The sequence below is a fragment of the Bacillus sp. 196mf genome (assembly GCF_003217275.1).
Lineage (GTDB): Bacteria > Bacillota > Bacilli > Bacillales > Bacillaceae_G > Bacillus_A > Bacillus_A thuringiensis_S.
Genome location: NZ_QJTG01000018.1, coordinates 1 through 101,786, shown reverse-complemented (window position 1 = coordinate 101,786; position 101,786 = coordinate 1). Strand labels below are relative to the sequence as shown.

Below are 101,786 nucleotides of genomic sequence, written 5' to 3'. Positions count from 1 at the left end.
AAGCTTTCGAATTTCACAACGCCGTCTTTATTCGTTGTTTTCGCTTCTCCAACTACTTGACCAGCTTCGTTCTTTAATTTAAATTCCGCACCCGCTAGAACTTTTCCATTCTCTGCATCCTTTTTGATTACTTGTAAGCTTCCTAGTTCTTTTGCATTTTCTACTTGTACTTCTACTACTTTGTCCGCTTCCACAACGACTTCAATTTCTTCTTTTAGCAATTTATATCCTTGTGGTGCTTTTGTTTCTTTTAATGTGTATGTTCCTGGTTCTAATTTCTGAGAAATTACTTTACCAGTTTTATCTGTTCGTAACGTATCTACTTTTTTACCATCTTTATATACTTCGAATTCTGCATCTGATAATACTTTCGTTTTATCTTCCGCATCTACTTTCACAATTTCAAATTGACCTGTTACTTTTTCGGGGATCTTTTTATTCACCACATCTACAGTCAATACTTTATTAGCCTCTACATCAACAGAAACTGAACTAGATGATAATTCATATCCTTTCGGTGCTTCTACTTCTTTTAATGTATAGCTTCCAACTGGAAGTCGTTTCGATAAGGCTTCACCTTTATCATCTGTAACAATTTTTTCCACAACTTTCCCATCTTTATCGAGAACATCAAATTTTGCACCTGGTAGAAGTTGACCAGATTCACTATCTTTTTTCAATAATTTAAATTGGCCATTCTCTACTTTTTTCGTATTCTTCATAACAAGTTCAATTACGTTTGTATTATCAATTGTTACTTTGACTGGTGTATCAACTTTTATATATCCTTCTGGTGCATTTATTTCTTTTACAAAATAGTCACCAAGTGGTAAATCTTTAACTTCCGCAATACCCTTTTCGTTTGTTGTAACAGTAGCCACAACGTTATTATCTTTGTCTATAACATCAAATTTTGCGTCTTTTAAAACAATGTTTTCATCGTTTTCATCAACTTTTTTAATTTGTAAATGTCCTTTTTCAACTGCTGGTTTATTCCACTTTGGCCAGTTAAATTTAAAGTTATGAACCTCAAAACCATCTCTTTGGTGTAATCCTCCAACATAGGCTTGTCCATTAATAGAACCACCTTTTGTTTCTACAACTGCATTAGGTGCAAACACACTACCTACTACACCATAACCTTTAGTTGTTATCTTTGTAGCATTAGGAAATACCCAAATTACCTTACTAGCTAACTCAGTAAAAGATGAATTAGGATCGTATGCTTGAGATGTATTAATTAAATCCGTCGCCATCCCAGTATTTCTTGTATCATACAAAATTGCACCGCCACCAAAACTCACTTCTTCTGCATCTGAATAAATAACAATAAAGTCTTTATTCTCTACATTCGGAAGAAAAACGTCTTTTACATCAAATGCTTTCTTTCCCGTCTGGCCTGAAGAGACATAAATATTAGGGTTGTTTACATCTTCACCGATTCCAAAGCTCATATTAGGTTTTGGCTTATCAGTGTATAGTTTACTTGCATCCCCAATTACACCATCAACGTCTTTTCTAAATTCTTTAAACTTAGCATCAATCTCCGCTTGCTCTTTATAAGAGATACGGTCATATGACGTTTTCATTGCTCCATCTGGGTCACCGTCTTTTGTCATCGCCACTGTTCCATCTTGAATAATTACCTGTCCTGCTCCCGCTTTCGTAAATTGACCGCCTAGTAATAATGATGGATATCCTTCATCTACCCAAGTTGCTCCAGCTAAGTTATTTGCTCCAGTTGCAGCCGCTACGACTGTATAACTTGATGCGTTCATATTTTTCTGAACAGCCATCGCACCTTCAATATCCGCACTCGTTGCACTATGATCTCCAAAAATGATGGCGTTGTAATAAGATACATCACCTAAACCTTTTAATTCTGTTGTAGCTGCCTCTGCTTTTAATGGTAAATGGATTAAAAAATTCATACATATTAGTAATACAACTATTAAACTACTACTTAACTTTTTAATTTTTTGATTAAATGATTTCCTCAAGAAATTCATTCCCCCTTTTAAACTTCCTAAAACCACAAAAAGAAGTACATATCATATGTACCAAACCTTACTCACATTAACTTAAAATAATCCATTTAAATAAAACAAAGAAACACTACAACTACTTAATAAGATTGCTACAATTCATTTTTAAAATAATACGTGAACTAAACTGTCATGCGGAAATACTTTTACGTATGGGAGCCCAATAAAATTAATCTGAAGAATATTTCATGTGGTGTAACTGTTTTGGCAACATCATCCACTTTACATTAGTTTTCTAAAGGATTCAAGTGAATTGTATAGATTTCATACACAATTCATATTTTAAAACGCTTTCACTATTTTTAATAAGATAAACAAAAAAACGTAGCCAAAAAGCTACGTTTTTCTGTCATCGTTTCGGTGTATTTTTATGATTCTTCAAAAACGGAAGCGGGAATTGCTTACGGAAATGCTCTTTAATCATGTACTCTACACCGTTCTCACTATTTGAACGTGTAATCCAATCTGCTGCTTGCTTTAACTCTACAGGTGCGTTCCCCATCGCTACACCAAGTCCCACGTTTTCAATAACCTCTAAATCTTCCATACTATCTCCAATCGCAACCATTTCATTTAGCGAAATATTTAAATGCTCTCCAAGCAATTGTAATCCGCGTAACTTTGATACATTTTGCGGCAAGATTTCTATTCGTTTTGAATCACATTCAACATACTCTACATCTTGGAATGCTTTTCTTAATGTGTTTAGCCCGCGTTCTTTTTCACCTTTACTTTGGAAAAGAACATCAATTTTTGGCGCCGCTACCGGATGGTCACGAAGCGCGTCACCTAACGAATCTACAAATTGAACTGGATAAAATAACGGATCTGCGCTTGATAATACAGTGCGCGCAATTAAGTTTGGTGTATTTCTCTCACGATTTCCTATCGAAAACCGTTCATGAGAAATACGTACGTTACAATCAAAGTGCTCTAACACTTGCACAATGTTAAAAGTCTTCTCTTCAGATAATCTTCTTTGAACGTACGGCTTATCTAACGTTGCTGAAACGAAAGCACCACCATGTGTCACTAATATAGAATCTAATTTTAACGCCTTTGCTACTTTATGAGCGGATTGAAAATTACGGCTCGTAAATAACGTAACGTATACATCTTTTCTTTTCACAAATTCAATTGTTTCTCTTAATCCTTTTGCAATTTTTCCATTGTTGTATAGTAGTGTCCCATCTATATTAAGAGCTAGTAAGCGATAAATCATGTCGCACTCCCCCTCTTCGCTGTTGTACTCTATCCATAATTTATGAAATAAATGTAGCAAATAGAACGAGTTAGAATTACTACTGAAAATTTGGTTTACTATATACATATACACTTAGTAAAGGAGATAGTACAATGCAGGCACCTCCTTCTTTTTATGAAGGCGATACGTTAGAAGTCGCAAAAAAATTACTCGGGCAAAAACTTGTTCATATTGTAGACGGAATAAAGCGAAGCGGAATCATTGTAGAAGTAGAAGCATATAAAGGCCCAGATGATAAGGCCGCACATAGTTACGGCGGCAGACGGACAGATCGCACAGAAGTTATGTTTGGCGCACCAGGGCATGCTTACGTATATTTAATTTACGGTATGTACCATTGTTTTAACGTTATTACAGCACCAGTTGGCACCCCGCAAGGTGTTCTCATTCGAGCCCTTGAGCCAGTAGACGGTATTGAAGAAATAAAACTAGCGCGCTACAACAAAACAGACATTACAAAAGCGCAATATAAAAACTTAACAAGCGGTCCTGGCAAACTATGCCGTGCACTCGGAATTACTTTAAAAGAACGAGGCTTATCATTACAAAGTGACACATTGCATATTGAACTGGTCCCAAAAGATGAACATATATCATCACAATATAAAATAGCAGCAGGACCTCGTATTAATATCGACTATGCAGAAGAAGCTGTACATTATCCGTGGCGTTTTTATTATGAGGGGCATCCGTTTGTTTCAAAGAAGTAAGCAATATCAACGATTTTTCAAATATATCTATCATAACTTACAATATATCAACGGTTCGACAAGAAATATCGATTTATCGACAAATAATAACATTACGAATAAAAGAAGACTGTTCCAAAATGGAACAGTCTTTCCCTCTTACTCTGCACCTTCCGCAGTTGCAATATTATCCTCTAAGTTTTCTCTTGATAATTCAGCCGCCATAAAATCAGCTGTTTCTGGAAGTGCTAAATGCATATGAGCTTTTTGACAAATTTGGATCGTACAGTTTTCTATAACATAGTCGAAAACATGTCCACCTCCGCTTCTTTCATCATCAATATAATGTAAGTGGAATCCAGCTACACCAATACCTTGCGCATAATCTGGTGTCCAAAATCCAGCAAGCGTACCTTCTGTATTTTCAAATGAAAAGATTGGTTGTGATTTCGTCACTTCAACGAGCGGTGTATACGGTTTTTCTTGTCTTGGAACAGTTCTCGTCCTTACTTCACGGAACGTACCGTCCATTCGAATACCGTAAAATAAGTTTTTACTTGGCATTAATTCATGTAATAATGCTTCAACTTCTTCACGATTCATCGGATGCTCTACCGTATAACTCATTTCTTTTTCAAAAAACGTTACAGTCGCAAATGGCGTTGTTTCTTCTGGCTCTACTTTTTCCGCTGAACCGTCTGAACGTAAATGATAAAATTCATTATCAAATGCAATCATTTCACCATCTAATTGATCAAATGTGCCGATGCCGAAATCACCATGTTTTTTCAAATCTTCAAAGCTAATCACACCATCATATATACCATCTAATAGCGCAAGCATTGTAGATGTTTGATATACTTCATTACTCATTTTCGTTTTTTTTGCATCAATATCAATTAATTGCGCAACAGTCATCTCAAATCTGCCTCCATTAGTTTAATTGGTTTGGTAATAATTTTTCGCTTAATTTAATGTTGTCACGATAGTCAATTGGAATATCAATAATGACAGGACCATCTGCTGCTAATGCTTCTTTTAATACCCCTTCTAATTCATCAGGCGTGTTAACACGAAGACCTAACGCTCCGAAACTTTCCGCATATTTCACAAGATCAACATCACCAAACTCTGTAGCTGATGTTCTACCGTATTTCATCATTTGTTGGAATGCAACCATATCATATGTGCCGTCTCTCCAAACAAGATGGACGATTGGAGAATTTAAACGTACCGCCGTTTCTAACTCCATCGCTGAGAATAAGAAACCACCGTCACCTGATACGGAAACTACTTTTTTACCTGGTTCTACTAAAGTAGCTGCGATTGCCCAAGGAAGTGCAACACCTAACGTTTGCATACCGTTACTAAATAATAATCTACGTGGTTCATAAGAACGGAAACATCTCGCCATCCAAATAGAATGGGAACCGATGTCACATGTAACAGTTGTATCGTCACTAATTAAAGAACGAAGTGTACGAATCACTTGAAGTGGATGCGTAACACCCTCCGAAGCACGGTTCGGAACTTCTGCTTGTTCTGATAATTTCGCGCGTAATCGTTCTAATACCGCTTCTGATTTCGTACTTAATACAAGTTTCGGTAATTTCTCCGCGATGCTATTTACCGTTAAGGCAATATCACCAATTAATTCACGCTCTGGTTGGTAATCATGGTCGATATCTGCTTGATGGTCGTCAAGATGAATAATCGTTCTGTCGCCAAGTTTATTCCAGAATTTTGGATCATACTCGATTGGATCATAACCGATAGAAATAACAAGGTCTGCTTCTTCTAGTAAAATATCACCTGGTTGGTTACGGAATAATCCAACGCGGCCGAAGAAATGATCTTCTAACTCACGTGAAATCGCACCAGCTGCTTGATATGTTTCAACGACAGGAAGTTCTGTATCCGCAATTAATTTACGAACAGCTTTCGTCACTTCATTTGTGCTCGCTCTCATACCGAGTAAAATAACTGGTAATTTCGCTGATTTTATTTTTTCTACTACATATGTAATATCATTTGTGGGAGCGATTCCAAGCTGTGGCTTAGAAAGCGCACCGATAGACTCTACAGTTGTTTCCGCAGTCATAACGTCTTGCGGAAGACTTACTAAAGTAGCTCCCGGATTTGTGGAAGTCGCACTTCGAAATGCATTACTAAGTGCTTCTGGCACATTATCAGGATGCTCTACTTCTACGCTATATTTTGTGATTGGTTCGAATAGTGCAGCATTATCCATAGATTGATGCGTACGTTTTAATCGATCCGTACGCGGTACTGCACCAGCTAAAGCAACAACGGGATCACTCTCCGCATTCGCAGTAACAAGACCTGTCGCTAAATTTGATGTCCCTGGTCCTGAAGTTACAAGACATACGCCCGGTTTCCCTGTTAATCTACCAATAGCAGCTGCCATAAATGCTGCATTTTGTTCATGACGACAAACGATTAACTCTGGTCCTCTTTCTTGCAATACATCAAATACAGAGTCAATCTTTGCTCCTGGAATACCGAAAACATGTGTAACACCTTGTTTAATTAAACAATCAACAACAAGATCTGCTCCTTTTGTTTTTGTCTTCACGTCGTTTGCTTTTACACCTGTACTCAAAACTAATCATCCGATACGATAAACTTAACTAAATCTATACAATTCAATCAAATTTACACGAGTTAGTGCTTCATCGTGTTCTCGCAACCCCGAAGGGACGAGGGGTATAACACTCCACACGAGGCAGTATCGTTACCTCCTATTATCAAGCATTTATTTTACCCATCTTGATAAATTTATCGACGCATTTACATCCCTATCGTGATGGCTATTGCATGAAGCACAACGCCACTCACGAATCTTTAAACTCCACTGTCCTTCTGGTTGAACTGAATGGTCGTATTTAACGCCGCAACATGAACAAATCTTGCTTGAAGCGAACCATTTATCAGCTTTTACATACTCAATGCCGTACTTCTCACACTTGTATGATAAACATTGAAAGAAGAAGTTTAATTTTTGAAATGAAAATGCTTTCGATAGTTTTTTGTTTTTTAACAGGTTTGAGATAGGTAAGTCTTCCACAACAATCCTCATTGGTTTGGTTTTCACCAATTTAGCTGTTGCTTGATGGATATGGTTATTTCGGATATTCGTAATTTTCCTAGATAATCGCAGGTGCTCCGCTTTCGCTTTTTCATATCCGGTAGATTGAATTTTTACACCTTTTTTAAATCTCCTAGACATATCTCTTTGTGCTGACTTTTTCCTTTTCAAAAGTTTTTTAACCTTGGCATCTTTGTTTATATTTCGTTCTTTCATACCATTAGAAGCTACAAAAAGCTCTTTTAAACCAACATCCACACCAATCGACTCATCGGTTAGTTCTTGTGATTCAAAGTCTTCTTGGAACCCTACACTAATCCACCAGTGACGACCGTCAAAGGTAACTCTTGGGTTGGATGGTTTTTTATTTCTTGGTAGTTGTTGGCTTGTTTTCACTTCTCCAATAGACTGAATATGAACTACTTTCTTTCCTATAACCAGTCTTTCATAATTGGCATAAAATCCTTGAATTAAATCTTTTTTGGATTTATAAGAAGTGTGAGAACCATTTTTGTACTTTTTGAACGAATTTTTTCTCGCCGTATCAAAATCTTTTGAAGCCTGTTTAGGAACTTGTGCATTAATGTCTTTTAACCACTCATATCTCTTTCGCTTCTTAATCTTTGTAAATCGTTTCTGTAAAGCTAACTGTGAAACAGATTTTCCAAATAGCTTATAGTATCTATCACTCATTCTTTTACAATAGTTATAAGCGAATCTTGCAGCTCCAGCATGGTTTCTAAGCACTTTTTCTTGTTCAGGCGTTGGAATCAGTCTGACTTTCTTCGCTAATATCATCAGAATGTAACTCCTTTAATGAAAGATTTGTTCTTCTGAATCGTAGCGTGTTCCACTAGCATTCTCCTGAGACCAATCGGATGCAAACCTGTTAATTCTGATACTTGACTAACTCGTAAAAATTTCATTATTATTCTTACCTCATTGAATCTACCATAGCACATACGTTCGATAGATTCAATGAGGTTTGATAGATTTAATTAAATGTATCTCGTTCAACTAAGGGCGCAATTCCTTAGCCAGTTCTCTTATGAACTTCTCATGTTTTCACATGAGCGCAGACTATATGTTTATCTCTTTAGAGATAGAGGATTTTTCCACCACCATAGGCTTGTGATGTACTCTCGTCAGTTATACGAGATAGTCGTTGAACGTTCATCCTATCCATTTTGACTTAGATGATTCGAGGCGGAAGACCCATTGTTCTAATGTTTAGGATTTAACCTTGCATCATCTGATTGATTTTTTCTGCTTTCGCGACATTCACGCTCGCTATTTCTAGCCACGTTGTAGTTCAATCAGCTTTAGGGATTGCCCGCAGTTAACCCTCACTACTAGCCAATTACTTGACTAGCAGGGCTTACTGATATATTTAATTAACTTTCGTTATAATTAGTTAAATAAATCGTAACAGTTAGTTACCCTTTATTTCATAATGTGTGTAATAAAGATTTTAATTTCACCTAGTTAATTAATGTGGTGAAGTATCATTTATCATTATATTACAAATTCATTATTTTTCCAACAATATGAATTCGACATTATTTTGACAAGATTTAAAGAATACGCTTACAACCTTTTGTTTATCTTAAAATAACATTTTTATATCTCTTCTAAAAATGCACAAAAATACTTCCACCTATTCACATTATTAACAAATTTATAGTACCTTGCAAAGAACAATAGTAAGTGATATATTTGTAAATAATGTAATACCCATTATTTGGAATGTCATTCACAATTAGTATATCTCCTTTCAAAAAGTAGATATAAATTGAGTGTGCTGTTTAGAAAAAAGATAGGATTTTCAGCCATAATTCATCATTTTATAAAGGAAAGTGATTGTTATGAACAAAAATGAATTTTTAGAGCAACTTAGTTCTTCCCTACGGAATATGCCTAATTTAGAAAAGGAGGATATTATCTCGGAGTACGAAACTCATTTTATTAGTGGTAAACAAGATGGAATATCTGAAGAGGAAATTTCTAAAAAGCTAGGAAACCCTAAAACCATTGCTAAAGAACTTACTGTTTCCTATGCAATAAGCAATGCTGACAGTAAACGAAGCTTCAAAAATATGATAATTGCACTTTTTTCTGTTATGAGCTTAAGTGTTTTAAACTTTGCCTTTATCTTTATCGCCTTTTTCGTACTACTCTTTTTATTACCGATTCTTCTAGCACTTATCATTGCTACACCATTATTAATTATTTCACCTATCTTATTAATAGGATTAGGATTCTTTAAAGGGTTTCATCAAATCAGTTATTCCGATGTTTATAATGTATTTATAGCTTTTTGCATCGGCTTACTAATATCCGTCATATCTTATCAAATGATAAAACATATATACTCACTTTTAGTTAAGTATTTAAAATGGAATTTAGCTATTTTACAAAGATACTAATCAATGTAAAAGGAGATTACTATGAAAAAGTATATTTTATACCTACTCACGTTACTTACAATTTTATTTCTATCAGCTTGTTCAAACAGTGCACAACCTAAGGAAGAAAACGATGTACAATCTATTAAAGATGTTGCTATTAAAGTTCCAGAAAATATATTTAGTTCCTCAAAGAAAAACGAAACTATTAATGAAGACGAAATGAAGCAAAATATAAAAACTTATTTAGATTATAGCGGAGAGTTATACGAAAACATCGTTCCACTTTCGTCAGCCATGTCTGACGAGAAGGTTACTGAGTCCGACCGGGATAAATTACAAAAACTAATAGATTTAGCTCAACAAAACGATGCGAACTTCCATCATTTTATTAGTAACAATACGATTCCTGCTGATTACAAACAGCCTTCGAAGGAAATTCATAATTATATTTCAGCATCTACAGCACTTTCAGTAGAATTAGATCAGGAAATAGAAAAATTCGCTCAAGATGGTAACTTATTCAAAACTGATTTCTCTTTTACAAAGCGCTTTGAGAAAGTTAATGGTAGGAAGCAAAAAGAAATTGAAGAGTTTTTGAAGGAAAAGAACATTAAAACTGAGTATTTCAGTAAGTGATAATACATGTTAGATTATACATCCCTCTTTAAAACAGCCCAACATATGGGAATTTTAAAGACGCTTTATTATGTGTAAGGATGCACTTCATCCGTTTCCCATAAAAAAAGGCCTCCTTAAAGGAGGCCCAAGTAAAAACAACAAACGCAAAATAACAACAAATAATGGACGATAAAATCACTATATTGACAAAGTATAGGATTTTTATCAATTGGAGTAACTCAACCCTAAATTACTCTTTTAACAATGCAATACTAATAACTTATTACAGCAATTTTTTACCGTGTCTTAAAATAATTGACTGTCTTTCAAATAATTCTATTTATATTGATTGTTATTAATTAGTATATACTTGAATACGACTATACATCCTAATAAAAGGCAATATATTAAGCTGTTAGTCCTCGCGAGTTTATTTTGCCTTTAATGTAACTATACTATATTCTTCCATTTATATCACCGAACATTCCTCTCGTATTCACGCATTTTTCTTGCGTGAATACCGCAACTTAATAAAGAGCTACATTAAAAATTTATAGTTGGAATAAACCATAGTTCTTTCGCCTTTTGTACTGCTTCCATTCTTGATGAAACTTGTAACTTATGAAATATGTCGGTCAATTTATATTCTACCGATCTTTGACTTAAGTTTAATATTTCGGCAAGCTCTCTATTTGTTTTTCCTTTACCAACTTCAACTAGAATCATCTTCTCTTCATCATTTAAAGAAATTATATTTTTCATTTCGCCTTCTACATTTATATTAGATGCATTTTCTACTATCCTTAACTGTCTTACAAGTTGATGAGAAAGAACTACTTCTTTTTTCACTGCATGGCGGATTGCGTTTACCACTTCTTTCTCAGAAGAAGTTTTACTTAATACACCAAGTACTCCGTTATCTATTAATAAATTATAATGTGCAAGCACATCAAATCCTGTAAAAATAAGAATAGCTGCTTCTGGTTGCACACTAAGTATATATTTAGAAAGCTCTAAACCATTTATTTTTGGCATTTGTAAATCTATTAAATATACATCATACTGTTTATTATGCATAACTTCTCTTATTTCTTCACTATCATGGAAAACATCAGCCTCTATATCATCATATCTTTCAATTAATGCTTTAGTCCCTAGGCCAACTGCAACGTGATCATCTACAACAAGAACAGAAATCATTTTTTCATCCCTTCCACATCTAAAGATTGAATCAATTAATCAATTTTCATACTAACTTTAATCTTTAATCCATTATTCACCTTTGAATCTATTGACATTTCTCCACCTAAACTATGAATTCTAGCTACAATCCCGGATAAACCTAAACTACTATAAGAATGATTTAACTCGTCTAAATCTATCCCCATTCCTATCCCATCATCATCATAAGTTAAATTCAAATATCCATTTTGCTCATATAATCGAATTGTAACTTTAGAAGCTTTTGAATGCTTTAGTGCATTATTTAATAACTCCTGAATAATTCTATAAATTGCTTGTTCATATTCTACATTAGGTAGAATAATATTATCTTGAATTTCATAATAGAAGAAAAATGTAGCTTTAAGATTTACTTGTTTAAATAAATCTAATAATGCTTTTTTCAAACCTAATTCATATAGAAATGGAGGACGTAAGTTATTACATGTTTCACGAATGACATAAATATGATCTAAGACATCTTCATATACTTCGTTAATTATTTTTTTCATATCGACATCTGGAATATCTTTATGATATTCCTCTAATTTCCTAGACAAGCGTATTTGGTCTTGTAATACACCATCATGAATATCACTCGCCAAATTTGTCCGCTCTTTTTCAGACAAATTAAATAGTAACTTTGAAAGCCAAATTGGAGGCTGTTTCGGTTCATTTATCGTTTGCAACTGATTCACTAATTCTTCCACTTGATATGAGCATTCTAATAATAAATCAGCATAACTACACAATGTCTCTAACCATCCAATTTCTTGAATGTTCAAACCTCTCCTATTATTAGATTTACATAACAATATAATCATTGTTTTTGCTGAAATGGACAAAACAAACACAAAATGATCTTCTAATTGTATAATGGAACCAACAGTATATGTCTCTAACTGATATCCATTCAATTGCTTTAGCACATCTTCAGAAACATTTCCATCCCCAATAATTTGGAGCGAATTATCCCCTTTACTCACTTCAATACAGCATATTTCTTCTATTCTTAATACATCATTGATTTCTCTCTTTATGCTAACAATTAAGTTTGAAAACTTATATTCATTTTTTGCCTGATGTAAAAATCTATGTAAACTAAACTGATAATTTTTCTGAGAATGATATAATTTTTTCCTTAATTTAAAATCCAAATAATCCTTTATAAAGCAAGAAAGCATTAACGAAACAAACAAGATACCAGCAAATCGAATAACATCTAATATGTTATCGCTAGTATTGTGGAAAATTAAAATCCCTAGTATAACGATGAAACCCGTTAGACATATCGACAGTAAAGCATAATATTGAACTCTATGAATAACAAAATTATAATCAAATATTTTCCCTTCAATAATCATATAAAAAATACAAATTGGAACCAATAAAAAAAAGATCGCTGTCGTCTCGACACTTATTATTTCTTTGTAATTTATCAAATTAGGAATTAAAAATAAGAATATAAATGGCATGGCTGATATGATTGTGCTCATAATAATAACTCTTATAAACTTAAAATAATAACTTTTTCTACTTTTAAAATAAAATCTAAACAATACATATACTGTTAATAAAAACAAAACAGAACTTAACAATATAATATAACTCGTCGATAAATCATTATATTTTAAATAAACAAAAATGGTTAAACAAACTAAAATAAACGCTATTATATTTATGTAGATTAATTTTGTTTTTGTTATAAACCTTATCTTCAAGTTTTTCGTAAACATGTCCATAAATTTTATAAAAAAGACAACTGAGTACGTTAAAGAAATAGCAACTACAATATACGCTATTGAATCTTTTCGTAACCCCGCCATAATACTAATGTAACTCATTCCTAAACAATGCAGAAAATAGATTAAATCTTTCGTTCCTGCATTCAAGTATGGAGCACGTATTAAAATATATGTAGCCACAAAAAAACACGTTAGATAAAACACAGTTGGTAAAAAAAGATGATAAACCAATTGCTTATCGTACGGATTATACTCTACTTTATATTCTTCTATTGTTCCCCCTTTCTTCATTGTAATTTTCTTTACCCTTTCAGTAGCACCATATAATGAAATATTAGAGTTATCATCAGGGAGAATCCCATCTATTTTTTCAATAATATCCCCGACTGCTAGATCTTGTTCTGCTGCCCAGCTATTTTTCACAATATTATTAATCACCAAATGATTTTCTTGATGCTCTATCTCAATCCCTATCCTAGGATATAACATAATTTCGATTGCAAAATAACTAAATAAACTAAGCGATAGTAACGTTACAATCAATTGATATTCATACTTAAATACTCGAATCACTTTTGTACAAAACTCCTTTTTAACTACAGCAATAACTCCATTTTCTACATTTTGTCATCATAAATTAAAGCATACACATTTCATTTAACGGTTATAAGCACAAAAAATATAGTTATCCTCTAATATAGAATAACTTTCACATTATCATTCACATTTGTTAGATAGAATTTATCATTCATTCAATAAATCTCTACTTTGTTAGTTGTAATACTAATATTATTTATCCTAATTTCAGACTCATTTATAAGTAAAATTCCTAATAGCTGAGAATTTTGATAAAAAATCACTTTCCATCATCACATGTACCAACTTTTTTAATGATATTTCATATTTAAAGTGATATAACTCGATACAACGCCTCACAGTTCACCTTCCTCCTTGTCCTAATATGTAATTTTAAAGAAAAACCTTAGTTAATACTAATGAAAGTTTATTCATATTTCATCAAAAATTGATTACGCTTTACCGAACATGAATTATTCGGATATATAATATAAAACGTACAGTTCCCCTTATTCCAAATATAAGCCTTTTTCTACAACAAAAAAGACGCTCCTAAACTAGGAGCGTCTTCCACTATTAAGCTTGTTGTTGCGCGCTATATAATTCTTCAAGTGGCTTCATGATAATTTTGTTAACGTCACCGATTACAACGTTTAGGCGTTGCTCAGTTTCCATTAATTTTGTAATTTTAGCATCTTGTTGAATGCGAGCTACAACTTCTTGTGCTTGTTGGTTGTCTTCTTCAGTGATTTCTTGGCCTTGCATCATTTTTTGTTGTAGGCTAAGTTGCATTGTACGGAACTCATCGAATAAGTTCTTTGAAGCTGTGTCAGCTTGAACTGCTGCGTAGCTCTCTTTTAAAGTTTTGAAGTCTTCGTTTTCAGCGATTGCTTTTTGTAATTCATATGCAACATCATGAATGTTCTTTGTCATTTTATTTTTCCTCCTTTAGAAGGCTAGCGCTTTTCATACGCACTGCCTTTTCAGTGCATTTACATACGCACCTCTTCTTACCATATCAAACTATGCAAGAGATGTGAAGAAATTTCACTTTTATTTCTATGTACTCACCTTATTATCTAAGAAACAATAGTAACAATCCTTGCATGAGACCGATTATTCCACCTAATAATGCTCCTAAATACGTAATCATTTTCAATTCGTTTTTCGTAATAGACAGAACTAAGTCTTCTAATCTTTCTGTTGAGAATGTAGACACTTCTTGCTGAACAATTTCCGCAAGGTGTAGATTATTTAATATACTCTCTACGTTTTCTGTTCCCCACTTCAAGCCTTTCTTTACTGCACTCGGAACCACTTTTTCAATAATTATTTCTCGAACCGGCTCACATACTTGCTGAACAGATTGATTTAAAAACTTACTCACTGTTTCCTCTACTTTAACTGCTGACAGCACGGAGCTTACAATCATTTCTTTCTCTACAAATGCTGCTAATTCTTTTACATCTCTTCCTTTTAACTTTTCCCACTCTTTTTGCAGTACGTCAGTTAAAAGCTGCTTTGTACCATCTTGCCCTAAAAACTTAATAACTTCTGGCTGCACACGATCCACTACACTTACATTTCCTAAAAACATTCCGACTAAGTTAAGTAGCGTTCCGCGAGAAGCAAAGAAATCATCAATCATTTTTGAAAGACGTGCTTTCCCTTCTTCACTTTCAAAAAAGCTAATTCCTCGCTCTAAAATAAACGCCGAGACATTCGGAATCGCATTCTCTACTTTTTCATTTACAGAATGAGGTAAAGCCTGTTCCCATGTATATGTATAATACTCTGCTAAAAATGCATGAATTTTTTCTTTAATAACATGTTCGATTTTTCGAGTCGCTTCTTCTTCTACATGCGCTACATTCCATTTTTCTAACATATGTCGCAGTGATTGTTCATTCGTAATTACTTTATCCACTTCCACTTGCGCCCAGTGAATTAAACCTTTTTGAAACTCTTCATTTGTTAGCTTTTTTCCAATTCCTTCTGGTGTTAACAAATGTTCTACAACCATATTTCCTAATTGAACAGCAAGTTCATCACGACGCTTCGGAATTAACCCTGGTGTAAATGGAACTTGAAACTTTCCGATATAAATAGGACGATGAGGACGAAATAACATTTTTATCGCTAAATGATTCGTATATCCCCCAATAATTGCTCCGAGTCCTGTCGTCGTTAACATATTTAACCATATATTCATTACAATCAACCTTTCACTTCTCCAAAACTATAGCATATCATCATACGGACAAAAGTATAATGGTATAAAAACGTATTTGCAATATATAGCTTCGCCTATTATGCAAATAGTAGTAAAGGAGTGATTTCGTTGGTTCTCGGTCTTTTAGCTTCTAAACTTCATTACGAACAAACGTATTACACCGAAATCGCTAAACGCGCTCGGCTTTATCATAATGTCGTTGCCCAGTTTACGCCATTTTGTATTGATTCTAAAACAGACCTTATTTCTGGTCTTATTTACGATACAGATACAGGAAAATGGAAAGAGCAAACATTCCCTATTCCTTCTTATATATATGATCGTTATTCTTTTCACGAGGAAACAGACTTTGAAAAAGCAAAATCAATTATTCACTCTTTGCACAATCGTCCTTCCACTACCTTTTTAAATAACACACTTATTAATTTAAGTGAACTACATGATTTATTTCTCACTAATAAAAAACTGTCTCCTTATATACCAAAATTTGAAATTGCAACGATACAAAACATTTTCAAACTGTTGTTAAAAACTAAAGATATTATTATACGCCCCACTAATATACATTCTAAGGATAACTTATATCGAATTGCTTACAAAAATAAAACGTTTCATATCGATACAGTAAATGAAAAATACCATACTTCTATTACAAACAAACGGACAGACGAATTTATATCTTGGTGTAAATCTAACATACGTTCATCCCGTTACATAGCACACACTATGCTACAACCACCAAATCAATTAACATATCCACTCCACATTCGAACCATTTTGCAAAAAAACAAAGAACAAACTTGGACTGTTATCGGTCAATTTATACAAAAAAGCTCCTTTCCTAATCAACTTTTACCCTCAGCAACGGCCGATGATTCATTACATTCATTTTCAAAAATTAAATACGTACTATCTAGTACGGGTGTGCAACTATTGCAAGATGCTTTACACGACATTGTAAATGAAGTATTCCAAACACTAGATCAGTCTTATTCTTCGTTATTTGAACTAGAACTTTCCACAATTATGGATCAAAAAGGCGCAATTTGGCTTATGTATGTCAACACGATTCCCCCTTACGAACAATACATTCGTCATAGTGATTCATTAGCTGAAAAGATATTTCACGGACCACTTAAATTCAGTCGCTTTACACCATAATGAAAGGAGGTAAACCTATTTTGAAAGAACATATATATACATTAAACATTTCAGATGAACATCCAAATAGTATTACTTTACCTTACGTTTTTTCTATTACGCCACCTATTACATCCCTCTCCTTCGGTATACGTCACATTGCAAGTGAAGAGGTGAAAATTCATTATTCCTTTACTCGCGAAATTATTATCGGAAAACATATTGCCGAAAAACTTTTACTACCTCAATCCACTACTATTCATGCATTCACACAAAACCAAACAATTATTTTCGGACCATTAATCGGCATTTTTACAACTGGCTTTAACGATGATTCTTCTAACCCTTTAGGAAATCGTTCAATTGCTCTCAGTGAGTTGTTAACACCACCATTCTCATTACGACCGTTCGTATTCGTCTTTGGCGTTCAACATATAAACTGGGAAGAAGAAACGATTGAAGGATATTTCTTTCAAGAGAAACAATGGATAAAGAAAAAAGTCCCTTTACCAAATGTCATTTACGATCGATTACCGAATCGACAAGCAGAAAATTACAAACCGATCGTCAGAGCAAAAAGAAAGTTAGAACATGACTACTCTATCCCATGGTTTAACCCAGGTTTTTTTAATAAATGGGAAGTTCATCAACTTCTTATGAAAGACGAATCAATTAGACCCTTATTACCAAACACAGAAGCATTTCAGCATTTTGAACAAGTAGAACGGTTTCTTGGCACGTATAAATCTGTGTACATGAAACCAATACACGGGAGCTTTGGTAGAAATATTCATCAAATATTTTATTCTCAAACAGAGAATTGCTACTACTGTCGTTATCGCGAAAATGAAAAAAATAAACTGAGAAAGTATCAATCATTAGAAACTCTTCTAAACCACGTATTAAAAGGACATGATTTAAAAAAGTTTATCATACAGCAAGGTATTTCATTACTTCGCTTCGATGGGCAACCTGTTGATTTCCGCATTCATACAAATAAAAACCATTTCGGTAATTGGATAGTTAGTGCAATCGTCGCCAAAATCGCCGGCAAAGGCAGTTTAACAACGCACGTAAATAGCGGCGGTGATACAAAATTGCTACAAGAGCTTTTTCCAGATTCAACGAAACAAGTTCAAATTGAAAATAAATTAAAACATACTGCCTTACAAATAAGTTACGCGCTCGATGAACAAGTAACCGGAAATATTGGAGAAATCGGTTTTGATATCGGTTTAGACACAAAGGAAAATCCGTGGCTCTTTGAAGCTAACTCTAAACCTGGGCGAACTGTATTCCAAGATGAAAAATTAAAAGAACAAAGTGAAATGACGCGCCAATTATTTTACGAATATGCCGTCTACTTAACTGAACACTCTTTACGTGATACAAAAGAAAAAATGTCTCAAATAAAATCAGGGACTTCATCAAACACCGAACATATCCCTTCTCCTATGATTCACTCACAAATACAAAAACAAAAACTTCCACCTAGATAATAAGGTGGAAGTTTTCTATTTACACAAGTTTCACTACAACCTCAGTTTCCACGTTACATACTCCGCAATAAAAAATATGATTGCAATATTCATTTGAATTATTATGCGTTAAACCATCTACTTCACTTAATAATTCTTGATCCATATAGGCACTATAATCGTCTATGTAATCTACAGACTTCCCATAATCTTGGAGTATACTTTGGCAATTTTGACAAGAATATGTTTGTGATTCTAATGCGTTGCAAAGCGGGCAAATCCCCATCATGATTCCTCCATACGTTATCGTTTAAAGCCTCTCTTTTTTAGATTGAAGAGAGCACCTACCCATGCATAGGAGCGGTCACTCCATCCCTACTTAAAAATAGAACTATGAAGTCGCTACCGATTTCATTTCAATAAATCATAAATAAGAAGCTAATAATTAGCCTACAAGTAGCAGGCTACAATGAGAAAATTATATTTAATATCCTCCTTAGTTTGGCCTGTTTTCTTAAAAATACAACGATTACTCTTATTTCATAATTTACGAAATCAATACGTTTTTTTGACAAAATTTACAAATTATTATTTTGTATATCTTTCTAGGTAACATCCATACTATGAGTACAAACTTAATTACCGATGGATTAGCGCCAACCGGGGCGATAATCTGGTTCAACTCCAGCTAGTCCAACCAAAAAAAATTTTTATAACTCTAAGGAGGATATATTCCTATGGCAAACCAAAATTCTTCAAATCAATTAGTAGTACCAGGTGCAACAGCTGCAATCGATCAAATGAAGTACGAAATCGCTCAAGAATTTGGTGTACAATTAGGAGCAGATTCTACGGCTCGCGCTAACGGTTCAGTTGGTGGAGAAATTACAAAACGTCTAGTTGCAATGGCTGAGCAAAGCCTTGGCGGATTCCACAAATAAATATATATGGCAAAAAGGTCTCAAGGCATATGCCTTGAGACCTTCCTTAATTTATTGCAACATTTGTAAAAACTTCTTCGTACGTTCTTCTTTTGGATTTGTAAATACTTCTTCTGGTGTACCTTGTTCGACAACGACACCACCATCCATGAAAATAACACGGTTGGCAATTTGATGTGCAAAACGCATTTCGTGCGTTACAATAACCATCGTCATGCCTTCTTTAGCAAGTTCTTTCATTACTTTCAAAACTTCTTGAACGAGTTCAGGATCAAGCGCTGAAGTCGGCTCATCAAATAGTAACACTTCTGGCTCCATCGCAAGCGCACGCGCAATTCCAACGCGCTGTTGTTGTCCACCTGATAATTGGAATGGATATAAATCCACTTTATCTGCTAAACCAACTTTTTCAAGGAAATAGTTTGCTTTTTTCTTTGCTTCTTCTTTCCCTACTTTTTTCACTGTAATGAGCCCTTCCATTACATTCTGAAGTGCTGTTAAATGAGGGAATAAGTTATGGTGCTGGAAGACCATACCTGTTTGTGTACGAAGATTTACAATATCTTTCTTCGATACTTTTTGAGCGAAATTAAGCTCTTTATTACCGATGCTAATATTACCAGCATCCGGTGTTTCTAGTACGTTGAGACAACGCAAGAATGTCGTTTTACCAGATCCAGACGGCCCAATAATAACAACAACCTCGCCCTTCTCAACTGATAAATCTATATGCTTTAGTACGGTATTATCTCCGAAACTTTTTTGTAAGTGCTGAATTGAAATCATAAAAACAAAAACTCCTTTTGTAAAAGGATTATTTTAACGTATAGCGTTCTGAACGCTTTTCTAACATCTGTTGTACGATTGATAATAAGAAACAAATAACCCAATAAATAAGACCTGCTTCGAAATAAACAATTAAAAACTCATAGTTCATTGCCGCAATTTCCTGCGCTTTTCGGAACATTTCTGTTACTAAAATTAACGATGCTAATGAAGTATCCTTCACTAAGCTAATAAATGTATTCGAAAGCGGCGGGATTGATACGCGCGTTGCTTGTGGTAAAATAACACGTTTTAACGCTTGCGGGTATGTCATCCCAATTGTGTAAGCTGCTTCCCACTGCCCTTTCGGAATGGAAAGGATAGAAGCACGAATAATTTCCGATGCATATGCACCGACATTTAATGAAAATCCAACAACTGCTGCTGTATATGGCTCAACTTCAATATTAAGAGTTGGAAGTCCATAGAAAATAATAAATAATTGTACAAGAAGTGGCGTTCCGCGAATGATAGATACATAGATACGAGCAATCCATTGTAAAATACGACTACCAGAAATACGTGCGAGCGCTGTTAACGTTGCCAGTATAATCCCGATAATAAATGTAATAAGCGTTAATGGAATTGTTGTAAAAACAGCTTCCTTCAGCATAGGCATGAAGGAAGTCTGCATAATATCTATCCAAGTAGACAATCGATCTGAAACCAATGCACTACTTAGATACATTTTCACCGAACCATTTTTTCGTTATTTTGTCATACGTACCGTCTTTTTTCATATCTTCTAACGCTTTATCTACTTCTTGTACAAGCTTATCGCTACCTTTACGGAATAAGAATCCACTTTCTGAAGCTTCTTTTTCAGTATCTACAATTTTAATTTTCGCATCTTTTTTCGTTTCTAAATAATTTAATACTGATAACTTATCATTAATTGTAAAATCAACGCGTCCTGAAGCTAATAATTCTGCTGCTTGGCTAAATCCTTCTACACCAATAATTTCCGCACCATTTTTCTTAGCGATATCTGCATAGTTACTCGTTAAAGATTGTGCTCCTTTTAATCCTTTTACATCAGCAAATGTAGCAGGCTTATCTTTATCTTTTGCAATAACTAATGCCGCTGAAGATGAAACGTATGGCTTAGAGAAATCGTATTTCTTTTGACGATCTTCACGAATACCAACTTCGTTTGCAACCATATCGAAACGTTTTGCATCAAGACCAGCAAGTAAGCTATCCCATTGTGTTTCTTTAAATACAGGCTTTACACCTAAACGTTTTGCAACTTCTTCCGATAATTCAACGTCAAATCCAGTTAATTTATTGCTTGAATCGTGGAACGTAAATGGTGGATATGTACCTTCTGTACCAATTACAAGTTCACCGCTTTGTTTAATCTTTTGTAACGCATCTTGACTAGCTGTATCTTTTTTCTCTTCTTTACCGCAGCCGGCTACAATCCCGATCGCTAATGTAGTTACTGCAAGCACTGAAAATAATTTCTTCATGATTGTAATCCTCCAAGTATTCTGATAGGAATTTAAAAACTATATTGATTGTATGCAATCTTGAACAATTTTTCAATGAAAATGTTCTTATTTAGTTTATCCTTTTTCTTCATAATCAAACAAAAGGGAAAAATAACGCCACATACAAAAAATAAGTAACATTTTTTAATATAGCATTAATTGTAGGAAAGGTAAAATAATACTTCTTATTATGTACCTTTATCGCCGACATTTTGCCAACAAAAAAGAACTTGCAACAATCGCAAGTTCTTCCCCGCATTAAGCGCTCTGGTTTCCTTCCATTTGCGCTTTATACATATCATAATAACGCCCGCGCTTTTTCATTAGTTCATCATGGGAACCTTTTTCCAAAATTGTTCCTCTATCGAGTACAATAATTTGATCTGCGCTTTTAATTGTTGAAAGACGGTGCGCAATAATAAATGTCGTTCTTCCTTTTTTCACAACTTCTAGTGCTTGTTGAATCATCGCCTCTGTTTCTGTATCAATACTAGACGTTGCTTCATCTAGAATTAAGATAGCTGGATCAAAAGCGAGTGCTCTAGCAAACGAAATAAGCTGACGTTCACCAGTGGAAAGCGTACTTCCCTTTTCTGTAATTTCTTCATTTATATTGTTTGCAAATCTTTCAGCACCAACATCATGCAATGCTTTTATGATACGCTCTTTTGAAATTTTTTCGTTCTCTAAGCTTACATTGGAAGCGACCGTCCCGCTAAATAAAAACGGGTCTTGCAATACGATTCCCATATGCTCACGAGTTGCTTGTTTCGGCATTTCTCTTACATCGTGACCATCAATCGTAAGCCTTCCTTTTTCAAACTCATAAAATTGAAAGAGTACATTCATGATAGAACTTTTTCCTGATCCAGTATGACCGACAAGTGCCACTGTCTCGCCTTGTTTCGCTTCAAAAGAAATATTTTTTAACACCTCATCTTTTCCATTATAAGAAAATGATACATTATCAAATTTTACATTTCCTTTTAAACGAGGCATACGTTCTTCTTCTACCGCTTCCCCTTTTTCCTCTAACAATTCAAAGACACGTTCTGATGCAACGCGCGCTTGCTCTAAATTGGCAAGCTGGTTCACCATATTCGTAATTGGCGAGAATAATCGTGTTAAATAATCGACGAACGCATACAGTACCCCAAGTGAAATAATACCTGTAGCACTTAATGACGCACCGCCAAAATACCAAATCACTCCTGTGAAAGCGATATTTCTTAATACGGATACCAAATTGTGTGAAGTTGCTGCATTTAAATTTAAAATTTTATTTTGATACTTAAAATAATCGCTATTTAATTCTTCAAACTCTTTTTTCGTTTCACGCTCTTGACGGAACGCTTGAATAATCGGCATCCCTTGAATGGATTCATTCACCGTTCCATTAATATCAGATAAACGAGAGCGCATTTTATGATTATATACAGACGCATATTTTCTATAAAGAATCGCCCAAACAATTAAAATTGGGATAATTAATAAACATAATGAAGCGAGCTTCACATCTAGTAAAAATAGCGCAGCGAATATCCCAATAATATAGATGATACTAGAAACGAATGTTGCCAGCACCGTTACATATAAATCACGAATGGCCTCTGTATCATTCGTCACGCGCGAAACAATTTTCCCCGCCGGTAAATGATCAAAGTACCGAATCGGCAACGTTTGAATATGAGAAAAAACATCTTCCCTCATAATTTGAATAATTTTGTTCGCTGCCTTCTGCAAAAAGAACTGCTTTCCGTATGCAAATAATGATACGACTACTAATAAAGCGAAATAGCCACCACCAAGTAATAATAGACGGTTTATTTCTGGCTTATAAAATGCAAATACTTCTTCCTTTGTTAATGCTTTCGCTTTATACACTTGCACCGCCTTACCATTTTGAACGGTAATCATATCCCCTTTTACAGTACGTGATCCTTCCGCATTTACTTTATTCGGTACAAAATAATATTGAAAACCGACTTGCATCACGCGTACTTCTTTTCCTTTTTTCTCGCCTTGTTCAAAGCGATCACTTCGTTTATAAAAAGCCCCATTATACGAAACAGCATCTTCACTCTGTTCTGTTTCATACCAAGGTTTCTCTATCCCGACGATATGATCGTCAATCATCGTTTTAGCGACGAAAGGACCAGCAAGCTCTGCGATGACGAAAATAAATAACATTAACATCGCAGCAAAAATCGTCCCTTTCACTTTCATCGCATATTGAAATAATCTTTTTGAAACGCTCATATTTTCACCCCACTATCCGCACTTTCACTTTCGCCTTGTTGTCTTTCAAACTGCTCAGCATACCAGCCTCCGCTTTGGATAAGCTGAGCATGCGTACCTTCTTCCATTACTTCACCTTCGTCCATAACGAGAATCCAATCCGCATGTTGCACTGCAGATAAACGATGCGTCGTAATAATCGTCGTCTTTCCGCTTCTTTCCGTTCTAATATTTTCAATGATCGCTGCTTCCGTACGAGCATCTACAGCTGATAAAGAATCATCCAAAATTAAAATTTCTGGATTTTGAATAACAGCTCTTGCAATCGAGATCCTTTGTTTTTGCCCTCCGGATAAAGAAACACCTTTCTCTCCAACGAGCGTTTCTAATCCTTCTGGTAAAAACTCTAAATCCTTTTTAAACGCAGCAATTTCAATTGCTTTCTCTAGTTCTTCTTCCGTCGCTTCCCTATTTCCGAATAAAATATTTTCTCGCGCTGTTTTTGAGAACAAAATATGTTCCTGCGGTACATAGCCAATCCACCCGAGTACATTTTCATTCTTTATTTTATCTAATGTCACATCAGAAACTGCAATATCTCCATCTCCAAGCGGATATTGGCGAAGAAGCTGACGTACAAGCGTCGTTTTCCCGCTTCCTGTTTTTCCGACAACCCCTAGCGTTTCTCCTTGCTTTAATGTGAAAGAAACCTTCTTTAAATTTTCTCCAGTTGATGAAGGGTATGAGAAAGACACATCATCAAACTGAATATAATCCGGCTCTTGTACAAGCTTTGGATGTTCCGGATCCTTTACATCCGGTTCATACGCTAACGTTTCATTCACACGGTCAAGCGAAGCATTTCCTCTTTGCATAACATTAATTAGTTCACCAATTGCAAACATCGGCCAAATCATCATCCCTAAATACACGTTAAAGGAAACGAGTTCACCAAGCGTCACCTTTGACTGGAACACAAGGTATGCACCGTACACTAAACCGATTAAATAACTAAGACCGACAAGCATTTTCACAGTTGGTTGGAATAATGCATCAATTCTCGCTACCTTCATATTTTTTTCGTAGACGTCATCTCCTAAATGATGAAATCTTTCCTCGTCTGCATTCTCTTGTACGTATGCACGAATAACGCGCACACCAGCGATTGATTCAAGCACTTTATCATTCATATCACCGAACGCATCTTGCGCAACTGTAAATCTTTCATGCAATTTCTTTCCATATATATTCATCGCATACGCCATAATTGGAAGCGGTATAAGCGCTGCAAATGTAAGCTCCCAACTAATTGTAAAACCCATCATACAAACGATCGTAAGCATATATAAACTAGAATCCACGAGCGTTAATATACCAAAACCAGCTGTCATAGCGATTGCTTTTAAATCATTCGTTGCTCTCGCCATTAAATCGCCAGTACGATTTTTTTGATAAAAAGTCGGCGTCATCTTAAGTAAATGCCCCATAAATTTAGAGCGCATCGTTTTCTCCAGTACAAATGCACCGCCAAACAATTGATGTTGCCATACGAAAGTGAGGCCATATCCAACGATCGTAACCCCTATTAAAATGAGAATAGATTGCATAATTGCTTCGTTCGATAACGTTCCTGTTTTTATGTTATCTATCGTAACCCCTAACACTTTCGGGGGAATCACTTCAACTATATTCACAATTAAAAGAGCTCCAATGGCAATACTATATCTCTTCCAGTGCTCCCTAAAAAACCATTTTAGCTTTAGTAATACTGATAACAATGTAACCTCTCCCTTCTCGTTCTCGTTTACCTCTCATTTCTTTATCCACTATCCAGACCTATCACATTTACATTTCGTAACCCATACAATCTCATCACATTTTTCCACCTTCCAAAGTTTTTTATCGGAACTAAACAAGGGAAAATAAACAAAAAAAAGCATACCGCCGCTTGACGATATGCACAGGAATGCATAAAAGCGTACGTTACGATATACGCAACGTACGCTTTTTATAAGACAAAGATGCCCTATATATCCGTACGGGTTGCGTAATGATATGAATGTTTTCTGCCATTTAACAGAGCTAAGCCCATTACATTTACGATTACAATCATTACGCACACCCCTTTCATTTATTTTCCATTTATAATCTTACAACTTTATTGAGTATTCTGTCAATTATTTTTTCATACTTTAAATAAAAATATATGATACACCATTTTGAAATAAGGGAATGTTCTGTAAGAAAGGGCATACAAAATAAAAAAAGAATAAGAAATCGTTTTCACAAACATTTCATTTGAAAAATGTTATCAAACCCCCTACAATCACCTTATACTCACTCTTACAAGTTGCTATTTTAGGAGGACTAATCATGACAACTAGCAATACGTACAAATTTTATTTAAACGGAGAATGGAGAGAAAGCTCTTCAGGAGAAACAATCGAAATTCCATCTCCATACTTACACGAAGTAATTGGACAAGTACAAGCAATTACTCGCGGAGAAGTAGATGAAGCAATTGCATCTGCAAAAGAAGCTCAAAAATCATGGGCTGAAGCTTCTCTACAAGATCGCGCAAAATACTTATATAAATGGGCTGATGAGCTCGTAAATATGCAGGATGAAATTGCCGATATCATTATGAAAGAAGTCGGTAAAGGATATAAAGATGCGAAGAAAGAAGTTGTTCGTACAGCTGACTTCATTCGTTACACGATCGAAGAAGCTTTACATATGCACGGAGAAAGCATGATGGGCGATAGCTTCCCGGGCGGTACAAAATCTAAGCTTGCGATTATCCAACGCGCACCACTTGGTGTTGTATTAGCAATCGCACCATTTAACTACCCAGTAAACTTATCTGCTGCAAAACTTGCACCAGCATTAATTATGGGTAACGCTGTTATTTTCAAACCAGCAACTCAAGGTGCAATTAGTGGTATTAAAATGGTTGAAGCACTTCATAAAGCTGGCCTTCCAAAAGGACTTGTAAACGTAGCGACAGGACGCGGTTCTGTAATTGGTGACTACTTAGTAGAACACGAAGGCATCAATATGGTATCGTTCACAGGTGGTACAAACACAGGTAAACATTTAGCGAAAAAAGCTTCAATGATTCCACTTGTATTAGAACTTGGTGGTAAAGACCCTGGTATCGTTCGTGAAGATGCTGACTTACAAGATGCTGCAAACCATATCGTAAGCGGTGCATTCTCTTACTCTGGTCAACGTTGTACAGCTATTAAACGTGTACTTGTACACGAAAACGTAGCGGACGAGCTTGTTAGCTTATTAAAAGCACAAGTAGCTGAACTATCAGTTGGATCTCCAGAACAAGATAGCACAATCGTTCCATTAATTGACGACAAGTCTGCTGACTTCGTTCAAGGTTTAGTTGACGACGCTGTAGAAAAAGGTGCTACAATCGTTATCGGTAACAAACGTGAGCGTAACTTAATTTACCCAACAGTAATCGACCACGTAACAGAAGAAATGAAAGTTGCTTGGGAAGAGCCATTCGGCCCAATCCTTCCAATCATCCGTGTTTCTTCAGATGAACAAGCAATTGAAATTGCTAACAAATCAGAGTTCGGTCTGCAAGCAAGTGTCTTCACTAAAGACATTAACAAAGCATTTGCAATTGCTAACAAAATCGAAACTGGTTCTGTTCAAATTAACGGACGCACAGAGCGCGGCCCTGACCACTTCCCATTCATCGGTGTAAAAGGTTCAGGTATGGGCGCACAAGGTATTCGTAAGAGCCTTGAGTCTATGACACGTGAAAAAGTAACAGTATTAAACTTAGTTTAATCTTATAAAAAGAAGCTGATCTATTTTTAGATCAGCTTCTTTTCTATATAAATAATTCCAAAAAACGGAGTATTTCGTTCTACTTCCGATTTGGTTTTCCAAATCGAACTAAAACATGCCATAATAATTTTAATTCCTGAAGCACTTCTTCATAAGTTCCACGATCACTCCAAGATAATGGATTGCGCTTCAAATCCACTACAGCAGAGCCAGTTATATTTGCATCGATACAATGATTCCGTGCAATGCGTCTTGCTAAAGATGGCATTTTTGAACCTCTAAAATCCATTGGAACTTCGTCTACCGCAAGTACAAAACCGATGTGCCAATACAAATCAATCGCATACTTCAGGCAAATTTCTTCTAAAACTTTTCCTACATCCGTACCCTTAAATGAAGGATCTGCAACAAGCGCCTCCACGTCTTCTTTAAGAGAAATCTCTCCATGAATCTGCGCTTCAATATAATGATTAAGATTACGGGCTGGCTCTTTGCTTACTAAATCTATAAACGGCCTTTTCAGGTTAGCCAGTAAATGATTAATTAATATTGTTGGAGTCAAATTTCCTTCACCAATTGCAAATTCTCTTACAAATGTCTCTTCCAAAAGAGCAGCTAAAATCATATCAAACTCCTCATAAGTCCCCTTTTCTTTCGGATCTTGATGCGAATCTAAATATGTATATGTAGAGCGCGAAGAAACTTTTGGAGATAAGAGAAAATAACAGGATCCAAAACGCGGAGCCGGCCCATCTGGATGTAACATTAAATTTAGCGCTCCGTATTTTGGCCGTTGATCATTCGTTACGCCTTCTAATTGATATGCCCCTCCAAATATTCTCTTTTCCCAAAGGTCACGTTCACCACCAGGATAAGCAGATACGCTTCCATTAGATAGCAATGTTTCAAACTGACTTTTATATACTCCTTGCTCAAACAGTGCTTCAGCAACACTTTTCATATTCGAATCTAGTCTGTCTGGATGAAAATGTAAAGCAATCCTTGCATGAGATTTTAAATTAGCGACAGCTTCTTCAAATATTTCATCTGTAATATTAGACATTTTAAGTATATGATTAATCGTTGCTTTAGCCCTACGTTTTTCGTTCTCTGCATATTTTGAAATATATTCTAAAGCAAATAATTGAGATCTTGATAATTCCATAATCCAATCTCCCCTTTAATTGAAATGACCTTAATCCTTTCAATTAAAAGTGCATTTTTTCCTTCTTATGCAACTAACCTAATTTATTGAACAAAAAGTACTTTAATACAGTCTAATTACAGATACGAGCATTCTTTACGGGTAAATCCACACATTCTACAGAAATGTGATATCCTAGCCATCGCTCAGCAATATGTTCAAATGATAAAACAGATCCCGTTGTAAAAAAACGATGCTTCGGATTCAGATTGTCAGACAAAATTCCTTTGTGCTGTAAAATGGTACTTAACTCTATCGCTGTTTCTTCTGCAGAACTAATAATCGTTACATCTTCTCCTAACCCCCTTTTTAATCACAAACTCTTCTCTATAATCTGATTATTACTATATCCATTGACGTATAAAAATACATTTGTTACTCTTAAAGACGTTAATTTAATATTTAAATCCTCATTCGTATCTCGGTGAGGTAGAGGTTGCAATCATTAAGAGTATCATTTCAGGAGATGTAGTGGCATTGATGAAGGAATGAGAAAGGAATGGTTGCCGAAGTAAGTCGTGTCCACCATGCACGCTTGCTGGGTCTGCATTTAATAAGTGCAGAACTGTCACAAACGTTTCGTTTGTGGAGAGCTATCGAGAGGTATGTCGTGGGTTTCTTATAAGATAGAAAGCATGTAGCGGCAGATTACGTGCTTTTTTTGTTTTGTTTGGGACTTCTCTTCCTGACTCAGGAAGACATACATATCTCCTCGCTTGACTTGGTTATACTAACTTTGGAGGTATTTTCTATGCAACAAAAAAAATGGGGCTTTTGGGTACTAACAGCTTTCGTTGTCGGTAACATGGTTGGCGCTGGTATTTTCATGGTGCCAAGTACGTTGGCACAAACAGCAAGCCCACTCGGTGTCACTTTAGCTTGGTTAACAACAGGATTTGGTGTTTTAATGCTAGCTCTTGTTTTCGGTAATTTAGCAATTCGTCGTCCTGATTTAACGACAGGACCACAAAGTCATGCATATGCTTTATTCTCAACACCAAAAAAGAAAAAAATGGCTGGTTTCAGTATGGTATGGGGATATTGGGTTGCAAACTGGGCAAGTAACGTTGCCATCATTACATCATTTGCGGGATATTTATCACTCTTCTTCCCAATTATGAAAGATACGCGACTACTATTTTCAATCGGTTCTTTTAACATAGAAGTCGGAAAACTAATTACATTTACGATTTGTTCCATCTTACTTTGGGGAACTCATATTATATTAACAAATGGTGTAAGCGGAGCTGGAAAACTAAACTTCTTAGCAACAACAACGAAAGTAACTGGTTTCCTTTTATTCATCGTCGTTACGTTATTTGCATTCGAAGCTTCTAAATTTGGACAATGGTACACACCGATGATCGATAAATCAGGTGCATCACACGGTCTTCTTTCACAAGTAAATTTAGCGGCTCTTACAACGCTTTGGGCGTTTATCGGAATTGAATCAGCCGTTCTTTTATCAAACCGTGCTGTTTCTCCAAAAACGGTAAAACGTGCAACAGTTGCGGGATTACTTATTACAGTTGCGATTTACTTAGGAATTACAATTTTAACAATGGGTGTACTTCACGTTGATAAATTACAAGCTTCTGAACGTCCATTAGCAGATGCATTAAACGCTGCAATGGGTCATGGCGGTGGGAAACTGATGGCATTACTTGCTCTTACTTCCCTGTTCGGTTCTATCTTAGGCTGGATTTTATTAAGCTCAGAAGTACCTTATCAAGCAGCAAAAGAAGGTTTCTTCCCTTCCTTCTTCACGAAAACAAATAAAAAAGGAAGTCCAATTTACTCATTACGATTAACAAACATTATGTCGCAAGTATTCCTATTCTCAACATTATCAGGAACCATTGCGGAAGCTTATACATTCGTTATTACCGTATCGACACTGGCCTACCTCATTCCATATCTCGTTTCACCAATCTTCCAGTTAAAACTAGTCGCAACTGGTGAAACATATAAAAATGAAATGCGGGCAAGAATTACAGATGGCATAGTCGCAGTTATCGCACTTTGCTACGCACTATGGGTTATTAAAACCGGCGCATCCGATATAAAAACGTTCCTTCTCGGAATTGGTTTATTCGTAATCGGATTTGCTTTCTATCCATTAATGAATCGTGATCAGAAAAAAAATAACGAAAAGAAAAACGGGCAAGTTGCATAACGCAATTTGCTCGTTTTTTCTTTTGTAAAACATATATAATAGAACAAAGAGGTGAAAAACATGTCAATCGAATCGCTATGGAGCAGTCGCTTCCAACAACATATTCAAAATATCATTACATACTTTGCACGTATGATTAACGGTTTACTATATAGCTTTATCTTTATTTCATGCGTTGGTGCATATTATTATGCTCAGTTTCTAAAAGCATCTCCTTCTAAAGGAATATCTTTAATAATTATAACGATTGTACTTACATTCATTATAACGAGATGCCCTATCCGTACATTTATTCAAAAACCTGATGCTGTCTATTTACTAGCACTAGAAGAGAAATTAACATCTTATTTCAAAAAATCTCTTCTATACAATTACATCATTCAGCTTTTCCCATTGTTATTTACGTTCCTTATTCTCGTTCCACTTGCTATGCAATCATTGCAATTAACGGTTCCTTTTTTATGTACAATCTTTATCATGTTAATGATTACGAAAGCCTGGAACATGTACATACATTGGATGTGGCGTGATAGTCACGAAAAAAACATATGGCTAATCATTCGTATTACTTGTAACGCCCTAATCATTTTCATGCTGTTTTATTCCGCAAATGTTCTCATATTGGGCGGACTACTCTTACTACTTGCTTTCCTACTTCTATATACGAAAAAACAGCCTACAAAACGAATACCTTGGGATTACATAATCGAGCAAGAAGAAAAAATGAACGTTCGTTTTTATCAATTTGCTAGCATTTTCACAGATGTTCCGCAACTGAATAAACAAGTAAATAAAAGAAAATGGCTTACAAATTGGATTGAACCTTTATTACATAAAAAACGAGCAACTTTCTTCTACTTACATACACTAGCATTTTTACGTGGAAATGATTATTTCGGTATATATATTCGCTTAGGATTGATCGGTGCTTTCGCCTTATATTTCATACCAAACATATACGTAAAAGGCGCTAGCGCTTACATCGTTCTATATATGATTTCTATGCAGCTCCGTTCACTGTGGAAATATTTTTCGGGAAATATTATTGTAGCATTATATCCGATTGGTACTGAAGAAAGAATGAAGCAATTTCTTAGCTTAATTTTCATATTACTAAGCATTCAACTCATTGTATTTTCAATTGTTATACTCATTGCTACAGGTCAATTTTTACATAGCCTTATCATTATGATTATTGGGTTACTCTGGATCAAATTTATTATTGTACCAAAAACGAAGCAAAGAATTTCCGCATTTTAACGAAAAGAATTATCTTAAAAGCCAAGGAGAAAATAAATTTTCTCCTTGGCTTTTTATTTTTCTTCCTCAAACAAGAATCATTGAAACAACCGGTATTTTATGATTTTTACATACAAAGACGATAATACATGTTTACGACCTAATAAAAAGGGTATCTATTAATTAACAGAGTAAAGGAGGGGCCTATATTGTGAATAAAAAAACGGAACAATTGAAGCATCACGTTACTGACAATCAATGCAAACATGCTTTAACAACAAATCAAGGGGTAAAAATAGCTGAAGATGAATTTTCTTTAAAGATGGGCTTAAGAGGCCCAACCTTAATGGAGGATTTTCACTTTCGTGAGAAAATGACCCATTTTGATCACGAACGAATTCCCGAAAGGATTGTTCATGCACGCGGGGTTGGCGCTCATGGTTATTTTCAGCTTTATGAATCTTTAGAAACATATACGAAAGCAGATTTTCTTACTAATCCTTCAAAGAAAACACCTGTATTTGTACGGTTCTCAACCGTTCAAGGTTCTAAAGGATCCAACGACACAGTAAGAGATGTACGCGGATTCGCCACAAAATTTTATACAGATGAAGGAAACTATGATTTAGTGGGTAATAATATGCCAGTATTCTTTATCCAAGATGCTATTAAATTTCCTGATTTTGTCCATGCAGTTAAACCAGAACCACATAATGATATTCCTCAAGGAGCTAGCGCTCATGATACCTTTTGGGACTTTGTTGCGCATAATCCTGAGTCCACTCATATGGTCATGTGGCAAATGAGCGACCGAGCTATTCCGCGTAGTTTACGAATGATGGAAGGTTTTGGAGTTCACACATTTCGACTCATTAACGCAGAAGGAAAAGCCCATTTCGTAAAGTTTCACTGGAAACCTACCCTCGGGGTTCATTCATTAGTATGGGATGAAGCTCAAAAGATTGCTGGGAAAAATCCTGATTTTCATCGTCAAGATTTATACGAAGCAATTGAAAAAGGGCATTATCCTGAATGGGAGCTTGGATTACAGTTAATTCCAGAAGAAGATGAACATAAATTTGATTTTGATATTTTAGATCCAACGAAATTATGGCCAGAAGAAGAAGTTCCCGTAAAATTAGTTGGTAAAATGACACTGAACAAAAATGTTGATAACTTCTTTGCTGAAACAGAGCAGGTAGCTTTTCACCCTGGTCATGTCGTACCAGGTATTGATTTTTCAAATGACCCTCTTCTGCAAGGAAGATTATTCTCCTATACAGATACACAATTATCTCGTTTAGGGGGCCCTAATTTCCATCAAATTCCTATTAATCAGCCTGTATGTCCTTTTCATAATAATCAACGTGATGGTATGCATCAAATGCAGATTCATCGCGGTCAAACAAGCTATCATCCTAATGGATTAAATAACAATCAACCTGCAACCGTCCAAGCCGAACAAGGAGGATATGAACATTATCAAGAAAAGATTGATGGGCATAAAATTAGAGGTCGCAGTAAAAGCTTTCTTAACTTCTATTCTCAGGCTAAACTTTTCTACAATAGTATGAGCCCTATTGAAAAGCAGCACATAAAAGAAGCTTTTTGCTTTGAAGTTGGGAAGTGTAAATCAGACATGGTGAAGGCAAATGTAATTGCTCTTCTAAACCACGTCGATCGTCAATTAGCACAAGAAGTCGCTAACATTATTGGAGCTCCTTTACCTAAGGTAAATCACGAAGTAAATTCAGATGCAAAATCACCTGCACTAAGTATGTCCAATACTATTTTTAAATCTGATTCCAAAAATGTTGCAATTCTATTAAATGGTGACCCAAGCGTCTCACTTCTGTCCGAATGGATTCAAGCTTTTGTACAACACCGAATTAACTATAGCATCATAGATAATAAAATTTATCAGTTCAATGATTCCATTAAAGTAACTGATACTTATACAACAACAGACTCCTCCCTTTTTGATGCAGTATTAGTGTTTAGTAGTGAGTCTGTCATTCAACCCCCTGTTTTAGAATTTGCAGAAACTACTTTTAAACATTTTAAACCGATAGCTCATGTCCTTAGTAATCCTCATGCTTTGGACCATAGTAAGATTAAACTGGATGGAGCAGGAGTTTACAACTTAACAAATACTTCAATTGAATCATTTATAGAAGGCATTGCCCAAGGAAGATTCTGGAGCCGATAATATAATATAAGGAGCGGATTAGAATGAGTAAAAAAATTGCTATTTTAATAACGGATTATTTCGAGGACACAGAATACACAGAGCCAGCAGAAGCTTTTAAACAAAAGGGATATGAATTAACAACTATTGAAGCAGAAAAAGGTAAAACGGTACACGGTAAGCAAGGAAAAAGTGAAGTCGTGATTGATAAAAGTATTGATGATGTTTCTCCAGAGAACTTTGATGCCCTCTTCATACCGGGTGGATTTTCTCCAGATATACTTCGTGCCGATGAACGTTTTGTTCGCTTTAGTAAAGCATTTATGGATGCGGAAAAACCTGTTTTCGCTATTTGTCACGGACCTCAGCTACTCATCACTGCACAAACACTTGAAGGACGCGATGTAACTGGATATAAATCTATTGAAGTCGATTTGAAAAATGCCGGCGGGAACTTTCATGACAAAGAGGTTGTCGTATGTCAAAATCAGCTAGTAACAAGTAGACAGCCAGAGGACATCCCAGCGTTTATTGAAGAATCGTTGCGTATATTAGGATAACTACTTCGGTTAACTAACCTCCTTTTATTTACATGAAAATAATGAATCAGTGGGGTTTTATTCATCCCCCACTGATTCATTAGCCCTCATCAACTGGTCGTTTACAGGAAATCCGACCACCACAAATAGCAAGATAAATAAAAAGGGGGGAATCCAAAAGTTCAGTTTTAATAATCTTTTGGATTCCCCCCTTTTCTCGCCCCAAAATTCCTTATCACTTTTCATAGGCAGTTCTCATATAGTGAAAATGACTATATAATTCCTATCCATAAGTTAAATAATGATTTCGCACATATATAAATACAAAAGATGGGAGCCTTATTTATGAATAACAATCCACCTTCAACGCCCCAAGACAACTCCGAAAACAATAGCCGTGATATTACACTGCAAACATTAAGGGTCATCGGACTCGTCGTCCTTATTAGTGGTTATATCCTCGTTGCGCTCTCTGAAGTAGGTGAGCTGAAAACCTTATTAACAAATCCGAATGCTAACCCTGATTTGGCTGAAGTTGATCCGTTTTAAAAAGAATAACATATCACCCTTCCTAAAAAAACGTAACAACTGATTCATTCAGCTGGGCAAATTTTGCGAAGTTATGGATAGAGTCATCCCCGCATTAAATACGGGGATGACTCTAATTATTGAATAACTTCTTCTAAATGATTCTTCAAGTTCCCTAAATACTTCTCTATATCCGGATTCTTCACCACATCATAACAAGCAAAACTCTTTAACGGACTCATACCGAGAAACTTTTGCACTCGGTGTAAATGACTAAGCGCTGATTCTAAACTTTCTCCTTCAAAGAACTTCGTCTTATCTCCAAATGCTTTTTCAGGTGCATTCCAAGTTGTAGAGAACATATACTCTTTCTCTTTTAATAAACCACCTGTTCCATATTCATCTGCACCTTTAAAGAACAAACCGTATTCATATACTTCATCCATATACGTTTTAAATAAGCCTGGAACACTAAACCAGTAAATTGGTGTTTGATAAATCACAACATCAGACCATAAAAACTTCTCTTGTTCTTCTTTAATATTGTAACCATCTTGAATCGTTGTTGTTTTCACATGATGATTCTCGCCTAATACAGTAACCATATAATCTACTAACGTTTTATTTAATCGTCCTTCCTTTGTACCGTATTTTTCATGTCCATTTATAATAAATATATTTTTCATCGTTTTTCTCTCCCCTATATGATCTACTCTTCAGCTATTAAGCCGAGTTGCTGCTGTAGTGTAAGATTATCTTCTAAATGCCAATCTTCTGTTATCTTTCCGTCTTTCACATGTAAAATATCAATTGCAAAAAAATTAATTTTCTTACCATTATGCGTTCCTGTAAAAGAAAGACGGGCCGTTACTTTATCACCAACAACTAATAAGTCTTCAATCTCGCAATGTATATCAGGCACAACTTTACGAAAATTTTGCGCTGCAAACTTTAATCCTTCAATGCCTTGTGGTCGCCCTTTCGGCAATGTATTATCGAAGAAATCTTTAGTAACAGTCTGCGGAATAAGTTCCTCCTTACCTGTATCCCAAAATGCATAAAAACGCTGCGCCGCATGAACCATTTCTGTCGCTTCTTTTTTACTTAGTGAGGGATCAATTGTCATTGCTTTTGGCTTTGGCATTTCTTTTAATAACTGAACTTCAGTTTTTTGTTCCACACCACATGCTACAAGCACAATACAAATAACAAATAAACTAAGAAATCTAAATAACTTTTTTATCCCCATGGAAATCACCACCTCCTTATATAAATCCTTTTTGTTTCGTATTGCTATTGTATATGCACTAACTTCCTTTATGGAAGTAGTGATATTTTTTTCATATAGTTACCAAAAGTATAGTTTTGTGATACTATAAAGCAAATTCATCCAAAAAAATTTTATGGAGGCTAGTTCCATGAACGATATAAATCCAGTTGAATTAACGAAAGGTTTACCTGGCATACCTTGTCCCATCGCTAAAACGCTTGATGTAATTAGTACAAAATGGACGTTTTTAATCATTCGTGATCTTCTTATCGAAGGAACATTACGCTTTAGTGATTTACAAAAATCAATGGATGGTATTAGTCCAAAAACATTATCGCTTCGACTAAAAGAATTAGAGTCTCAAGGCATTATAACGAGAAAAGTATATCCAGAAGTTCCGCCTCGTGTAGAGTACACATTAACGGATAAAGGAAAGCAATTAGAGGGGATTTTTATTGAATTAAAACGGTTTGGGTTAAGCTTATAAAATGAAACTTTAATCAGGATAAAACAAAAACCCCTTACCGTCGTAAGGGGTTTTATTACTTCGCAAAACTTTCAGCCAACTGTTTCTCTCTCCACATAAATGTAATGCCGAGACCAACTATTAAAACAACGCCTGAAAATGCATATGGATAATGAATATTCATATCAAATAATATTCCGCCCATCGCTGGTCCTGCGATATTTCCTAAACTCGTATAAGTCGAGTTCATACCAGCGACGAATCCTTGCTCTTTTCCGGCTGCTTTTGATAAAAATGTCGTTAAAGCTGGACGAAGTAAATCAAATGCTAAGAAAATGAAGCAAGTAACGAGAAGTACAATCCAATAATTAAAGACTACAGTTGAGACGAATGCTAATACTGCACCTACAATTAAACATATTTGAATTAACACTTTCTCACCGAACATGTCTACCAATTTGCCAAACATAAATACTTGCACAACTACCCCAAAGATTGAACTAATTGTAATAATTGCCGCAATATCTTTCGGCGAGAAACCAAATTTATGATCAGAGAATAAGCTAAACACTGTTTCATACGCTGATAATCCGAATGCGAGTACAAATACGATAATAAATGCAATTGCATACATTGGATGTAATGATTTCTTTAAATCCCCAATAAAACTTGATTCTTTCGTATTAGAAGAAATCTCTGCAAGTTCTTCTTTCGTTAACGGTTCTTTTAAAATAAAGATCGAAATCACACATGCTATAAAAGCAATTACTGCTGCAACGAAAAACGGCACACGTATACCGTATTCTGCAATAAATCCGCCGATTCCAGGCCCTATAATGAATCCAGTACTAATAGCCGCAGATAAGTATCCCATCGCCTTTGGACGTTCCTGAATAGATGTAATATCCGCAACATATGCCGTAACACCAGGCATAATAAAAGCAGCACTAATTCCGCCTAATACCCTTGCTACATAAAGCATCCATACATCTTTTCCTAATCCAAAAAGAAGCTCTGAAACACCAAAAATAAATAATCCAATGATTATCATTTTCTTTCTACCGTAAAGATCAACCCACCGGCCTGTAATAGGTGAAGTAATGAGCTGTGCCATTGCAAACACTGCAACGAGATATCCCATCGTCTTCCCTGTTAAACCCATATCATTCATAAAGGACGGCATAACCGGAATGATTAATCCAATCCCTAAAAAAGCGATAAATATATTACTCAAAAGAATGACCAATACCATCTTTTGTTCTTTTATCGGTTTCTTCACTTTTTAACACCTCTTCCCGTAAGTTCCTCTCAAAAAATAATGCCCAAGAAGCTTTTTCTCTATCCTTCTATTTGTGGGCTAGTCATGAGTAGAGATGCCCCCTACTCGTTAGAATTTCACACTATCCTTCCACACATACATACGCATTAGGTGAATGACTATCATTCAGTTTTCCTCAAAAATGAACCTACCTTTTCAGACAGGTTCATCTCACTATTTCTTTATATGTAGTGCATGTGTTAAAAAATCTAGTACTTCTGCCTTTTGTAGCTCGACTTGCTCATCATCTTTATGATCATATAGATACACTTGTTCCGCTGCTGATTCAACTAGAGCGATAAATAACTTCGCTGTTCGCTCTGCGTGAACCGAATCACGAATTTCACCAGCTTCTTTTGCCTCATTTAAAAATTCACTTAGCCACATATAAAGGGGCTCATACACAGCTTCCCATTCTTTTATATGTTCTGTAGATGCAAGACCAGCATACATTAAAGCTTGTATTTCACGATATTCAGCTATAAAGTGAAACACCGCATCTATTACTTGCGTCACTTTACTTGAGAAAGGCGCATCGTTTTGCACTTTTTCTTTCACTGCAAGTATCATCTTTTCAACCATCACTTCTGCTATTGCAGGCATAACAGATAACTTAGAAGGAAAATATAAATAGAAAGTTCCTTGCGCAATGCCAGCTAATTTCACGATATCAGAAATCTTCGTTTTTTCGACGCCCTTTTCCTGAAACACTTCAATAGCTGCATAGACAATTTTCTCTTTTTTATTCATCATCTAAACCCTTTCACACTCATATTGAATGACTGTCACTCATTTTATAAGATAATCGATTGTACTGTCAATGATAGTGAACTCTAAGAGGAAATCATTTTTTTATAATAAAATCTCCTAATAAACAATTAGGAGATAAAAATACAATATACCTTTAAGAAAGTGCCTTTAATCCTGTCACTCCACATACAATAAGAAACACACTAATAATACGCGCTTTACTTTTCGACTCACCAAACAAGAACATGTTTAACAAAACTGCACCTGCTGTTCCGATACCAATCCAAACCGCATACGCGACACTTACTTGTAAAAATAAGAAGGAAGTATACAAAAATGCGAAGGATGTAGCAAACCCACCTATATAAATCGCACCATTGGCTAATGTCTTATCTTTACTATACATTTTAAGTCCTATCACACCGACTATTTCACTAATTGCAGCACAAAATACGAAAAACCAACCCATTTTTAAGCAGCTCCTTCCACAGTTTCTTCTTTATTGTCAGCTAACTTTAAACCGATAACGCCGGCTACTACCATAAGAATGAAGAATAGTTTGCCTGCGCTGAAACTTCCACCGAAAAGAAATACATCCATTAAGAAAGTACCTACCGTACCAGCTCCAGCGAAAACAGCATATACAGTTCCTGTTGCAAGATGTTCACACGCTTTAGAAAGGAAGTGAAAATCAACAGCGATAACTCCTAAAATAATAATCCAATGCCACCAAGTATTAGCCGTATTAAAACCAAACACCCAAAAAATTTCAAAGATACATGTTAATATGACATATAACCAAGCTCTATTTTTCATACCTCTCACCTCTTATGACTGACTATCAGTCATTTTTATTTTAAAAAAATATACTCTTTCATCAATACTATATAAAAACAAATATCATCCTCATTTACCATTTATATTTGTTCCGTTTCCAAGTAAACTGCATCCTGTCATACAAAATGACTGAATGTCATTCATATATATTGTACATGAACATTTTAAAAACTGTCAATGCCGAAAGTTTATTTAAAATTTCTTTCATCTGATTTGTATATTTCCTAATAATCTGTCAATAATGCTAGTAACATAATATTTTCTCCACTCCCCCTTGGAGAGATCCCTTGAATGGAGCAGTTAGCTTTTGCTAGCTGCTCTTTTTTATTTATCCGCACACTATGATGAAATACTCATAGATCAAATCCATTTTTCATCACATAACAACATCTATTTATTTTCCAATGAGCTTTTGTATGTACGAATTTTATTCTCAAGCATCTTCTCTGTAACCTCTAAGTTTTCTCTTTGAATCTGAATAGATTTCCTATGATCTTCTAGGAGCTGTAAACGAGCTTCTGTTGTATGCACCCCTTCTGTATATAATCTAGCGTATTCTCTTATTTTCGCTATTGGCATTTGCGTTTGTTTTAATTTCATTACAAACTGCAACCACTTTATATGTGACTCTTCGTAAAGTCGATTTCCATTTGTATCACGATTTGCAATTAATATATTTTCCTTTTCATAATAACGTAGTGTATGTGTGCTCACGCCTAATAATTTTGCTACCTCACTAATTGTGTACATACTAAAGCTCCCTCCACATGCTTACCCTCATATATTTTATGACCGTATCAAATTTATAAAAAACATTTGACTTAGAGTATACTCTAACAAATACAATCTAACCATAAATGAATTTGAATTTAGGGGGATTTTATATGAAATACACGGTTATTACTGGTGCAAGTTCCGGAATTGGTTATGAAGCAGCTTTAGCATTTGCATCTCGCGGAAAAAATTTAGTACTTGTAGCTCGAAGACAAGAAGAATTAAACGGATTAAAATTAAAAATTAACGAAATGCATCCGGAGTTGGATGTTGTCATTCGAAGAACTGATTTATCTGTTACTGAAGATGTTTATAAACTTTATGAAAGCCTACAAGCTTTTCAAATTGAAGCGTGGATTAACAACGCAGGTTTTGGTAATTTCGCCTCAATTGCTGAACAAAATTTAAATAAAATCGAAACGATGTTACATGTAAATATAGAAGCACTAACAATACTCTCTTCTCTTTTCGTTCGAGATTATTCAATGGTTGATGGAACACAGCTTATTAACGTTTCATCGGGCGGCGGATACACAATTGTTGCTGATGCTGTTACGTATTGCGCTACGAAATTCTATGTAAGTGCATTTACAGAAGGGTTGTCTCACGAACTGAAAGAACAAGGCGCAAAACTGCAAGCAAAAGTTTTAGCTCCTGCTGCAACTGAAACAGAATTTGCGAAGCGTTCATTTGATATTGATGAATTCCAATACGATAATGTTGTACCAAAATTCCACACTGCAAAACAAATGGCACAATTTATGCTCGACCTTTATGATAATGATAAAGTTGTAGGAATTGTCGACGGTTTAACGTATAACTATGAACTTAAAGATCCACTTTATAATTTTGCCGTGAGACAAAAGAATTCAAATTCTTAATAACCTGTCCATTTCTTATTGAAATATATATTCCCACTATATATGTAAATAATAGTGGGAACTTTTTCCCTATAAATTTTTCATCCAACATACCGAACCATCGCCACTTCATCACAATAATCCACCTTTGGGCAATGTCTACAATCAATCCATACTTTCTCTGGCAACGTTTCTTTATTTACAAAATCAAATCCACACTTTTGAAAAAATACTGTTTCATATGTTAAGGAAATTACTCTTCTTACATTTATTTTCGTAGCTTCCTCCATTACATGATTTACGAGCATACGCCCTATCCCTTTCCCTGCATATGTATGCGAAACTACTAACGATCGTATTTCTGCAAGATCTTCCCCTAATACATGTAATCCAGCAACTCCAACAATTCTCTCGTCTTCTTTCATAACATATAAACATTGCAAATATTGATAAAGAGACAAAAGGGAACGTGGTAAAACCACTCCCTCTTTTGCATAAACCTCAATAAGACTATAAATTTCTTTCACATCACTCGTCACCGCATTACAGATTTTCATATTACATCCCCTTGCCCTCGATATTAATATTTATAACTTTAAATGAATTTTAATACATAATTTTATATAATAATACAGCTCTCTTTTCTCCTCGTCAATCACTTTATGCAAACAAAAAACCAAGCAATCTAATTGATGCTCGGTTCCTCATCTCGTATCGGCAATACCGTCGAATATTTAATTTCACGAAGTGCTAAACTTGTCTGTATCCTTGTAATACCAAGCTTATTCAGCTTTCTAATAAACTGCTCCAGTTCTTTACGATCACGATTTGCAACCTTTAATAAATAATCGTATTCTCCTGTTAAACAGTGACATTCTAACACTTCCGGCATCGATTCTAATTCTTTCTCCAACACTTCCAACTTGTCAAATTGATGAATATTCGTACTCATAAAAATAAAACATAATAAATCAAACCCAAGCTTTTCTTGATTTAAAATCGCAACTTGCTTATCGATGAAACCTTCCCCATCTAACCTTTTTATTCTTGCATGCATCGCAGCCGGTGATAAATTAACGCGACGTGCCAGCTCTGCATTACTTACTTGTGACTCCTTCTGCAATATATCTAAAATTTGTACATCCAAATCATCCAACACTTTAATAACAGACGACTCCATTACAATTCCCCCTTTTTTCTTACCGATGATTATTCGAAAAAACACCTTATAATTTATCCAAAACTGAATATCATTCCGTAAATATCATTCACAGATAAATATTTTATCGAGTTTTTACCATTATACAAAAGAATATATTATACAATAAAGAAAAATGCTAAAATTATTTACAATTCGTATTGATTACAAAAAGGGGATTTTAGCATGCCTTATTTTTACGTCTTTTTACTATTACTAACGAGCTTATTATGGGGAGGAAATTTTGTCGTTGGAAAATCACTCGTCGATCATGCATCGCCGATGACACTGACAAATTTAAGATGGATGATTGCGATTGTTTGTTTATTACCAATGGTATGGTTTAAAGAAAAGAAAATCCTTCCACCACGTACCGCAATACTTCCGTTAATATTGATGGGAATTTCAGGGGTCGCTCTTTTTAACATCTTTCAATTTTTAGCATTAGAAAAAACATCCGCTACGAATGTAGGTCTTATCTCTACTTTGAATGCAATTTCAATCACATTATTTTCAGTATTATTTCTAAAAGAAAAAGTAAATACACTTCAAATCCTATCCATGATTCTTTCATTCTTCGGGGTTATCCTCGTCCTATTAAAAGGTGATTTCTCGCTTTTATTTTCACTACATTTTAATAGCGGTGATTTATGGATGATTGCAGCAGTTTGTATTTGGGGAATCTATTCTGTTTGCAGTAAATGGGCAACAAAAACAACTACACCACTTATGGCAACGTTGTACTCTGGTATTTTCGGCGTTATTTTATTACTACCGTTTAACATAGGTAGCTTCACTGTTTCAAATATAAATACTTCTTTCATCACATCACTTTTATATACTGGGCTTATTTCGACAGTTCTTTGTATGGTATTTTGGAATATTGGTGTACAAAAATTAGGCGCAACTACATCAGGTATTTTTCTAAACTTCAATCCAATCTTCACAGCCATTTTAGCATTCATATTCCTCGGAGAAGAATTAACGTGGATACAAATTTTAGGGACAATTGTCGTTGTAACAGGATGTTATTTATTTTCTCATTTCAAAACTGTTGCCGTTCAGCCTGTTAGACCTTTAATGCGAAAACATTCTTAATAAAAAAACATCGTCATCTAGGTTGGCGATGTTTTTATTTACTCTTCATTTCTTTTATATACTGCTTTTCCTCTTCTGGCGATAAACGTTCCGTCGCCTTGCCGGTATCTCCACCTTGAAGGCTCCATAAAAAGTTATGCTCCTCAACAGTTTGAGAAAAATCTCCTTTTTCCCATCTATTTATAATAGAAAATAACTTCATTTTATATTGAAAACCTGTACTATTTTCAATATCTCTTTTTACATTAGAAATTTCCTTTTTTGTCATCTCTACAAATCCCCATTTTTCAGAGGATTTTACCTTTTGATGCACCATTTTATGCATAGTAGAAATAATTTCACCTTCACTAATTTGCGGGGCTTCTTCTGCAGCTTTTTTCTCTTTTTCGTTTGCCGCTTGCTCGGTTTGAATATTTATATTTTCTTTTTCCACATATGCAAGCAATTTCTTTCCGCCAACTATAGAAGAGATGATTACCATAATGGTAATACATATACCTACAATCCATTTAAAAAGCATTAGCTCTTCATCGCTTCCCTAACAATATGACTATCTACATACTGCTTAAACTTCACGATTTTTCCATTTTCAAGCTGCCATATATGAACAAATTCTGCTTCAAATGATTTTCCTGTTTCTTTATAAACTCCAGAATACATACCTTCAGCAATAATTACATCTTTTCCGTTTACTTCATGATATGTATTTACACTTGCTTTATAATCATCCCATTCTGATCCTAAACGGCTAAATACATTTTCCATTATAGCTTCTACGCCTGTATATGTTCCGCCATACGGGAAACCTTCTGCCTCTGTCCATTCCACTTTTTCAGAGAGGGCTTCTGCTAAATGCTTTGCATTCGAAGAAGCTGATCCTTCATACGTGCTTTGAATAATTTCTAAATTTGATTTAGGCATATTACTTCCTCCCGTTTATTTATTTTTACACAAGACGTAACCAATGTAGTTACATCTTGTGTAAAAAAATATTTAAATTATTTCATTCGTAATCCATCAGTTGTAATCATTATAGTTACAATAATTCTTCAAGTCAACAATTTATAAATAAAATTTACTTCGTTTTCATTACTTTCTCTTTTAAGAAACGATCTACATATCCTTCTGCTTTTACTACGAATAAATACGCACCCATTGATAATAATGCAAGATCTAATTCATATCCTGGATTCTTTCCATCTCCTAATAAACCTGCTGCTCCATTTACCTTTACGATAGCTCCAGCTAAAATAAGAGCGAATAACAATCCTACATATCGTACACCTAAACCGATAATTAATAATATACCACCAACTAATTCTACAGTTGCTACGCCGTATGCAAGGCCACCTGGTAAACCGATGCTCGTAAACCATCCTGCTACATTATCGATACCTGATTGAAACTTTGCTAAACCGTGTGCAAAGAACGTAACTCCTAACACGATACGAATAATTAAATTCCCAATATATTGATTCATTTTGAACTCTCCTTTTTGTTTTGTTATGGTGAACTTTTATTTACAAGTCAAAACAATACGGTATTTTATTTCATTCGTCAAATACTTTTTTAAAGAAAACAAAAAACATTATCCGTTTTACGGATAATGTTTTCCTACAAAATAGCGCTAATTCAAGCTTTTATTCTATCGCATAGAAAAAGTTGAAACATTTTTCCAGCGCCAATATAAGGCAGTAAAGAAACGTCCTCTTCCACAACTATTCCAACAACATTCACTTTCTCATCTACAGGTAAATCATGTGTAGCAACTTGCATCTCCCCTGCATATCTACCGTACAATTCATTATCAATTGTAATGCTGCCTTTCTTTCTTACAATTGTATGCATCGGCTGTAAAACCACTCTATTTCCTTCCCTTGATTCTACAGATCGAATAACATCACGAGCCGGATCTAGTCTATTTGTATGCACTTGCTCCACCACTTTTAATACTTCTTTATCAGTTATAAATGATTTGTAACGCAATGGAATAATCCCTCTACTCGCACTAGCTACTTCTTGCATACTTTCCAAACTTGCGCTTATATCTCCAATCAATACTTTATCAACACCACAATCTTGAACAAGTTCTAAGCACGCTTCAAGCGGGCGCATATTGCGATGTTTTTCTAACGTTGGTAACCCTTCATATAACGGACCACGTTTTTCCGCATCTCCTGGAATAAATGCCATCGTTTTTATTCCGCACTCCTGTAAATATTGATTTTGTTTTTGTAAGAAGGACTTTGCTAGTCCCGTCTCTGGACGTGGATAAAAATTATGCCACGCTTCTACATTCTCTACTCGTATATGTTCTGTAAGTAATTCTTTCCAAAATGGCTTTGTAATCGTACTCGCATTTAAAGCTACTTTCATCTTATGAGATACGCTTGCAATTTCTTTTGGCGCAATGCCGTAATCCATTCTTAAACCGGTAATGCCCCAGTCCAATAGTTCTTCCACATTTTCATATGTTAGCCCTAAATGATGTAACGATTTTGGAGAAACATCAACCATTAACTCCATTTCATGTGCAAGAGCTTGTTTCCCTAATATTTGAATTAACTCTTTATACGTATTTGGATCATCTTCTGGAATGTGCAGTGATGTAAAAATAGATGTAAACCCATTTTCCTTCGCTATTTTTAGCCACTCTTCTTGTTTCTCTACTCGTTCTTTTGAAAGATAAATGGAAACTCCGATCATATAAATCTCCCTTTCTATTAATAGAAAAAGAGAAAGGAATCCCTTTCTCTATATGTTTTCTGCCATTTCTTCTTTAAATCCGAAGAAGTACGTAAAGATAAATCCGAAAGCATATGCAATTACTAAACCTAAGAAATAGAGTAAATATTTATTTTCAGCAATTAACGGAATTAAAGATAGCCCTGATACGCCAATTCCAAGAGAAGCTGTTTGCATAACTGCTTGGAATGCACCACCGACAGCCGCTCCTAAACAAGCAGTAATAAACGGTTTCCCAAGTGGTAATGTCACCCCGTATAATAACGGCTCACCAATTCCTAAAAAGCCAACTGGCAATCCACCTTTAATTACGTTACGAAGTCGTTTGTTTTTTGTTTTCACATAAATCGCAATCGCTGCGCCCACTTGGCCAGCACCAGCCATTGCAAGCACTGGTAATAAAGGTGTTACGTGTGTTTGATTAATAAATTCCATATGAATTGGTGTTAAACCGTGGTGTAATCCGACCATAACAAGTGGTAAAAATGTTCCAGCTAGCACTGCCCCAGCAAATGCCCCACCAACATTTAAAATTGCGTTAATACCGCTCGTAATACCATCAGATAAGAATCCCGCTGCTGGCTGAATCGCTAACATCGTAACTATACTTACAGCTAATACAGTAATAAGCGGTGTTACAATAATATCAACTGCATTTGGCACTGCTTTTCGTACTTGTCTTTCCACTACAACCATAAGCCATGCTGCAAAAATAACTGCAAACAATCCGCCCCGTCCGGGCACTAATGCTTCACCAAACAATTTTACGTTTGCCATCGCCGGGTTGAAAATTAAAATACCAGCAATTGCCCCAAGAACCGGTGTCCCGCCAAATTCTTTCGCTGTATTCCAGCCGACTAAAATTCCTAAGAATGTAAAGATACCGCCGCCAATGAGTAGTAACATTTGTAACCACGTTGCATTTGGATCAGCACCAGCATTTTTCGCAAAGTTAGCAACCCCGTTTATAATTCCTGACGCAACAAGCCCCGGAATTAATGGGATGAAAATACTTCCTATTTTTCGTAAAAAGTTTTTCACCGGTGTATTATTTTTCTTCTTAATCTCTGATTTCATCTCTTGCCCAATATCTTCAAGGTGATGATCTGCTACCTCACCAATTCGTAGTCCTGTCAAACCTTCCATTTCAGCTGCTACTTTATTTACTGTTCCTGGACCAACGACAACTTGAAGCGTCTCATCTTCTATAACACCCATAACGCCTTCAACTTTTTTCAAAAGGTCCATATTTACTTTACTTTCATCATGAAGCGTTAAACGTAGTCTCGTCATAAAATGAGCAATACTACGAATATTTTTTATTCCCCCAAGTTGCTCCGAAATTTCCTTGGCCATTCTCTCTTCTTTCTTCATAATAGAATCCCCCTCCCTATTACTTTATAGTGCTTTCTTCACAAACCCTTTTGCGTATTTTAGTTTCTCCAGTGCTTCCCCATACTCACACTGCAACAACACCATAACAATGGCAGCTTTTACGTTACGTTCTGCCTTTTCATAATACTCTGTTGCTACTTCATAACTAGCGCCTGTTGCTTCCACAATAATTCGTTTTGACCGTTCTACTAACTTTTCATTTGTGGATTGAACATCTACCATTAAGTTTTTATATACTTTTCCTACACCAATCATCGAAGCTGTTGAAATCATATTCAGCACTAATTTTTGTGCTGTACCAGCTTTTAAACGCGTTGATCCTGTTAATATTTCTGCACCTGTCTCTACTTCCACATTTAACTTTGCATATTTACTTATTTCAGCATTTTTATTACAAGAAATACTTGCTGTACTCGCTCCTACGCTCTGTGCGTATTTCAAGCCGCCAATTACGTAAGGAGTTCTACCACTTGCAGCAATTCCAATCACTGTATCTTTCTCATTTAATCCAATACTTTTTAAATCTTCTTCCGCTAACTCTTCGCGATCTTCGGCACCTTCCACCGCCTTAGTAAACGCTTTCAATCCACCTGCTATAAATCCTTGCACCATTTTATCATCCGTGCCAAATGTCGGCGGACATTCCACTGCATCTAGAATACCTAAACGACCACTCGTACCAGCACCAATGTAAATTAAGCGTCCCTCTTCTTCAAAAGATTTAATAACAGTCTGTACAACCTTTTCAATTTGTTCTATCTCTTTTTCAACTGCTAACGCAACAGTTCGATCTTCTTCATTCATACTTTGCAACACTTCTTTTATGCTCATTTCATCCAGATTCATTGTTTTCTCATTACGATGTTCTGTCGATAAATTTTCTAACATATTTCCACCCTCTTTGAAATTATATTTCACACTTTTATTATAACTTTAAGAAACTAAAAATCAATAACTCTTTCTTATTTTATGAAATAAAATTTCACAACATGACATATTTGTGTCAAAGATAATAAAAAAGATGAGTCTCCTCATCTTTTCTTCTACTTTAACTTCCGTAACCGCAACGCTTCTTCTCGCGTCTCCATAAATTGATCCAATACTTTATTACCAATTCGATTGAAAGTAATAACATATAAAGCATCGATCATATTCAATTGTGTCATTCTCGAAGCAATACTCGCAATACGATGATCTTGTTCTACATCTGGCATACAAAGGCGAATATCCGCTTCTTTATATAGGGGTGATGATTGATCTAATTTCGTAATTCCAATAACAGTTGCACCTTGTCTCTTTGCATACTGCGCCATTTCAAGCACATCTTTCGTTCGACCAGATGTTGAAATCGCAACAAATATATCGCCTTCTTTTAAATTCGTCACAAGTGGCAACATCATATGAAAATCAGATAGCATCATCGCTGTAAATCCAAGCCGCGTAAATTTATAAGCCCCGTCCATTGCTGGCGTAGCTGATCCGCCTACTCCGTAAAATATAATTTTGCCCGCATTGACAATACGATCCGCTGCTTTCTCAAGTTCCCTCTTATCTATTGCAGTAACACTCGCCTCAATTGCAGCTTTATTCACATAAGTAACTTTATTAAATAAATCATACGGTCCATCTTCCGTATTCATCACTGAAAAATCGTTAATATTATAATCAGCAATCGTTAATTCACGAACGAGTGCTATCTTAAATGCTTTAAAACTTCCGATTCCAATCGATTTACAAAAGCGAACGACACTCGCTTCACTTGCGCCTGCATTCGTTGACACTTCTTTCGTCGTTAAATTCGGTACAATCTCTGCATTCTCCATTATATACATGGCAACCTTCTTTTCAGCTGGTGAAAATTGATCCATATTACTTTCAATTTTAAATAGTAATGTTGAAGCTTTCACTATTTAACCTCCACTTCTTACGGTTGCGTTCACTTATTTTCTCTTGCTTCAAGAAGGTAAAAACCATCATCACCAGGAGGATGAAACACATTTACAATGCGATTCCCTTTTTGATAAACAGTTCTTTCCCCTTCTGTCCACTTCTTTTCCCAACCGTTCATCCAAATCGCAACATCAGGTAAAAAAGCAGTATATTTCAGCTTCTGATTGTACTCACCATCTGCTTCTTTCGAAAAAATAGAAACCGGAAAATCGTTCACTTTTGATTCTTTCCATGCAGTAAATGGTATACATACTGCAATAAGTACGATTACACCGATAACCTTCTCCTTCGTAATCTTCACACTTCCCTCTCCTTGTCATATCACATACATAGATTTTACCATAATTACAAACCCTTCATACTATATGATCATTGCTTTTTGGAATAAAAAAAGAGCTTACCTACATCAGATAAGCCCTTCCTCTCTATACAAAATATTTCTTCAAAAGTGGCGGTGTAATAATCGTCGTCAATATAACAACAATAACAATCGCTGTGAAATTTTCTTTCGCTAATAAATTCGCCGTAAGTCCATTTGCTGCGATGATAAGCGCTACTTCACCACGTGATACCATCCCCGCGCCAATACTAATAGAAGATTGGAGATTAAAACCTGTCAATCTCGCTCCTAAACCTGATCCAATTAACTTTGTGAAAATTGCAATGAGGGTCATAATAATAATGAACCAAAGCTGGCTTCCAATGCCTTGAAATGTAATTTCCATTCCGATACTTACGAAGAATACTGGAACAAATATTGCATAAGCAATCGGTTCAATTTTATGTTCCACTTCATGCTTATACTCTGTTTGAGAAATAGCAATTCCTGCTGCAAATGCTCCAATAATGCCTGCAATTCCCATCATTTCACTGTAATAAGAAAAAGAGAAGCAAATAATAAGAGCTGCGCTAATTAACGCTTCTGTTACACGAAGCGGGACAAGCATCTTCATAATCCAAGGAACGACTTTCCAAGCAATAAAAACAATACTTACAAAGAAAATAATTTTCTTTGCAATGACAAGTGTTATATTTACATCTTGTGTTCCTAAAAAACTCATTACAAATGCCAATAAAATAACGACAATGACATCATCAAATACGGCAGCACCTAAAATTGTTGTACTTTCTCTCGTATTCATTTTCCCTAAATCACGTAGCGTCTGCACCGTAATACTAACCGATGTTGCGCAAAGTAATAATCCTAAAAAAATGGCATGGGACTGCATTAATCCAAACAGCAATCCTGTTACATAACCACCGATGAAAGGAAAAATAATTCCACCAGCCGCTACTGCAAATGACGATTTCAAATTCCGATTTAACTCTTCTAAATCTGTTTCAAGTCCCGCCATAAACATAAGTAACAAAACACCAATCTCACTCAGTTCATCAATTAGTTCAGAACTATTAATAATACCGAGTACAGCTGGACCGATAATAATACCGACAATTAACTTACCAAGTACAGAAGGCTGACCAAGTCTCACACTAATGTCACCAGCTAATTTCGTACAAAGTAAAATGACGACAAGTTCAAAATAAAATAACATAGCATCTGCTCCTACTTTAACTTTAATCAGTGGGTCGTTAACCCCCGTCCATTTCTGCAAGTAGTTTCCCCTATTGATCCGCATTTTATTTGTCATATTTTTATTTGACAAAATATTCTGAATTATATTAAGATTAATCCAGCAATTTTAAAAAACTACATACCATAACTGTACCTCCATTTCCTTACATACTCTTTTTTAATGGGCTCATACTATAGTCGCAGTTATGGAAATGAAAAAACGGGGGGAGAGTCCAAAGTGAAGTCATTATTACGAAAAAAAGCGCTTAGTACTGAATCACCAAAGCAGCTAGATAGAACATTAACTGCACTCGATTTAACGTTTTTAGGGATCGGCGCCGTAATTGGGACAGGGATCTTTGTATTAACAGGTATTGTTGCAGCAAAACATTCTGGTCCTGGTATTATGCTATCATTTCTTATTGCTGCATTTACTTGTGCTTGTGTAGCCTTTTGTTATGCTGAATTTGCTTCTTCTATTCCTGTCTCAGGAAGTGTGTATACTTACGCATATATGACAGTCGGAGAAGTCGTCGCCTTCATCGTCGGATGGTGTTTAATGCTCGAATATTTACTTGCCGTTGCAGCAGTAGCTGTCGGTTGGTCTGGTTATTTGCAATCATTACTACAAGGGTTCAATATACACCTGCCCGCCATAATCGCCTCGGCCCCCGGCGTAGGAAAAGGTGGTCTCATCGATTTACCAGCTGTCTGCATTTTACTTCTTATTACTGGCCTTTTAAGTTTTGGTATACGTGAAAGTGCACGCATTAATAATATTATGGTTCTTATTAAACTAGCTGTTATCATTGCCTTTATCGTAGCAGGTGCAAAATATGTAAAACCTGAAAATTGGACACCGTTCATCCCATTCGGATACGACGGTATTATTACTGGGGCTGCCACTGTGTTCTTCGCCTTTTTAGGTTTTGATGCAATCGCAACCGCTGCAGAAGAAACGAAAAAACCGCAGCGTGACTTACCAATTGGTATTATCGGTTCTCTTCTTATTTGTACTGTTTTATATATGATTGTATCTTTCGTTTTAACAGGTATGGTTCCTTATACGCAATTAGACGTCTCTGATCCAGTTGCATTTGCATTGCATTTCGTTGGTGAGGATACAATTGCAGGACTACTCGCTGTCGGAGCGATGACTGGAATGACAACCGTTCTCTTAGTCGTTATGTATGGACAAGTTCGCGTTTCGTATGCAATGAGCCGTGACGGTCTACTTCCAAAAGCGTTAGCACGTGTAAATAAAAGAGTAAAAATCCCTTTATTAAATACGTGGATTACTGGCGTTGTTGCCGCTTTATTAGCAGGACTTTTAGATTTACATTTGCTAGCGAATTTAGTAAACATCGGCACGTTAACAGCCTTTACATTCGTTTGCTGCGCAGTACTTATTTTACGAAAAACACATCCTGATTTAAAACGTGGATTCCGTACACCTTTCGTACCTGTATTACCAGTTGTCGCGATTCTTTGCTGCTTATATTTAATGATCAATTTGTCTAAAACAACATGGATTAGCTTTGCAATTTGGCTTATAGTCGGCTTATGCTTCTATTTCTTCTACTCTAGGAAACATAGTCATTTAGCTACCGAAAAAACGAATGATGAAAAGAAAAAAGCATAACAAAATAGCTCGCCGTTTTAGCGGCGAGCTATTTTTCTGTACTATTATATTTTTTCGTTAACGATTGTAAAATGAAAAATATGCCAATGCAAGCTGTAAACCATGCCCAATTTCCTATTGGCGTTGCTTATTTAACAATTCCAATACCTACAAGCAATAGGAAAATAATCACCTGATATATGAGCTTCCACTTTTGCATATATTCCCTCCTTTACTTCGTTCCCTTCTTTTTATTCTTCCATGCATTTAAACTATCAAAGAAAAAGTTAATAAATAACGTTCCTAGTCCTGCTAATAAGAAAGTCATTAAAAATAAAACCCAAATACTTTTCTCTTTTAAGAAATAATATCCTACAAGGAGCACAACCGCAATCCATACATATTCAAGAATTCTTTTTAGCTTTTTCTGTTCCAAATTATTCGCTCCTTCATTCTATACTACTTTTAGTATAACAAAAAAGAAGCCTATCATGATAAGCTTCTTTTCTTCTCTCTTATTTGTTTATGCTTTTTTCAACAAGTGAAATCGTATACTCTAATGTACGATTCATCGTTTCTACCTGTGCATCTTTTACTTTTACATCTTTCACTACAGCTTCGGCCATTGTAATTTTTTGACTCAATGCTTTCACTGAACCGTCCGTTACATTTGCATCTTGCGCTTTTTTCACTACTACTTTTGCAGATTCAATATTGATTTGTAATTTTTCTTTCGGTGTTTTCGGTTGTTCTACTACTTTAGATTGTACAAATGTTACATTAGCTGTTTTTAATTCGTTATATGTTTGAACGATTTGCTCTCCCGTACTCCCTACATTTTCAAACACTTGTTTTGCATTATTATAGCTTTTCTCTAGTTCTTGAAATGCTTCCTTTGAATATTGACCTGGTTTATCACCAAATTCATACGTACCAGCTAGCACTTCCTTTACTTTTCCAAGCTCTTCAAATAACGCATTTACTTGCTCTAACTTCGTACGGTTAGAGAACTCATTGTACGCCGCTAATACTTCTGAAGAACTTAACGCTTTACTATATAATTTCGCAAGCGCGATTTGTCCATTTAACGGAATACCACCATTTCCGTTACTATCAGGATCCGCTCCAAATGCAAATGGTACGTTTGGATGATACACTTTCCCAGTAGCTGGCTGACTATTTACTTTTTTACCATCTACGTAAATTGCCACTTCGCTTCCGTTATACGTTCCTGTTAAGTGATATGTTTTGTTTGCTTCTAATTGAACGCCAACACGTTTATAGCTACCACCAATGTGAGCCCATAATTCAACATATCCACTTCCTGTAGACTCAAATCCAATTCCGCCGCTCTCTGTATTTTGCAAAATACCTTGGCCACGGATTTGATTCATTGAAAATACCGTTTCTAGCGTAAATGTATTTGCTACTTTCTCTTTTTGTGCTGCTGAAAATGGAAGGTATCCAAATGTATTAGATTGTCCGTTTAACTTCATCACATTCTTTTTCAATGCTTTATCATATTCAATAGTCACATTGCCTTTCACATCACCTTTTGTACCAAATGGTGAATTGTCTTTAAATGTACCATCTGCAAAGTTTACATCGAAAACATCAGCTTTTGGTACTTTCACATTCGGGTCAATATTATCTTTTTTCGTAGTAATTTCCGCAGTTAACGGCTGTGCGGTTTCATTGCCAAATGAATCAATTGCAACGACTTCAAGTGTATATGTTTTCCCGCCATCTAATCCTGCAAGTGTAAATGTAAGGTCTTTTGGCACTGGATCACGATAAAACTCTGAGAATGCTAACAATTTATTCTTTATTTCTCCCGTTTGCTTATCTCTAGCTTGTACACGATAAGAATGAACAAGAAGGTTGTCCAATGCTTGCGGGAATGTTACTGTTGCCGCATTTTCTGTTACATTTGATACAGCAAGCTTTGCATCCTTAGCAAAGTAAGGCTTTTCTTTATCACGATCTTCTACATGTGTAAATGTTTCTTTCTTTGCTGGTAATTTAATTTTCCAAGGCTCGCCTGTCCAAGAATTCGTATGGAAATCACGACGATTAATCGTTACTTCTTCATCATCTACTTCTACTAATAAACCTTGGCTTAACGTACTAGCTCCTGGCGGGATATTCCCTTGTACTTTACCACCTTCAACTTCCATATAACTTACTGAAGAAGTACCAACTGATGTAAAGTCTTTTTGATGAATCGATCTTGGATCGTCTAACGGATAATGCGAATGACCCGAAAATGTAATAACTTGTGGATATTCCTTTAATACTGTATTAATTTTTGCGCTATCTTGTGTTCCCCATTCATGACTACCGTACACTGTATCTTTAATATGTTGATGTAAAAATACGAAAATTGGTTTTGTTGGATCATCTTTTTGCGCTTTCGCCATTTCTTCTTTTAACCAATTAATTTGCTTGTCTGAATAATATCCATGAGTTGTTCCATTCTCTGGAGACATAACAAGGAAGTGATACCCTTTTACCACTTTATAATAATAAATTGATTCCATTCCTGTTTTTTCTAAGAAACGCTTCTGTGCTCCCTCTACTGATAAACCGTTCCAATAATCATGATTACCTAGAGAATTCATTCGTACCGCATCTTTATTTGCATTTTCATTATATACTTGCATGAAACGATCATACTGTTGTACCGATCCTGAATCAGTAAAATCTCCCACAATTACGAACGCATCTTGCTTCGGTGCTAATGTATTAAACTGTTCAATCGCTCTTTTCCAGCGAAACGTATCATCCGTTCCACTATTTTTAATATGCACATCACTTACAACTGGAAAAACTATCTTCTTCTCACTTGATGCCTTTTCTTGCTTTTTCTCTTCTGCCTTGACTGATGTACTCCACGGAAATGATACGAACGCTAATACAAAAACCATTAATAATCCAATAAGGCCTTTTACTTTTCTTAAAGCATTTCTGTCCACGTGAATCCTCCTCATAATAATTGATTCATTACAAGGGCTATTTTATCTAATACATGTTAATGTCGTTTAAATAACAAATGAACTTTATTAGATTTTTGTAAATATACAGTTAATTAGAAATTAAGTCCAACATTCCTCATACTATTGTATACAACCACCTTTTGTCTAAAAGAGTCTGATCATTCTTTTCCTATGACTATTCACATATAATCTTTTCTATAACGCTAATGATAAGTTAAGGTTTAAGCCTATTAGACAATCTTAATTTTTAATATTTCCTTCTTTTTTAACACATCGGCCATGCTTTTACATTTAATAGTAGTAAAAGACAACTTAAAAGGAGGGGTTGTATTGAAGAATAAAAAAAATATCGGCTGTTTCGCTCCTTTATCTATCATTTGTCCAGACCCTTGTCCACCGCCCCCTCCTCCAAATCCAAATTGCGAGCGAGTAACAAATGAATTTGCAGGGAATTTCCTCATAACGAATAACACCATCCCATCTGCCAAAGATGCATCACAATCAATGATACTATGGCAAAGTGATGGGATACTACTTATATCAGGTACTGTCTCGGTTTACAATAGTACTAGCAGCACCGAAGCAATTACAATTCAAATCGTTGGAACAGTAACCAATATTTTCACTGTGTTTCCTGGTAATACAATATCGTACACAGGAAAAGACCTACAGTCGGTCAATATTATCAATATAACAAGTAATCCTTCACTATATTTAGAAGGCAAGTACTGTTGCGAATTTACATGTTGCTTATAGAATACCAATTTCATTATTTCCTTAATATAAAAAGCATACCGTTCACGGTATGCTTTTTATGAGATTGGATAACGTACTGTAATACAAAACTCTCCTTGATTAACAGTCGTTCCTGTCGTAGTAATTCGGACAGTAGTAAAATATCGGACAGTGAAAGTACCACTACTTTGTGGTTGTACAGTAATTGTATCAACTACTGTTGCACCTACTAAAAAATCAACTGTAATCGGGTTGGCTCCTACATCATATTTCACGTAACCTGAACCATATACTTCTTGCGTGATATTATTTGTATATACAATTTGAGTACCAGCACCTGTAATAGACCAGTCTGTACATACTTGGTCTTGCACAAGTGTTTTATTAGAACAACAAGACAAACTGGAACTTCTCATTCCCATTTCGATCCTCTCCTATTCTGCTATGAAAGTGGATAACGTGTTGTAATACAAAATTCTCCCTGATACGTTCCAGCAGGTGTTGCAGGTAACACAACTTGTATACTATCAAAGCGACGATACGTAAAAGCAATACTCGTTCCTGGGTTTAATGTTTGTGTATCAATTGTACCCCCAGCAGAATCAAGCGCTTCTACAGTAATTGGGCCTGGTCCAACATCATATTTAACAAAACCAGTACCAACTACGTTTTGGTTAATATTATTTGTATAGAGAACATTATCAATTGCTGTTGCAACTACAGTAGCAGACCACGGACTACACACTTTATCTTGCACATAATTTTTATCTGGACAACAAGTTAATGCGGACCCTGAGCACTCACAAGACATAGTTGTTTCCCCTCTCTCTTTTATATTCCCTATATGTGTATGTCCCTCAGAGTCTTTTGCCTGTACTATTCATCTATTTTCAAAAAATATTCAAATGACTAGATAGATTCCGTTTTGTTTCTTTTCTTCATATATTTATAGACAAAGATACTAGCAACGATAAGAATAACGCCCCCTAATATCGGTAGCATATATTGCCCAACAACATCTGCTGCTTTTTCCCAATGCGGACCTAATTTCATTCCAAAATAAACATACAAAGTCGTTAACGGGAACATTGCTACAAATGTATATATGCTGAATTTCCATATGTTCATTTTCGCCATACCGCATGGAACAGAAATAAGCGTTCTAACTCCCGGTACAAAGCGTCCAACAAATGCTACAACCGGTCCATATTTCTCAAAGAAATCATCTGCTTTTTGAATTTGTTCTTCTTTAATGAAGAAGTATTTCCCGTATTTTATTAATAGAGGACGGCCACCGTAATAACCGAGTGCGTATAACGTTAACGGTCCTGTCGTTCCGCCAAGCGTTCCGGCTAGTACAGCAAGCCAAAAATTCATATCACCCTCGTATACCCAATACCCAACCATGGGCAAAACTACTTCTGCCGGAATAAATTCAAACGTTAATGCTAACACAACTCCAAAATAAGAAAACTGCTTTAAAAATTCGATTATATCTAAAATAATTTGCTCCATATTTTTAACTCCTATCCTACATTTACGTTATGCTTTTCTTGTAATTGAACTGGCGCCATTTTTACAATTCGGTTCAAAATAAATAACACAATTCCAATATCATCTAAAATACCGATAAACGGCAGGAAGTCTGGAATTAAATCGAGTGGCATCGCAACATAACCAACTAAAAACGCAATAGATAAAGTTTTCTTCTTTATTGAAACCTCTTTTGAAGTGAAAAAGTCAAATAGGAATGGAACAAATCGGCGAACATGAAATACAACTCTTAATCTACTAATAAGTTTTTTCATTTTTATATCTCCTCTCTTTGTATACGAAAAGGACCCTACCAAATATGGTAAGGGTCCTCAAAAAGACAGAAAGGGGCCTTTACCATTGCTGGTAAAGGTCTCACTAACAACGAAACGTTGCCAATAAAGCCGAGGGTTTCTCCCTGTAATGACGACTTTACTGTAATAAGTTACTCCCCTTTATACACAATTTTATACACTCACATTAAAATATTTCAGAGGGCTTGTCAATATATTTTATATCCCAATCCCTTCCGTAAAAAACAAAAAACGTATAGGAAATTTCTTACTATCTCATAATATACATAATCATTTTTGAACGAAAGGAGATGTTTCATTTGCATACTGTATGGAAAGGTGCACTTTCACTTGGACTATTAAATATAGGAATCAAACTATATAGTGCCGTAGAAGAAAACGACATAAAATTTTTAAGTCTTCATAAAGAATGCTTAACACCTATTAAATATAAAAAGTTCGCTCCCGATTGTACGGATGAAGAAATTGATGATAACGATATTGTAAAAGCCTATGAATACGCACCTCATAAATATATTATTATGGATGAAAAAGAATTAACTGAATTACAACAAGCTCATGAACCACGATCCATTCGTATTATATCTTTTGTCCAAAATAACGAAATTGATTCTGTTCTCTATGATCGCTCTTATTTTATAGGACCTACCCTAGGACATGAAAAATCATATTTATTATTAAAAGAAGCTCTTGAACGTACGAATAAACTTGGTCTTATCCATATTTCCATTAGAAAAAAACAACATTTAGCTATTATCCGTAACTTTGAAGATGGGCTTATATTACAAACTATTCACTACCCTAATGAAATTCGCGATATAACAAATACACCTAACTTACCAAGTAACGAAAATTATCCGATTCAAAAACAAGAACTCACAGCAGCAATCAATTTAATCCACCATCTTACAAATCCTTTTGAACAAGAGATGTATACAGATGAGTATAAAGAAGCCCTTACCGAACTAATCGAAAACAAAATTGAACAACAGGAAAAAACCGAAACAATCTCTCCAGCTCCGAACATCATCAATATTATGGAGACATTACAGGCAAGTATTGAACAAGCAAAAATAAAAAGAGACAATAAAACAGGAAAAGAGGCCAAATAAAATTGACCTCTTTTTCTTTAAAGCGGATTACATTTCGGCATTTCAAGTCCAGACGATTGAGCTAGTTTTAATAAGTAGTAACATTCTTCTCTTGCCATATGATCTGCCATTCTAGCAGATAATGCACTTAATATTTCATTCGATAACTCCATCTCTTCAACCTCATGGAGAAAATGCGAAAATAATTTTAACTCAAGTGAAACATCTTTTGTAAACTTCTTTAATGCAGGAAAATGATGAAGCTCTGTCCGTAAATAACCTGTCATCTCAACTGCCTTTAAGTAAAATTGTTCAAAGTGCTTCGTAAATTCTTCACTTTTCTCTTTCAATCTTTTTTCAACAAGATCTAATCCACCAGAAATAGAGCCTGCATGACCAGCCGCATCCGTTAACCAAACGAGATGGTAATGTAATTCATGAAAAACAGGCGGAACTTCTCCTTTCTTTAAAAATTCTAACACCGTTATATATTCTTCTACTTCGTTTACCATATGATTGATGAAAGTTGGCGTAAAATGAATAGTGATTTTTCCCTCGAGTTGTTTCTGTATAATACTTAATTTAAACGTTCGTATTTCCTTTGCGGCTCGTTCTGCCTCTTTTGAAAATGCAATGAGATTCACATTATGAACTTTATTTAAAAGATTCGTAAATGTTTCAAGAAAATATGTGGCCTTCTTTATATCTTCTTTTTCCTTCGGAGCTAATGCATCAAGTAAAAATTGCGAATGATCAGTAAGCACCCTTAGCCAAAATTGATGCTCAAACAACGCACTTTCTTCATAATTCCTCTCCACTAAATCGCCTCCGTTTATTCATCCTTCTCTATCACTTGAAGTTTATATCCATCTGGGTCTTGTACTACAATACTCTTCTCACTTTTGTTTTCTGTATACGCAATTTTATAAAACACTAACCTCTTCTTTAAATTCTCTATGTTAGAAATTGAAAACATTAGAACATCAACCGCATCCGTAACACTCTTCTCACGCCCACCCAAACTACGATTCATTACAAAACTAATTCTCGTTGAATGAGTATCATACCAAACCCCTGTTACATCTAATTGGGGTCTTTCTAAACTAGGCTTGATTCCTAAAATCCCTTCATAAAAATACAGAGTTTCCTTTAAGTTCTTTACTTCTAACACGATTAAATTCTTTACATTCTCCACATTCATTCCCCCTGTACTTATTACTTTTTTATATGTGTCATAAATGCTCATTATGTCTGAATACAATACGTAGTAATGAACATGTAAGGAGGTTTATTCATGAATAAATATATGAGATCATTCGTGCCCTATCATAGTCCTCTCGATCCTTGTCCTCCTATCGGAAAAAAATATTATTCTACTCCTCCTAATTTATTTTTAGGCTTTCAACCGCCAAACTTGCCTCAATTCACACCAAAAGAAGCACTACAAAAAGGGACTTTATGGCCTGTTTTTTATGACTATTATGAAAATCCTTATAAAAAAGGGCGGTGACTACTGACGTGAATCAATCGCTACCAGAAGAATACTATCAGCTTTTACTGGAGCTTCAAGAATTAGACTTTGTACTAGTTGAACTCACTCTTTATTTAGATACACATCCAGATGACACCGCCGCGATTAATCAATTTAATGACTTTTCCTATAAGCGGAGAGTATTAAAACAAAAGATGGAAGAAAAATACGGACCACTCCAACAGTTTGGAAACAGCTATTCTAATGCCCCTTGGGAATGGAGCAAAGGTCCTTGGCCATGGCAAATATAAAGGAGAGAAACTATGTGGATTTATGAAAAGAAATTACAATACCCAGTTAAAGTGGGAACTTGTAATCCCGCACTTGCAAAATTATTAATCGAGCAATACGGTGGTGCAGATGGAGAATTAGCTGCTGCACTACGTTACTTAAATCAACGTTATACAATTCCTGATAAAGTCATTGGCCTACTTACTGATATTGGTACAGAAGAATTTGCTCACCTTGAAATGATTGCTACGATGGTTTATAAGCTGACGAAAGATGCGACCCCTGAACAAATGAAAGCTGCTGGTCTTGACCCTCATTACGCTGATCATGACAGTGCTCTTCATTACCATAACGCTGCTGGTGTTCCATTTACTGCAACCTATATACAGGCTAAAGGTGATCCAATTGCCGATCTATACGAGGATATTGCAGCTGAAGAAAAAGCACGCGCAACATATCAATGGCTCATTAACTTATCAGATGATCCAGATATAAATGACAGCCTACGCTTCTTACGTGAACGAGAAATTGTCCATTCACAACGTTTCCGAGAAGCAGTTGAAATTTTAAAAGAAGAACGCGATAAAAAAATATTTTTTTAAAACACGTATCCTAGCGATATGTGTTTTTTTATGTTAAAAGTTAAATCCTTCCTATTAAACATATAAATAGTATATTTATTCGATTTAATGCATTATTTTTTAATATTTTCAAAATTCCCTATTGCTTTCTAGTCATCAGACCTTTAAAATAATAACAGTTACTCGACAAATTATTTGAATTTTCGACAAAAACACTCATTAGGAGGATTTTCTTTATATGCATACAACTTTAAAACCAGCGCAAATACTTTCGATTAGTTTATTACTATTCGCAGTTTTCTTCGGCGCTGGTAATATGATTTTCCCGCCCCTTCTTGGTCTTTCTTCCGGAGAAAATATGTGGGTTTCCATTACAGGGTTTATTATTACAGACGTCGGTTTATCTTTACTTGCTATCGTTGCTGTTGCCCTTGCTGGTGGTAGTTTTAACACTTTAGCGAGCCGTGTTCATCCAAAATTCGCAGCAGTATTCGCTATCATTATTTATCTTTCAATCGGCCCACTATTTGTTATTCCACGAACTGGATCTGTATCTTATGAAATCGGGATTGCACCACTTTTCCCAGATCAATGGTATTCTATGTTAGTTTTTAGTGCGATTTTCTTTACAGTCGTTTACTTCTTATCATTAAATCCATCCAAGCTAGTAGATCATATCGGTAAAATATTAACGCCAATTTTACTTGTAATTATTGCAATTATGGCAACAAAAGCGATTCTTTCACCAGGGACGTTTGCAGAACCTATCGGTGACTATAAAGACATCCCGTTTTTCAAAGGATTTCTTGAAGGATTTTTAACGTTAGATGCAATTGGGGCTCTCGTACTATCAACAATTGTTGTAAATGCAATTCATCAAAATGGTATACAAGAGAAGAAATCTATCGCAAAATATACAATCATTTGCGGAAGTATCGCTGCTCTATTCTTAACAATTGTTTACTTCTTACTCGGTTATATTGGAGCTTCAAACGGAAACTTAGGACAATTCGAAAACGGTGGGCAGCTATTAGCTACTGTTATGTATCAATTCTTTGGGACAAGCGGTAATGTTTTATTAAGTATCGCCATTATCTTCGCTTGTTTAACAACAGCAATCGGCGTTGTAAGTGCGTTCGCCAACTATTTCGCAACAGTACTAACAAACGTTTCATATAAGAAGCTCGTACTATACGTTTGTATTTTTAGCTTCGTGATTTCAAACTTAGGATTAAGCTTATTAATTAAAATCACATTACCTGTATTAATCATTTTGTATCCAATTACAATCATTTTAATTTTCGTATCATTTATTGATAAATATACGAAACGTAAACCTTCTGTCTACATCGGAGCAATGATCGCAGCATTCATTATTAGCTGTATTCATGCACTTGATAATGTGGAATTGATACCAAGTTTTATCGCTAATATCGTACACACAATTCCTTTTTATAACCTAGGAATTGGCTGGATCATTCCAGCAATAATCGGTGGTATAATCGGATACTTTATTCCGCAAACAGAAGCGGAAGGCGAAATCTCTACAAAATAAAGAAAAGAAGCAAGCATGAAATACATGCTTGCTTCTTTTTATCTTCTATTATTAAATACAGTATTTGTGTAAGAACGAACAGTTAACATATAATAACCAAAGTAGATTATGATATACACTCCTATACTACCTAGTAAGGGAAGACTATATTCAAACATTCCTGTAAAACCCATCAAACTTAAAAATGCAAAGAACGTATGAACAATCGCAAGAAATAGTGGTACTAAGAATATTGCACCTACTTGCTTTCTTACAGATTCCCTTGCTTCCTTTTTCGTTAGTCCGATTTTCTTTAACATTCCGTACGCCGGTCGCTCTGCCATCGCTTCTGTTATTTGTTTAAAGTATAAAATACAGCCTGTTGCAAGAATAAAGACAATCCCTAAAAATATACTAGCAAATAATAACACTGCACCATCTTGCAATTCAGATTGGCTCGCCTCTTCAAATGATTGGAATTTCACTTCTTTAGGAATGATTGTCCCTAGCTCTTTCGTTAGCGCTCTATTACCGTTTCCTTCAACGATAAATCCACTAACTGTTGAAACATCCTTTCCTTGCTGCAACTTATTAAATAACGAATCTCGAACAACAAGCCCCACTGGTGCAAGTTTCGCACTCATAATTGTTTCCTCTCGATGATCAACGATTGTAATATCGTCCTTCATCCCTTCAAAGAACACATTGTTTCCTTCAAGCGAATTCTTTTCGATGTTATATGATTTATACGGATCTAATAAAACAACTTCCTTTTCAGAACCGAGAATAACTTGTGTATTGCCTAATATAGAAGCTGATTTATTATAATCTGTCACTTTTATCATTTGCACATTACCATTACCTATTAAATACCCTGTTAATATTTGTTCTCCATCTATCTTCCCTTGCATAGACAGCATAGCTACAGACGTTTCATTTTTAATTGCTAATTCATGTTTTTGAATTTCTTCTCTAACCTTCTTATCTAGTTCCTTTCCAGTTGTTACATACTCATAACTAACTGGATTCATTAAGGTCGCTGTCTTCTGCGCCCCATAATACATACTGGAACTCACCCCAATGGTGCATAATGTTACCGCACTTAATAAAGATAATAACGCAAGCATCTTTACGTTTCCTTTTATTCTGAAGAACAATGAAGAAATCGATAAAATGTTCGTTCCATTCCAATATTTCGTTTTATCTCCCTTGATTGTATGGAGTGATTTCACTGTATATTGCTCAAATAGTAAAAACGTACCTTTTACAATACAGCCAAAAATAAGTAGACCTGTAATAAAAATTGCTCCAAATCCAAAAACTTGTGTAAGTAACGCAATGATATAACCTGTAATTAATAAAACAACCGCTCGTTTTGCCTTCTTACTTGAATACGTAGGTGCCTCTTCTTTTTGATTTTCACCATATAGTAATTCAACTAAACGATGCTCATAAATTAACTTTTTACTTTTCCATGATGCAATAAAGAAAATTGCGCCTATCGTTATAAGAACTTCTACTATAGATACAAATGAAATCGTAAATGTAAAAGTAAACGCACTTCCCATTAACTTCACGAGAAGCCCCGCGCACATATTCGCTATAAATAGACCAGCAAGAATACCTAATACACTTGCCGCACCACCAACTAATAATGTTTCATAAAAAAGTAACTTCGCGATTTCTTCTTTACGGATACCTAGTAAACTATATAGCGCAATTTCTTTTTTCTTCTTTCGCAAAAAGAAGCTATTACAATAAAAAATAAATATCGTTAAAAAGATAATTAACAATATTTGTGCAAACGTAAATGTCGTTTCCACCTTATCCGATTCTTTTAAAAGAGCTACTACACTTTCATTTCGTTTAATCGATACGAATGTAAAATAAATAATAATGCTACCTACTAATGAAATAAAGTATAGAAAATAATCTTTTATATTTCGTTTTATACTACGTTTTGATACTTCTAAAAAATCCATCGTATACCTTCACCCGCTCTCGTATTTCTCTATACATAAAGTGTATACGAAATTGTATTTCTCCCCTATCGATTTTCATTACATCTCTCTTACGATATTGTAATATAATAAAATAAAAAGAACCTAGTTTCCTAGGTTCTTTACATCGTATGTTTAAACGTAAACAACTCTTCTTTTGAATGCACAACAGATTGTTCCTCTTCTACAAGATCCTTCTTTAGCTCTCCTCCTAACCTTACTTTCATCATCGCCTCTTCGATACTTTTTACAATCATATTTCCTGAAAAAATAGTAAGTCCAAAAAATGTAATCGGAACGAGAGGGATCCACGGATTCACTGTTAATGACCTAAAGTATACTCCAATTAAACCTGACCATTCATGCGTATAAGATTCCACCTCTTTTATTTGTCCACCAAACATTACAGTCCCACCAAAGAACACTTCAAGTAATCCTAAGTGCAGTAAAATAGTAAGAGTCTGCGTAAACTGCTGAAGAAATACGAGTATAAACGGCATATAGAGATGCGGAAAAATATGTTTTATAACAATATGCCTTCTCGATCCACCTAATATGCGCGCGGCATCAACAAATTCTTCCGTTCGCAATTTACGAACTTCCTTCGCCACATACAGTGCAATAACTGGCATTACAAGCAGTACAAGTAATACCACTTGAAACGAAGCCCTTTCAAAAAAGGTTGTTGTCTCCTCTCCGCTTCCAAATGTATTTGCAGATTGAAGAAAAAAATACGCAATCATAACTGTCGGAATAACTGTAAAACTATCAAAGAAAGCCTCAATTTTTGAAAATCCTCTTTTTATATACGTTCCGAGTACGACACCGAAAAACACACCTATTACCATTCTAAGTGCCGCAATTAAAATAGATATACCAATCGTCCACTTCGCGCCCTCAATGACTAAATGTAACAGGTCATACCCTTTCCGGTCTGTCCCGAGTAAAAATTGTAATGAAGGTGGAAACGGTGGCACTTGTGGATTTTCATCCGCATCATATTGCAATGTAACTTGTCTAATATGTCCATCATTCCATAACGTATTTCCGATGCTCAAAAGAACTAATAGGAGAAGAAACCCAATGCTTATCCAAAATCTTTTATCACGTTTTATATACGTCCACATATTATAATCTCTCCTTCATCGCAGCCGGAATGAGATAATGAAACAATTTAAATAAAATAAAAATCGGAATATATATAAGAAGCACACTAACGATGAAAACCTCAACTCTAATACCGAAATACGATTTCAAAAACATAAAAATACCACCCGTATTAAAAATCCATTCTATAATATATAAATTAGATAACATAAAAAAGATATTCGTTTTCGCAAAGAATAATGTACTAAGCAACACATTTCGTAAAATATGACGATTTAAAATATGAAAGCGCCCCAGCCCTTTCGCCTTAGCAAATAGTACATAATCTTTTTCTAGTTCATTTTCAAAACGAAGCACGACCATTTTTACAAACATAATCGTAGTCGGGATGCTCAAACACAATATTGGCAACCCCCTAATCGACTCGCCTCCAATTGAAGCAATTTGAAAAGGTAAAAAACCTGTTTGTTTAAAAAACCATACAACTAAAATTTGTGATACTAAAATAAGAAGGATATCTGGAATGGATTCTAGGAAGATAAGAAATGATTTAATTCGATGTTGTATACGCGGTGAACTACTCATAATTACATAAACAATACAAAATGCTACAAATAATGAAATAAAAAAAGCCGCTAAAAAAATAATAATCGTTTCTTTATAATGGACGAACAACTGCGGAAATAAAAATTTACCTTTCACATATTGCAAATTGGAAATATCCATTAAGTTCACAAACACTTCTTTTAAACTCTGTATGTACCTTGATGCATGCAGCTCAAATCCATAAAATAATTTCGGCAGTGCCCCTAAACAAATAATACCCAAAATCGAAATAATAAATTGAACCGTCACTTCCATCCCATTCAGAAAAACTTTTTTGACCACGTTTTCCCTTCTCTCTCTATATAATTTACCCCCTAATTTTATTCTTAATTTTCTGAATTGTAAATGTTTATATAAAAAAATCACTAGGTTATGATCCTAGTGATTCTTTATGCGCATGCCCTTCTCTTTTCACAAATGGCATATACAAAATAAAACATCCAATAAGCGCAGCTATTTCTAATGAAATAATATAGTAAGGATGCGGCCCTAACATATCAAGTAATGAAGCTGTTTCTGGCTTATGAGCTAAAAACATATAATTACCACCTGTTTTGTAATTTACAAACGAAACAATTGGAATCAATATGTTTAAAAATATCATTGTGCGTTTAATAGATTGTACTGTCGGACGATATCCTTCCACCCAAGTCATAAAGAGTGGTGCCCAAATGAGCAATATATGCGCGATAAAATATTCAATGAAACGAAAATGCGGAAAAGCATACTGCAAGTTTGGCGTTAAAATAGCTTGTGATGCACCAATAATTCCCGTGAAAAATACAATCTCATATATGCGGTAACTTTTCGTTACGATCATAATCGACGCTAATAATAAACTAATCGTACATAATTCAAACGGTAATGAAGTAGCTAGCTCAAAAATCCCCGCTTTCCACTCCCACATATGAAGCCCAATTTCACTACCTATAAATAAAAATGCAATTGCATATCGAACCGTTATATTCCACTCACTTTGACGTAATACATCTTGGTATTGATACAGAAAAAATATCCCCACCAACATAATAAATAATATAATGGCATGTTGCCTTGAGTATGGAATAAACGATTTTAATGGATGCGCACTAAAATAAGCTTCCATCTTCCTTCCTCCTCTCCTTCATACAATATTATTGTAAGAAAGAAACGACGAGTCAATTCATTTGCTTACACTTGGACAAGCTCTACCTTACATTTACATATTCATACCTTACAAAACTGTAAGGTTATTGTAAGCTAAAACGATTTGTCAGATTCTTCACCTCTTCTATACTTAATGTAGATACTAAAACGAACGAAAAGGTGATAAATAGATGAAGAAGAAAAATAAAGTGTTAATTACTAGTGTAGTAGCAATCGGAATTGCAGCTGGATCATACTTTGCATTTGCTGGGGGCGGTTCAGATGTAGCGATGGCATATAGCGGATATAAAGTAACTGAAAAACAAATCCAAAACGCGCAAAAATTTGGTGGCGAAGTTATTCCAAACGGAATTGAAACTATTTCATTCGATCCAACAAAAGGAACATATGAATTAGCTGTGAAAAAAGGCGATGAAGTGAAAAAGGGTCAGCTTCTATTTAAATACAATGATCCGACTGCGAAACAAGGTGTAACAGAAGCAGAAATGCAAAAGAAAATCGCACAAAAAGAAGTAACGTTGCTCCAAAAACAAATTGATGCAGCGAAACAAAAATTACAAAAAGATAAAAATGCAGGCCTTCCTGCTGAAGCATTAAAAGCATCAGAAGCCGAAGTTGGGCAATTAGAATCACAAATTGAAATGAAAAAGTTTGAAGTTGAAAAAGCTGATGAAATGATTAAAGCAGCAAAAGAGAAAGTAAACAATCTTTCTGTAACAAGTCCTGCTGATGGCGTAATTGATGATATCGTAAAAACTGCTGACGAAAAAACAGGTATGAGCGGAATTACTCTTCGTCACGCTGGTCAATTTAAAGTAAAAGGTCAACTTTCTGAATATGAGCTTGCTAGTATGAAAGTTGGGCAAGAAGTAACTGTTTCATCAAAAACTGTCGCTGGTAAGACTTGGACAGGAAAAGTAACAGAAATCGGTTCTACACCTTTAAAGAGCATGGATGAAAATAAAACTGTTTCTAATTACCAATTCACTGTCACATTAGATAATAGTGACGAACTACAAAACGGCTTCCACGTTTACGTAACAAGTAAATCTGGCGAAGCAACTGGTACAATTGTTCCGAAAAGCAGTATCGTGAAAAAAGGTGACAAAAATGTTGTCTTCGTTGTAAAAGACGGTAAAGCGAAAGAACAAGCAGTTACTGTTGAATTCGAGACTGATAGCGAAGCAAAAGTTTCTGGAGTGAAAAAAGGAGAGGAAATTATCTCTAAGCCTGAAAAAGACTTAAAAGATGGTATGGAGGTTGTCGCCCAGTGATTAACTTAAAAGGCATCACGAAATCCTTCCAAAATGGTGCAGAGTCCGTTCAAATATTACACGGAATTGATGTAACACTGAACCAAGGAGAATTCACTTCGATTATGGGACCTTCTGGTTCTGGTAAATCAACATTAATGAACATTATCGGTTGCTTAGATAAACCGACGACAGGTACGTACGAACTAGCTGGTCAAAACATTTCAAACATGTCTGAAACAGAACTTGCACACGTACGTAATAAAGAAATCGGATTCGTATTCCAAAACTTCATGTTATTACCTAGACTTACAGCACTTCAAAATGTAGAGCTACCTCTTATTTACGCTGGAGTCGATAAAAAAGAAAGACGTGAGCGCTCGTTAGCTGCTTTAACAAAAGTAGGCTTAGCTGATCGCGCTACTCACTTACCGAACGAATTGTCAGGTGGACAAAAGCAGCGTGTCGCTGTTGCACGTGCAATCGTAAATAACCCAAAATTCATTTTAGCCGATGAACCGACGGGAGCACTTGATACGAAAACAAGTACACAAATTATGGACCTCTTTTACGAATTAAACAAACAAGGCTCAACAATCATTATGATTACCCATGACCGTGAAATCGGGGAAGCTGCAGCACGTCAAATTGTAATTCGTGACGGAAATATCGTCCAAGATTGGAGAGGTTAATTTTGAATACGAGTGAAAATATACGCATGGCCCTTTCTTCTATCTTTGCTCATAAGATGCGTTCTATCTTAACAATGTTAGGTATTATTATCGGTATTAGTGCCATTATTACTATCATCTCGATGGGTGATGGTACAAACGCAAAGTTTAAAAAAGAATTAGGCCAAGGAAAAGATAATGAAGTAACGATTTACTACAACAATCCTGATTACGGAACAGATAGTGCCAAAATCACACCTGATATGCTAAACCGTCTGCAAACTGTACCAGGCGTTAAAGATGTGTATCCAGACGTAAGTATGAAAGTAAAAGCAGCTGCTGGTTCAAAAGATGTAAATCTTGATTTAAAAGGTGGAACAGGCGCCTTTATGACAGATTCGAAAATAAAATTAGTTCACGGTCGTGAATTAAATGACAGTGAACTAAACCAAGCAATCCCTGCTGTTATATTAAATGAAGAAGCTTTCAACAAATTATTTAGTAGTGGTTGGGAATCCAATCAATACACAGATATAAAAGGAAAGCCGTATAAAATAGTTGGTGTATACGAAACGAAAAACGACTTTGGAATGCCTATGCCTGAAGGTTATACATCACTTGAAAATGCGCCTGTCATTTCAGGAGTAAATGAGTATGACTCTGTAAGATTAACAATGACCTCTCCGACAGAACGTAAAAGTGTAGAAAAACAAGCTGTTTCTGTTTTAAACGAAATGAAAGCTCCTAAATTTGAGCACAAATTCGAAGCACAAGACTTAGGTGAATTTACGAAACAACTAGACGAATCAATCGGTATGATGAAAATGGTATTCGGTGGTATTGCTGCTATCTCCTTACTTGTTGGTGGTATCGGTGTAATGAACATTATGCTTGTATCTGTAACAGAACGTACACGCGAGATTGGTATTCGTAAAGCACTTGGTGCAACACGTGGTAAAGTATTAACACAATTCTTAATCGAATCTTGTATTTTAACAGGACTTGGTGGTTTCATCGGATTCATGCTCGGTATTTTCTTCGCTTGGATCGTCTCAATCTTTGCTGGATGGCCACTCGTTGTCTCAAAAGAACTTGGACTTCTTGCAGTAGGTATTTCAATGCTAATCGGTATTGCATTCGGACTATTACCAGCTAACAAAGCTGCAAAACTTGATCCAATTGAATGTTTACGATATGAATAAACAAAAACGTAGGAGTTTACACTCCTACGTTTTTTATTTACCTATTAAATCGAGTTTCTTCTATTATATATGTTTCACGTTACAACTATCATTCTAATACTCTTCATTATTTATAGGTACTAAGGCTATTATCTAATCCTATTATTGCAAAAATACTATGTAACAGACGAAAATCAAGGCGTAATTTTTTCCATGCTTCGACTGATTTTGTAACAATTATATCGATATTTCATTAAATTTCACCTCATTTATATCTTTTCACATCTAAAAAGGTTATTATCCCATAACTATTTTTTCATTTAAACAGTAAAATAAGCTGTTTTCGTAACACTATAGATACCCTCAAGAAACATTACTGTAACATTATTAATGTTATAGTAATTGAAATACTACTCATTTTGTGTTTTACATGCCCTAATACGCCAAAAAACAACAAGGAAGCGCTATCAGGATATTTATGGAATTGTTACAGAATATTAATGCCCCGTTACGAAAGCTTTGTAATTATATGTTTTTCGCAAATAAGAAAATAATGGTTGCTATAATGAGGTCAACGAAAACAAATGCAATGGAGGCTATTATGAAAAAATTTATGGGTATAGCAACAGCAGCGGTTTTTGGTCTTGGGATTTTCACAACATCTGCTAAAGCAGAAACGATCGTAACGACTGACGTACTAAACGTACGAGAAAACCCAACTACTGAATCAAAAGTTGTAGGAAAATTATTAGATGGATATAAAGTAAATGTTTTACATACAGAAAATGGTTGGTCAAAAGTTCAATTGAATAGCGGTAAAGAAGCTTTCATAAGCGCTGACTATACAAAAGACACTTACTACGTCACAGCAAACGTATTAAACGTACGTGCTGGAGCAAACACAGACTCAGAAATTCTTGGTAAGTTGAAAAAAGATGATGTAATTGAAACAACACACCAAGTACAGAATGATTGGATTCAATTTGAATATAACGGAAAAACAGCTTATGTTCATGTTCCTTACTTAACAGGTAAAGCACCAGTTAAAGTTCAACCAGTAGTTAAAGTTGAAAAAACGACTAATGTTCAAGATACAGCTAAAGTTCGTGAAGCAGTTAAAGCTCAGGAAGTAGCTGAAACTCAAGCAAAAGCTAAAGCTCAAGAAGCAACTAAAGCTCGTGAAGCGGCTGAAGCTCAAGCAGAAGTTAAAGCTCAGGAAGCAGCTAAAGCTCGTGAAGCAGCTAAGGCTCAAGCAGAAGCTAAAGCTCAGGCAGACGCTGAAGCTCAAGCAGAAACTAAAGCTCAAGAAGCGGCTAAAGCTCGTGAAGCAGCTAAAGCTCAGGCAGCAGCTGAAGCTCAAGCAGCGGCTAAAGCTCAAGAAGCAGCTAAGGCTCAAGCAGAAGCTAAAGCTCAGGCAGCAGCTGAGGCTCGTAAAGCAGCTAAGGCTCAAGAGGCAGCTGATCGTGAAGCGGCTAATAAAGTTCAAAAACCAGCTACACAACAACCTGTTGCAAAAGAAACTGAGAAAAACACACAATCTTCTTCTCGTGAATTCCAAGTTGTAGCAACAGCTTACACAGCAGATCCACTTGAAAATGGTTATAAAGCAGGCGACCAAGTAAAATCAGCTTTAGGTCATAACTTAACAGCTAATCCAAACATGAAACTTATTGCAGTTGATCCAAGTGTAATTCCATTAGGTTCAAAAGTATGGGTTGAAGGTTACGGAGTAGCAATCGCTGGTGATACTGGTGGAGCTATTAAAGGTAATAAAATCGACGTTTTAATGCCAGATAAAGGTACATCAAGTAGCTGGGGACGTAAAACAGTTACAGTTAAAGTATTAAACTAGTTAGTAAAAAAGAGTCAGTCTCATCGTTGAGGCTGGCTCTTTTTTTACTCTATTAAACTACTGAAAAATGACATAGTAAATGAAATTATATCAACGATTTTTCAAATATATCTATCGTAACCTACAATATATCAACGATTTTTCGAATATATCTATCGTAACTTATAATATATCAACGATTCGACAAGAGATATCGATTTACCGACAAATTTTGACGTTAAAAGTACTTTAATATTAAAAAGGCGGTCCAAAATTTGGAACGCCCCCTATCTTCCCTATTCCACACAAGTAAACTGCGTCCAAGCTCCTACATAATTTAGTAAGAATAGCTCCTCTTCCGCAATTGTACCGACGATATTTTTCCGTTCATCTATCGGCATTTCTTTTAAAATGATTTGCAGTTCACCTTTATACTTACCAAATGAATTATTTCCAATTACAACTTGCCCTCTTTCCTGTAGCACACTTTCACGCACTGGGAAGTCATAGTCTTTGTACTTTTTACGTACTTCTGTAGAACGTACCATATACTCTGTTATGTCGCCGCGTCTTACGTGTAATTCTTGCAGCGTAGCTCTCTTCTCTACTTCAGTCACTTCGTCTACAAAGTGCACTTTTAGCTGTAACATGTAGCGATTTAAGTTTCCTAGTTTCTCTAACTCTTCCTCACTCGCATAAGCATTTCCGATAATGACATCATCGATTAGCTCTGTTGCCCATAAATGCTTCGCTTGTACTTCAATTGGTAAATTACGATGCTCTTCTAACGTACATAATCCGTCGTTAATATCCCATGGACCAATGTTTGCGGCATGTGATGTAATAAATGCTGCACTGCGAATACCATGCTTTTTAAAGCGTTCACTACAACGAATGAAATAATCGTACGGAAGACCAGTGAATTTTTGCGGATAAAAATTATGACAACCAATTAAAGCTGATTTATTCGCTTGATGCGAAAGAATATTCTCTAAGTACGCAATATCGTTACTTACATTTAACTCAATTTTTAAACCGTACGGATTATTCGTCATTTTCGCTTCCGTTAATCCGTCAAAACCTACATCTAAACGAATACCGTCTGCGCCTAACTCTGCGAAAAATGATAGATCGCTATAACTAATACCAAGCTGATCAAACACAGCCGGAGCTACATCTAAAATAACTTCCATATTGTTATCTTTCGCATGATTAATAATTTCTTTAAATTCAGCTACAATTTCTTCTTTCGGACGATTCACAGATAACAAACAAGTAAATATTCTTGAAAAACCGTGTCGTGCCGCTGCGGAAATATAAGCCATATCTTTTTCTTTCGTTGAATGTTCTGGATAAAGTGAAATTCCTAATTTACGCTCCATGCTTTTGCATCTCCTTCACGCGTTGTATTAATGCCATGCTCGTAAATCTATATTTTGCAGATAAACACGTTGCACATAAAATTGTCGGTACAATAATTACGTAAGGTGATTGCAATCCTAACATTACATATGCACCCATTGAACAACTGATAAATAAAACTGATACTAGTAGTAACACTAATAAAGATTTACTTTGTACCCATTTCGAATAATGGGCAATACACTGTCCGACCACGAATGTAATTAAGATGATAATTGCTCCGAGCATTCTGTTTTCTCCTCTCCTGCTAATTGTTGTTTCTCATACATTTTGAAGAATGGATAGTAAATAACGAATGAGATCGCAAAGTTAACAAGTACAAGTACACCAGCCATAATTGTCCAGTCCGTGCTAATAATCGCTGCAATTGGTGCTAACATCGTAAATGGCAGTTTCGCCATCATGAGTGGAATCATACCTGAAACAACTGCGAAATATGATACTGTCGTTGTCACTAGCGGTGTAATAACGAACGGAATAATTAAGATTGGGTTCATTACAATCGGAGCCCCGAAAATAATTGGCTCGTTAATATTGAATAAACCTGGTACGAATGATAATCTACCTAACTCTTTTAGGAACTTAGATTTAGAGAACATAAACATAATTACTAAAGCTAACGTTGAGCCTGATCCGCCAATCCATACGAACCATTGAATGAATTGCTCTGTAAATAAGTTTGGTAACTGATGTGCATTTCCTGTAGCCGTGAACACTTCCATATTTTCAAGAATTGCTGAATCCCACATCGGACGAATGATTGGTCCTAAAATCGCCGGTCCATGTATACCAAATGACCAGAAGAACACGATTAAGAATACTGTTAATAAACCACCGAATAAGTTATTTCCTACTAGTACTGATTTTAATGGTGCGATTAAATATGTAATTGTTGTATTTACATCGAATTTCAAACCGTAGCGAATGCCCCAAAATAAAAGAATAACTACTAATGTTGGAATTAATGCTGCAAACGAATTTGAAACTGCTGGTGGTACACTGTCTGGTAATTTTATTGAAATATTATGCTTAATCATAAAATGATAAATTTCTACTGCAATTAATGCTGTAACAATTGCGCCGAATAAAGACGTTGCACTTAATGTTCCTACTGAAATATATCGACCTGCATCAATAACACCTGGTACAGCTTTCGTAATTTGAATTGGTTCAACTGATGCTAGTAAAAAGGCGAGTACAGATAGTAGCCCTGCACTTAATTGATTGAGCTGATAAAAGTTCGCGAGCGAAGCCCCTACTCCAAACGCTGCGTATAAGGCCATTAGTCCTACTGTAAATCGGAATGGAATATCTAAAATATGGCGAAACGGTGCAATCCATTCCATATATGCATCAATTGGTAAATTTAAAAAGATAACGAAAAATGACCCGACGATCGTTAACGGTAATGTAGAAATAACCCCATTTCGAATTGCCAATAAATGTCGTTGTCCTGCAATTTTTTGCGTTGTTGGCATAATCTTTTGTTCCATAAAACTCATAAACCCATTCATCAATAGCCCTCCTCTTTCTCTCTACTATAAAAGAATGAAATAAACTTTATAACATTATAATGTTCATATTTAAAAAGATATAATTATGCTAAAACTAATTGTTCTGCTTGCCTAAGCACTTTCAAACCATCACACATGCCATAATCTCGTTGGTCTATAATTGCAACTGGTATGTTGTATGAGTTTGCAAGAAACTCTACAGCTGGAAATAAATATTTCACTTGTGGACCGATTAAAACGACATCGGCTTCTTTTATTTCAAGTTTCACAAGTTCTGAATCAACCGCCTTAATTTTATAATTCTTCCCCTGTTTCTTTGCCTCTTCTTGCATTTTTCTTACGACCATACTCGTTGACATACCTGCTGCACAACATAATAAAATATACATCTTATACTGTCACTTTCTCTTCTACTCGTTTATGAAGAGTAATAAATTCTTCAGCTAGTTCTTTCACTGTAATTGCATTCATTAAATGGTCTTGTGCGTGCACTAACAGTAAACTGATTTCTGCATGAATTCCTCTTGCCTCTTCTTGAATTAAATCCGTTTGAATACGATGCGCTGCTGAAATTTCCTCACTAGCAAGTTTCATCTTTTCACCCGCATTCTCAAAATCTCCTTGTCTTGCAAAAGCGATTGCTTCAAGCGCTGCACTTCTCGCATTGCCACCATGTAAAATTAACGCAAATGGAGTTTGCATATCAGCCATTTTAAATTCCCCCAAGCTATATGTTTTCTATATTTTTATCTTATTATGAAAACGCATACAATTAAACATAAAAAACTTCCGTTATGTAACGGAAGTTTTTATATACTTTTTCAAAATGATAATAAAATCTCTTGAAAATCTTCAATTACCTCGGTCTGAGTAAGTTTCTCTATCGTAGTTTGACTAGACATAATATCATATAAAAAATCATAAAGCCTTTGCAAATCTTCATTATTATTGCGCTTTACACTAAATAAAATAATTACTTGTACTTTTTTATCTCCCCAATCAACAGCCTTTTCAAGTGTGCAAAACATCAAAAAAGTTTCCTCACTTAATAACTGCATCGGATGCGGGATTGCAACTGAATTCCCAACCGCTGTCGGAGACGTATTTTCTCTTTCCATAACAGAAGCATAAAAGTTTTCTTGTACATAATGTTTCTCAGCAGCTTTCTCACATAAAAACTGAATAACATCCTCTTTCGTAGAAGCACTATGATTTAAAAAGATTAAATCTTCCTTAATATAAGGCTGCACACTAGTATTCACATGCGTAAACAACCGCTGACCAATCGATTTAATCTCTTTATCATCAAATATTGAATTCACTTTTATAACTGGAACAGGCAAGCCACTCGGTATATGAATCGTACTAATAATACAATCTATTTTTTCTTTATAAAGATCTTCTACTTTCAATTGATAATAGCCTGTAATACCTACAATCTCTAATTTATCTCGGAACTGTGATAAAATTTTATATTTTAATAGTTGTGCACTTCCTTGACCAGTCGCACAAACTAATAAGCATCTTTTCTTTTGATTTTGCTCCTGCAAACGGCTCATCGCTCCGCCGAAGTGAATTGCAATATAGCCAATTTCACTTTCAGGGATCGATTCACCCGTATATTCACCAATGATATCTCCAACAAGAACCGCAATTTCAAAAGCATACGGATAATTCTTTTTCACTTCTGCCAAAAGAGGATTTCTCGTATTTAACTTATACTTCAAACGATTTAATAACGTTTTTAAATGAATACCAAATCCAAATAATAATTCTTCGTCATAATAAAAAATAAGATTCCGTTCTTCCGCTACTTTAAAAAGAATATGTTGCATAAATGCATATATATCTTTCCCTAATAGCTCTTCTACATTTTCATAGCGATCTCTCGTTGTAACAGCAGTACTTAATAAATGCATCGTCACATATAATACTTCTTCTTCTGGAAATGAAAATTTTAACTCTTTCTCTAAATCTCCTAAAATCTGCTTCGCAATTGTATATTCTTTCTTTATTATAAGTTCTGATTGCTCCGCATGCAGTCCTTTCATATAATGTTGACTTTGACAACGCTTTAATGCGATTGCAATATGAATGACCAAATTATCAATTTCTATATCAGATAAATATATTGTTCCGCCTTCAATATACTTTAATATAATTGAACGAATGAGTGATATATGAGGTAGCGATAAATACGTCTCCGTCTGCTCAAATTGCTCATGAAACGGAGTATGGTCATAACGCGGTAAACCATATTGTGATAAACAAGAACGAATATTAAATTCCTCTCCAACAATACGTATACCATAATACGGTCTCTTCTCAATTTGTAATTTATAGCGACTACATATATCTGTAACATCTTTCATAATTAAATTGACCGTTGATTTGCTCACATAAATCTCTTCTGCTAATTCTGAAAGCTTCACATATCCCTCTGTCGTTAAAACACGATGCAGAATATACGCTATTCTTTCTTCATAAGAAGTTGGGATCTTTTCCGTCTGTTTTTGAAATAGACTCACACAAAAGTCTTCAAATTTCTTCGTTTGTATAATTTCTAATTCGTACCCAGTCCCTCTTTGCGATTCGATTTTCGCTCCGTTTTCTTCCAATATATCATTTAATAATTTTATATCCTTTTGAATCGTCTTCGTCGATACATGTAAACGGCCCGCTAAAAAAGCTCGATTTAACATCGATTTCTCTTCTAAAAACTCCTCTAAAATAGAAATTAATCGCTGATGCACCTTTGTCATAGCTCTTCCTCTCGCTCTTTATATATAAATGGGGAAAAGCTGCTGAAATCAGTAGTTTTTCCCCTTTATATTCTCTCTATTTCTTTAATGTGAACCCGAATTTATCCCATGCTTGTAAATAATCTAATAAGAAAATTTCTTCTTCTATAATTCGACCAACTACATTTGTTTTTCCTGTATTCACCATATCTTTTAATGCAATTTGTAATTCGCCTTTATACTGGCCATATTGTTCATTATCAATTAATAAATCTCCACGCTTAATTTCACGCGTATTATGAGGTTTAAACTCTTCTTTTTTATATTTCACACGACTTTGTGTAGAACGAATCATATATTCAGATACATCTCCGCGATAAAAATGTGGTTCGTCTAATACGATAATTCTTTCTAATTCTGTCGTTGTATCATATAGTTCTATATCAAATGTTTGTTTCTCTTTATTTAATGCACCTAGTGCTTGTAATTCTTCTTCTGACGCATATGCGTTTGCAATAATAACATCATCAATTAATTCCGTCGCAAATAAATGCTTCGCCTGTGTTGTCATCGGTAATTCACGATGCTGCTCTAATGTACATAACCCTTCTGTTACTGGCCAAGGTCCGTATGTTGCATCAAATGATGAAATAAAAGCAGCCGTTCTCATACCGTAATCTTTAAATTGTTTCGAGCATTTAATGAAATGATCGTATGATAATCCTGAATAACGATGCGGATAAAAATTATGACAACCAATTAAATTTTCACGATTTGGTCTATGACTCATAATGTTATCTACATACTTCGTACCATTACTCATATTAATCTCAATTTTCAAACCATACGGATTATAAGTCATAATTGATTCTTCTAATCCTGAGAAACCAACATCTAAACGAATACCGTACGCACCTAATTCATGGAAGAATGATAAATCATTATACGAAATACCTAATTGTTCAAAAACAGATGGACTAATATCAACTAATACTTGGAACCCTAATGCATTCGCATGAGAGATCGTTTCTTTAAATTCTTCTATAATTTTCTCTTTTTCTCCATCCACAGATAATAAACATGTGAACACACGTGTAAATCCATATTTACTTGCTAATGTTAAATACTCCTTATCTTTCTCTACTGTTGAATGTTCTGGATAAATAGAAATACCTAATCGTCTCATATGTACACGCCTCTTTCTTCATCATATTGTAAACCTTTTCAAATATATGTAGTGAAAAAGTATATATCCCCTTCTTGTTCACTACCCTTTTGAATCCGCTTTCTTTAAAGAAAAAACAATTTCTATCATTCTTAACACCTACAAGTCTATACATCTATACTTTACATCTTTTTTTCATAGTTGTGTAGCTTTTACACAAATTTGTCAGTTTTTCATCTTAAAAATTGTTATCCGTTTTCAAGACACCTTCCTTGACTGTTTCATTGGCCAATACATATACTCGAAAGAAAAGAGAAAATTTTATATAGGGGATGAATATATGGGAGAAGCAATACTCGTAAAACGAGAACCGTTATGGACAAAAGAGTTTGTTGCTTTAATTTTTGCAAACTTATGTATGTTTTTAGGGTTTCAAATGTTAATTCCAACCTTACCTGTTTATGTGAAAGAAATTGGTGGCACAAGTTCCAATATCGGATTGGTTGTCGGCATGTTTACCGTTGCGGCACTTTTTGTTAGACCGCTAACTGGGAATGCCTTGCAAAAATTCAATAAAAAAATCATTTTAATGATCGGTACTGCTATTTGTTTACTTGCTATGGGCAGTTACCTTTTCGCCTCAACTATCTTTCTCTTGCTTGCTGTTCGTATTTTACACGGAGCTGGTTTCGGTATTACAACGACTACATATGGAACTGTCGTTTCTGATTTAATTCCCTCAGCTCGCCGCGGAGAAGGCATGGGATATTTTGGTCTTTCTGGAACAATCGCAATGGCCCTCGGTCCACTTATCGGACTATGGCTTATGCAAACATATAACTTCACAATTCTTTTTTTATGTGCATTATCGTGCACAATTGTTTCATTAATATTAACGAAACTACTTCAAATCCAAAAAACGAAACAGCCTCCACAACAATCATCTAGTACTTTTCTCGATGGATTTATTGAGCGTAAAGCTTTACTTCCTTCATTATTAATATTATGTATTACATTAATGTACGGAGGAATCGGAAGTTTTATCACACTATTTGCTACAGAAGTGGGCATAGCTGATATTAGCCTCTTCTTTTTATGTAACGCACTAGCAATCGCTGTAACTCGTCCATTCTCTGGAAAGCTATATGATGCAAAAGGCCATACATTCGTCATTATTCCGGGAGTTATTATAACGTTTACAGGTATTATTTTATTGTCGTATACGACGACAATTCCGAGCTTAATTATTGCTGCAGCATGTTACGGAAGTGGTTTTGGAGCGATCCAACCTGCACTACAAGCATGGATGATTGACCGCGTAGCACCGCATCGACGCGGCGTAGCAACGGCTACATTCTTCTCCGCATTTGACCTTGGAATCGGCGCTGGAGCGATTATATTTGGATTTATTGCTCATTTTACAAACTATGCAACTGTATATCGTTACTCCTCTCTATTACTTATTGCTTTTCTCTTCATTTACATTACAAGCATAAGAAAACAAAAGCATAGCGATAAAAACACGGAAAAAGCTGCTGGATAAATCAGTGGCTTTTTTATCGTGTTAAAAAATTATTTCCCCTCGTTTTGCTGTTATAAAACTACATGCATTTTCCTACATATTTTTTTAAATTTCATCAAAAAATATACGATGAACTCGCAGACGCTTTCCTTGATATTCAACTGAACAACATTATTCTAAAAAGTGTGATTTCTTTACAAAATTAAGATTTATATAAGGTGAAAACCAATAAAATACAGCTGTTTCTTTAATGGATTGTAAACTTTTCTTCCCTTTGTAAATTTAGTGTAAATTTTACTAGCAAACCGTTTACAGTGACTCAAGGTTCAGTTAATAATTACATCGTACATGAAATTTAAGGAGTGGAATGCGTGGAATATAATGTTCAAGATATGATCTTCCAGTTCATTGGTGGATTAGGTATTTTCTTATTCGGGATTAAATACATGGGCGATGGACTGCAACAAGCAGCTGGAGATCGTCTTCGCGATATTCTAGATCGTTTTACAACAAACCCACTTATGGGTGTACTAGCAGGTATGTTAGTTACTGTATTAATCCAATCCAGTTCAGGAACAACCGCTTTAACAGTCGGACTTGTAAGTGCCGGATTTATGACATTAAGACAAGCAATCGGTGTTATTATGGGTGCAAACATCGGTACGACAGTTACTGCATTTATTATCGGAATTAAAATCGGAGAATATGCTCTCCCAGTTATGGCAGTTGGAGCAATTTTACTATTCTTCTTTAAAAATAAAAAAGTACATTCTGTAGGTCAAGTTGTATTCGGTTTTGGTATGCTATTCTTCGGTTTAGAATTAATGAGCGCAGGTATGAAACCTCTTCGTTCTTTAGAGTCATTCCAAGATTTAATGATTAGCATGAGTGATAATCCAATTTTAGGAATTGTTGTCGGTACAGTCTTCACTTTAATTGTACAAAGTTCAAGCGCAACAATCGGTATTTTACAAGAACTATTCGGTCAAGGTGCAATCGATTTACAAGCATCTCTTCCTGTATTATTCGGTGATAACATCGGTACGACAATTACAGCAGTATTAGCAGCAATCGGTACTTCAATTGCAGCAAGACGTGCAGCATTAGTTCACGTTATCTTTAATATTATCGGTACAATTATCTTTACAATTTTATTAGTACCATTTACAAGTTTAATTCAATATTTCCAAACATCATTAAACTTGAATCCAGAAATGACTATTGCATTTGCACACGGAACATTTAACGTAACAAATACAATCATTCAGTTCCCATTCATTGCAGTATTAGCATGGATTGTAACAAAAATTATCCGCGGCGAAGATTCTGCTATTAATTTCAAACCGCAACATTTAAATCCAATCTTTATTGAACAATCTCCAGCCATCGCTTTAACTGAAGCTCAAAAAGAGATTGTGCGTATGGCTGAATTTTCATTACACGGATTAAAAGAAGCAAATCAATTTTTAAATACGCAAGACAAAAAACATGAAAACATGGCCACCCAACTAGAAGGAGCTATTAACAATTTAGATAAAAAAATTACCGAGTATTTAGTTTTACTATCAGAAAAGCCACTTTCACCTACGGATTCTGAAAAACATTCTGTTTTAGCAGGTGTTGTTGGAGATATTGAACGTGTCGGTGATCATGTAGAAAACCTTGTAGAACTTGTAGATTTCCAAATTTCAAATCGTGTTTCACTATCAAACGAAGCATTAGCTGAGTTAAACGAAATGCTTGAATTAACAATTTCAACACTGCAAGACTCAGTTGAAGCTTTAACAAACTTCGATACTGAACTAGCTCAAACTGTTATTGCAAAAGAACGCAAAATCGACCAAATGGAACGTGTTCTTCGTAAACGTCACGTATTACGTCTAAACGAACGCAGCTGTTCAGGTGATGCAAGTATCATCTTCGTCGATATGGTAAGTAACTTAGAGCGCATTGGCGATCACGCTGTAAATATCGCTGACGGTGTTTTAGGCGAACAAGGAAAAATCAATTTAAAACAATCATTATAATGAAAAAAGAGACGCTAACTTAAGCGTCTCTTTTTTCATTATATTTTAACAACTGTTCTTCCTTTTAACTTTCCTTGCAATATAAGTGTAAACTTCTTCTCTAATTCTTCTAATGTACATTCTTCTGTATAAGATAGTAATTCTTTATTTCCCCATTCTTTCGCTAAAAGCGTCCACACATCTCTTCTCACATCCACTGGACATTGCACGGAATCTACCCCTAAAAGGCTTATGCCTCGTAAAATAAATGGATATACTGTTGTTTGTAGTTCCTGGCCTGCCACATTACCGCATGTCGTTACACAACCACCATACTTTACTGTTTTTAAAGCTGTTTCTAACATATGCCCACCTACAGTATCGATAACTCCGGCGTATATCCCTTTTAACATCGGTCTTCCTGATTCATCATTCAATTCCGCGCGATGAATCACTTTTTTCGCGCCTAGACGTAATAGCATCTGTTCCTCTTCCATTTTCCCTGTCGCTCCTACTACGTTAAACCCTAACTTACTTAATATACTAACAGCTACACTCCCTACGCCGCCTGTAGCACCCGTTACTAAAACATCTCCCATACTAGGCTTGATTCCTGCTCCAATAAGCTTATATACCGACAAAGCCGCAGTAAAACCTGCTGTCCCATACATCATACTTTCCTTTAATGACAATCCTTCTGGTAAAGGCACGACCCAAGATGATGGCACGCGAATATATTCTCCGAAACCACCAGAAGTATTCATCCCTAAGTCATATCCCGTTACAATAACTTGATCTCCTACCTTAAAAGAGTTATCTTCACTACTCACAACTTCTCCTGCAGCATCAATTCCCGGCGTATGAGGATATGTTCTCGTAACCCCTTTATTACCAGTAGCTGAAAGGGCATCTTTATAATTTAATGAAGAATAATGAACTTGTATGAATACGTCTCCCTCAGGTAAACTACTTACTTCTCTCTCAACAACTTTTCTTACAAACTGATGATTTTCCGTTTCGTTCACAACGATTGCTCGGAATGATGTATGATTCATTATGCTCTCTCCTTTATCCGTCAAATTCTTCTTTATTATATAGAAGAAATAGGTAAGCTTACTCATTTCTTCTTGGATATATTTCAACAAATCTTACTTCCCTATCATTTTCTCATAATATATATTTTCATTTCTACTAAAAGCCCTTATACTTATTCTACATCTGACAAATAATATATAGAAAATCTGACTTTTTATAAATAAATTGAATTTTTACGAAATGTAAATGATTTGTAATGTTTTTTTTCGCTAAATTTCATTATAATAAGTGGATATGAGTGTCGTATTTCAATCCAAATGAAGGAGTACAAGAAATGGAGCAAAACCCATCTTTGCAAGAAAATACACGCAGTAAACCGAAAAAAAATAAGAAAAAAATAAAAATTATTATAAGCGCTATACTATTCGTTTTATTAATAGGCGGCGGTTATACTTGGTTTTTAGTAAATAAAGCATCTTCTGCTGTTCGAAATGCCGCACACGATTTAGCACGCGGTGATAAATCTGATTTACGAGATAAAGCTGTAAAACCTATTACAAATAACGTCTCTGTTTTAATAATGGGTGTTGATGAAAGCGATGTCCGAGGAAAAGAATATGGTGAAGCTATAAGAACAGATGCGCTTTTACTTGCAACATTTAATAAAGATAGCAAAACTGTTAAACTATTGAGTATCCCACGTGACACATATACTTATATTCCAATAGAAAAGAAAAAAGATAAAATTACACACGCTCATGCATTCGGTTCTGCTAAAAACGGAAAAAATGGCGGACCACAAGCAAGCATTGATGCAGTTGAAAAATTAATGAATGTTCCTGTCGATTATTTTGTGAAATTTAACTTTAAATCATTTATAAAAATCGTCGATGACTTGGGCGGTGTTGAAGTTGATGTACCAGTTGAATTTACTGAGCAAGATAGCAATGATAATGCTGAGGCAATTCACCTAGAAAAAGGTGTTCAAAAGTTAAATGGCGAAGAAGCTCTTGCTCTTGCTAGAACAAGACACATCGATAGTGATGCAATGCGTGGACAACGTCAACAACTCGTTATCGAGGCTATTTTAAAGAAACTAACAAGTGTTGGTTCTGTAACAAAAGTTGGCAACATCATTGATGATATTAACGGACAATTCGTTACAAACTTAACATTTGATGATATGCTTTCATTCTATAAATATGGATCGGATTCGGAAATTGAGAAATTACAAATCCAAGGTGATGATTGCTATATGGCAAAAGGTGACGATACATGTAGCAAATCTGCTGGTGGTGGTCGAACTTACTACTACAATCCAGATAAAAAAGAATTAGCTAATGTTACAAATGAACTTCGTACTCATCTTGGGCTACCTGCATATACAAAGTCTGACTCAGACTCTGATTCGAAAAAGACAAAAGAATCTAAGTCTGAAAATTCAAGTGAACGCGAATCAAGTAACAATGAAGTGAAAAATAAGAACAAAAATAGCAGTGAAGATACAGAACCATCGTCTAACGACAATGAATAGTAAAGAAGCAGTACTCTATGGAGGTAGAGTACTGCTTCTTTTTATTTCTTCAGAATCAAAAATCAGAACTTTCTAACTATCTTTTTTAATATTTTTAAATTATAATAAATAGTAGCAATCTATTCCAATTATCAGGGGGCTCATACATATGAAAGCTGCAGTAAAACATAACATCTCAGATTTTAAAGACTACTTAAAATCCAACGATATATACATGGAAGAAAATATAGATGAAAATGATGGCTCTGTTCATTTTTCAGTAGGATTAGAGACAGAAGCTGGCGCAAAAATTCAACTTATCGCTGCTTTCCAAAACGAACATCCTACGGTAGATATATACTGCTTCAATGTTGCTCACGTGCCTGATGCAACATCAACAAATGATATTTTACATGTTATTAATGAATTAAACACATCTTATCGCTTTGCAAAATTCACATTAAACAAGCAAAATGCAATTGATATTTCAGCATCTCTTGCATTCTCAGAACCAAACTTTAATCCAGCACTTGTCTTTGAACATACGAGAATGCTATATAAATTAGCAAATGACGAATATAAAAACTTAATGAAAGTTATTTGGGCATAAAGTAAAACTATAATCCGTTAGGTTTACGGGCAATAAATAAAAGGATGGGCTGTAAGCAGCACCATCCTTTTATTTTGATATCATATCGATCCACATTTTAACAGCAGTGCCTACAATTAAAGTGGACAATACATATTGCAGTACTTTTTGATTTAGCCTCTTCCCGACTCGTGCTCCAAGTGGCGCAGCAAATATACTGGCAACCGCAATAATTAGAGCTGGAATGATAACTACTTGCCCAGTAATCACTTTTCCTGTAGTAATCCCTATTGAGGAAATAAACGTAATAGCGATAGATGTTGCGATCGTCATGCGCAGTGGTAATTTTAAAATAACTAGCATAATGGGAACTAAAAGGAACGAACCTCCAGCTCCTATAATGCCTGAAGCTCCCCCTACAACGAACGCTAACAAGCTTGCTAACCATTTATTATACTTCACATCTCCACTATTATTTTGTTTCGGTACAAACATCATAATAGCTGCAATTGTAGCTAATGCTGCATAAACAACATTAACTGTATGTTCCTCTAATATGTTAGCACCGAAACTCCCTATGAAGCTTCCTATTAATATACTAGCTCCCATATACATAACTAACGTTTTATTCATGTCATTACTTTTCCGGTATGCCCACGCGCCTGCAAAAGTTGCAAAGAATACTTGTACCGCTGTAATACCGCTCACTTCATGTGACGTATAGCCAGTAAATCCTAGCAATACTGGAATGTATAAGATCATTGGATAATTAATAATCGCGCCACCAATCCCAACCATTCCTGATATAAACGATCCTATAAACCCAATTATAAAAAGTAATACGACTAAGCTCATCTTACATCCCCCGCCTTCTAAAAAGAAGGTGATTTAAATGAATAAGTTTACATTCCCATCCGAAGCATCTGCTAAATATGCCCCTACGCCTGCAAACTCTACCCCTTCCATAATCTCTTCCTCTTTTAACCCTAATAAATCTACTGTCATTTGACAAGCTACAAGTTTAATTCCTTGTTCTTTCGCCAAATCAATTAAATCTGGCAAAGGCATTGCGTTATGTTTTTTCATAATGCCTTTAATCATCTTTGGCCCCATGCCAGCAAAATTCATTTTGGATAATCCCATCTTATCGGCACCGCGTGGCATCATTTTTCCAAATACTTTTTCTATAAATGTTTTCTTTACATTCACATGTTCATCTTTCCTTAAAGCATTTAACCCCCAGAAAGTATGAAAAATAGTTACCTCTTGGTCATACGCCGCTGCACCATTTGCAATAATATAAGCAGCCATTGCTTTATCGTAATCTCCGCTAAATAACACGATTGTCGTTTTCTTCTGTTGTTCCATATTGTTCTCCCTCCAATTACCTATAGGGGTATTTATCTGTTTATAAAAGGCCCAAATCACTTACTTCACTATATGACTTTACCTTCCCACGCTAACATACCACCTATCATATTGATTGCTTGAAAACCGTAGCTCTCTAGAAACTGAACTGCTCTTCCACTTCTTCCGCCAGAGCGACAAACGATAATATACTCTTTCTTTTTATCCAACTCATGCATTCGAAACTCTAATAGCCTTAGCGGAATATTACATGCTTCTGGAATTCTTCCTTCTGCTACTTCTTCTACTTCACGGACATCTACGATATTTACTGCTTCTTTACGTAACAATTTTTCTTCTAATTCTTTTGCTGTCATTTCTTTCATTTTAAAGTCCCTCCTCACAAAGCATTCATACCACCTGAAACGTTTATTACTTGCTGAAACCCTAGTTTTTTCAACATCTTTGCAGCTTGCTTACTTCTCATTCCACTTTGGCAAATAACGATTACTTCCTTATTTTTATCTAACTGACTTGCTCTACTAGCTAACTCATTTAACGGGATATTCTGAAATCCTTTCATATGATTTCCTCTATATTCACCTACTGTACGAACATCGATAAGTTGTTTCCCCTTTTTTTCCACTATATTCTTTAATTCTTTTCCACTGATATTTTGCACACCTTTCACTGGTAAAAATCGTGAAATAACAAACCATGTAGCAAGTACAATGAAAAGCGTACTTACTATTGTGTTCATATAACCACCCTCTCTGCATTTATAACAATATTTTTTCCTACGCCTTCTTAATCCAAAATTTCAGCACATCAGCTTCTTCTACATGCTTTACGATGTCATGACCACCTTTATTTGCCCACGCTGGAATATCCTTAACTGATCCTTTATCCGTTACATGTACTTCTAACACTTCTCCAGTTTGCAAAGTATCCATCGCTTTCTTCGTTCTTACAATCGGCATTGGACATGCTAAACCTTTCGCATCTAATACTTGTTTTATATTCATCATCAATTCCTCCAATTTGTTATTTTTATAATGACTCATGCACTGCACAACGATTTGGGCCAATCTCCATTTCACGCTCTTCTTCCATACTCGGATGAATTTTCCCCATATTCGTTTGACGAATTTCTTCGTATGCATTTGGTTGTGGCGGTAAGTTCTCTGTCACAGTTTTACGAAACTCTACTTCATCAGCAATATTTAACCCTACATTCTCTTTAAATAGATCTTGTAAGCTCGCACTCACAATGCCTCTTTCATCCATTTCACTTATTTTTGAATAATGAGCTGGTAAAACAATTAAATCTTGAGACAGTTCCTTATAAAGTGTATATAACGTATTTCTTAAATCACTCACCCAATCTTCAGCCTTACCAGCAAGATCAGGACGCCCAATTGAATCTACAAATAAAATATCGCCTGATAATAAATAAGAATCATCTACAATGAATGACGTACTTCCAATCGTATGCCCTGGTGAGTATAATGCGTCAATTACAATTTTAGTACCCCCCACCGTAATAACAGATCCTTCAACAAGCGGTTCGTATGAGAAAACGACTTCCTCTGCATCTTTTGGCGGTAACCAATACGTACCACCTACCTTTTCAGCTAACTTACGTCCTCCGGAAATATGGTCTGCATGTAAATGTGTATCCATTACATTCGTAATCGTAACGCCATGCTCTTTCGCAAACTCCTCATATGCTTCAACCGTTCTTACTGCATCAATAACTGCTGCTTCACCATTAGAAACAACCATATAAGATAAACAGCCTTTTCCAAGACGATTAAATTGATATATACTTCCTCCGCCCTGTACATCCCCTACTTTTAACGGCTTCACATATTCACTCCAAGCTTTCATGCCACCAGCTAAATAATAAATATTTTGTAATCCAACCTCTGTTAATTGCTCTGCCACAAATATAGAAGACCCTTCTTTTGCACATACTACTAAAACATCTTTATCTTTAGGTAATTCACTTACAATATGATCTACACCATCTAACAAATCAAAATAAGGTTTATTAATAGAAGAAACTTGCTTCCCTTCAATTTTCCAATCTTCATAATCCGTCTCATTACGAACATCTAAAATGAATAACTCTCCGAATAAAACTTTCTCTGCCACATCTTTTGCTTGTAACATCTTAATGTCCATTTAATTACCCCCATAGGTATATTTTTGTTTAAAAAATTTTATTTCTCCACATTTCCTTGCCACCCTAACATACCAGGAATGACATTTTTCACATTTGAAAAACCTTTCTCTTTCAACATTTGGCAAGCTACATCACTGCGGTTACCAGTTCGACAAATAACATAAATTTGCTTCGTCTCATCTAACACTGCGCTGTCTAATTCACCTAATGGCACCGAAATGGCAGATGGAATATGGCCAAAAGCAAATTCCGCTGCTTCGCGAACATCTAATACAATGCTCTCTTCCCCATGAGACAATATAGACTGTAATTCTCCATTCGTAATTGTATGTGGATATTTCACAACTTCATTCACTTCATGCTCGTTTGCTTTCCTAACATAATGCACCAATACATCACCCTCGTGTTTCGTCCCGATATATTGATGTCCTACTTTACCCGCCCAACTTTTTATATCTACCGTAGATCCTTTATCTGTTGCCTTAACTTCAATCACCTGCCCTGGTGCTAACCCTTCTATCGCCTTCTTCGTTTTCACAATAGGCATCGGACAAGCCAAACCTTTACAATCTAAACTCATATCCACTTTTATACTCATAATCGATTCCTCCACAATTCATATACATATACCTGCAGGGGTATATTAAAACGTTTTTGAAAATCTGTCAACACTTATGTTTGACAGATTATCGGCTTTTTACAAGTAATTGAACAGCTTCTTTAATTAACTCTTCATTTGAACCATTACCACTTTCAAACTGTTCACGCAAACATTGCTCTAAATTCGTTCCAACAACGAGTCCAATTGTACGATCAAGGGCAGAACGAGATGCCGTTAACTGTGTAATAACCTCTCGGCAATCTTTTCCTTCTTCCATCATACGAAGCACACCACGAACTTGACCTTCAATACGTTTCAATCTATTTTTCATATCTTGATTATATTCCACTATAGACCACCTCCGTAATCGTAACTATATTATACATTACTTTGTAACTTTGTATAATATCATATACCCTCAAGGGTATATTGTAAAGTACTTTCATTCCCATAGTATCAATCTTTCCTCTTCATAATTCATAACATTGTTCTTTTTAGCTCTTTCTCCTTAGAATTCCACCTGCTTGTCTAACTATAAATTTTCTATTATATTACTATTAATCTCTTGCCATATATTACATACGAATATAAAATAGACAAAGAATTAGTAACATTTAAAAAAGGAGAACGTTAACATGAACAATTCAATCAATGATAATGAAAATTCTAGAAGTCAAGGAAGAGAAAGTTCTTCTCTTTCAAAAAAGCTCTTTAAAATCATTCCAGTACTTTTGACACTTATTGGTACATACATTGCATACATGACCTATCAAGACAGTAAAACCAGCTCTGATACACTCGACAAAACATCTCAAGATGTTCAAGTATTCTTTGAAAAATATGCGGATCAAGTACTAATTTCATTCAATACTCGACAAATAGGACCTGTTGCCAAATTCATTGATCCAAGTAGTGAATATCTCAATACAATGAATGAAGTTATAAAAAACCAAGAAAAGTTTAATAATACATTTACAACAGTCAAAATCCATCCAGTATCCAAACTAGAAAAAATCAATCCTACTACATATAAAATTGCAACAAATGAAACATATATATTCAAGAATAATAAACAAGAAACAAGAAAAGACAATTCCACGAATCGAATATACACTTTAAAAATAGAAAATAATAAAATTACCATTATGAGCTTTTCCCCAGGTGAATCTCAACCAGATTAAATAAAAACTCCCTATTCAAAAAGCCTTTTTATATATCACAATGCTATATAAAAAGGCTTTTCAATCCCACTATATAAGAACCTCTACTTAACAGATAATCTCATCACTTTCTCCACAATGAAATCCGCATTTTTCTCCTCCGGTGGCATCAATAAATTAGTCGTTGCCCATACACAATAGAATTCAACTCTACTTCATACCCGCCATATGTATACTCTTCCTTTGTCGGTAAATAACCAGTATATCTGTTCGTATATCCACCAAGAAAAGCTAGCTCATTCCGAAGACTCCCTTTCACTTCTAATGCAGTTTCTGAAAAAGGTTCCATCGATATGCCAGAGAAAATACCATTATTAACTTGAAACAGTTGAATCGTCCCCTTTTTAAATTTTTCTTAATAATGGCGTTTTTTTCCTATTTGGAATAAAATAGCAAACACATACTTCCAATGCATTATCTTCCCATCATCCAACAACACAACACCCTTATTCTCAACCACCAATCCCATATGAACTATTCTTCCTTTTATTATGTTTGATTTTGAGTGAATAAAGTAGCAACAAAAACATCAAAAAGAAAAATTCCGAACTAGACATGTTAATATTATTGTATCTGGGTATTAAAGGAGGATTTTTAATGAAATTCGTTAAATTCTTTAAAAAATTTTTAAAAGATTCACATCAAACATTACACCCAAACACTGTTTTAGATATTAATACGAAACAAGAAACTATGAGCACCGTGCAAACAGAAGCTTCAAAAACAGATATACCTTTCGGGAACGCTACTCACGAAGAAGAAAAATATCAGTCTAATTCTAACTTTTTTAAAGAGTGGTTGTGCCCCTATTGTAGCCATAAATTTGACAAAGAATTAACTAGAAAAAGAAAGTGCCCCAAATGCCGAAATACATTTTGGATTCGCACACATTTTAAAACCAAACAAAAGCTGGTACTTACAGAAGTGCAACTTGAGTCATTAAAAAAAGAAAAAGAGAAGTATTATGAAGAGAAGTGGATTGAAGACTTCTTTATCAAACATGGAACCACATTAGAAAAAGAAGAAAAAAATTCTTCCTCATCTTATCCATACGACATCGCTTGGGGATTACTCAATCGTATCTCTATGGAGAATGCATCAACTATGAGTTGGGGATTATTTCGTAATTGTAGGATGGATATGGCTGAACTGCTAAAAAAGGAAGGCAAAACAGAAAAATCCTTACTCTTTTATTTAGAAGTTTGTTATTACGATATTAATGGGGCAACTAATACTACCACTAATCCCAAGTTACTAAAGGAATATCCACCTTTTCGTCCAAAAGACTTTGGGTTCTTAGCCCCTGGTATTATGGATTATGTAGAATCTTTAACTAATGAATTGAATCTCAATATAGAAGAAATTCAAGCAATGTTTATTGCACACAACAATCACTCATATAAAAATAACAAGCTCATTCCTCTCTCCCCTGAAAAGGCTTGGAATACTTTCGAAAAAGAATTAACTAAAAGAAAGAAATAACTTATTCTTGTTATATACTTGTCTACGGTTTTATTCATCTGAAAAAATAGTAAAAATTGTATCTAAAAAAAGCCGCTAATACTCCTAGCGGCTTTACACATATTTTCGATGCACCATCTGAAAACACAATACCCTTACTCTCTACAATGGACTCCATATGTATCGTCCTTCCCCATAGTTGATGAATGTGTGGCAATACTTTTTTTACAACTAATATTCTTATAGCCATAACAGTATTTCAAAATTAAACATCATATCGGTAAATTCCATTACTATAAAATAAGGATGTTAATACTTCCTATTGGGAGCTCAATGAATCTAAAACTTACAACAGACATCTACATAAGGAGAGCTATTTATCCCTTCAATAATTTTTCAATACCAAAAAACCTTAATTTTCTTTAAATTTAATTTACAATTATATATTAATTCTGATTTTCATATTTGTTATGATAAAGCTAAGTACTAAAAGCTACATAAAGAGGGGAAGTTTATGCAAAAATACGGAATAAAATCACACACTGAACTTAAAAATTTTACAGTAATGCAAATTGTAGATGGAATAAACGAAAAAGAATCAAAAAACAAGGCTATCATTAAAGTACGCTTACCTAAATTACAAAGAAATTTAGTATGGAGTGAGACACAAAAAAGGAAGTTTATCGATACTTTAAAACAAGGATTCCCATTTGGATCCCTACTATTTTATAAAAAGGAAGATGAAGATACCGCATTATTAGTCGATGGGTTACAGCGTACATCTACTATGTTGGATTGTGTTAAACATCCCTTAAAATACTTTGATCAAAATGAAATTGACAGTATTTACATAGATGCCTTTATAAAAACCTATCCAATCCTAAATAAGGACCTCTTAAAAAGAGAGATAGAAAGTTGGATGAAAACACGTGAAGGGTTCAATAATCAAAATAACTATACAGGTTATTATTTAGCAGAAGAAATAGAAGAAAAGTTTCAAGTTACAGCCTCTTCAAAAAAAGATGGAAGAGAATTAATTTCTAAATTAGACCTAATGTTAGATGAGATTAAAAGCACTTCAGATATCTCCAATATAAATATACCAGTTGTTATATATCACGGTGAAGAATCTAATTTACCAGAAATTTTCGAGCGAATTAATAGTAGAGGGACAAAACTAAATAAATATCAAATTTTCGCTGCAACATGGGAAAGAACCTTTACCGTAGACAACCGTGAAATTCTTGAAATGATCGCATTAAGATACAAAGCATGGGAAAAGGAAGGTTTCGTCATTGATAATTATGATGAAACAACCTTTAAACAAGAATCAGCAGATATTACACTCTTTGAATATCTTTTTGGTTTAGGAAAGTTTTTACAACAACAGTACCCTATACTATTCGGCGATTATAATGAAGACAAAGCTGACGAAGTCGATTCTAAAGTATTCAATCTTGTTACTGCCTGTTGTTTATTAGATATACAAAAAATGAATAATTTAGAGGATGTATTATCCTCACAAAACTTAAATCACTTTGAAAAAGCGTTATTAAGCTCTGTTAAATTTGCAAATGATTTATTATACCCTATCCTTTCTTTTAGACCTTACAAAAAGAAAAAGCAAAAAGAGAAAATTTTTCATAGTGATTTTCACCTTGTAACACTTATTAGTACCATCTTCCACTTAAAATATAATAATTCATTACAAGAACGCCCATTATGGAGTGAATATAAAAAAAGACTTAGTAAAAGCATTCCTGCACACTATCTTTATGATATTCTATTGAACTTTTGGCGCGGTACTGGAGATAAGCATCTTCGTACTTTTGTTTTAGAGCCAGTACGCAATAACGAGCTAGAATCACTACATTACATTAATTTACCGAAGAAGAAACAATGGGAGAATGTCTTACAATTATGGTTCGATGAACAACTTTCAAAAAAAGAAAAAAAACGTGTTTCCATAGATGATCGAACAATACTATTCATTAAATATTTATACCATAACGTTGTTTCTTTCAGTGCCGCACATCAGGATCACCATATCGATCATATCTTTCCAATTAATCGTTTAAAAGATGCTGCTGAACATATCGGCGGATTACCAATGAGTTGTGTTTCAAATTTAACACTGCTTCCAAAAGAAGTTAACTTAGAAAAAACCAAAAAAACTTTCCCTGAATATTATGCTACGCTTAGTATATCTGGTAAAGACACTCCAATAATTAATGAGATTTGTATGAGTGTTGATAAATGTTTATTTGATAATTCAAAAGAATATAATATTCCTGTCTCTGCTAACAAAGATAACATTAAAAAAGAATGGTTTGAACAAATTTTAAGTAAAAGGTTCAGTAAAATAACTGAGCAGTTATATAAAAATAATATTTTGTACCAATAATAAAAATAAAGTGCAGCTTATGAATACTATAAGAAGTATTCATAAGCTGCACTTTTACAAACTGGTCATATACATGTTACCATTAATTACTTATATTCTTTTCCTTGGCGCTGAAATAAGTACATATCTTCTCGCATAACGAGATCTTTATTTAAGTAGTTTCTTAGGAACGATACGTCCCATTCAATTTCGCGTACTTCAAACATTTTATCACGGCCAGATCCTGGTTTTACGCCTCGTCGCTTCATTTCTTCAGTCGGATTGTTGTACCGTTCTTCAATATCTTCAAACATTTTAATACCGAGGTAGTATGGATTAATACTTGTTTTTGATGGCTGTACAACACCTGCATTTAATTTCGCAAATTCAATTGCTTCATCAGATGTTAAGTCCATTTCACGAAGTATACGTTGATGCCAATAGGACGCCCAGCCTTCGTTCTGCTAAGGTGCTTAAATGAACCGATATTTTTTAACAATTTTAATTCAACGAACATCTATTTCATGAAAACAGTCAATTTTATTTATCAATTATTTTTCTCAGAGATTTTCCTAAGTGTTCTAGCAAAAAAGTTGCTTTCCCTTGTGTACATATCATCATCATTACCTAAATATGCTGCAATACACAAAATAATCAATATCATACTCATCGCAACTTGCCAAACATGTAAAATATTCCATACTATAAACCCATAGTTAACATATGAGATGTTAAAAAAACAGATCGATATAGCGTATAAAAAGAATTCATAAATTGCCCCTTCGATGATATAGTCCCTTACTTTACTTGAAGCGGATTCCTTCAACATGTTTATATTAATAACATTTGAATCGACTTCAACGGTTTCAACTAATTTATTATTAGTATGCTTATCTTCAAAGCCTACTTGATTTCCAAACACAGCAACGGTTAACATATATGCACATACAAACATTAGCATTAATTCAAAAAGGCTATGTATTGCCAAAGATATTCTCAAAGGTTTTCTAATATAAGAATTTTTCCATGCATGAAGATAAACTTTTTCACTTCCACCTGTAAAAATCCTAGCTCCCACTTGAACAACATCATCGTAAAAAGCTTTAGCAATCTCTACAGTTCTAGAAAGCAGTCTAAGTAATAACAAAAAAGATAGACCTAAAATTATTTCTTTTTGGAATATACAATTGTTATGAGTAACAAAATAAATAATAATTGCTGTTAAAATCACAGATATTAACAAATTATACCAATTAGAAAATTTAACATGAAATTTCGTCATAAATTTTATAGAATCATTACATTGAATGCATAAACCATATTTATCAATATAGTGTTTATCACACTGACATTTTAATCTATCGGTAACATCGTTTGCATTTGATGTTTTTTTAATTTCTTCTGATATAAGCAAATCATCTGCATTTGCATTCTGTTTTCTTATGAAGTGATTTTTTATGATCCGACCATTAATTTTATTTCCATTTCGTATATTTTGGATAGTGAATTTACGAATTCTATTCTTAAACATCTTTGCTGCCTCTAAATCAGGAAAAATTATTCTTTTAATACATTTGATACATAATTTAATACATAATTTCATTCCCCAAAATAAACATTTCGCTACACATTTAATCGCCTGTATAATAGAATTTTCCGTCTGAGCATTACCTTTCTTATTCGCCTTTAATTCTTTTTCATAAATCCCTTTGATAGTTCTATATATACAGTAACGCATACCGTAAGACAAAATAAAATACATAATAATAGCACATATAATTGAAAAACTGTACTTCCAATTATAAAAATATTCGAATGAATATGTTTCTAATTTTATCTTAACGTTAAAATTAAATAGTATATATATCCCCAATATTATAATTATCCATCGCTTGAAGTGATGCACTGTTTGTTCGTATCTTTTTAGATTGATATAACATTTCTCATCTAATTCTTTTATCACAATATTATCATAAATCTTTATATAATCCTCTTTTATCCCCACAGCTTTCATCCATCCTTTATCAAAATTAGCTAAGCACTCATAACAAATATATACTTTTTGTTATTAATGCCTAATATTTGAATATTTTTCATTTAGGTTTAAATACAACACAAATTTTATTTTGTATTTAAACTTAAAACATTGTATATCTCCATAATTACAACAGGTGATAAATCGAGTGATTCCATTTAGTCTTTTTTAGCTATGCTACATATTGATTAGGAGTTAAATCTGCATCTACAATATATTCTGAAATAACAATTGCAGATGTTTTAGCTAACCCAAACCATAAACTTTGCTCTGGAATGCCTTTTACTGCTCCTTCATTTCTATTCAAACCAATCATCTAGCAATAAACATTTGATTGCACATTACATTATTCAAAAAGTATCCAGCTGACCTTCTTTTTTCTCTGCAAAATTCCAATAATTATACCCCCCTGATGCATATTCTTCTTTTAAGATTCTCGTCTCCCCCTCCAAAACTGCTATTATATTTACAAACAAATCCCAATGCATAATTTTACAACAAAAAATTACTAATAATCAAAAATAATTCGTATGCTAACTTTCAAATTTACACATGCTTTCTATACACCGTCTTCCCATTATAAAAACACAACACTCTTATTCTCTATAACTAATGAATATACGATAGTGTCATGTTAAATCCACTTCACTTCCTTCATAGCTATGCTTAATGTTTAATTCACCGCCCTTTAAATAATTACCACTTTCTACTCTTCACCTCATTATTGAAGCAAGTACATACCGTTCCTCATCTATAGAAAAGTTTTAAGATTACAAAGAAGGAACAAAAGTATAGATTTTTACATATTACACAAAATATAATTCTGTGATTTATAAAAGAATCATAAGCCTGTTAATCACATCATATCTTGGTATAACTGAATTAAAAAGATGTTACATATACTCGCAAATCATCACTAGAGCCTTTTTAATTATATAAAGAATTCTTATCAAACTTATAAATCTCATAAGAAGCAAACACATTAAGATTAAGGAGGATTTTTTATGATTAACTGGGATCAATTAACGGATATACAAAAAAACGAATTGATTGCAGAAAAAGTTTTAAATTGGACAAAAAAAGAAGATGACTGGTATAGACTAAATGAAAAAAAACAAGAGGAAGGTCCATTAACACTTCCTCACTTCACAACCGACCCTAGAACTATTTGGTTAATATTAGAGAATTTTGATTCATATCAAATTACTAAAATGTTCCCTCTAAAATACAGAACTATAATTCAATCAAATCAAAACGCAGCATATTCTTTACAATTAAATGAATCAGTATGTAAAGCTGCATTAATAGCAAACGGCTTGATAAACAATTAAAAAGTAATGTGTTTAACCCTATCTACTTCTAATAAAGGACTTTCTAACATGTAGGCTTGAATTTGCTCTGTTCTATGCTGATTTTTCTTCACGAAAAGTTTTACAAATTCCATATCATGAGTGGAGATAATAACCTGCTTTTCAAGACTATTTAGTACATCACATATAGAAAATCTATTTACATCATCCATATTTTGAATAGGATCATCAATACCTATAAAGTCTAATTTACTTACCTTTTGAGATTCATTAATAGCCAAGAAAATGGAAATTGCTAATACATTTAGTTGTCCTGAACTTAACGTATGTTTAGCATTAAAAAGAACTTCCTGATTCTTTTCATCTTGAATAGGTATACAAATATTTAAGCCTTTTCCATCTAATTTAAATTGAACCCCTTTACTATTAGACATAGGATTTAAATATCGATAATATTTTTGAATTAATGAATCTCGGGCATTCAAAAATGATGTTGTTTCATTACCAATAACAGATTCCATACTATTCATAAAATAATTTATCGACTTTTCTATCTCTCTATGTTTTAAAATATTTTGAGCTATATCGCTTCTTTCTTGATAGTATCTTCGAATATCGACACCTATTTTTTTATTTAAATCTAACACTTGTTGAAGTTCTAGTAACTCAGAAATCTTATCCAAATCTTTTTCAATTTCCAAATTTAAAGACTCTAAATTATCTATCTCTAATTGTAATGTTCCGTACTTTTTCTTACCTTCAATAAAAGGGTATTCTTGGTATATTCTTTTATATTCTTTTTCCAAGCTTTCCTTTTCGTCACCTCTACTGATTAAATGATTATGTATCCTTTTTTCCGCTCTTTCTAATCGCTTCTTCCTTATCTCTAAATCTTCAGCAACGTGTTTAGTACCAAGGATTTTTTTTAGAATATTCACTTTATTACTCAACTTTTCAATCTCTAATTTATTTGACAGGTTTTTATTAAGGATTGAAATTCGATTTATACACTCTCCTTTCAAATCCTCTAATTCTTGATCAGTCAACTTTTCTATATATGCTGCACGAAACATACTATTGCTTTTAATCTTCTCTAGTTGTACCTTATAGCTAGTCTGTTTTTGTTTTATATTACTAATTTCATTTTGAATATCCTCCCTCAAAGACATTACTAGGTCTTTCTTTTGAATTACCCTTCTTTTCATTGCAAGAAACTTCTCAGCATACAAAGTATCCTCTTTTAAAATTTCTTTATGTTGACTAATATTAGTATTAATCAGATTTGGCAACCTATCTCCATGTTCTGTAGAGCACACTGGGCATTTTCCATTATTATCCTCCACATATTTAAGAATTTCTCTTAAATGTCCTACTAACTTAACCGTTATTCCATTATCTTGTTTACTAATCCGCTGATCAATTGCGGTTAAAAGGGCATTCAATCTTTCAATCCTTCTCGACAAGACATGCAATTTATTATCAAGTTTATTAATATTCAGGGGGGCGCTTTCTATAAATTCGTTCATTTTATATAAATGCTAGTTTAAATGTACACATTAACACTTGAATAAGCATGTACATTTTCAATAGGATTCTACATACTGACTTTGAGGTGGTTAGTGTGTATATCAAACTAGATATTCCAACGGAATTTACAATTAAAAGTCTTACAGACTTATCTAATTTTAAAAATTTAATGGAGAACTTAAAGATGAAAATAAATAAAAGTCAACTAGCACGAGAATTGAAGGTTGATCGACGTACCATTGATAAATACATGAATGGTTTTATACCAAAGGGGACCAAAAATAGAACATCAAAAATCGAT

General features: G+C 34.8%; 101 protein-coding genes, 4 pseudogenes and 1 riboswitch. Of the genes and pseudogenes, 35 read left to right on the top strand and 70 right to left on the bottom strand.

Translation table 11 applies throughout. The features are described from left to right. Both ATL10_RS21820 and ATL10_RS21815 read right to left on the bottom strand, forming a co-directional pair. Positions 1 to 2,000: MSCRAMM family protein (locus ATL10_RS21820; protein ID WP_142669987.1), on the bottom strand; the 2,000-nt coding region annotated here is incomplete at its 3' end. Positions 2,001 to 2,394: 394 nt separating this feature from the next. Then, positions 2,395 to 3,267, bottom strand: a complete 873-nt coding sequence (locus tag ATL10_RS21815; protein ID WP_000640419.1) for a Cof-type HAD-IIB family hydrolase — start codon at positions 3,265 to 3,267, stop codon at positions 2,395 to 2,397. Between the two features lie 134 nt (positions 3,268 to 3,401). Between ATL10_RS21815 and ATL10_RS21810 the strand changes: the two genes are divergently transcribed. Beyond that, positions 3,402 to 4,019, top strand: coding sequence for a DNA-3-methyladenine glycosylase (locus ATL10_RS21810; RefSeq protein ID WP_097913942.1), 618 nt, complete (start codon positions 3,402 to 3,404; stop codon positions 4,017 to 4,019). A gap of 138 nt (positions 4,020 to 4,157) precedes the next feature. Here ATL10_RS21810 and alsD read toward each other — a convergent pair whose 3' ends face one another. The 4 genes from alsD to ATL10_RS31940 form a co-directional block, all read right to left on the bottom strand. Then, positions 4,158 to 4,916 carry an alpha-acetolactate decarboxylase gene (gene alsD / locus ATL10_RS21800; protein WP_000215004.1) on the bottom strand — a complete coding sequence of 253 codons (759 nt, stop codon included), beginning with the start codon at positions 4,914 to 4,916 and terminating at the stop codon, positions 4,158 to 4,160. A 16-nt stretch (positions 4,917 to 4,932) separates the two neighbouring features. Beyond that, positions 4,933 to 6,621: an acetolactate synthase AlsS gene (gene alsS, locus ATL10_RS21795; protein ID WP_023521267.1), complete on the bottom strand. Its 1,689-nt coding sequence runs from the start codon at positions 6,619 to 6,621 to the stop codon at positions 4,933 to 4,935. Positions 6,622 to 6,774: 153 nt separating this feature from the next. Next, positions 6,775 to 7,905 carry an RNA-guided endonuclease InsQ/TnpB family protein gene (locus tag ATL10_RS21790; protein ID WP_110497521.1) on the bottom strand — a complete coding sequence of 377 codons (1,131 nt, stop codon included), beginning with the start codon at positions 7,903 to 7,905 and terminating at the stop codon, positions 6,775 to 6,777. Beyond that, on the bottom strand, positions 7,905 to 8,033 hold the full coding sequence (locus ATL10_RS31940) for a hypothetical protein (RefSeq protein WP_255288317.1): 129 nt from the start codon (positions 8,031 to 8,033) through the stop codon (positions 7,905 to 7,907). The genes ATL10_RS21790 and ATL10_RS31940 overlap by 1 nt, the downstream gene beginning before the upstream one ends. A 939-nt stretch (positions 8,034 to 8,972) precedes the next feature. On the opposite strand from ATL10_RS31940, the gene ATL10_RS21785 reads away from it, so the two are divergent. Both ATL10_RS21785 and ATL10_RS21780 read left to right on the top strand, forming a co-directional pair. Then, a complete protein-coding gene (locus ATL10_RS21785; protein ID WP_097925120.1) occupies positions 8,973 to 9,533 on the top strand; it encodes an HAAS signaling domain-containing protein in 561 nt (186 codons plus the stop codon). Between the two features lie 21 nt (positions 9,534 to 9,554). Further along, positions 9,555 to 10,151 carry an NDxxF motif lipoprotein gene (locus ATL10_RS21780; RefSeq protein ID WP_097925122.1) on the top strand — a complete coding sequence of 199 codons (597 nt, stop codon included), beginning with the start codon at positions 9,555 to 9,557 and terminating at the stop codon, positions 10,149 to 10,151. A 525-nt stretch (positions 10,152 to 10,676) separates the two neighbouring features. Here ATL10_RS21780 and ATL10_RS21775 read toward each other — a convergent pair. The 4 genes from ATL10_RS21775 to ATL10_RS21760 form a co-directional block, all read right to left on the bottom strand. Continuing rightward, positions 10,677 to 11,333 carry a response regulator transcription factor gene (locus tag ATL10_RS21775; RefSeq protein WP_000626498.1) on the bottom strand — a complete coding sequence of 219 codons (657 nt, stop codon included), beginning with the start codon at positions 11,331 to 11,333 and terminating at the stop codon, positions 10,677 to 10,679. Between the two features lie 35 nt (positions 11,334 to 11,368). Continuing rightward, positions 11,369 to 13,672, bottom strand: a complete 2,304-nt coding sequence (locus tag ATL10_RS21770; protein WP_097925124.1) for an ATP-binding protein — start codon at positions 13,670 to 13,672, stop codon at positions 11,369 to 11,371. A 579-nt stretch (positions 13,673 to 14,251) separates the two neighbouring features. After that, positions 14,252 to 14,608: a YlbF/YmcA family competence regulator gene (locus ATL10_RS21765; RefSeq protein WP_000164614.1), complete on the bottom strand. Its 357-nt coding sequence runs from the start codon at positions 14,606 to 14,608 to the stop codon at positions 14,252 to 14,254. 142 nt (positions 14,609 to 14,750) lie between these two features. Next, a complete protein-coding gene (locus tag ATL10_RS21760; RefSeq protein ID WP_142325726.1) occupies positions 14,751 to 15,887 on the bottom strand; it encodes a DUF445 domain-containing protein in 1,137 nt (378 codons plus the stop codon). Between the two features lie 129 nt (positions 15,888 to 16,016). Here ATL10_RS21760 and ATL10_RS21755 point away from each other — a divergent pair, with 129 nt between their 5' ends. Both ATL10_RS21755 and ATL10_RS21750 read left to right on the top strand, forming a co-directional pair. Further along, a complete protein-coding gene (locus ATL10_RS21755) occupies positions 16,017 to 17,069 on the top strand; it encodes a YheC/YheD family endospore coat-associated protein (RefSeq protein ID WP_097925127.1) in 1,053 nt (350 codons plus the stop codon). Positions 17,070 to 17,089: 20 nt separating this feature from the next. Beyond that, complete coding sequence (locus ATL10_RS21750; protein ID WP_097925129.1) at positions 17,090 to 18,547, top strand: YheC/YheD family endospore coat-associated protein; 1,458 nt, start codon at positions 17,090 to 17,092, stop codon at positions 18,545 to 18,547. Positions 18,548 to 18,566: 19 nt separating this feature from the next. Here ATL10_RS21750 and ATL10_RS21745 read toward each other — a convergent pair whose 3' ends face one another. Then, on the bottom strand, positions 18,567 to 18,812 hold the full coding sequence (locus ATL10_RS21745; RefSeq protein ID WP_000510478.1) for a hypothetical protein: 246 nt from the start codon (positions 18,810 to 18,812) through the stop codon (positions 18,567 to 18,569). Positions 18,813 to 19,263: 451 nt separating this feature from the next. Here ATL10_RS21745 and sasP point away from each other — a divergent pair, with 451 nt between their 5' ends. Next, positions 19,264 to 19,467: a small acid-soluble spore protein, SasP family gene (sasP, locus tag ATL10_RS21740; protein WP_000013338.1), complete on the top strand. Its 204-nt coding sequence runs from the start codon at positions 19,264 to 19,266 to the stop codon at positions 19,465 to 19,467. A 51-nt stretch (positions 19,468 to 19,518) separates the two neighbouring features. Here sasP and ATL10_RS21735 read toward each other — a convergent pair whose 3' ends face one another. The 5 genes from ATL10_RS21735 to ATL10_RS21710 form a co-directional block, all read right to left on the bottom strand. Further along, entirely contained in the window at positions 19,519 to 20,253 is a 735-nt protein-coding gene (locus ATL10_RS21735; protein ID WP_000623591.1) for an amino acid ABC transporter ATP-binding protein, read from the bottom strand. 28 nt (positions 20,254 to 20,281) lie between these two features. Next, positions 20,282 to 20,980, bottom strand: a complete 699-nt coding sequence (locus tag ATL10_RS21730; protein ID WP_000281499.1) for an amino acid ABC transporter permease — start codon at positions 20,978 to 20,980, stop codon at positions 20,282 to 20,284. Then, positions 20,967 to 21,764, bottom strand: coding sequence for an amino acid ABC transporter substrate-binding protein (locus ATL10_RS21725; protein WP_000732856.1), 798 nt, complete (start codon positions 21,762 to 21,764; stop codon positions 20,967 to 20,969). The genes ATL10_RS21730 and ATL10_RS21725 overlap by 14 nt, the downstream gene beginning before the upstream one ends. A gap of 279 nt (positions 21,765 to 22,043) precedes the next feature. Beyond that, entirely contained in the window at positions 22,044 to 24,044 is a 2,001-nt protein-coding gene (locus ATL10_RS21715; RefSeq protein ID WP_110497519.1) for an ABC transporter ATP-binding protein, read from the bottom strand. After that, complete coding sequence (locus ATL10_RS21710; protein WP_110497517.1) at positions 24,041 to 25,801, bottom strand: ABC transporter ATP-binding protein; 1,761 nt, start codon at positions 25,799 to 25,801, stop codon at positions 24,041 to 24,043. Before ATL10_RS21710 ends, ATL10_RS21715 begins: the two co-directional genes overlap by 4 nt. A gap of 595 nt (positions 25,802 to 26,396) precedes the next feature. Between ATL10_RS21710 and gapN the strand changes: the two genes are divergently transcribed. Next, complete coding sequence (gapN, locus tag ATL10_RS21690) at positions 26,397 to 27,836, top strand: NADP-dependent glyceraldehyde-3-phosphate dehydrogenase (RefSeq protein WP_084065423.1); 1,440 nt, start codon at positions 26,397 to 26,399, stop codon at positions 27,834 to 27,836. A gap of 79 nt (positions 27,837 to 27,915) precedes the next feature. Here gapN and ATL10_RS21685 read toward each other — a convergent pair whose 3' ends face one another. Together ATL10_RS21685 and ATL10_RS21680 are read right to left on the bottom strand one after the other, a co-directional pair. Beyond that, positions 27,916 to 29,001, bottom strand: a complete 1,086-nt coding sequence (locus ATL10_RS21685; RefSeq protein WP_110497515.1) for a DUF3626 domain-containing protein — start codon at positions 28,999 to 29,001, stop codon at positions 27,916 to 27,918. A 112-nt stretch (positions 29,002 to 29,113) separates the two neighbouring features. Next, positions 29,114 to 29,353 (bottom strand): annotated as a pseudogene (locus ATL10_RS21680) (glutamate racemase); the annotation flags it as partial. A 109-nt stretch (positions 29,354 to 29,462) separates the two neighbouring features. After that, positions 29,463 to 29,644: riboswitch (Lysine riboswitch) on the top strand. A gap of 147 nt (positions 29,645 to 29,791) precedes the next feature. On the opposite strand from ATL10_RS21680, the gene ATL10_RS21675 reads away from it, so the two are divergent. The 4 genes from ATL10_RS21675 (at position 29,792) to ATL10_RS21660 (ending at position 35,203) form a co-directional block, all read left to right on the top strand. Then, positions 29,792 to 31,216 carry an amino acid permease gene (locus ATL10_RS21675; RefSeq protein WP_023521252.1) on the top strand — a complete coding sequence of 475 codons (1,425 nt, stop codon included), beginning with the start codon at positions 29,792 to 29,794 and terminating at the stop codon, positions 31,214 to 31,216. A 60-nt stretch (positions 31,217 to 31,276) separates the two neighbouring features. Next, complete coding sequence (locus ATL10_RS21670) at positions 31,277 to 32,476, top strand: ABC transporter permease (RefSeq protein ID WP_097925134.1); 1,200 nt, start codon at positions 31,277 to 31,279, stop codon at positions 32,474 to 32,476. Positions 32,477 to 32,666: 190 nt separating this feature from the next. Beyond that, positions 32,667 to 34,664, top strand: a complete 1,998-nt coding sequence (locus ATL10_RS21665) for a catalase (RefSeq protein WP_098236162.1) — start codon at positions 32,667 to 32,669, stop codon at positions 34,662 to 34,664. Positions 34,665 to 34,687: 23 nt separating this feature from the next. After that, positions 34,688 to 35,203 (top strand): type 1 glutamine amidotransferase domain-containing protein, encoded by a 516-nt coding sequence (locus tag ATL10_RS21660; protein ID WP_000037522.1) that lies wholly within the window; start codon positions 34,688 to 34,690, stop codon positions 35,201 to 35,203. Positions 35,204 to 35,260: 57 nt separating this feature from the next. On the opposite strand, the gene ATL10_RS31370 is transcribed toward ATL10_RS21660, so the two are convergent. Continuing rightward, entirely contained in the window at positions 35,261 to 35,428 is a 168-nt protein-coding gene (locus ATL10_RS31370; protein ID WP_179879279.1) for a hypothetical protein, read from the bottom strand. A 99-nt stretch (positions 35,429 to 35,527) separates the two neighbouring features. Between ATL10_RS31370 and ATL10_RS21655 the strand changes: the two genes are divergently transcribed. Continuing rightward, on the top strand, positions 35,528 to 35,731 hold the full coding sequence (locus ATL10_RS21655; protein WP_016078064.1) for a hypothetical protein: 204 nt from the start codon (positions 35,528 to 35,530) through the stop codon (positions 35,729 to 35,731). A gap of 116 nt (positions 35,732 to 35,847) precedes the next feature. Here the strand turns inward: ATL10_RS21655 and ATL10_RS21650 are convergent, their stop codons facing one another. After that, positions 35,848 to 36,396, bottom strand: coding sequence for an NAD(P)H-dependent oxidoreductase (locus tag ATL10_RS21650; protein WP_090978495.1), 549 nt, complete (start codon positions 36,394 to 36,396; stop codon positions 35,848 to 35,850). Between the two features lie 23 nt (positions 36,397 to 36,419). After that, a complete protein-coding gene (locus tag ATL10_RS21645; RefSeq protein ID WP_086387960.1) occupies positions 36,420 to 36,959 on the bottom strand; it encodes an ester cyclase in 540 nt (179 codons plus the stop codon). A gap of 169 nt (positions 36,960 to 37,128) precedes the next feature. Here ATL10_RS21645 and ATL10_RS21640 point away from each other — a divergent pair, with 169 nt between their 5' ends. Then, positions 37,129 to 37,467 (top strand): winged helix-turn-helix transcriptional regulator, encoded by a 339-nt coding sequence (locus ATL10_RS21640; protein ID WP_000997917.1) that lies wholly within the window; start codon positions 37,129 to 37,131, stop codon positions 37,465 to 37,467. Positions 37,468 to 37,522: 55 nt separating this feature from the next. Here the strand turns inward: ATL10_RS21640 and ATL10_RS21635 are convergent, their stop codons facing one another. The 5 genes from ATL10_RS21635 to ATL10_RS21615 form a co-directional block, all read right to left on the bottom strand. Continuing rightward, positions 37,523 to 38,725, bottom strand: a complete 1,203-nt coding sequence (locus ATL10_RS21635; RefSeq protein WP_000742945.1) for an MFS transporter — start codon at positions 38,723 to 38,725, stop codon at positions 37,523 to 37,525. A 213-nt stretch (positions 38,726 to 38,938) separates the two neighbouring features. Then, on the bottom strand, positions 38,939 to 39,517 hold the full coding sequence (locus ATL10_RS21630) for a TetR/AcrR family transcriptional regulator (protein WP_001996782.1): 579 nt from the start codon (positions 39,515 to 39,517) through the stop codon (positions 38,939 to 38,941). Positions 39,518 to 39,668: 151 nt separating this feature from the next. Further along, a complete protein-coding gene (locus ATL10_RS21625; protein WP_000539671.1) occupies positions 39,669 to 39,983 on the bottom strand; it encodes a DMT family transporter in 315 nt (104 codons plus the stop codon). Positions 39,984 to 39,985: 2 nt separating this feature from the next. Beyond that, on the bottom strand, positions 39,986 to 40,330 hold the full coding sequence (locus ATL10_RS21620; protein ID WP_000796020.1) for a DMT family transporter: 345 nt from the start codon (positions 40,328 to 40,330) through the stop codon (positions 39,986 to 39,988). A gap of 411 nt (positions 40,331 to 40,741) precedes the next feature. Beyond that, positions 40,742 to 41,101, bottom strand: coding sequence for a MerR family transcriptional regulator (locus tag ATL10_RS21615; protein WP_000288074.1), 360 nt, complete (start codon positions 41,099 to 41,101; stop codon positions 40,742 to 40,744). Positions 41,102 to 41,235: 134 nt separating this feature from the next. Between ATL10_RS21615 and ATL10_RS21610 the strand changes: the two genes are divergently transcribed. After that, the gene (locus ATL10_RS21610; RefSeq protein ID WP_110497512.1) at positions 41,236 to 42,006 is read left to right on the top strand and encodes an SDR family NAD(P)-dependent oxidoreductase; all 771 of its coding nucleotides are present in this window, start codon (positions 41,236 to 41,238) and stop codon (positions 42,004 to 42,006) included. Between the two features lie 80 nt (positions 42,007 to 42,086). On the opposite strand, the gene ATL10_RS21605 is transcribed toward ATL10_RS21610, so the two are convergent. Both ATL10_RS21605 and ATL10_RS21600 read right to left on the bottom strand, forming a co-directional pair. Then, positions 42,087 to 42,542, bottom strand: coding sequence for an N-acetyltransferase (locus ATL10_RS21605; protein WP_000686667.1), 456 nt, complete (start codon positions 42,540 to 42,542; stop codon positions 42,087 to 42,089). A gap of 128 nt (positions 42,543 to 42,670) precedes the next feature. After that, positions 42,671 to 43,165 (bottom strand): Lrp/AsnC family transcriptional regulator, encoded by a 495-nt coding sequence (locus ATL10_RS21600; RefSeq protein ID WP_000446096.1) that lies wholly within the window; start codon positions 43,163 to 43,165, stop codon positions 42,671 to 42,673. A gap of 204 nt (positions 43,166 to 43,369) precedes the next feature. On the opposite strand from ATL10_RS21600, the gene ATL10_RS21595 reads away from it, so the two are divergent. After that, positions 43,370 to 44,281, top strand: coding sequence for a DMT family transporter (locus tag ATL10_RS21595; RefSeq protein ID WP_097913530.1), 912 nt, complete (start codon positions 43,370 to 43,372; stop codon positions 44,279 to 44,281). A gap of 34 nt (positions 44,282 to 44,315) precedes the next feature. Here the strand turns inward: ATL10_RS21595 and ATL10_RS21590 are convergent, their stop codons facing one another. The 9 genes from ATL10_RS21590 to ATL10_RS21550 all read right to left on the bottom strand — a co-directional run bounded on the left by ATL10_RS21590 (position 44,316) and on the right by ATL10_RS21550 (position 52,020). After that, positions 44,316 to 44,801 carry a PRK06770 family protein gene (locus ATL10_RS21590; RefSeq protein ID WP_110497510.1) on the bottom strand — a complete coding sequence of 162 codons (486 nt, stop codon included), beginning with the start codon at positions 44,799 to 44,801 and terminating at the stop codon, positions 44,316 to 44,318. Beyond that, a complete protein-coding gene (locus tag ATL10_RS21585) occupies positions 44,801 to 45,202 on the bottom strand; it encodes a nuclear transport factor 2 family protein (RefSeq protein ID WP_001126708.1) in 402 nt (133 codons plus the stop codon). Before ATL10_RS21585 ends, ATL10_RS21590 begins: the two co-directional genes overlap by 1 nt. A gap of 154 nt (positions 45,203 to 45,356) precedes the next feature. Beyond that, entirely contained in the window at positions 45,357 to 45,761 is a 405-nt protein-coding gene (locus ATL10_RS21580) for a DoxX family protein (protein ID WP_001077751.1), read from the bottom strand. Between the two features lie 152 nt (positions 45,762 to 45,913). Beyond that, the gene (locus ATL10_RS21575) at positions 45,914 to 46,987 is read right to left on the bottom strand and encodes a DUF871 domain-containing protein (RefSeq protein ID WP_098508001.1); all 1,074 of its coding nucleotides are present in this window, start codon (positions 46,985 to 46,987) and stop codon (positions 45,914 to 45,916) included. Positions 46,988 to 47,035: 48 nt separating this feature from the next. Beyond that, on the bottom strand, positions 47,036 to 48,400 hold the full coding sequence (locus ATL10_RS21570; protein WP_110497508.1) for a PTS transporter subunit EIIC: 1,365 nt from the start codon (positions 48,398 to 48,400) through the stop codon (positions 47,036 to 47,038). A 24-nt stretch (positions 48,401 to 48,424) separates the two neighbouring features. Beyond that, positions 48,425 to 49,309: an N-acetylmuramic acid 6-phosphate etherase gene (murQ, locus tag ATL10_RS21565; RefSeq protein WP_000892348.1), complete on the bottom strand. Its 885-nt coding sequence runs from the start codon at positions 49,307 to 49,309 to the stop codon at positions 48,425 to 48,427. Between the two features lie 155 nt (positions 49,310 to 49,464). Continuing rightward, positions 49,465 to 50,328 (bottom strand): MurR/RpiR family transcriptional regulator, encoded by an 864-nt coding sequence (locus ATL10_RS21560; protein ID WP_000648173.1) that lies wholly within the window; start codon positions 50,326 to 50,328, stop codon positions 49,465 to 49,467. A 29-nt stretch (positions 50,329 to 50,357) separates the two neighbouring features. Further along, positions 50,358 to 50,672 (bottom strand): outer surface protein, encoded by a 315-nt coding sequence (locus ATL10_RS21555; protein ID WP_098329685.1) that lies wholly within the window; start codon positions 50,670 to 50,672, stop codon positions 50,358 to 50,360. Positions 50,673 to 50,796: 124 nt separating this feature from the next. Further along, positions 50,797 to 52,020: a cation:proton antiporter gene (locus tag ATL10_RS21550; RefSeq protein ID WP_050427771.1), complete on the bottom strand. Its 1,224-nt coding sequence runs from the start codon at positions 52,018 to 52,020 to the stop codon at positions 50,797 to 50,799. Positions 52,021 to 52,125: 105 nt separating this feature from the next. Here ATL10_RS21550 and bcaP point away from each other — a divergent pair, with 105 nt between their 5' ends. Further along, positions 52,126 to 53,586, top strand: coding sequence for a branched-chain amino acid transporter BcaP (gene bcaP / locus ATL10_RS21545; protein ID WP_223617991.1), 1,461 nt, complete (start codon positions 52,126 to 52,128; stop codon positions 53,584 to 53,586). A 211-nt stretch (positions 53,587 to 53,797) separates the two neighbouring features. Here the strand turns inward: bcaP and ATL10_RS21535 are convergent, their stop codons facing one another. Together ATL10_RS21535 and ATL10_RS21530 are read right to left on the bottom strand one after the other, a co-directional pair. After that, complete coding sequence (locus tag ATL10_RS21535) at positions 53,798 to 54,001, bottom strand: hypothetical protein (protein ID WP_000435797.1); 204 nt, start codon at positions 53,999 to 54,001, stop codon at positions 53,798 to 53,800. A gap of 79 nt (positions 54,002 to 54,080) precedes the next feature. Further along, complete coding sequence (locus tag ATL10_RS21530; protein ID WP_142669985.1) at positions 54,081 to 56,540, bottom strand: LamG-like jellyroll fold domain-containing protein; 2,460 nt, start codon at positions 56,538 to 56,540, stop codon at positions 54,081 to 54,083. Between the two features lie 351 nt (positions 56,541 to 56,891). Between ATL10_RS21530 and ATL10_RS21525 the strand changes: the two genes are divergently transcribed. Then, entirely contained in the window at positions 56,892 to 57,317 is a 426-nt protein-coding gene (locus ATL10_RS21525) for an S-Ena type endospore appendage (RefSeq protein ID WP_012593150.1), read from the top strand. 56 nt (positions 57,318 to 57,373) lie between these two features. Here the strand turns inward: ATL10_RS21525 and ATL10_RS21520 are convergent, their stop codons facing one another. From ATL10_RS21520 to ATL10_RS21505, 4 genes are all read right to left on the bottom strand, one after another. Further along, positions 57,374 to 57,718 carry a DUF3992 domain-containing protein gene (locus ATL10_RS21520; RefSeq protein WP_000525819.1) on the bottom strand — a complete coding sequence of 115 codons (345 nt, stop codon included), beginning with the start codon at positions 57,716 to 57,718 and terminating at the stop codon, positions 57,374 to 57,376. 20 nt (positions 57,719 to 57,738) lie between these two features. Next, positions 57,739 to 58,107, bottom strand: coding sequence for a DUF3992 domain-containing protein (locus tag ATL10_RS21515; RefSeq protein WP_001277540.1), 369 nt, complete (start codon positions 58,105 to 58,107; stop codon positions 57,739 to 57,741). 98 nt (positions 58,108 to 58,205) lie between these two features. After that, a complete protein-coding gene (locus tag ATL10_RS21510) occupies positions 58,206 to 58,811 on the bottom strand; it encodes a DedA family protein (RefSeq protein WP_000435017.1) in 606 nt (201 codons plus the stop codon). 11 nt (positions 58,812 to 58,822) lie between these two features. Continuing rightward, positions 58,823 to 59,104, bottom strand: a complete 282-nt coding sequence (locus ATL10_RS21505) for a YkvA family protein (RefSeq protein WP_000733855.1) — start codon at positions 59,102 to 59,104, stop codon at positions 58,823 to 58,825. A gap of 338 nt (positions 59,105 to 59,442) precedes the next feature. Between ATL10_RS21505 and ku the strand changes: the two genes are divergently transcribed. After that, positions 59,443 to 60,255 (top strand): non-homologous end joining protein Ku, encoded by an 813-nt coding sequence (ku, locus tag ATL10_RS21500; protein WP_061660049.1) that lies wholly within the window; start codon positions 59,443 to 59,445, stop codon positions 60,253 to 60,255. A 17-nt stretch (positions 60,256 to 60,272) separates the two neighbouring features. Here ku and ATL10_RS21495 read toward each other — a convergent pair whose 3' ends face one another. Beyond that, positions 60,273 to 61,052 (bottom strand): DUF2935 domain-containing protein, encoded by a 780-nt coding sequence (locus ATL10_RS21495; protein WP_000440991.1) that lies wholly within the window; start codon positions 61,050 to 61,052, stop codon positions 60,273 to 60,275. Between the two features lie 14 nt (positions 61,053 to 61,066). Then, complete coding sequence (locus ATL10_RS21490; RefSeq protein ID WP_110497504.1) at positions 61,067 to 61,480, bottom strand: VOC family protein; 414 nt, start codon at positions 61,478 to 61,480, stop codon at positions 61,067 to 61,069. 48 nt (positions 61,481 to 61,528) lie between these two features. On the opposite strand from ATL10_RS21490, the gene ATL10_RS21485 reads away from it, so the two are divergent. From ATL10_RS21485 to brnQ2, 4 genes are all read left to right on the top strand, one after another. Further along, positions 61,529 to 61,744 carry a spore coat associated protein CotJA gene (locus ATL10_RS21485; RefSeq protein WP_001046257.1) on the top strand — a complete coding sequence of 72 codons (216 nt, stop codon included), beginning with the start codon at positions 61,529 to 61,531 and terminating at the stop codon, positions 61,742 to 61,744. 8 nt (positions 61,745 to 61,752) lie between these two features. Next, positions 61,753 to 62,016, top strand: a complete 264-nt coding sequence (locus ATL10_RS21480) for a spore coat protein CotJB (RefSeq protein ID WP_001076510.1) — start codon at positions 61,753 to 61,755, stop codon at positions 62,014 to 62,016. Positions 62,017 to 62,028: 12 nt separating this feature from the next. Beyond that, entirely contained in the window at positions 62,029 to 62,598 is a 570-nt protein-coding gene (gene cotJC / locus ATL10_RS21475) for a spore coat protein CotJC (protein WP_000265273.1), read from the top strand. Between the two features lie 217 nt (positions 62,599 to 62,815). Continuing rightward, positions 62,816 to 64,132 carry a branched-chain amino acid transport system II carrier protein BrnQ2 gene (brnQ2, locus tag ATL10_RS21470; RefSeq protein ID WP_110497502.1) on the top strand — a complete coding sequence of 439 codons (1,317 nt, stop codon included), beginning with the start codon at positions 62,816 to 62,818 and terminating at the stop codon, positions 64,130 to 64,132. A gap of 38 nt (positions 64,133 to 64,170) precedes the next feature. Here the strand turns inward: brnQ2 and ATL10_RS21465 are convergent, their stop codons facing one another. From ATL10_RS21465 to ATL10_RS21450, 4 genes are all read right to left on the bottom strand, one after another. After that, positions 64,171 to 66,093 carry an ABC transporter permease gene (locus ATL10_RS21465; protein ID WP_098251169.1) on the bottom strand — a complete coding sequence of 641 codons (1,923 nt, stop codon included), beginning with the start codon at positions 66,091 to 66,093 and terminating at the stop codon, positions 64,171 to 64,173. Between the two features lie 140 nt (positions 66,094 to 66,233). Next, entirely contained in the window at positions 66,234 to 67,238 is a 1,005-nt protein-coding gene (locus ATL10_RS21460) for an ABC transporter permease (protein ID WP_110497500.1), read from the bottom strand. 1 nt (position 67,239) lies between these two features. Beyond that, complete coding sequence (locus ATL10_RS21455) at positions 67,240 to 68,106, bottom strand: ABC transporter permease subunit (protein WP_016082747.1); 867 nt, start codon at positions 68,104 to 68,106, stop codon at positions 67,240 to 67,242. 88 nt (positions 68,107 to 68,194) lie between these two features. Next, positions 68,195 to 68,929 (bottom strand): YwaF family protein, encoded by a 735-nt coding sequence (locus ATL10_RS21450; protein ID WP_098251171.1) that lies wholly within the window; start codon positions 68,927 to 68,929, stop codon positions 68,195 to 68,197. Between the two features lie 211 nt (positions 68,930 to 69,140). Between ATL10_RS21450 and ATL10_RS21445 the strand changes: the two genes are divergently transcribed. From ATL10_RS21445 to entC, 4 genes are all read left to right on the top strand, one after another. Next, the gene (locus ATL10_RS21445; protein WP_098251172.1) at positions 69,141 to 70,244 is read left to right on the top strand and encodes an efflux RND transporter periplasmic adaptor subunit; all 1,104 of its coding nucleotides are present in this window, start codon (positions 69,141 to 69,143) and stop codon (positions 70,242 to 70,244) included. Next, positions 70,241 to 70,915: an ABC transporter ATP-binding protein gene (locus ATL10_RS21440; protein WP_000609100.1), complete on the top strand. Its 675-nt coding sequence runs from the start codon at positions 70,241 to 70,243 to the stop codon at positions 70,913 to 70,915. The genes ATL10_RS21445 and ATL10_RS21440 overlap by 4 nt, the downstream gene beginning before the upstream one ends. 26 nt (positions 70,916 to 70,941) lie before the next feature. Beyond that, positions 70,942 to 72,096, top strand: a complete 1,155-nt coding sequence (locus tag ATL10_RS21435; RefSeq protein WP_422670280.1) for an ABC transporter permease — start codon at positions 70,942 to 70,944, stop codon at positions 72,094 to 72,096. Between the two features lie 457 nt (positions 72,097 to 72,553). Further along, entirely contained in the window at positions 72,554 to 73,927 is a 1,374-nt protein-coding gene (gene entC, locus ATL10_RS21430) for a cell wall-binding protein EntC (protein ID WP_110497498.1), read from the top strand. Between the two features lie 275 nt (positions 73,928 to 74,202). Here the strand turns inward: entC and ATL10_RS21425 are convergent, their stop codons facing one another. The 7 genes from ATL10_RS21425 to ATL10_RS21395 form a co-directional block, all read right to left on the bottom strand. Next, a complete protein-coding gene (locus ATL10_RS21425; protein WP_090978472.1) occupies positions 74,203 to 75,288 on the bottom strand; it encodes a DUF871 domain-containing protein in 1,086 nt (361 codons plus the stop codon). Continuing rightward, entirely contained in the window at positions 75,278 to 75,556 is a 279-nt protein-coding gene (locus ATL10_RS21420) for a hypothetical protein (RefSeq protein ID WP_090978470.1), read from the bottom strand. The genes ATL10_RS21425 and ATL10_RS21420 overlap by 11 nt, the downstream gene beginning before the upstream one ends. Beyond that, complete coding sequence (locus ATL10_RS21415) at positions 75,532 to 76,842, bottom strand: PTS sugar transporter subunit IIC (RefSeq protein WP_001013057.1); 1,311 nt, start codon at positions 76,840 to 76,842, stop codon at positions 75,532 to 75,534. Before ATL10_RS21415 ends, ATL10_RS21420 begins: the two co-directional genes overlap by 25 nt. 83 nt (positions 76,843 to 76,925) lie before the next feature. Further along, the gene (locus ATL10_RS21410; RefSeq protein WP_000275645.1) at positions 76,926 to 77,231 is read right to left on the bottom strand and encodes a PTS sugar transporter subunit IIB; all 306 of its coding nucleotides are present in this window, start codon (positions 77,229 to 77,231) and stop codon (positions 76,926 to 76,928) included. Between the two features lies 1 nt (position 77,232). Next, positions 77,233 to 77,553 (bottom strand): PTS lactose/cellobiose transporter subunit IIA, encoded by a 321-nt coding sequence (locus ATL10_RS21405; RefSeq protein ID WP_090978468.1) that lies wholly within the window; start codon positions 77,551 to 77,553, stop codon positions 77,233 to 77,235. Between the two features lie 110 nt (positions 77,554 to 77,663). Beyond that, a complete protein-coding gene (locus ATL10_RS21400) occupies positions 77,664 to 79,604 on the bottom strand; it encodes a BglG family transcription antiterminator (RefSeq protein WP_090978466.1) in 1,941 nt (646 codons plus the stop codon). Between the two features lie 76 nt (positions 79,605 to 79,680). After that, on the bottom strand, positions 79,681 to 80,769 hold the full coding sequence (locus tag ATL10_RS21395) for a DUF871 domain-containing protein (RefSeq protein WP_001253350.1): 1,089 nt from the start codon (positions 80,767 to 80,769) through the stop codon (positions 79,681 to 79,683). 319 nt (positions 80,770 to 81,088) lie between these two features. Here ATL10_RS21395 and ATL10_RS21385 point away from each other — a divergent pair, with 319 nt between their 5' ends. After that, positions 81,089 to 82,291, top strand: coding sequence for an MFS transporter (locus ATL10_RS21385; protein WP_000503255.1), 1,203 nt, complete (start codon positions 81,089 to 81,091; stop codon positions 82,289 to 82,291). Between the two features lie 350 nt (positions 82,292 to 82,641). After that, complete coding sequence (locus ATL10_RS21380; RefSeq protein ID WP_090978464.1) at positions 82,642 to 84,297, top strand: Na/Pi cotransporter family protein; 1,656 nt, start codon at positions 82,642 to 82,644, stop codon at positions 84,295 to 84,297. A 38-nt stretch (positions 84,298 to 84,335) separates the two neighbouring features. Here ATL10_RS21380 and ATL10_RS21375 read toward each other — a convergent pair whose 3' ends face one another. Next, complete coding sequence (locus ATL10_RS21375; protein WP_086402827.1) at positions 84,336 to 85,331, bottom strand: YhdH/YhfP family quinone oxidoreductase; 996 nt, start codon at positions 85,329 to 85,331, stop codon at positions 84,336 to 84,338. Positions 85,332 to 85,645: 314 nt separating this feature from the next. Between ATL10_RS21375 and ATL10_RS21370 the strand changes: the two genes are divergently transcribed. Beyond that, complete coding sequence (locus ATL10_RS21370; RefSeq protein WP_086402826.1) at positions 85,646 to 86,845, top strand: LCP family protein; 1,200 nt, start codon at positions 85,646 to 85,648, stop codon at positions 86,843 to 86,845. A 148-nt stretch (positions 86,846 to 86,993) separates the two neighbouring features. Next, positions 86,994 to 87,434 carry a hypothetical protein gene (locus ATL10_RS21365; protein ID WP_000642361.1) on the top strand — a complete coding sequence of 147 codons (441 nt, stop codon included), beginning with the start codon at positions 86,994 to 86,996 and terminating at the stop codon, positions 87,432 to 87,434. 69 nt (positions 87,435 to 87,503) lie between these two features. On the opposite strand, the gene ATL10_RS21360 is transcribed toward ATL10_RS21365, so the two are convergent. From ATL10_RS21360 to ATL10_RS21325, 8 genes are all read right to left on the bottom strand, one after another. After that, complete coding sequence (locus tag ATL10_RS21360; RefSeq protein ID WP_000060742.1) at positions 87,504 to 88,268, bottom strand: sulfite exporter TauE/SafE family protein; 765 nt, start codon at positions 88,266 to 88,268, stop codon at positions 87,504 to 87,506. 33 nt (positions 88,269 to 88,301) lie between these two features. After that, positions 88,302 to 88,781: a DsrE/DsrF/DrsH-like family protein gene (locus ATL10_RS21355; protein ID WP_000437741.1), complete on the bottom strand. Its 480-nt coding sequence runs from the start codon at positions 88,779 to 88,781 to the stop codon at positions 88,302 to 88,304. Positions 88,782 to 88,849: 68 nt separating this feature from the next. After that, positions 88,850 to 89,146: a rhodanese-like domain-containing protein gene (locus tag ATL10_RS21350; protein ID WP_044783308.1), complete on the bottom strand. Its 297-nt coding sequence runs from the start codon at positions 89,144 to 89,146 to the stop codon at positions 88,850 to 88,852. Between the two features lie 14 nt (positions 89,147 to 89,160). After that, the gene (locus tag ATL10_RS21345; RefSeq protein WP_016513698.1) at positions 89,161 to 89,520 is read right to left on the bottom strand and encodes a rhodanese-like domain-containing protein; all 360 of its coding nucleotides are present in this window, start codon (positions 89,518 to 89,520) and stop codon (positions 89,161 to 89,163) included. A 37-nt stretch (positions 89,521 to 89,557) separates the two neighbouring features. Then, positions 89,558 to 89,788: a sulfurtransferase TusA family protein gene (locus tag ATL10_RS21340; RefSeq protein WP_016513699.1), complete on the bottom strand. Its 231-nt coding sequence runs from the start codon at positions 89,786 to 89,788 to the stop codon at positions 89,558 to 89,560. Between the two features lie 22 nt (positions 89,789 to 89,810). Next, complete coding sequence (locus ATL10_RS21335; protein WP_098842244.1) at positions 89,811 to 90,947, bottom strand: MBL fold metallo-hydrolase; 1,137 nt, start codon at positions 90,945 to 90,947, stop codon at positions 89,811 to 89,813. A 38-nt stretch (positions 90,948 to 90,985) separates the two neighbouring features. Then, positions 90,986 to 91,546 carry a sulfurtransferase TusA family protein gene (locus tag ATL10_RS21330; protein ID WP_089170447.1) on the bottom strand — a complete coding sequence of 187 codons (561 nt, stop codon included), beginning with the start codon at positions 91,544 to 91,546 and terminating at the stop codon, positions 90,986 to 90,988. Positions 91,547 to 91,634: 88 nt separating this feature from the next. Next, a complete protein-coding gene (locus ATL10_RS21325) occupies positions 91,635 to 91,898 on the bottom strand; it encodes a metal-sensitive transcriptional regulator (RefSeq protein WP_000456206.1) in 264 nt (87 codons plus the stop codon). Positions 91,899 to 92,184: 286 nt separating this feature from the next. Between ATL10_RS21325 and ATL10_RS21320 the strand changes: the two genes are divergently transcribed. Further along, positions 92,185 to 92,730 (top strand): TcaA NTF2-like domain-containing protein, encoded by a 546-nt coding sequence (locus ATL10_RS21320; RefSeq protein ID WP_110497494.1) that lies wholly within the window; start codon positions 92,185 to 92,187, stop codon positions 92,728 to 92,730. A gap of 83 nt (positions 92,731 to 92,813) precedes the next feature. Here ATL10_RS21320 and ATL10_RS21315 read toward each other — a convergent pair. Further along, positions 92,814 to 93,124, bottom strand: a pseudogene (locus tag ATL10_RS21315) (neutral/alkaline non-lysosomal ceramidase N-terminal domain-containing protein); the annotation flags it as partial. Between the two features lie 242 nt (positions 93,125 to 93,366). Between ATL10_RS21315 and ATL10_RS21310 the strand changes: the two are divergent. Continuing rightward, the gene (locus ATL10_RS21310) at positions 93,367 to 94,251 is read left to right on the top strand and encodes a hypothetical protein (RefSeq protein WP_110497491.1); all 885 of its coding nucleotides are present in this window, start codon (positions 93,367 to 93,369) and stop codon (positions 94,249 to 94,251) included. A 493-nt stretch (positions 94,252 to 94,744) separates the two neighbouring features. Continuing rightward, the gene (locus tag ATL10_RS21305) at positions 94,745 to 96,634 is read left to right on the top strand and encodes a DUF262 domain-containing protein (RefSeq protein ID WP_110497489.1); all 1,890 of its coding nucleotides are present in this window, start codon (positions 94,745 to 94,747) and stop codon (positions 96,632 to 96,634) included. Positions 96,635 to 96,723: 89 nt separating this feature from the next. Here ATL10_RS21305 and ATL10_RS21300 read toward each other — a convergent pair. The 3 genes and pseudogenes from ATL10_RS21300 to ATL10_RS31630 form a co-directional block, all read right to left on the bottom strand. After that, a pseudogene (locus tag ATL10_RS21300) lies at positions 96,724 to 97,074 on the bottom strand (SpoVR family protein); the annotation flags it as partial. An 86-nt stretch (positions 97,075 to 97,160) separates the two neighbouring features. Further along, positions 97,161 to 98,618, bottom strand: coding sequence for a hypothetical protein (locus ATL10_RS31365; RefSeq protein ID WP_181419341.1), 1,458 nt, complete (start codon positions 98,616 to 98,618; stop codon positions 97,161 to 97,163). 202 nt (positions 98,619 to 98,820) lie between these two features. Further along, positions 98,821 to 98,964 (bottom strand): hypothetical protein, encoded by a 144-nt coding sequence (locus ATL10_RS31630; protein ID WP_220037385.1) that lies wholly within the window; start codon positions 98,962 to 98,964, stop codon positions 98,821 to 98,823. A 688-nt stretch (positions 98,965 to 99,652) separates the two neighbouring features. Between ATL10_RS31630 and ATL10_RS21290 the strand changes: the two genes are divergently transcribed. Continuing rightward, positions 99,653 to 99,979: a BC1872 family protein gene (locus ATL10_RS21290; RefSeq protein WP_110497485.1), complete on the top strand. Its 327-nt coding sequence runs from the start codon at positions 99,653 to 99,655 to the stop codon at positions 99,977 to 99,979. Here ATL10_RS21290 and ATL10_RS21285 read toward each other — a convergent pair. Then, positions 99,976 to 101,484: a coiled-coil domain-containing protein gene (locus tag ATL10_RS21285; protein ID WP_142669984.1), complete on the bottom strand. Its 1,509-nt coding sequence runs from the start codon at positions 101,482 to 101,484 to the stop codon at positions 99,976 to 99,978. The genes ATL10_RS21290 and ATL10_RS21285 overlap by 4 nt on opposite strands. Before the next feature lie 95 nt (positions 101,485 to 101,579). Here ATL10_RS21285 and ATL10_RS21280 point away from each other — a divergent pair. After that, positions 101,580 to 101,786, top strand: a pseudogene (locus ATL10_RS21280) (IS21 family transposase); the annotation flags it as partial.

Coding starts and splice junctions, on each gene's coding strand:
- ATL10_RS21360 (WP_000060742.1), bottom strand. CDS start 88,268: ATGAGCTTAGTCGTATTACTTTTTATAATTGGGTTTATAGGATCGTTT.
- ATL10_RS21510 (WP_000435017.1), bottom strand. CDS start 58,811: ATGGAGCAAATTATTTTAGATATAATCGAATTTTTAAAGCAGTTTTCT.
- ATL10_RS21400 (WP_090978466.1), bottom strand. CDS start 79,604: ATGACAAAGGTGCATCAGCGATTAATTTCTATTTTAGAGGAGTTTTTA.
- ATL10_RS21285 (WP_142669984.1), bottom strand. CDS start 101,484: ATGAACGAATTTATAGAAAGCGCCCCCCTGAATATTAATAAACTTGAT.
- ATL10_RS21735 (WP_000623591.1), bottom strand. CDS start 20,253: ATGATTTCAATTCAGCACTTACAAAAAAGTTTCGGAGATAATACCGTA.
- ATL10_RS21625 (WP_000539671.1), bottom strand. CDS start 39,983: ATGGGTTGGTTTTTCGTATTTTGTGCTGCAATTAGTGAAATAGTCGGT.
- ATL10_RS21570 (WP_110497508.1), bottom strand. CDS start 48,400: ATGAAGAAAGAAGAGAGAATGGCCAAGGAAATTTCGGAGCAACTTGGG.
- ATL10_RS31370 (WP_179879279.1), bottom strand. CDS start 35,428: ATGAAAAGTGATAAGGAATTTTGGGGCGAGAAAAGGGGGGAATCCAAA.
- ATL10_RS21395 (WP_001253350.1), bottom strand. CDS start 80,769: ATGAGACGATTAGGTATTTCTATTTATCCAGAACATTCAACAGTAGAG.
- ATL10_RS21435 (WP_422670280.1), top strand. CDS start 70,942: ATGGCCCTTTCTTCTATCTTTGCTCATAAGATGCGTTCTATCTTAACA.
- murQ (WP_000892348.1), bottom strand. CDS start 49,309: ATGTTAGAAAATTTATCGACAGAACATCGTAATGAGAAAACAATGAAT.
- ATL10_RS21485 (WP_001046257.1), top strand. CDS start 61,529: ATGAATAAATATATGAGATCATTCGTGCCCTATCATAGTCCTCTCGAT.
- ATL10_RS21415 (WP_001013057.1), bottom strand. CDS start 76,842: ATGAATGGGTTTATGAGTTTTATGGAACAAAAGATTATGCCAACAACG.
- ATL10_RS21605 (WP_000686667.1), bottom strand. CDS start 42,542: ATGAAAATCTGTAATGCGGTGACGAGTGATGTGAAAGAAATTTATAGT.
- ATL10_RS21745 (WP_000510478.1), bottom strand. CDS start 18,812: ATGGGGATTTGCCCGCTTTGCAACGCATTAGAATCACAAACATATTCT.
- ATL10_RS21785 (WP_097925120.1), top strand. CDS start 8,973: ATGAACAAAAATGAATTTTTAGAGCAACTTAGTTCTTCCCTACGGAAT.
- entC (WP_110497498.1), top strand. CDS start 72,554: ATGGAATTGTTACAGAATATTAATGCCCCGTTACGAAAGCTTTGTAAT.
- ATL10_RS21290 (WP_110497485.1), top strand. CDS start 99,653: ATGATTAACTGGGATCAATTAACGGATATACAAAAAAACGAATTGATT.
- ATL10_RS21765 (WP_000164614.1), bottom strand. CDS start 14,608: ATGACAAAGAACATTCATGATGTTGCATATGAATTACAAAAAGCAATC.
- ATL10_RS21575 (WP_098508001.1), bottom strand. CDS start 46,987: ATGATCGGAGTTTCCATTTATCTTTCAAAAGAACGAGTAGAGAAACAA.
- ATL10_RS21620 (WP_000796020.1), bottom strand. CDS start 40,330: ATGAAAAATAGAGCTTGGTTATATGTCATATTAACATGTATCTTTGAA.
- ATL10_RS21320 (WP_110497494.1), top strand. CDS start 92,185: ATGAACAATTCAATCAATGATAATGAAAATTCTAGAAGTCAAGGAAGA.
- ATL10_RS21425 (WP_090978472.1), bottom strand. CDS start 75,288: ATGGAGCGTAAATTAGGAATTTCACTTTATCCAGAACATTCAACGAAA.
- ATL10_RS21490 (WP_110497504.1), bottom strand. CDS start 61,480: ATGAGCATTTATGACACATATAAAAAAGTAATAAGTACAGGGGGAATG.
- ATL10_RS21595 (WP_097913530.1), top strand. CDS start 43,370: ATGCCTTATTTTTACGTCTTTTTACTATTACTAACGAGCTTATTATGG.
- ATL10_RS21370 (WP_086402826.1), top strand. CDS start 85,646: ATGGAGCAAAACCCATCTTTGCAAGAAAATACACGCAGTAAACCGAAA.
- ATL10_RS21600 (WP_000446096.1), bottom strand. CDS start 43,165: ATGGAGTCGTCTGTTATTAAAGTGTTGGATGATTTGGATGTACAAATT.
- cotJC (WP_000265273.1), top strand. CDS start 62,029: ATGTGGATTTATGAAAAGAAATTACAATACCCAGTTAAAGTGGGAACT.
- ATL10_RS21715 (WP_110497519.1), bottom strand. CDS start 24,044: ATGAGCGTTTCAAAAAGATTATTTCAATATGCGATGAAAGTGAAAGGG.
- ATL10_RS21340 (WP_016513699.1), bottom strand. CDS start 89,788: ATGATGAATATAAAACAAGTATTAGATGCGAAAGGTTTAGCATGTCCA.
- ATL10_RS21330 (WP_089170447.1), bottom strand. CDS start 91,546: ATGAGTATAAAAGTGGATATGAGTTTAGATTGTAAAGGTTTGGCTTGT.
- ATL10_RS21405 (WP_090978468.1), bottom strand. CDS start 77,553: ATGGCTGATATGCAAACTCCATTTGCGTTAATTTTACATGGTGGCAAT.
- ATL10_RS21670 (WP_097925134.1), top strand. CDS start 31,277: ATGTCAATCGAATCGCTATGGAGCAGTCGCTTCCAACAACATATTCAA.
- ATL10_RS21815 (WP_000640419.1), bottom strand. CDS start 3,267: ATGATTTATCGCTTACTAGCTCTTAATATAGATGGGACACTACTATAC.
- alsD (WP_000215004.1), bottom strand. CDS start 4,916: ATGACTGTTGCGCAATTAATTGATATTGATGCAAAAAAAACGAAAATG.
- ATL10_RS21310 (WP_110497491.1), top strand. CDS start 93,367: ATGAAATTCGTTAAATTCTTTAAAAAATTTTTAAAAGATTCACATCAA.
- ATL10_RS21725 (WP_000732856.1), bottom strand. CDS start 21,764: ATGAAGAAATTATTTTCAGTGCTTGCAGTAACTACATTAGCGATCGGG.
- ATL10_RS21640 (WP_000997917.1), top strand. CDS start 37,129: ATGAACGATATAAATCCAGTTGAATTAACGAAAGGTTTACCTGGCATA.
- ATL10_RS31940 (WP_255288317.1), bottom strand. CDS start 8,033: ATGAAATTTTTACGAGTTAGTCAAGTATCAGAATTAACAGGTTTGCAT.
- ATL10_RS21505 (WP_000733855.1), bottom strand. CDS start 59,104: ATGAAAAAACTTATTAGTAGATTAAGAGTTGTATTTCATGTTCGCCGA.
- ATL10_RS21615 (WP_000288074.1), bottom strand. CDS start 41,101: ATGTACACAATTAGTGAGGTAGCAAAATTATTAGGCGTGAGCACACAT.
- ATL10_RS21445 (WP_098251172.1), top strand. CDS start 69,141: ATGAAGAAGAAAAATAAAGTGTTAATTACTAGTGTAGTAGCAATCGGA.
- ATL10_RS21760 (WP_142325726.1), bottom strand. CDS start 15,887: ATGAATATATGGTTAAATATGTTAACGACGACAGGACTCGGAGCAATT.
- brnQ2 (WP_110497502.1), top strand. CDS start 62,816: ATGCATACAACTTTAAAACCAGCGCAAATACTTTCGATTAGTTTATTA.
- ATL10_RS21650 (WP_090978495.1), bottom strand. CDS start 36,396: ATGAAAAATATATTTATTATAAATGGACATGAAAAATACGGTACAAAG.
- ATL10_RS21420 (WP_090978470.1), bottom strand. CDS start 75,556: ATGCTCGGAGCAATTATCATCTTAATTACATTCGTGGTCGGACAGTGT.
- ATL10_RS21375 (WP_086402827.1), bottom strand. CDS start 85,331: ATGAATCATACATCATTCCGAGCAATCGTTGTGAACGAAACGGAAAAT.
- ATL10_RS21580 (WP_001077751.1), bottom strand. CDS start 45,761: ATGAATCAATATATTGGGAATTTAATTATTCGTATCGTGTTAGGAGTT.
- ATL10_RS21590 (WP_110497510.1), bottom strand. CDS start 44,801: ATGCTTTTTAAATGGATTGTAGGTATATGTATTACCATTATGGTAATC.
- ATL10_RS21335 (WP_098842244.1), bottom strand. CDS start 90,947: ATGGACATTAAGATGTTACAAGCAAAAGATGTGGCAGAGAAAGTTTTA.
- ATL10_RS21460 (WP_110497500.1), bottom strand. CDS start 67,238: ATGTGGACGTATATAAAACGTGATAAAAGATTTTGGATAAGCATTGGG.
- ATL10_RS21355 (WP_000437741.1), bottom strand. CDS start 88,781: ATGGAACAACAGAAGAAAACGACAATCGTGTTATTTAGCGGAGATTAC.
- ATL10_RS21515 (WP_001277540.1), bottom strand. CDS start 58,107: ATGTCTTGTGAGTGCTCAGGGTCCGCATTAACTTGTTGTCCAGATAAA.
- ATL10_RS21365 (WP_000642361.1), top strand. CDS start 86,994: ATGAAAGCTGCAGTAAAACATAACATCTCAGATTTTAAAGACTACTTA.
- ATL10_RS21610 (WP_110497512.1), top strand. CDS start 41,236: ATGAAATACACGGTTATTACTGGTGCAAGTTCCGGAATTGGTTATGAA.
- ATL10_RS21655 (WP_016078064.1), top strand. CDS start 35,528: ATGAATAACAATCCACCTTCAACGCCCCAAGACAACTCCGAAAACAAT.
- ATL10_RS21410 (WP_000275645.1), bottom strand. CDS start 77,231: ATGTATATTTTATTATGTTGTGCAGCAGGTATGTCAACGAGTATGGTC.
- ATL10_RS21780 (WP_097925122.1), top strand. CDS start 9,555: ATGAAAAAGTATATTTTATACCTACTCACGTTACTTACAATTTTATTT.
- ATL10_RS21675 (WP_023521252.1), top strand. CDS start 29,792: ATGCAACAAAAAAAATGGGGCTTTTGGGTACTAACAGCTTTCGTTGTC.
- ATL10_RS21685 (WP_110497515.1), bottom strand. CDS start 29,001: ATGGAATTATCAAGATCTCAATTATTTGCTTTAGAATATATTTCAAAA.
- ATL10_RS21345 (WP_016513698.1), bottom strand. CDS start 89,520: ATGAACACAATAGTAAGTACGCTTTTCATTGTACTTGCTACATGGTTT.
- gapN (WP_084065423.1), top strand. CDS start 26,397: ATGACAACTAGCAATACGTACAAATTTTATTTAAACGGAGAATGGAGA.
- ATL10_RS21775 (WP_000626498.1), bottom strand. CDS start 11,333: ATGATTTCTGTTCTTGTTGTAGATGATCACGTTGCAGTTGGCCTAGGG.
- ATL10_RS21450 (WP_098251171.1), bottom strand. CDS start 68,929: ATGGAAGCTTATTTTAGTGCGCATCCATTAAAATCGTTTATTCCATAC.
- bcaP (WP_223617991.1), top strand. CDS start 52,126: ATGGGCTCATACTATAGTCGCAGTTATGGAAATGAAAAAACGGGGGGA.
- ATL10_RS21730 (WP_000281499.1), bottom strand. CDS start 20,980: ATGTATCTAAGTAGTGCATTGGTTTCAGATCGATTGTCTACTTGGATA.
- ATL10_RS21550 (WP_050427771.1), bottom strand. CDS start 52,020: ATGACAAATAAAATGCGGATCAATAGGGGAAACTACTTGCAGAAATGG.
- ATL10_RS21350 (WP_044783308.1), bottom strand. CDS start 89,146: ATGAAAGAAATGACAGCAAAAGAATTAGAAGAAAAATTGTTACGTAAA.
- ATL10_RS21585 (WP_001126708.1), bottom strand. CDS start 45,202: ATGCCTAAATCAAATTTAGAAATTATTCAAAGCACGTATGAAGGATCA.
- sasP (WP_000013338.1), top strand. CDS start 19,264: ATGGCAAACCAAAATTCTTCAAATCAATTAGTAGTACCAGGTGCAACA.
- ATL10_RS21810 (WP_097913942.1), top strand. CDS start 3,402: ATGCAGGCACCTCCTTCTTTTTATGAAGGCGATACGTTAGAAGTCGCA.
- ATL10_RS21630 (WP_001996782.1), bottom strand. CDS start 39,517: ATGATGAATAAAAAAGAGAAAATTGTCTATGCAGCTATTGAAGTGTTT.
- ATL10_RS21645 (WP_086387960.1), bottom strand. CDS start 36,959: ATGGGGATAAAAAAGTTATTTAGATTTCTTAGTTTATTTGTTATTTGT.
- ATL10_RS21305 (WP_110497489.1), top strand. CDS start 94,745: ATGCAAAAATACGGAATAAAATCACACACTGAACTTAAAAATTTTACA.
- ATL10_RS21385 (WP_000503255.1), top strand. CDS start 81,089: ATGGGAGAAGCAATACTCGTAAAACGAGAACCGTTATGGACAAAAGAG.
- ATL10_RS21660 (WP_000037522.1), top strand. CDS start 34,688: ATGAGTAAAAAAATTGCTATTTTAATAACGGATTATTTCGAGGACACA.
- ATL10_RS21520 (WP_000525819.1), bottom strand. CDS start 57,718: ATGGGAATGAGAAGTTCCAGTTTGTCTTGTTGTTCTAATAAAACACTT.
- ATL10_RS31630 (WP_220037385.1), bottom strand. CDS start 98,964: ATGATTGGTTTGAATAGAAATGAAGGAGCAGTAAAAGGCATTCCAGAG.
- ATL10_RS21465 (WP_098251169.1), bottom strand. CDS start 66,093: ATGGATTTTTTAGAAGTATCAAAACGTAGTATAAAACGAAATATAAAA.
- ATL10_RS21790 (WP_110497521.1), bottom strand. CDS start 7,905: ATGATATTAGCGAAGAAAGTCAGACTGATTCCAACGCCTGAACAAGAA.